The organism is Flavobacterium sp. T12S277, assembly GCF_048514875.1.
GTDB lineage: Bacteria > Bacteroidota > Bacteroidia > Flavobacteriales > Flavobacteriaceae > Flavobacterium.
The window spans coordinates 57,672-166,221 of sequence record NZ_JBLYEG010000014.1; the positions used below are offsets into that span (position 1 = coordinate 57,672).

Consider the following 108,550-nt stretch of genomic DNA (forward strand, 5'->3'; position numbering starts at 1 on the left):
TTTAAAATTGTTTTTAAAGACTAAAGATGCTGTTTTCAGCATGATAAAAAATATCAAATTATATAAATAATTAATTTAAGAATGGAAAAATTTGTAGTTAATAGAAAGGCTAATGGAGAATTTCAATTTGATTTTGTAAATAAAAATGGCGAAGTTATTTTGAGCAGTGGAGGGTATACCCGAAAATTTATGTGCATAAAAGGGATTGAATCAGTAAAAAACAATTCACAGGACAGCACAAAATTCTTCAAAAAAACAAATTCAAAAGAAGAGCGATATTTTAACCTTAAGGCTTTTAACGGTAAGATTATCGGAACAAGTAAAATGTTTAAAGACAGAGATTCCCGTGATGCGGAAATCCTGGAATTTAGAAAATACGCGCCGGAGGCTATAGTAGAAGATCAGTCTAATGCTATATTGGAAAGCGTTGCGTAGTAAAGAATGAAATCAAAACCGTATTGGCAGATCGGTTCTATTTTAATAAAACAATAAACTTTGCCGTTTCCGGATTGTAATAACGGAGCCGTTTTTTAGATAATTTAATTGGTATTTACACACTTAAGATCGCTTTTTGCGGTCTTTTTTGTTTGTAGTATAGGATGTAATCTGTTTTCGCCCTTTCAGCCTTTTTTAAATAGTTGTACCGAAGTGGACAAACGGAATAATTTATGTCAGTTCATAACTTTTATGGAGGCCATTATTTGTAAAAAATCAAACTAATATTTTACAAATAGTAAAAAAATGACTTTTCAAAAAATCAGAACTTAATCAGGACTTAACTTAAGTCCGATGAAGTATTTTTTATCATACTTCCTTTTAATTACTGCACTTAAAGACCTAAATGCAATAATAGTGTACCGATAATCAAAACATTATAGTACAGTTTTTTTACAAATACTTAACAAATCAGGCCGCTTAATTTTCTTTTCTTTAACAATTAGATAATTTTCAATTATTTACTATTTATAAAATTCATTGTTTATTTGCTTGTATAAATTTAATATTTGTAAACAAATTAACCATGAAAACAATTTACAAGGCAATTTTAATTTTTTCGGTTGCACTTTTTACTCAAAACATGACCGCCCAAAAGGCAAGCATTAGCGGAACAATAACGGATACGCAATCGCCACTTCCAGGGGCGACTATTGTTCTGTCTAATAATCAAAAAGCAACAACTGATTTCAGTGGTTATTTTACCATTCAGGATGTTGCAGCAGGTAGTTTCGAATTGGAGATTTCCTATATCGGATATGAAGTAAAAAATATAAAAATTGATATTAAAGACAATCAACAGCTTAAATTAGGAATCATTCAGCTGCAAACCAATTCTAAAGAACTGAATGAAGTTGTGGTGAGCGGAATGACACAAAGAAATAGTGAAGCCAGAGCGCTGAACATGCAGAAAAAAGCAATGAGCATCGTAAACGTAATTGCAGCCGACGGAATCGGAAAACTTCCGGATCGTAATGCTGCCGAAACTGTACAGCGTATGCCGGGAGTTTCAATTGAACGCGATCAGGGTGAAGGACGTTTTGTATCGGTGAGGGGATTACCGCCTTTTTGGTCATCAACTACAATCAACGGAAACCGAATTCCAACTGCCGAGGAAGAAACGACTTCGAGAGCGACGGCATTTGATTTTTTTCCTTCAGATCTTATTGCCTATGTAGAGGCTACCAAAGCCCTTACGCCGGATATGGATGGGGATGCAATTGGCGGAAGCGTAAATTTTACGACACAAACCGCTCCAACCAAAAGAACCATTAAAGCCACTGTTTTTAGCGGATACAATCAAAAATCTGATAAAGGAATTTATAGCGGATCGCTTACTATTGGCGACAAAAGTAAAAACGGAAAGTTCGGATACATCATCAATGGTACGTATTGGGACAGAAACTGGGCAACCGATAACTACGAGGCCAGAAGACAGGGAGATCAGGGAGTTTACCGATTAGAGCTGCGTGACTATACAGGAGTTAGAAAAACTACAGGTTTGAATGGAGCTATGGAATTCAATCCTTCATCAAGAGATAAAATTTTCCTGAAAGCTACTTATGGCGGACTTACGGATGAAGAAACGCATTACAAACACCGTATTAGATTTGACAAATTCAATGGAGCAACAAATGCGTTGACTGTTGAGCAACAGGATATTCACAACCAGTTAATGACTCAATTTATAGGTATTGATTTAGGAGGGAAACACCAATTAGCGAATGGAAATTTAGATTGGAGCGTCGCATCTTACCGAAACAGGTTCAAATACGGTAACATTCCAAATGCAGAAGACAACAGTTATTTTTTAATTCAGTTCAATCAAACCGGAGTAGGAGTTAAGCCGGAATATTTAAACACGGTGCCTCTTGTCAATGGTGGAGCGGGAGGTCCAAGAGCGTATTGGGCTGCAGATGGCGGAAAGCTGGACCCGAACAATCCGAAGTCAATATTTGACTTTTATTCAGATCCTAATTTTAAAACAGATCCGACAAAAATGAAGTTTTCTACTTTAGAACTTTACAAAATCAACATCGTTGAAAGAGACAATATAATTGCTGCCGTAAATTACGAGCACAACTTTAATGAAAATCTTAAAATGAAGTTCGGTGCAAAATTAACCGACAAAGACCGTATTGCTACTTTCAGAGACGAATACTACAACTGGACAGGTTCGCCAACGCCTTATTTGTCTAACTATGGTCCCGATTTAATCAATCAGCCTGGCGGTACAGATTATATGAGAAAAGAAACCGGTTCTTTGATCGGAAATAGTTTTGGCCCGGTTTTATCAGCAGACGGAATGTCGAAATTATTCAATACTTCAAAAGGAAATTTGGTTCTAAATCCTACGGATTCTCAGATTCCGGAATTAGGAAAAGGTTTGGGAAGAAACTTTAATGTAGGCGAAACGACCTCTTCTGTTTATGCCATGTCAACCTACAGTTTGTCTGACAAATGGACTATTTTAGGAGGTGTGCGCGTAACCAATACCATAACACAGGTAACTGGTAAAACAGTAGAGAATAATGTAGTAGTTGATGCCGAAAATACCAAAACCTATACATCGGTACTTCCAATGGTACATGTAAAATATACCCCGATTGACAATTTAAACCTTCGTTTTGCCACCACCAGAACATTTGCAAGACCCAACTTTGGTGACATTTCACCAGCTGGCTCACTAAACACGATTGATGGGGAATATGCAGGAGGAAACCCAAATTTAAATCCAACTTATTCGTGGAACTTTGATTTACTGGGAGAGTATTTCCTTGATGAAGTAGGAATCATTAATGCGGGAGTATTTTACAAATCGATTACCGATCCAATTTTTGACGATACGTATCAGGGTACGATCAACGGAATTCCAGACATCGAAATCAGTTCACCCGCCAATGGTGGAAATGCATGGATAGGCGGAGTTGAATTTGGAATCACCAAAAGATTCAGTTTCTTGCCGGGCTTCCTGAAATATTTCGGAACTCAGATCAATGCAACGCTTATGAATTCTGAAATGACATTGGGGCAAAATGCTAACAATCCAAACGGAAGGAAAGTATCCACTCCGTATCAGGCTAAAGAACTTTACAACCTTCAATTGTTTTATGAGAATGGTAAACTGAATGTGAGAGCTGCCTTTAACCACAAAGGAGCTTATGCTACAAGTTTTGATGCCAATGCCAAAAACACAGACATGAACGATATTTATTACGGTAAATACAACTCACTTGATTTTTCAGCTTCGTATAAAATAGGCGATCATTTTACCCTTTTCAGTGATGTAAATAATGTGTTGAATGAGCCTTTGATGTACCACTTTGGAGAAACACCAAATCGCCCTAAGCAGGTAGAATATTACGGAATGAAGTTTAATCTTGGTTTAAAATATAATTTATAGACAACTATAAGTTAACCCGTTGGATGCTGGTAGGTTTTATTTTTACAGTTTATTTTTTTTTCAATCTACTGCAGGCAACGGGTTTTTAAAAACAACAACAAACGATTCTTAGTTACAAGACAACTATCACGCTAAATTTCAGGAACTAATGTCTAAAAAAGCATCTAATTTCAGGTTCATACTCCAAACATCTATAGCGGCATTTGGCACCTATTTTTGTATGTATGCTTTCCGAAAACCCTTTACGGTAGCCACATTCGATCAGCTTTCTTTTTGGGGAATCGATTATAAAATTCTCCTGATTCTGGCACAGGTTTTAGGATATACCTTTTCAAAATTTTTAGGAATCAAGATCATATCTGAATTGAAATCAGCCAGGAGAATTCTATACCTAATCACTTTTATAGCCATTTCAGAACTGGCTTTACTGGGCTTTGCTTTGGTACCGGCACCCTACAACATTCTGTTTTTATTCATTAACGGATTACCTCTCGGAATGATTTGGGGAATTGTTTTTTCCTATATCGAGGGCCGGAAAACAACTGAGTTATTGGGAGTGATTTTATGTTCGAGTTTTATCGTTTCCTCGGGAGCTGCAAAATCGGTGGGAATATTTGTCTTGAAGGTTTTGGGATGCAATGAATTTTGGATGCCTTTTGTTTCGGGATCGCTCTTTATTGTTCCGCTAATCGTATTTTCATTGTTTTTGGAAAAAATCCCAAATCCGGATAGCGAGGATTTAGCCCTGCGATCTGAGCGTAAACCATTGAGCAAAAAAGAACGCGCTTCGTTATTCCGACAATTTGCTTTTCCGCTCACCATACTGATTATCTTTTATGCCATGCTAACGGCCATGCGTGAGTTCAGAGACAATTTTGCACGCGAACTATGGGATTCTTTAGGATACAAAGAAAGTATTTCGATTTATATGTACTCAGAAATTCCCATTGCGATATCCGTTTTGGTTATTTTAGGGTTTCTGGGAAGCATGAAAAACAATTACAAAGCGTTTCGAAATTATCACCTCGTATTGCTGGTAGGTTCGGTGCTCATTAGTACTACAACTTTCCTGTTTCAAAAACAGCTGATATCAGCATTTCCGTGGATGATGATTTCAGGATTTGGAATGTACGTTTGTTATATTCCGTTCAACGGTTTGTTTTTTGACCGAATGATCGCTACCTATAAAATAAAAGGAAATACAGGATTTTTAATCTACATCGCCGACGCCTTTGGATATTTAGGAAGTGTTTTGGTATTATTTTTCAAAAACTTCGGAGACCGAAAAATTTCTTTATTGAACTTTTTTACCACTTGTATTTACCTGCTTTCTTTTGTAGGCATCATCACCACTATAATGTCCTTTAATTATTTTAAAAGGAAGTTTAGAAAAACTGTCGAAATTCCCACGGCTATGAGTTATGAGATGTAAAATGTAAAATGTGAGACGCAGGTGAAACCTGAAACCTGAAACCTGAAACTTGAAACAACAAACCAAAAAACAACAAACCAAAAACAAATAAAATAATTAAGCAGTAAAACACATAAAAACACAAACACAAAAATGAAAGAGAAGTATGATTTAATAATTGTAGGATCCGGAGTTTTAGGAACATTTCACGCCTATCACGCCCTGCAAAAAGGATTATCCGTAGCCATTCTGGAAAAAAACAGCAAACCGGAAGGTGCAACTGTTAGAAATTTTGGACAGGTAGTACCGTCCGGAATGGACCAGAAATGGCAAAATTTTGGAAAAGAAAGTTTAAAGATTTATAAAGATATTCAGTCGCAGTTTGATATCAACCTGCGTCAAAACGGAACTGTTTATGTAGCGTCAAATGAAGAAGAAATGCAGCTGATTGAAGAGTTACATCAGATAAATGTTTCGAATGATTACGAATCTAATTTGCTGACAAAAGAACAATGTCTGGTTAAATATGATGGGTTACGTGCTGATTATTGCAAAGGAGGATTATTTTTCCCGCAGGAAGTAACTGTTGAACCTAATACGATGATTCATAAGTTGCATCAGTTTATGACAGCCAGTCTGGGACTTGATTTGTTTATGAATACTACAGTGGTGCAAACAGAAGAGCGAAATGATGAGGTTATAGCGACCACTGCCGCCGGATTAGAATACAAAGCTTCAAAAATCATTATTTGCAACGGAAGTGATTTCAAAATTTTATATCCTGAGATTTACAACAACAGCGATCTGATTGTTTCTAAACTACAGATGCTGCAAACCAAACCTCAGAAAAATTATAAATTGGACGGTTCTATCTTAACCGGATTGACGATTAGAAGATACGAATCTTTTGAAGAATGCAAATCGTATCAGGCCATTAAAGCAAAGGAAAATCCGGATAGTTTCGAGAAAAAATACGGCATTCACATCCTGTTCAAGCAGGCCCTTGACGGCTCAGTAATTCTTGGAGATTCTCATGAATATGCTCCCGCAAAAGAAATTGACTCTTTAGGTTTTGACCTGAATATGGATATCGACCATTTTATGATTGAAGAAGCCAAAAAGATAATCGATCTTCCAACGTATGAAATCCAAAACAGATGGTTTGGAATGTATTCGCAATGCAAAACAAAGGATATCTTTGAATATACCGTTGACCAAAACATTCACATCATAACCGGAATAGGAGGTAAAGGAATGACCGGCAGCGCAGGATTTGCCAAACATAATATTGATACTATCTTTAATACTTAGGGATTGTGAGGTTTTAAATGTGGATATGAGTTATGGAGGTAACCTGAAACCTGAAACCTGAAACCTGAAACTTGAAACCTGAAACAATTCTAATTCTAAATATACAGCCTGTAGGGCTATAAAAATAAATACACAAAATGAAAATTAATGAAATTGAAATGGTTGTTTTTGACATGGCCGGAACAACAATAAATGAGCAAAATATAGTTTACAAAACATTGCATAAATCGATCAATCACTTCGGTATTGATGTTTCTCTTGAACTGGTTTTGTCTTTAGGAGCAGGGAAAGAAAAGCATCAGGCGATAAAAGATATTTTAAAACACCTGAACATCACAGATCTGAACAAGTCGGCTTTAATATTTGACTACTTTAAAGAAACACTGGACAAAGAATATCTTTCGGCTCAGGTTTCACCCATAGAAGGTGTCGAAAAGGTTCTGAAAAACCTTAAAAATGACGGTATAAAAGTAGTCTTAAACACAGGATACAGCAGTCATGTTGCCAATACTTTATTAGAAAAGCTAAACTGGAAAGAAGGAAATCAATACGATGCCCTAATCACAGCCGATGATGTAGTGCTGGGACGTCCTTTTCCGGATATGATACACAAAGCCATGCAATTGTTTGCCATTGAAGACGCTTCTAAAGTACTAAAAGCAGGTGATTCTGCAATAGATATTGAAGAAGGAAAAAATGCCAAATGTGGTGTAACCATAGGAGTTTTGTCAGGCGCACAAACCAGACAGCAGCTCGAAGAAGCCCAACCCGATTACATATTAGATTCGCTGGCATCACTTTATGGAGTTATTGGGGTGAAGTGTTAGGTGTGAGATGTGAAATGTTAGTTGTGAAAAGTGAGCACATGGCTATGCCGTTTATTTTGAGCTATGTTTCTATGTTTTAAAAAGGAGTAAAGATTATAGAATAAAGAGTAAAAATCTGCCGAATCTGCTAACCCAAGCGATAGCGAACAGGCGAAGCAATCTGCGAGAGAGAGAAAACACATCGCTCTGCGGTTTATTTTGAGCAAAGCGTCTTTTACAAGCATTTCGAGCTATGTTTCTATGTGTTAAAAAGGACTAAAGATTTTAGAGGAAAGATTAAAAATCTGCTAACCCTAGCGATAGCGAACAGACGAAGCAATCTGCGAGAGAAAAAAAGCACATCATTTATTTAGAGTAAAAATATCTTTTGTGTGTATTTTGAGTAACTACGCTCTACCTTAAACAATACGCTAATTAGTTAAAACAATATCCCTGCAGGAAAAGTTTCAAACAAGTAAATAAATAGTAACCATAAAACAATTCAACCCAATGAAAAAGATTTTTAGATTAAGTTACATTACAATTCTTGCAAGTGTGCTTTTAGTCACATCCTGTACCAATGATTCCGCACTTAGGGATAATGAACAGGCCGTAAATGATAAAACAAATGCTAAAACAGGTAAATCTGCTTTAAGCAGCGGAACCAGAAAATTACTGATTATTGGAATTGACGGCTGTCGCGGAGATGCTTTAATGGGAGCCAATACGCCTAATGTTCATGCTTTATTACCCAATGCTGTTTATAGCTTGGATGCTTTGACCGAAGCACCTACGTGGAGTGGAAACGGCTGGTCGACGATGCTTACCGGAGTTACCCATTTGAAACATGGTGTAACGGATAACTCATTTTCGAGTCCGAATTTTACAGCTTATCCGAATTTTTTAAAACGATTGGAGACTTATAATGCGGCCTTAAAAACCATGTCAATCGTGCACTGGGCACCGATCAATACCAACATTGTGGAGGGAATTGATGTAGAGAAAACACTCACGACTGACGTGGCTGTTAAAAATGAGGTGGTTGCTGCACTTACAAACGATAATCCGGATGCTTTATTTCTACATTTTGATGATGTTGATCATGCCGGACACAGTTATGGATTTTCGCTCAATGTACCGCAATACAAAGCTTCAATTGAAACAACAGACGGTTATATTGGAGAAATTTTAGCAGCTTTAAAAAACAGACCCAACTATGCCAATGAAGACTGGCTGGTTGTAGTGGCACCGGATCATGGTGGTATTGTTACAGGTTCCAGCGGATCTCATGGCGGGACTTCCTACGAAGAGCGAAATATTTTTACCATTTTCAACAACAAAAACTTCACTTCAACTAAGATCGAAAAGCCTGTAGATCCAACCACCACGATTACCGGTAAATTTGTCAATTTTAATTCAAATAGTGTTTATGCTTCAACAGCCAATGCGCTTTACAATTTCGGAACTTCAAGTTTTACGGTGGAATGCCGAGTAAAAACATCAGGTTACAGCAGTGATCCGTCATTGGTTTCGAATAAAAACTGGGTGAGTGGTAAAAACCGCGGATTTGTAATTTGTGCGAATACCGGCGGGAAATGGAAAGTAAATATAGGTGATACGCAAAATCGCGTTGATATTTCAGGAGGTACCATCAATGATGGGAAATGGCATCATTTGACATTGGTAGTAGATCGTATCGAAAAATTGGTTAAAACCTATCAGGATGGTGCTTTTGTCGGACAAGCTGCGATTGGAGCTAGTTTTGGAAGTCTGACTTCGGGCTTGCCTTTCGCTATCGGACAAGACGGAACGCTGACGTATGGCGCAAATGTAAACGGAAATATTGCTGAGATTCGTGTTTGGAACAAAGCCTTATCCGTGGCTTCCATCTTGAGTTATACCTGTTCATCCGTTACCGCTTCTCATCCGGATTATTCAAATCTTATCGGATATTGGAAAGGAGATAACGGATCAGGAAACAGTTTCAACGATTCCAGCAGCCAGCAAGTGACGCTTACTTTTCCGAGCACACCAAGTTGGACAACCAGCACCGCTACTTTAAAATGTGGTACTGCGACGGGAGTTGTTCCTAAAATGGTGGATATCGCTTATTCTTCTCTGCAATGGTTTGGTGTACCCATTAATAGTGGATGGGCATTAGACGGCCGTTCATGGCTTCCGGCAGGGAATTAAAAAATTTGTGTTTTTTGTTTTTATAAGGCTATCTTCATTTATGGAGGTAGCTTTATTGTTTAAGTACAAAATAATTTACCTCCAGCTTTAGCTGGTGGGGGATTATAGAGTGCAGGAGTATTGGCTTTAGCCTAAATCAGTAGTATTTGGCTAAAGCCCAATCTGTATTAAATTAAGATCCTCCAGCTAAAGCTGGAGACAAATTAAAATATTTATTTGCGCCTTTGCGAGCCAAAAAAGCATAGCGAACTTTGCGTGAAACTTTGCGCTCCTTGCGGTTAAAAAAAAACTAACTATTACTCTCCGAATAAAAGTAAAGCACCAGCATCACACAGTTTTCGGTTGTTCTGTTTTGAGGAACATGCGGGTGTCTTCCATTGAAACATAAAGAATCACCTTCACTGACCACTACTTCTACATCATCGATAATATAAGTTACACTTCCTTTGATAATATACTTGAACTCCCAAGCATCTGTAATTACTTTTTCGCGTTTGCAATTTGGTTCCACGTCAAGGATTACAGCTTCAAAACCAATAGAATTAATACTTTTACTGAAAATATGATAGTAGTTAAAACCGGTCGTTTCGGCACGGTCTTCTTTTTCTATTTTTTGATAGTCTTCTTTTTTAATATGGAGGTATTTGGCATTTTTGGTATTCTCAACTCCTTCAAAAAAGTAACTCACATCGGTATTTAAGGATTGTATCAATTCAATTAAAACGGGTAGGGAAGGTATAGTTCTGCCATTTTCAATTCTGGATATCAAACCGTTACTAACTCCGGCTCTGTTGGCTACTTCGTGTATGGTTAATGCATTTTTCTTCCTGATCTCTTTTAATCTTTTTCCAATACCAATTAAAAAATCTTCCATAATAAAAACTTCGGTTTAAATGGTAAATATAACACAATTAGCGGGTCAGTTGCAAAAGCAGGGAAGCCTTTGCATAAACTTTGTGTTCTGTTGAAAGGATTGTACGCGGATAACACAGATTCGCTATGCGAAAACGCAGATTCGCACGGATTTTATTTTTCTTATGTGGAATAAGATAAAGTTTTTGAGGACAGTCAATTTACCTTCAGATTTCGTACCCTTGCTTTTTTAATGAGATTTAGAGAATCTCTGATCAGCGATTTTATTTCCAGGGATGGAGCTTTTAGTCCTTCGTATCTGCTTTGTACCGGGCCTTCTATGTCCATTTTAGCTGCCTGTAAATCGGTTTCAAAAGCTTTGAGCACCTGGTTTTCGATATTCGAATGTTTTTTGTAGTAATAAATTGCATTGTGCAGATCTTCGATATGCCCCGTAAAATCTAAAATCGCTCTTTTGGATACTGCGCGATTGTAATAAATAGAAAACTCCAAGGGATCGGTTTCAATGGCTTTGTCAAAATCTTCAATGGCATTATAATGGTAATCGAGTTTTTGAAGACAATTTCCTCTCAAAGCATAAACGCCCTGATCAAATCCTGAATTGATGGCGATGTTCAAATGTAATAAGGCATCCTGAAACTGGTTCGACAAATAGAATTGTCTCCCTCTTTCAAGATGAGCTGACCCTTCATTTGAATGGGATTTTGAAAGTCTTTCCGTAAACTTTTTTATTGTTAAAGTGTTGAACCATTTCATGCTTATTAGATTTTAGCCGACAGATTAAACAAATAATAAAAAGATTTATTAGAATGGGGGGACTAAAATTAATTAATTTTTTGAAATATAGCAACTTACGATAGTCCTTATTTTGCAAAATGCTTCAAAAGTATAGCAAAATCCTACAAAAAAGGGTGCTCTTTAAAGAAACACAATAGCAAACAAAACCTACTTTTTCTTTCGGCCCAGCCAAATCAGCAGACCTGTAATAGGTAATGTTGCAGCAAAAAGACACACCAGAAAAGCAATTATTTTGGTTGGTAAACCGTAGACACTTCCGGTATGAATAGGATACATCAAACGTCTCAGTTTATCTCCTTTGGAATAGGATGCAAAGTGTCTGTTCTCAATATTTTTCGCAGTATACTTATCAAAATAAGCGGAACTGGATTGGTGCGGAATGATTCTTTCCACATCTTCTTTAAGAACCGTAATACTGTTAATGGTATCCACAGGCATTCTGATTTGAATATTTCCATTATAAGGAAAAATACTGTCCGTAGCATTGTAAATACTTTGGTAAAAAGCAGTATTATTGAGTTTAGGATCTATTTTGGTTGGATTTTCTACTTTTAAAGAGGTTTTCTTCGTTGTTCCTTCGGTCACCAGATAAAGACCACTTTGAAACCAGTCAAAGGCAAATGTCAGACCGGTTAGCGAAATAAGAAGTAAAACTAAAAAACTGTAAAAACCAAAAGTCGAATGAAAATCCCAATTGATCCTTTTGAAAGAACCGCTCCATTTTACGGTCAGACGCTGCTTTAGATGTTTCATTTTTTTGGGCCACCACAAAACGATACCCGAGATCAGCATAAAGACAAAAATAAGACAAGAAGATCCCATAATAAGCTGCCCAGCATCTCCCAGTAGCAATTGCCTGTGCAGTGAAAGGACCACTACAAAAAACCTGCTTTCCTGAGGTGTTGTTGCTAGTACTTTTCCGGAATACGGATCAACAGAAAAAAATTGTGCTTTTTTATCTGAATCTTTTCCCAGAATTTGTATCGTACGCGAAGGATCATTAAAAGTAGAAATTCGGCTAATCTTTTTGATGCCATATTCTTTCTGAAGAACATCTGTGCAGTAATCGATTGTCTTTTTGGTTTTCCCTATAGAAGAAACGTGGTAATATTGTGGATTTACCAATTGGTCAATCTCTTTTTCAAAAACTAAAATACTCCCTGTTAATGCAGCAATAAAAACGATTAAACCTGAGCCAAGCCCCAGCCATAAATGTAATTGTCCGATGGTTTTCTTTATTCCTTTCTTCATTAATAGTTTTATTTTGGTTTATGGCATTGGAGTTCACACCCTAACAGTGTCAGTTTTTCGTTGGACGTAAATTCTTTCCAACCAAAAAACCGTCGCAAATTTATACTTATTTAGACTAAATCTTTTCAGTTTTAAGGAAAAAATAAAGGAGAATCTCTTAAAAATACTTAAGAATTACGCTTCGTAGACAAGAGGGCAATGCTTTTTACAGTGAAAACTTACAGCTTAGTTTTATGTGAGAATGTGAGATGTTAACTGTGAAATGTGAAACGTTTTATTTTCGGCAAGAAAATAAATGTTCTACGTGTTAAAATGATTACTACAGGTAGAAAGATTAAAAAATCTGCTTAATCTGCGAGAAACACACACACAAGATTTATAGGTAGGAAACGAATGCCTGAGAGAAAATCATTGTAGTGGTTTAAAGCTGTTGTGAAATGTGTTGTTTTTCCGGAACTTATCTTGGAGGCGTTTTATTTTCGACGGATTAAAATCCATTGCTATAAAATTTATTGTCCCATTAGAACCTAATTATTTGATGTTTTTTGCTGTCAATGGACCATATCCATCTATATAAACTAGATAGAGCAATAATTCAGGTTGGTAGGTTCAGCACAATCGATTTCCGTAAAATAAGCGTCAGCATTAGAAAAGAGCCATAGGTTCAAATGATATTGTAGCGACGGATTTTAATCCGTCGTAAAGAATGAACATCATAATAAAAAGAGCCATAGGCTCGGTCCATATTATTCCATGCATTAATCAAAGACGTTTGGTATGTGTTTATATAATTGATACAGATAGAGAGATTAAAAAATCTGCTTAATCTGCAAAATCTGCGAGAAAAGAAAAGAGATGGAGTTAAAAATATTTAGGACTAATGAATTGTCAGAAAATAGATTTATTTTCTGACAATAACAAGAAGATTAGTAAAAATTCTATAGAATAAATCGAAATAGTACTTGTTAAACAATTATTAATCTTTACTTTTGCGCTGTTTTTATTAATTCTAAATAAGAATAAAATCACTAACCAAAACTTAAAAATCAATGAAATATCTTAGTTTAAGAACATCAAAGTTTTTATTTATTATTAGCCTTTTATTTTCTGTCTTTTCTTCTTTTGCACAACAAAATAGTGGTAAAATTAAAGGAGAGATCACCACTTCTGACGGTAAATCAGCTTACGGAGCAACAATCATACTTAAAAATTCAAAATACAAAACCACTTCTAATAGCGATGGTAGTTTTAAATTCAATAAAATAGTTGAAAACATTTATACGCTGCAGGCTTCATTAGCCGGTTATGAAACGATCGAGCAGGAAGTTACCGTTGCAAACAATGAAACTGCCACCGTAACTTTGCAATTGAAGTTTACCGGCAAAGAAAGCGAGATTTCGAAAGAAAATGGCGATCAACTGGATGAAATTATCGTTTCGGCCAGCAGAAAGGTAGAAACCTTATCTAAAACACCTTCTTCTGTAACCGTAATCAACGCTAAGGATATTGACAATTTATCGATCGTGAGTTCAAATATTGCCAATGCTGTGGCATTTGCAGTTCCGGGTTTAGGATCGGCAACTAACAATACAGGGAATTACGGTCAGACTCTTAGAGGAAGAAATCCTTTGGTTCTAATTGACGGAATTCCGCAATCGACACCATTAAAATCGGCAGGACGTGAACTTCGTTCAATAGATCCTTCGGTAATTGAACGTATTGAAGTAATCAAAGGAGCTACAGCTATTTATGGGAATGGTGCCGATGGAGGTTTGATCAATTACATCACCAAATCGGGAAAAACACAAAAGAAATTTGCCGGATACAGCGAGGCCGGAACAACAGGTAATATTAAAGGAGACAGTACAGCAGGATACCGATTTAATCAGCAGTTTTACGGAAAAATCAATAAGTTCAACTATATGGTAGGCGGAACTTATGAAAAAACAGGTGTTTTTCGTGATGGAGCGGGTCAGGTTATTTCTCCTGAATACGGATTAGGGGAAACTAAAGCTTACAACGTTTTTACAAAAGTAGGTTACGATTTAACCGCCAAACAAAGAATTGATTTGATGTACAATTACTTCAGTTCCAATCAGGATTCTGATTTTGTTCTTAAAAATGGGGTGTACGGAGTAAGTCCGGCAATTGGAGTATTGGGCAACAGACCTGGGGTAGACGAAGGAAATCGTTACAATCACAACGCTAATTTGCAGTATGTAAACAAAGAAATTTTTGGAAATACTTCGCTTACGGCTAACCTTTACTTTCAGGATTTCTTAACGATATTTTCCAACTCTACTTTTTTCTATGGAAGCGGGCAGTCACAAACGGCATCTACCAAAAAAGGTCTTAGAGTATACTTAAATTCTCCGTTCAGATTCTCTTCTAATTTTACAGGTGATGTAACTTATGGTTTCGATTTACTAAATGACAAAACGAACCAAAAACTGGTTGACGGACGTGTTTGGGTTCCAAATATCAATATGGTCAATCTGGCTCCTTATGCACAAATATCGACACAATTGTTTAGCGACTGGAATGTAAAAGCCGGTTTACGTGCGGAAAACATTAAAATCAATATCGACGATTACAACACACTTGCTACAGGTGCAAACGGAGCAGGAAGCATTGCTGTAAAAGGCGGTGATCTTACTTACGATGCCTTTGTTTTTAACACGGGTATCCGATATTCAAGATTTAAATTCTTTAATCCTTTTGTGAGTTTTTCTCAGGCTTTCTCTGTATTTGATTTAGGACGAGTTTTAACAAACGCCAAACAGGATGCCATATCTAAATTAGAAACTGAACCTATTATCGTTAACAATTATGAAGGTGGTTTTAGCAGTCAGTTAGGGAAATTCAATTTGAGTGCTTCCTATTATTTGAGTACTTCAAAACTAGGAACCAATCTGATTCAGGTAGATGGATTCCTGGTAGCGGAACGTTTACCGGAAAGAGTTTGGGGATATGAAGTTCAGGCCGATTACCAAATTTTGAAACAATTGACAGTAGGAGGAAACTATGCGAATGTACAGGGAAGAGGGGATAAAGATTCTGACGGTCATTTTTACGGTCCGACAGATATTTACCTGAAATCAAACAGAATCCCTCCGGTTAAAATTACAGGTTATGCAAAATATGGCGGTGAAAGATTAAACGTTGAATTGTACTGGATGTATGTAGGCGATCGCGATGTTTTTAAACCAAATACCAAAGGAGCTTATGCTATTGGTGAAGGACCAATTCATTCGTTCAACTTATGGAATCTGGCTACAGCATACAAAGTAACCGACAGCATTAGAGTAAAACTTGGAATAGAAAACATCTTCAATACCGATTATTACCCAACAACTTCTCAGTTCTATGGTACAAATGCCAATTATACAAGAGGAAACGGTACAAGATTTAACTTAGCACTTGGATACAGTTTCTAAAGAATAGCTTTTCAGCAATAGTATTATTTTGTTTTTTTTATGAAAAGGCTTCTGACGTATTTTGTCAGGAGTCTTTTTTATTTTGAAGAATGAAAAAAAAGTCACAGTTTTCAGTCGCAGTGCACAGTTTTAATGTTTACTGATTACTGTGACCGCGACTGCGACTGAAAACCTACAAAGCTCCCTCTAGTTCTAATGTTTCCTTAAGTAAAGGATAGTGTCAAGAGTCTTTTTTGTTTTGAAGGATGAGAAAAAAAGTCACAGTATTCAGTCACAGTGCTCAGTTTAGTGTTTACTGATTACCGTGACTGCGACTGCGACTGAAAACTGCGACTGAGAACCTACAAAGCTCCCTCTAATTCTAGTGCTTCCTTAAGTAAAGAATAGTATCAGGAGTCTTTTTGTTTTGAAGAATAAAAAAAGTCACAGTATTCAGTCACAGTGCCCAGTTTTAGTGTTTACTGATTAGCGTGACTGAAAACTGAAAACTGAAAACTGAGACTGAAAACTGAGACTGAGACTGAAAACCTACAAAGCTCCCTCTAATTCGAGTGCTTCTTTAAGCAATGGATAGTTTACCTTTCCGTTTGGTGTAAGCGGAACATCTTCTATATGCATTACTTTTAAAGAATTGGCGTGAAGATTCAGTTTGGCTTTTAAGATTTTTAGAATCAATTCTTTGTTCATATTCTTGTCGGTGTACATAACGGCCAGGTGCTTATCGTTTATTCCCAAACAGATAAAAGTTTGTCCGCCCAGTGCATCTTTTAACAGTAATTCTGTTTCGTCAAGATTCAAACGTACGCCAAACAATTTCACAATTCGTTTGATTCGGCCCACAATGTAGTAGTAACCTTCGTCGTCTTTACGGGCTTTGTCTCCGGTGTGAAGTCTTTCCTGCTGTTCAAAAAACTGTAAATCGGCTCTGACATTGGCATAACCGCCATAAACGTTAGGACCAATATAAATCAGCTCATCCGTTTCGTTATCAATCTCAAAACGTCCATTTTTGACAGGTAAACCAATAGAGGTTCCTTTTCGCAACAGGTCTTTAGGAGGCAGATAAGCCATACGGCCCGAAGCTTCTGTCTGACCGTATTGTGCATAGAACTGCTTGCCAAATTTCTCGCTAAAGTCGGAAATCGCTTCGATCAGTTTGTGATTCAGCATTCCGCCCGTATGCGTTAGGTAACGCAGTGAAGGATGATCTTTTTTGAAAAATCCAATACTGTATAACATTTCATAAAAGTACGGAACGCCACCCAGGGTAGAGTATCCGTATTTTTTGAAATCGGCCCAAAATTCTTTTTGAAAAGCATCCTTATCCGTACATACAATTTGACTGGCTTTGATGCAATTGGTGGTAAAAATCGATAAGCCGTAAACAAAATTAATAGGCACATTTAAAGGCACTACATCGTCCGTTCGAATAGGCATATACTCCATAATCGACTTTGCATTGTGCACCAGATTTTCATCGGAAAGCCTCACGAATTTCGGCGATCCGGTAGTTCCGGAAGTGCTGAGCAAAAGTTTGATTTTGGCGTGTATCGGGTAAATTAAATTTACATTTCGTTTAAACAATACTATAGTGTCCGATGCATTTACCGTGGTATAGCCTTCTATCTCGGTACGCGTAGGGTCGAAGATATAATAAGGCGTATATTTTTGTTCTAAATTTTCTTTAAAATGCTCGTGTAAGCCCATTCCCAGCAAAGCGATAGTAAACCTGCTCTGATAAAAGTTGAGCAGGGTTTCAATAGCGGGTAACTGATTGTCATTGTAAATAAAAACAACCGAACGAATGTTTTCAATTTCCAGCGACTGATCCATTTCTGCAATAGATTTTGAAAGTCCTGTGCTGGAATCGGTAAAAGTCAGTTTTTCGTTTTTCCTGATTAAATCGTATAGTTCCATAAGTTTAGTGGTCTATTCTAATTAATTTCAAATCCGTATTTTTTAAGGATGTCTTTTATTTTTGCTACACTTCCCATTTCAAGGATATCTTCCATTTCGATAGAGATTTTATAGGTGCTTTCAAGTTCTTCTACCAATACCAGATGACTCATTGAATCCCATTCGGCGATAGCCTGATATTCCAGTCCGTCGTTAACTGCCTCAACAGGAATTTCAAAAGCTCTTGCAAATACTCCGTGTAATTGTTCTACTGTACTCATTTTTTTATGATTTAATATTAAATTGATATTTTTATTTTGTGTAATGTTCTAATGGGTAAAGAGATAGCGCTCCGCTGGAGCTTTGACAAAAATGGTATCATTAATTTTCTATAGATATGTCGCTCCTTCGGAGCTTTTAATAGCTATTATGTTCCATCGAGACATTAATATTTATAACATTTCTATAATCCGTTTTGTTGAACCCCAGCGGGGTGAAATCTCTTTAAATTGGTTTGTTTTTAAACTCTTGTGTGCTTCCATTTTCCCTTTCGAAAGACCACAATACAGGCTACAGCCAATATGATTTCCGAAATAAGAATGGCTGTAAATACACCATTTGATCCCAGATCAAAAGAAATTCCTAAGGCATAAGCAAGCGGAATCTGCACGACATAAAACATCAGGATGTAAAGCCAGGTCACTACTTTTACTTCGCCAGCCGCGTTAAGGGCTCTCGAAATAACCATTGTATAACCCAGCAGTATATAAGCCATCGAGATAAGATGAATGTACATCGTGCTAAAAGAGATTACCTCGGGATTATCGGTAAAGATTTTCACCACCGGAACGGCAAGGAAAATCCAGCAGACTCCAATTAGAACCAGAAATCCCATGTTCAGCATTCCCGCTCTCCAAACCGATTTTTCGGCTCTGTCGGGACGTTTGGCTCCCAGATTTTGTCCGGTTAAAATTCCCGCGGCATTTCCAAGACCCCAGGCCGGCATCGTAGCGATAGAGGTAACTCTTTGCGCCAGTATGTAACCTGCAAGGGCATTTTCGCCAAAATGTGACATAATTTTGATCATGAACACCCAGCTTGAAGCGGGAATGATAAATTGTACCGTACCGCCAAAAGCCAGTTTTAAGACTCTTTTGAAAATAGCGAGATTAAAAACCAACTGTGCCAGACCAATTTTCAACAGGGTTTTGCCGTTTATCAGATACCAGGCCTGATAAAGTACGCCGATCACTCTCGCAATCAAAGTCGCCAGACCAACTCCCAACAGACCATAAGCCGGAATTGGCCCCCACCCAAAAATAAATATCGGGCACAACACTATGTTTAGGGCATTCGAAAGCCAAAGTATTCTCATAGCGGTGGAGGCGTCTCCGGTACCTCTAAAGATCCCATTTACGACGATACGAAGAATTAAAAACCCGCTGGAAGCAAACATGACGATTCCGTAAGTAGTTCCTTCTTCAACCATCGCAGCAGAAAGTCCCATTGCACCCATAATATCGGTGGTCCAGATGGTACAGACAATACTAATCAGCGCCGCAATGGGTACTGTAGCATAAATAACCTGCATGGCTGTTTGACCTGCCGCCTTGAATTTTTTCTCTCCAATTCTTCTGGAAATCATGGCGGAGGCCGCAATTCCGAGACCAATAGAAACCGAATAACAAAAGGTGATAAAAGTAGTGGTCGCTCCCGCAATAGAAATAGCATTTGTTCCCAATCGGCTAACAAAGAACAGATTGGAGCATACAAATAAAGATTCCATCAGCAGCTCTGCTACCATGGGAACAGACAGCAAAATAATGGTTTTGTTGATACTTCCCGAAGTGAAATTGCTTTCGCTGCCGGCTAGTGAACGCCTTAACAAACCAAAGAAAGAGCGTGTTTTTAAAAGGGCTTCTTTCATTAGTTTTCTTTTGCCGTTAGTACTTCTTCATTGATTAACTGATGCAGTGGATTCGGAATAAAACCACTTTTTTTCATGTGTGGAAAACCAGCTGTTTCTTCATACCCGTTATACAAACGTCGGCTATTGAAAATAAGACGTTTGAATTCAGGAATAAACATATTGTATTTGTTAAAGATTTCCTGAAGTTCAGGATGTTCTGCCTGATATTCGGTAACAATGTCGTAAACACAATTCCAGAATTCTGTTTCGGTATAGTTTGCCGTTGTGATCATCACATCGCTCAGGTATCTAAAGAAGGCATCAAAAATGGCAATCAGTATCGTTAATGGTGCGTTTTCAGGATTTGGAGAGGCATTAAACAAGTTCTCAATAAATTCCTGCGGCAATTTTTTCTTCGCTTCTTCATTGATCAGAATATCGCCCACAAAGTCCTGCAAAGCAATACGTGTTGGTACATAATCTTTTAGAATTAGAATCACATTTTGTCCGTGTGGATCAATAGATAAAGAATGCTGGTAATAAATTTGAAGCACAGGTTTAAGATAGGCCGTCATATAAGCCTTGAGCCATTGCTCTGTAGAAAGACCTGATTTCTCTATCAGTTCCTCTACCAAACTTTTACCGGTTTGGTCTACATATAATAAGGCCGCCATCGTCATTAATTTTTCGCCTTTTCTAAGCGAATTTACCGGGCTTTCGCGCCACATGGCACCCAAATATTCATTGTACTGGTACGGAGGATTGGCAATTTTGCTGTAACTAGGATGGGTGTAGGTAACTGAGACCACTTCGCCCAAAAGCACAACGCCCATTTTTTGTAAATGCTCGTCTTTTTTAAGAACGTCTTTCAGATATTCTGTCAAACGTGGCGCAATTAATAATTGTTTAGGCGATAAACCCCTAACGTGGCTGGTATTTAAAATAGACATCGATGTTTTTACATAATGTTTATTGGGTGCACTTTCGTTAAAAAAAGTACGGATGCTTTGCTGAGGGCTGTAAATATCTTCGGTTAATTCTAAAGGAACAAGATGTTTGGAAGCAATATCATTAGCAAACTGCACGACCAATTTGTTTTGCCATTGCCATAAATGCACAGGGATAAAAACATAATCGTCTGCATTTACATTTAGTGCTGTTAACTTCTTTCTAAAAACATCCAGTTTTTCTTTTCCGATTTCACTTTCGTAGAAAGCCTGATGCTCCATATCGGTTTGTAAACGCAAAGCGGCTCTGTTTTTATGAGCAGCAATCCAAATCAAACGGGTTCTTTGGTCTGACTCCGGCGTGAAATTATTGTAATCTCCCGAGTTAAAACCAATTCGCCCTTTGTTGACAATTACCCATGGGTGGCCGTCCAGACTGTGTTCGATGGTCTGAAAATCAGCATCGACTAAGGTGGACACAGGCACACGACGGTTAGAATGGATGTAGGCATCGGCATATAAAGTGTGCAGTAACTCTTCGATATAATGGGCAAGAGTGAAATCGTTAATACCAAAAGTTTCCTTAAGTTCGATAAAGAAATTAGGTACGTCAATATGATCTAATTTTACTTCATGCTCGACTTTGCAGATACTGTCTCTGACGATGTGCCAGTAATTTAAAAATCTTGGATAGGCCGAAAAGATATAGTAAATATGCTCTGAATCGGTTTCTAGAATAAAATGGGTAAGACCGTCCTCGTCTTTACCCGTTATTTGGGGATTTGCGACATCTTCACGCATCAATTCCGAAATACTTTTGGCCAGTAAATTGCGATTTACCTGGTTCCAGATCTCGGCGTTGAGATGTTGAGCGTCTTTAAAGGTATTTTCTGGGGTTGTCATTTTAGTTGATTTTTAGTAAGATCTGCCGATTGGGTGTAATAGTTTTATCACTAAAAAACGATGTTTCTAAGTGTTCAATTTTTTTTTAATTACATCAATGGGCTAAAATCTAATTGTTTAATTGCTCGTCTATTAATTCCATAACATTCGTTGTCGAAAACTCCGGAGTTGCTTTTTGAACTCCAAATTGCTGAAATGCAATTCGTTTTTCAACCTTATACACTTCACGATTGGCAATTTGGTTGATGATGTACGAATTTCGGTAAGCACCCATTCCTAAATCAGGAGTCGAAAGACCGTGTGTATGCAATTCTGCATTCTGAACAAAAATATCTGTCCCGTCTTTATCTATGGTATAATTACGGTGCACCTTAAACAAGCCATTTTCTAAACGGCCAATTTTGTTTTCAATTCCCGAAAGAAAAGCTGGTTCTTTGTATCGATAACCTGTTGCCAGAATCACATAATCAGTTTGATCCTCGAACGGCTGCTCGAGTTCTGTTTGCACGAAATCAAGCGTATACGAACCATCAGCCGCTTCACTTACCGAAGTAAGACGCATGTTGGAGCGCAACTCCACATTCAACGGTTTGTCTTCTAAACTCATTTCATAGAGACTGTCGAAAATCTCATTAATCAATTCGGTGTCGATTCCTTTGTAAAGCCCATGTTGACTGTCTAAAAGCTGTTTGCGCTTTTGTGCCGAAAGACTGTGAAAATGATCTACATATTCCGGAGAAGTCAATTCCAAAGTCAGCTTTGATTTATTGTCGAGCGGGAAAAAGTGGGACGAACGGGTCAACCATTTCAGTTGCAATCCGTCTTCGGTATCCGGCAAAAGATCGCGGAAAACTTCAGCAGCACTTTGCCCTGAACCGATAATCGTTACAGCTGTATTTTTTTGAATGTGTGGCTTGAAATACAAATACTGAGAGGCGTGAATCACATTTGGCAATGCCTCAGCATCAATAAATTCAGGGATATAGGGTGAAGTTCCTGTACCCAGAACTATTTTATGTGCATAATAAACAGCCGTAACACAAGTCTGGGTATTAATCACCGTAACTTTATAAACATCGTCAACAGGATCGATCGAAAGAACCTTGTGCGAAAATTTACAATTGCTAAGCTGAGCAGCGGCCCATTTGCAATATTCATTGTACTCTCTTCTGTAGATAAAGAAGTTTTCACGGATGTAAAATTTATAAGCACGTCCGCTTTGTTTGATGTAATTTAAGAAGCTGTATTTGTTAGTCGGATCGGCCATGGTAACCAAATCGGCTAAAAACGGAACCTGTAAGGTAGCATTATTCAGCATTAAGCCCGGATGCCAGTCAAAGCTTTCGGACTGATCAAAAAACAGTGCTGATAAATCTTCTATGGGTTCGATAAGTGCGGCAAGTCCAAGATTGAAAGGACCAATCCCGATTCCGATTACCGAATATATTTTTTCTGTATTCATTGTGGTTGTATTACGAATTAAACTTGTGTGGCTGAAACGGTATTTTTTTGAAAGGCTTCGGCAGCAGGGAATTTAGCCCAATACCATTCTCTGTAACAGAAGTTCAGATTGGCTTTTTTGTGCGGCATTTCGATGACTTTCTGAATTTTAAATCCAACGTGAGCCTTGTTCATCATCGAAGCGATAGAGTCTACAGAACCTTCACCCACCATTTTGCCTACTTTGGCTTCACTCAAAACAAAATCCATCATAGACTGCGTTGCCGGAGAACCGTATTTTAATTTCGGATCGGTTGGGGCGATAAATTGGTGTGTTCCATAGTCGGAGGGAAGTACGTCATAGTATTCTCCAACAATGTCACGGCACGGCCAGTACACTTCAATATTAAAAGTCGGAACCCCGTTGGCCTCTCCGATATAACTGTGCGAATGACCTCCGGGAAGCATGGTGCGATAGAATACCTCCAACTCACGTAACGGCCAGTTCATTTGCCAGATTTTCAAAGCATGTTCGCGGTGAAACCACTCGTGAAGCATTTCCAGATCGTTGTCTACATCTACCGGACGCAGGCTGATCGTAACGTTGTCTTTCTCAAAAAAGCGGCTGAAAACCGTAGTGTTTGGTTTTGGCTGAATCAATTTTTTGGAGAAAAAGTGTTTGTTTAACGGATTAGGATACGTTTTGTACACCGCCGGATTGGTTCGTGGCGCACTGGCTTCGTCCATATTGTTTAAACTGGTTAGTAAATTTCCTTTTACGATTAGTTTGACACTGTTCGTAAAATGAGAAACCAAACCTGTTACATCTGAATCTTCTTCTTTTTTTAAGGCATCGTATATTAAGTCCAGTAATACCGTTTCGTCAGCAAGTTTGTTTTTGCCCAATGCGCTCACAATTCCTAACAAATGATTGATTAACAGGTAATACCCCCAGAAATCAATAATTCTTTTTTCGGCAATAAAAGAGCGGCTTTCTTTTCCAAAATCGGGAATTAAACGTTCCAGTTCCGGTACGATTCCTTCGCGGAAAAAGTACCCCTGATTGTCTCTGAAATAAAGTTTTGATGGGAACAGATTTTCATCAAATTCGACCATTACATTCTGTTGGTGAAATTCTGATCCAAATCCGTATTTATTAAAAACACCAATCAAAGGCGTAAGGCTGATGTTCAGGTATTGTTTGAACCAGGCAATAGCAGTGTCAGCTACTGTTGTATCTTGTCTTTTGGCCGATTCCTCAATCAGGGTTACGATTCTTGGCAGTTCATTCAAAATGTTATCCTGAGACAAAGCAGCTACCAGCGTTACATTTTTGTTGGCGTTGGCTCCATGAAAAGGATTTTGACGAATACTAGTACTAAAACCGTCGATAATTTTATCTTCAAAAACCACTGTGATGAACGCAGGATCAGTAACGAGCTGAATTTGTGGATAGTCTTTCTGAATGCCTTTTCCCCAATCTGTTTTCATCAACTGTGCTGCATCATAACCACGATTAAGCTCATGTGGATAATTGACACGGAACGAATTGGTAATTTTCACATGCAGTGAGAATTTATACATCCATTCGCTTTCGTCATTGTACACGGTACGAACCGATGAGGTTGCCGAATAGGAAGGACCAAATTGCCCGAGACTGAAAAGCAGTTGTCTGGACTGCATTTCTTTCACCTCTTTTTGCTCTAATAAATAGTTGGCTTCCCAAGGGTGTGCCGGTACTACTTTGTATTGCGAATAAAAATCCAGTAATTCTTGGGCGTTTTTATTGGCATATTTTGAAATTTCATTTCTCAGATAATCGGTGATCAGATAGTCTTCGGCACTTTTTTCGATAACATTTTCAGGGTGCACCAGGAAAAAGTGTAACGGAAACTGCCCCTCGGTTTCAGGAGAATATTTTAGCAATTCGTCTTTGGTAAACCCTTCTCTGCTTTTTGGCAGCGGATGTACCGTATGTCCTAAAATCAAAGATTGTTCGGCTGATATAAAAGTTTGTTCCGGGTTGCTGGCGTTGCGGCCGCTATTTTTATAATGCTCCAGATAAAGTGCGAGATTATCAATACTGTTTTCCATACGTTTTTGGGTAGGAAGCGGATCAATATCCGGATATTCTGCTTTGCAATAGCCCGCAACAATTTCTGTGAACGCGATAGGATTTATTTCTCTGAATTCATCGGTTGCAATAGTGCGGGACACTATCGGAAAGCCAAAAGCATGAACGCCACTTTCAGAAAAGTAAACCAAAGGAGCAAAAACTTCCTGGCCAACAGTGCTAAAGTCAAATCGAAGAAAAGAGCTGTGATCGATAGTCTGCATAAATTCAGCCAAAGCAGGGTCGTATTTCGGAACACCTTCGTATTGGCTCCAGTTGCTGAATTCTCTGCAATAACAGTTGAGGAGGGATTTGTAATTTACTTGTTCGGCAAGTTGTTTGAAATTAGTTAAGTCTGTGGTATTCATCTCCGTTTTGTTTTATGAGGTTAAGAATGTTTTTAATATCATTTAGGGTTGTAAGGGGATTTAAAATGGTGAATTTCAAATAGAATTCTCCATCTACTTTGGTGCTGGCTACCAGAACTTCGCCGCCAAAAAACAGTTTCTCTTTGATGTATTTGTTGACTTCACAAGAATTAGATTCAGCTGGTCCGTCGAGATAACGGAAGAGTAAAATACCAATATCAGAGTGGCATAACAGTTCAAAATTAGGATCGGCTTCGATATAGGCAGCGGTTTGTTGGGTCCTTTCGATTAAGGTCTCCGTAAATTGTCCGAGCTTTTTCTTGCCCATATAACGAAGGGTAAACCAAAGTTTTAAAGCATCAAAACGACGTGTAGTCTGAACAATTGATTTATTGACCTGGGCCGGAAGCGCATCGTAATTTTGCTCTTTAGGATTCAGATAATCAGCGTGATGCTTGATCAGGTTGAGGTGAAGTTTATTTTTAGCAATAAAGGCACTGCTGCTTACCGGTTGGAAGAATGATTTGTGGTAATCGACGGTTACCGAATCAGCCAGTTCTATGCCGTTTAATAAATACCTTTGTTTCTCTGTTAAAAGCAATCCGCATCCATAGGCAGCATCTACGTGAAGCCATAAATTGTACTGACTAGCAATAGCGGCGATTGTTTTTAACGGATCGATGTTACCAAAATCGGTTGTGCCGGCAGTAGCGGTAATGGCAATTGGAATGTTTCCTTTTTTAATTTCGTCAGCGATCGCCTTTTCGAGTTTTTCCGGATCCATACGGTATCTTTTGTCGACACCCACATTTACGATGGCTTGTTCTCCAAGACCTAAAACCCAGGTGGTTTTATGATTGCTGAAATGCGCTTTATCCGAAACAAAAATCCTGTACTTGTGCGCATCAGGTGGAAGTCCGTCCATTTTAATGTTCCATTTTTGATACTGCATGGCATAGTAATCTCTCGCCAAGAGCAGCCCCATTAAATTACTTTGAGATCCACCTGCTGTAAAAACGCCATCGCCTTGTGTATAGCCCACCTGCTCGCTGGTCCAGTCAATTAACTTTCTTTCGATAAAAGTTCCACCGGCGCTCTGGTCATAAGTATCTTGTGATGAATTGATGGCACTTATCAGAATTTCTGCTGCCAGTGCAGGTATCACCACAGGGCAATTTAGGTGTGCAATATATTCCGGAAGGTGAAAAGCAGTGGCGTGGTTCACATAAAGTTCGTCTACTTCGTTCAGCAGACTTTCGTAATCGGGTAGGGGTGTTTCAAAATCTATTTCTTCCACTTTAGCCCTTATTTCTTCCGGTCTGATGCCACTGAACGGTTTTTTATTGTTTTTTAAGAAATTCGAAACGCGTTCTTGTGCCAATTTCATTGCCTGTGCATATTCCGGGCCGGAATTCTGATGGAAAATGTCTTTGTAAAAATCCTGGTCCTGCTGGACCTCTCTGTCGAATGCTTCCTTACGGATCAATGTGGTATTCATAAAATAGTTGTTTTAAGGGGTTTAAGTTATTTTTCAGTCGAGGTAGACGACTTTTTTAGATAGTGGGGTTCTCTTTTTTTTGGAGGGTTTTTAAGGCTTCGGGATAATAACCGAGATAAAGAAGTCCTAGTGATTTTTCATTTTCAGCGAGGCCAAATTTGGCAACATAATCGATGGCTACTCCTTTGGTACTCCAGTAACTGCCAATTTTATGAGCACTGCAGCTAAGCGCTATATTTTGTACAGCAGAAGAGACAGCTGCAATTTCTTCCCATTCAGGCAAGGCAATTTTGGTGTTTCGAACCATAATTACCCCAATCATACAGGCTGCATTTAACGGGTAGTTTTCGAGATAAGAAAGTTTATCTCTTTGATCTTCGGGCGACAATTCACTATAGAAATCTTTGTAATAGTGAGCCATATATTCACCGTACTTCTTCAGGTATTTGCCGCGAAAAACGACAAACCTCCAGGGTTCTGTCATTTTGTGATTGGGTGCCCAGGTCGCATTAATCAAAATTTCTTCCAGCAGCGGTTCAGGCAATTCTCCCTTGACAAATTGATTGGCGTAGATGCTTCTTCGGTTGCGGATATTTTTTGAAATTTTATTGAGTTTATAAGAAGAGTCTGACGGCTTGGTTTTGCTGGGGTTGTTCTTGATTTTCATATATTTTTGAAATTTTTCTAAGAAATTTCTTTTTTATTTGGGGTTAAAAAAATATATTTGTAAGTAATTCTTATTTAGAATGAATAAGAATAGTACTTGACAAAAGTATAAATTAATCCCAACAAAAAAAATAAATTTTAAAAATTTATGAGAATGTCCGTACTTGTTTGTGGTTAAATCAGGTGTAATTTTTTACATTTTAATGCTTATAGGCCTTGTAAATGCTGGTTTTTCCTGCTTTTTAACAATACTACTGAATGAGGAAAAATGAAATAATAATCGATATATTTCTGGTGAAATGATTGTAAATAAAACTTTAAATTTTTGTTTTCTTACAAAATGAGTATTTACAGAAACAACCCGCTTTAAAGAACTGTTTTATCCAATTTGGAACTCTTTTGGCAAAAGTGTTTGCCGTTGTAAAAACCGGATTGTCTAGTGGCTTATCAATGTCCGAAAGACACAATTTTTAATAGCGAACCGCTTAATTTGCGTTTGCAGATAACAATTAAAATTGATTTTAAAATCATAAAAACGCAAAACATTTAAATTTTTAATAACATAAATCGATTTTTTGTTGGCTTATGGTTATAAAATGGTAAAAGTTCACTCCTTCTCGTACTTAGTGGGGAATTATTTTGCGACATCGTTTAAATTTGTGAAGTGCGAAAACTCATTATATACCTGTTCATCTTTTTAATTGTATCCAATATTGGGTTCTTTCAGCAGTTCTATAAACTGCCGATATTATTGGAACACTTTAGAGAGCACCAGGAAAGACATGAGATTAGCTTTTTTGATTTTTTAGAAATGCATTATTGGGGAGAAGATTTAAAAGACAATGATTCCGACCGAGACATGCAGCTTCCGTTTAAAAACATATCCGGCCCTTATGTGCAGCTGGTATTTGTTCCGCAGGATAAACCTCTATTTTATATTCCCTTTACGATCGGATTTTCGCAAGCTGTTGCAATTCCTTATACTTCAGATTTATATTCGAATCCCGCTTTGTTTTCGGTATTCCGCCCTCCTGTAGCTTAATTTAATTTTCCGGAATTTTTATTGTGGTGAAAACATTTTGATGTTTTGGCCATGGCATTAGTATTTCAAAAAAATTAAATCAAATTATGCTTAATAAGATCATACAATTCTCAGTTAAAAATAAACTGGTAATTGGGGTCTTCACCTTGCTATGGATTATCTATGGCGTGTTTGAAGTACCCCGTTTACCTATTGATGCCGTTCCTGACATCACCAACAATCAGGTACAAATTATTACAACAGCTCCGTCTTTGGGAGCAGAATATGTAGAGCGTTTAATTACATTTCCAATCGAACAGGCGATTAGCAACATCCCGCAGCTCAAAGAAAGTCGGAGCATTTCGCGTTTCGGACTTTCGCTGGTCACGATTGTTTTTGCAGATGATACCGACGTGTATTGGGCGCGTCAGCAGGTTGCGGAACGATTGCAAAAAGTAGAGATCGCGGAGAATGCCAACATTCCTGAAATGGCACCGGCAACAACAGGTTTGGGCGAAATTTACCAGTATGTCCTGAAACCGCAACCCGGTTACGAAACCAAATATTCTTTGGAAGATTTACGTACCCTACAAGACTGGACGGTTAGAAGACAGCTTTTGGGAACTCCCGGAATTGCTGATGTCGCTACTTTTGGAGGCAAGTTAAAACAATATGAAATTGCCGTTAATCCGTCTCGCCTAAAAGCACAGAACCTGACGATAAAAGAGGTTTTTACAGCACTGAACAGTAATAACGAAAACACTGGCGGCGCTTATATTGAAAAAGGCCCAACCGTACTTTACATCCGAAGTGTCGGACTGACTCGAAACATCAGGGACATTCAGAATATTATTGTCAAAAATACACAGGCTGGAACTCCTATTCTGATCAAAGATATTGCAGAGGTAAAAATGTCTTCGGCCATACGTTACGGGGCATTAACAACAGCTGATATTGGCGAATCGGTAGGTGGAATTGTGATGATGCTAAAAGGGGAGAACGCCAATAATGTGATCGTAAATGTCAAAAAACGTGTTGCCGAAATTGAGAAAATCTTACCGAAAGGGTTGAAAATTGAACCTTTTTTAGATCGTACCAAAATGGTCGATAATGCGATTGGTACGGTTCAGAAGAACCTTATCGAAGGAGCATTGATTGTGGTGTTAGTACTAGTGCTTTTCCTGGGTAATTTAAGAGCGGGTTTTATAGTGGCTTCGGTAATTCCTTTAGCGATGCTTTTTGCCATTATCATGATGAACACCTTTGGCGTGAGCGGTAATTTGATGAGTTTGGGGGCGCTTGATTTCGGTTTAATTGTGGATGGTGCGGTGATTATTGTAGAAGCCATTTTGCATCACATTCATTCGGCTAAAAAATACAAAGCAATCGATTCTATTTCGCAGGAGGAGATGGACAAAGAGGTGACAGGTTCGGCAGGGCGTATGATGAATGCCGCCGTATTCGGACAGATTATTATTCTGATTGTTTATCTGCCGATCTTGTCTTTGGAAGGGATCGAAGGAAAAATGTTCAAACCAATGGCACAAACCGTAGCCTTTGCTATTTTGGGTGCTTTTATATTGTCGCTTACTTATGTTCCGATGGTGAGTGCTTTGTTTATCAGCAAGAAAGTCAGCCACAAACCCAATTTGTCGGATCGGATCATGGCAAAACTGGAGTTTTACTATGAAATTGGATTGTCGAAAGCGTTGCAAGTCCGAAAAGGAATTGTGATTTCGGCATTTGTGCTGTTTGGGATTGCCTTAGTCATTTTTAGCCGAATGGGAGGAGAATTTATTCCGCAGCTTGAAGAAGGTGATTTTGCGGTAGAAACCCGTTTACTGCTGGGGACAAATCTGTCGACGACAACGGCCACTATTGAGAAAATTTCGACTGCATTGAAAAACAGGTATCCCGAGGTAGAAAAAGTAGTTTCGAGAATTGGAAGTGCCGAGATCCCAACAGATCCGATGCCTATAGAAGGAGGGGACATGATTATTGTATTGAAAGACAAATCAGAATGGACAAGTGCTTCTTCGTTTCCTGAATTGGCCGATAAAATGACGGAGACGGTTAAAGAGGTCGCACCCGGAGTTACGACCGGTTTTCAGTTTCCGGTACAGATGCGTTTTAACGAATTGATGACAGGAGCAAAGCAGGATCTGGTTTGTAAAATTTATGGTGAAGATCTCGATAAATTGGCAAAATATGCTGAACAGCTGGGCGCGATTAGTAGCACAGTAGAAGGAGCTACGGATCTTTATGTAGAGAAAGTTACCGGAATGCCACAGATCGTTATTGATTATGACTGGGCCGAAATGGCGAAGTACGGGATTTATGTTTCGGATATCAATCAAACCGTAAATGCTGCTTTTGCAGGTGCTGTAGCGGGAAGCATTTACGAAGGAGAGAAAAAGTTTGATATGGTGGTGCGCGTGGAGGCTAGTGGACGAAAAGACATAGCCGATGTTCGCAATTTATTGATTGCAACCCGTTCCGGAATGCAGATTCCGCTGTATCAGGTGGCTTCTGTAAAAGAAGTCGAAGGTCCGAATCAGATTCAGCGTGAGAACGCTAAAAGAAGGATTATTGTCGGTTTTAATGTGAGAGGGAGAGACGTCGAATCGATAGTCGAAGAATTGCAAAAGAAAGTAAACAGTCAGATCAAATTTGAGCCCGGTTATTATATTACCTATGGCGGTACTTTTGAAAACCTGCAACAGGCAAAATCCCGTCTGGGAGTTGCGGTTCCTGCAGCTTTGTTTATGATTTTGGCATTGCTGTATTTTGCGTTCAGATCGTTTAAAGAAGGAATTATCATTTTTACAGCCATCCCGTTATCGGCAATTGGCGGTGTATTTGGACTGGCTTTGCGCGATATGCCGTTTAGTATTTCGGCCGGAGTTGGTTTTATTGCACTGTTTGGTGTGGCTGTTTTGAATGGAATTGTTTTAATCTCCGAGTTCAACCGAATCCAAAAGCAGGGCGAAATTACCGATCCGCTTCAAATCATTATTAACGGAACCAAAAACAGATTACGTCCTGTATTGATGACCGCCGCGGTAGCCTCTTTAGGGTTTTTACCAATGGCTTTAAGCAATGGCGCAGGAGCAGAGGTACAACGCCCGCTTGCAACCGTTGTGATCGGCGGACTGATTACGGCTACTTTGCTGACACTTTTTGTGCTTCCGGCTATTTATTTAATGACGTATCATACCAAAGTTTTTTCGAAAAAAAATAAAAAACACAAGATGAATAAGCTGACTTTACTGGTGCTGGCTTTGTTCCTTACCGTTTCGGTACAGGCACAGGAAGCGCCAATATCTCTTGAAGAATCGCTGTCAATAGCGCTTCAGCACAACAGAAGAATTAAATCTTCGCAATTGAATGAAAGATCAAAAGAACAGTTGGAAAAAACGGCTTTTGATTTTCCCAAAACAGCTCTGAGTGCCGATTATGGTCAGTTTAACAGCGCTGTAAACGATACGCGTTTTGGCATTAGCCAGACTTTTGCATTTCCGACATTGTATACCCATCAGAAAAAAGCTTTGAGGGAAAATTACAATGCAGCCAAAGCGGAATCGCAGTTAACGGTACAGCAGATTAAGTCGAATGTGAGGAACTTGTTTTATTACTACATCTGGCTGAACAGCAAAAAGGATTTATTGGTTTATGCCGATTCGATTTACAGGTTAATGGAGCAGAAATCGGAGCTGCGTTATAAGACAGGGGAGACCAATGTACTGGAAAAAAGCGCTTCTCAATCGGCACGGCAATTTTACACCAATCAGCTTACAATGGTCAATAAGGATATTGCTATTACGCTTAAAATGTTCAATACCGTTCTTCAGGACAGTAAGATTCATGTACCTTTTTCTGAAACGATCAAGAATGATTTTGCTGTTTCCTTAAATCAGAATAAAAATACGGCAGCACTTCCTCAGGTGCAACTTTCGCTGTATGAAGCCGAAGCAGCAAAGTGGAAGTGGAAAACCGAACAGGCCAAAATACTACCTGATGTAACAATTGGGTACAATAATTTAAGCATAATAGGTACACAAACCAGTACTTCATGTCAGGATGTTTATTACAATAGCAGCCAGAGGTTTAATTATGTCAATTTGGGGCTGTCAGTTCCGTTGTTTTTCAGCAGTCAGTCGGCGCGTAACAAAGCTGCCAAAGCGGAGTACGAAACCTATAAGATGCGGGCAGAAACGACAAAGATTGAAATGCTGACGGAGATTAGTAATGCCGAAAGTGAGATCGAAAAGTACAAAGAAAGCCTTGCTTATTATGAAAACGAAGGACTAAAAAATGCAACGGTAATTATTGACGCTGCGAATAGTCAGTTGGAGAATGGTGATATTGATTACCTGCAATGGGTGTTGGTTGTCAATCAGGCGATAACCATAAAAAATGAATACTTCGACAGAATTAACGATTACAATAAGGCCGTGATTAATTGGCAAACCCTTAATAATTTATAAAAGAATGAAAACATATAGCAGCATCATTTTAGTTTTTTTAGGCTTAGTTTCCTGTCAGGGCGATAAAAAAGAACAACAGACTAAAAAAGAAATAACAGCCGAAAACAGTATTCAGTTCAGCGAAGCACAGGTTAAAAATGCAGGACTGGTGGTGGGGTCTCCGGAAGAACGAACTGTGAAAGGAATATTACAGCTTCAGGGAACGGTTACCGTACCGCCAAAAAGTGTGGTAACGGTAAGTATTCCTTTGGGAGGTTATATTAAAAAGACCGATTTAATGGCCGGAATGCACGTTCGAAAAGGGCAATTGCTGGCGGTAGTCGAGGACATGCAGTACATACAGTTGCAACAGGATTATCTTACGACAAAAGAAAAATTTCAGTTGGCTCAAAGTGAGTTTAACCGCCAGAAAGAGCTTAATGCAAAGAAAGCCAGCAGTGATAAGTTGTTTGAACAGACATCGACGGAGATGCAAACACAGCGCATTTACATGGCATCGCTGGCACAAAAACTGGGATTGCTGGGTATTAATGTTAAAACACTCACGGCTTCAACGATAAGCAAAACGGTTGCAATTCATTCCCCAATAAATGGTTTGGTGGCGAAGATTAATGTGAATGTCGGCAAATACATTTCGCCAACCGATATGCTTTTTGAGTTGATCGAAATGAGCGATATTGTTTTGGTAATGAATGCTTTTGAGAAAGACGTACACCTGCTTTCGGTTGGGCAGACGGTTACGGCTTATACCAATGCCAATCCGTCAAAAAAGTACAAAGCAAAAATTGCTTATATCAATCAAAGCCTGAACGACGATCGTGCAGCAGAGGTAATTTGCAAAGTGAATCACTATGAAAGTTCATTAATACCGGGACTTTTTATTAATGCCGAGGCTGAGTTTGATAACCAAAAAGCGCTTACAGTTCCCGAAGATGCTGTGGTAAGATGGCAGGGTAAGTTTTTTGTTTTTGTGAAGACTGGCGGGCATAATTTTAAAATGATCCCGATTGAATTGGGTACTGCCAGTGAAGGATACCGTCAGATCAAGTCTTCGATTATCGATGCTTCTTCGGCAATTGTAATCAAAAATGCCTATACGTTGCTGATGGCTTTCAGGAACGGAGGAGAGCAGTAGTTTTAAGTAAAAAAAAATCCCCCAGCTCCATAGGGATTGGAACTGGGGGATCATAAAAAAAATAAAACACAATCTTTAGAACGTATACCTCACTCCAAATTGTCCCTGGAATCTTGAGGCTAACTGATCTACAGTATAAGGTGATGTCGAAGGTTTTTGGAACGTATAGGTTGGATCGCCAGTAGCTACTCCGCCTAAATTTCCTGATTTTGTTAACCCAAGATTTGCTGTTGAATTGTAAGTGTTTGGAACGAAATAACTTCTTCCCCAATCTTTATTGATCAGGTTTCCAATATTTGCTACACTGAACGAAAGCTGTAAAGTACCCACTTTGGTAATTTTAATTTCATCCATTAATTTCAAATCGGCCTGGATATTCCAAGGTGTTGTAGCACCATTTCTTTCGGTGAAATTTCCTCTTCTGCTTTTCAAATAATCGTTTCCGTTAATGAAAGCTTCATAATCTGCTACCTGCTGTGCTGCTGTAGCCGATGGAACACCTGCTGCATTTACACCAATGTATTTCGCTGCTTCTGTGGCATCTTTAAAGATATAAGCCAATCCTGCTGCCTGACCTGTTCCTGCAATAGTAGAGTTTACAAATCCCCATGAAAACGGATTTCCGGACTGAGCATTGAAATATACATTTGCTGAGAAGATATTGTTATCGGCTACTTTTACTGCATATCCAACATTCGAAACAATTCGGTGTTTGATGTTAAAGTTGGACGTTGCCAATTGCGGATTGTTTGGTGTTAACGATTGGTTCATCTGAAAGTTACTCTCCATCGAGTTACGGATTCCGTTGGTAATGTCTTTAGAATTTCCGTAAGTATAAGCCACCATAAAGTTAAGACCGAAATCGTACGTTTTAGAGATCATCTCGGTAATGCTGTATCGGTATCCTTTGTTGGTATTCGACAATAGATACGCATTAGAGAAAGCCGGATTTATATTGGCTGCATAAATTGGCATCTGGTGATTGGTATCATACGAAAAGTAAGTAGGGTTATCGGTTTTATTTACCTGTTGAAATTCAAGATCACGAATTACTTTGGTATACATCCCTTCGGTTGTAAATTTGTACCCATCGATGATTTTATCGATCGCAAGTGAGTTTCTTAAAACTGCAGGCATTTTAAATTTATTGTCAACTAAATCGGCCTGTACTTTTGGCGTTGCATCGTGATAGCCGTTTAATCCATTGTTTGCCAAAGGATCTCCCGCTGCTGCAACCTGTGCCGGAGTAAGATTGTTTTTGTCATAACTTCCGTAACCTACACCATCATTGTAGTAAGCATATCCCAGCCATGCAAATGGAATTCTTCCGGTAAATACTCCCGATCCACCTCTAATAACCAGTGTTTTGTCTTCGTCTACATTATAGGTAAATCCAATTCTTGGTGACACCAATGCTGTGCTGAAGAAGTTGTTTTTAATCTGGCTCAATGGCGTGTACGAATAGGTGTTGCCATAATTAGGATCAGCCGGAGAGTTTTGTACTTGTGAACTCAATTTTGGCTTAGTAGGCAAGTCTGTATAGTCAATTCTTACGCCCGGAGTAAGTTTTAATTTATTTCCAATTCTAATTTCGTCCTGTACATAAACACTGTAAAGGTTTACTTTAAACTGTGCATATGGATTGTTGAAAATCTGATCTCTGGTTGAACCGTCAAAAGGGTAGGTACCACGAACACGGGTAGGAAGTTTGCCGTAGAAATCGGCCAAAGATTTGTATGATACTCTTCCGTTAAGGGCGTTTACAAATCCGTAATTGATGTCGTAAAACTCATTGTGTGTACCAAACAACAAAGTGTGGTTTCCGGTTTTATAGGTAAGATTGTCCGTGATTTCGGCCGTGTTTTGTTTCATATTGAATACTGTTGCCTCACGATCGTTTCCTAAAAAGATTGTTCCTCCGTTATAACCAATTTCAGTTTGGGGAAACATGATATTGCCTGATTTTGGATCGCGATAATCTTTGATAGCCGAATAACTGGCAATGAACGAGTTGGACCACTGGCTGTTAAAATGGCTTTTAAGTTCTAAAACGGTACTGATAGATTGGTTTTTCTGTGTAAAATCCATGCTCGAGAACCTGAAGTTAGCAGCGTCACGCTCTAAGTTGGAAGCCTGAGAGATAACCGTATTGTTTCTTAACGACAGCGCGTGTTTGTCATTAATTTTCCAATCTAATTTGTTGAAGAATTTTTGACTTTTTGCAAAGTTGTTGTACCCACCGAAAGTTCCTGCGTCAAATCCGTAATTTGTTTTTACGAAGTCCGAGATTTGTTGTGCGGTAGTGTTGTCTACCAATGAAGTCAATTTACCATTAGAATCGGTTTGTCCTGCATTGTAAAATAAAGGATCTGTTCTTTCGGCATACTCCATATTGGTAAAGAAGAACAATTTATCTTTAACGATTGGTAAACCTAGACGGAATCCAATTTGATAATCACCAAACGAATTTGGCATTTTTGAACCATCACCGGCATTGTTGCGTCCTGTAATGGCTGCATTTCTGCCATAACTGTAAATCGACCCGCTCACATTGTTGGTACCGCTGCGGGTAACGGCATTTACGCTTCCGCCTAAAAAATTTCCTAGTTTAATATCGTAAGGAGCAATATAAACCTGAATATCCTGTATCGCATCAAGGCTTATCGAATTGGAACGCGTACTGCTTCCCGGCATTCCTGAAGTCCCTGATTGTCCTCCTAATGACGGGCTAAAACCAATAGCATCATTGTTGATCGAACCGTCAATAGTAACGTTGTTGTATCTGAAATTGGTACCGGCAAAAGAGTTATTAGAACTCTGTGGTACTAGTTTGGTCACATCCTGAATTCCTCTGTTGATTAACGGAAGGCCATTCACTTGTTTTTCATTAATATTGGTTCCGTTATTTTTAGAAGAAGGTTTAGAGCTTGTAATGACAACTTCTTCTAATACATTATTGTCTCCTTTGCTAACCACTATCGTTGGCAGGTCGTTATCACCAAGGGCTAAGTGTATTTGTGCGTTAGAGTAATCTTTGGTGGAAGCACTTTTGATTTCTAATTCGTAAGGTCCTCCGGCATTTAAATTTTCGAAACTAAACCTACCTTGTTTGTCAGTTGTAGCTTTATACACTGCGTTAGTAGGTAAATGTGTTAAAGTAACCTCCGCGTCGGTAAGCGGGCTAGTGCCGTCATTTACCTTTGCAGATAATGAAGAGGTCGTAATTTGGGCAAAAATGTTTCCCATGGCAAGGAGCATTACAGCCGAAAAAAAGAGTTTTAGTTTTGTCATTGATTTTTAGTTTTTATTTGACAAAGAAACTCTGTTTGTTCGGATCGGATTTAACGCTTTTGTTAACTTAAAATGATAAAAAAATATAGTGTTACCTTAAAATTATCAGGTGGTTATCCTTTTAAAATTTTCTAAGCCTTTAAAATCAATGATTTGTGTAACTGGTTAAAAATAAAAAGATTAGAGTTGTATTTAAAGTAGATTAGAGAAAGATTAGAGTGTTAAGCCAAGGTTACCAAATGTAAAAACAGGCTTTGTTAAATCTGCGTACGGTCGCAAAAAAACGAAACAATTTATGGAAATTGCAAAGTGATAGAAGTGCCTTTTCCGACTTCAGAATCAACATTAACGGTAATGTGATGCAGTTTGAGTATTTGCATGGTAATAAAAAGACCTAATCCTTGTCCTTGTATGTGACGGGTATGATCGCTTCTGAAAAAAAGATCAAAAATAGCTTCTTTGTCCTGCTCTGTAATTCCGGGCCCCTGATCGGTAATTTGTATTAAAAGTTTGTTTTTTTCTGTGAGCGCAAAAACAGTTACCGGCTCAGGAAATGAGAATTTAATCGCATTGTCCAGAATATTGTACAGCGCTATAAAAAGCATGTGTTTATTGGCATAGACCGAAAGTAAATTTTCGTGTTCTGCCAGTGCACTCAAATCTACCGATACTTTTGATTCGGGATATTCGATTGCCTTCTTTTCCAAAACATTCCATAGTATTTCGTCGATCCTTACCGTTTCCATTTGCTGAGGCTCAGACAGTTCAAGACCCGATAATACCAGAAGCCCTTCTAAAGTTGATTTTAAGTGCAGGGTGTCTTTTCGAAGCGATTTTAAGATCTCTTCATACTGCTCGTTCGTTCTGGGCTGTTGCAGGGATACATCGATATCTCCAATGATAATGGTTAGGGGAGTTTTAAGTTCGTGTGACGCATTTTTGAGGAAATTTTTTTGCGTCATAATACCGGTTTCAAGTCTTTCTAAAAGATAATTGAAAGTGGTAACCAGTTCTTTAATTTCGTCTTTCCCTTGAGCCTGCTGAACTTCTAATCTCGAATGCAGGTTCTCGGTGGTGATGGTATTTACTTTTGCAATGACTTCCGAGAAAGGACGGAAGGTTTGTCGGGCTAAAAATGTTCCCATAAGATAGTTTAATGGAATGCCGGCCAGATAAAAAAGAATAAACATAAAGCCCAGAATTTCCAGCTGTCGGTTACCGGCGCGATCGATACCCGAGACTACAATTATAAAATCGCCCTGATTGTCTTTGTAAAATAACCCCACAAACTGCCTGTCGTTTATCGTAAACGATTCCATTTTATTTTTTACAATACTATTCAGATCGTGATCTGTTAGCGGAATGTCAACAGAATCCTTTAGGTATAATTTTTTTGTTTTGGCATCGTAAACCCGTATCGATTCGTTGTTGATTCGGTTGTATTGAACTTCAATTTGATGATAACGTTCGTTGGTGAATTCTTTTATTTCGTCTTTTTTGAAATAAAACAAGGCAGCTGTCATCGCATGATCCTCCAGATTGTCATAGTAAAGATCTTTCATGTGGCTTCTGAAAAGAAGAAAAGATCCGGCCATGAGCAATCCGACGATAAAAGCAAAAAGCAACGTAGAATTTACAGCTAACTTATTTTTAAGATTCATAACGTTTTAGATCTATTTATTTTCTCTCGCAGATTTGGCAGATTGCTTCGCCTGTTCGCTATCGCTCGGGTTAGCAGATTTTCAATCTATAGTCTTTCTTCTTTCTTCTTTACTCTTTCCACATCTCACATTCCACATTTCACATCTCACGTATAACATTTTCAACTCTTCTGCTTCAACATATACCCAGTTCCTTTTATCGTATGAATGAGTGGAGTGGGGAAGTTTTTGTCGACTTTATTGCGCAAATAGTTAATGTAAACGTCGACTGTGTTTGAGGTGCTGTCAAAATCAATATTCCAGACGGCTTGTGCAATTGCGACTCTTGATAATGCGGTTTCGCGGTTTTTCATAAAGAAAATTAAGAGTTTGAGTTCTCTTGACGAAAGGTTGAGTTCTTTTCCGTCTCTTGTGGCACTTTGTTCTTTCATATTGATTTCGATTCCGGCATAGGATTGAAAATCGAGAATTCCAGTGCTGAATTCGGCGCGACGCAGCTGGGCATTGATTCGGGCTAAGAGTTCTTCAAACATAAAAGGCTTTGCCAGATAATCATCGGCACCGGATTGGAGGCCTTTTACTTTTTCCTGCGGCGTATCGAGTGCGCTTAAAATTAGGATGGGCACTATTATTTTTCGGCTTCGTAAAACTTCACAAACTTCAAATCCGGTGATGTCCGGGAGCATGATATCGAGAATGATGATATTGTACTCATTTTCCATGACCTCCTTAATGGCTTCAAAACCTTTGGTGATGGTTTTTACTTCATACAAATGTTCTTCAAGTCCTCTTGTAATAAAAGAGGCAACTCTGGGATCGTCTTCGACTAATAATACTCTGTTCATATTCGAAATATAATTGGGGTATGGGCTTTTTTTAGGTAATAAAATAATTCTTTTGTTGACGTACCGGATTTATTTTTTTATTGTTTAATTCTAGTAAGGTATTTTCGATCATTTCTGACATTGCATCGAGTGCCAGATCGTTAGGCTGTAATCCGAAAGGGTTTTCGAGTTCGTCTGCAATTGCTTCGAGCGCTACAAAAGTATAGGCAATAAAAACAATGATGAAGGGCGTAATCCAGCCCATAGTTTCGACAAAGCCAAAGGACAATAAAAAGCAATAAATATAAACCGTTCTGTGTAACAATACACTATAGGTGTAGGGGATAGGAGTACCGGCAATTCGCTCGCATCCGCCAACAATGTCAGACAGTTTGTTTAGGTTTTCTTCAAAAGCCAGTTGTGTCACACTGTCGATTTTGTTTTCTGATTTGGCATTTTTAACCCAAAGTCCCAGTTCTCTTAAAAGAATGATTGGTTTGTATCGAACTTCCTGTAACTGTTTTTCGAGTTCTTGTGGAAGCAGTCGTTTCATATCGGCAGCAGCGTCAGTCTCTCTAAGCTGGTGTTTGAGACTGTATACAAAAGCAATAAGCAAATTAGTAAATTTTTCGCGTTTGGCTTCGTATTCCTGATCGGGGATAAGCGTGATGCTTTGGCGTGCGAGAGATCGGGTGTCGTTGAGCAAGGCACCCCAGAGTTTTCTGCCTTCCCAGAAACGATCGTAACTCACACTGTTTCTAAAACCGAGAAAGATTGCCAGAGCAATACCGAATAGTGTGAAAATAGCAGGATTGATGTGCAGATCGTATTGAATCAGCCAGGGTTTAAAATAAACAACTGCGAAGGAAAATAACAACAGCAGTAAAAGCCTCGGAAGCAGTTGTGGCAAAACGGAACCTCTCCACTCAAAGAGCATTTTGAACCAGGTATTCTTTTTCTTTATAATCATTAGCGGGCTTCAGATTTAATACTATAAAAGTAATTAAAACTACCAGCTCCAACAAAAAATGATAAAAATATATGATGCTTTAATTTTTGATACAAAAAGAGTAATATTTATTTTAAAACTTCTCGTAGTTAAAAAAAATCTCAATAAAATTAATAAGAAAGACAAAATTAGAGTGTTATACTAGGATTGTCATTGCCTAATTTACTTAATAAAGTAATTGTTTTTTAGATACTTTATAAAAGTGTATAATATAATTATTGAAAAACATAGTACACTTAAAATTAACAGGCAGTCAGTAAATTTGTTGTCTATCTCAAACATTTTTGAAATAAAAAAAATCACTATTGATAATGTTCCTATTATTCTCAGAAACAATCTTAATCGGTTTTGATTTTTATTCATAGTAAAGAATTATTGGTTTCTAGGTGTATTCTGATCGTCATTTCCACGAGGTCCCATATATGGTTCTTGCCAAATTTGCATTGTCGGACTTCCTCCAAATCTATTTGTTTTAACATATCCAGTATATGTTACAGAATTTGTACTATTTAGGGTAAATGAACCTATGCCCAGCGAATTTGAAAATTGACCAATCGCTTCAAAAACAATCATGTTGCCATAGGTAGTTATGTTTACTGTTATCTGGGAATAATCTCCTGCCATATCATAACCATATTTGTATGTTGTCACGGAAGATTCAGTAACATTGCCATTAATGTCTAGATTGTAATCGATTCTGACAGAGATATTTGCTGCCGGAAAAGTATTGTCAAAATACAGTGTAGAAGAATATTTGTATGGAGGATCATCATTAGTGGAAGTATTTTTACTGGTTTTGCTACTTTTTAAATTAGCATACAGTATTTCTTTCCATTTCTTAGATCCTAAATTGTCTTCCTTAGAAATATCATTTGAGCTTATCATTTTAGAACTCTCATAATTAGTTTTAAGTGATTTTAATATAGTTTCTAATTCTTCTGAACTTGATGCCTTATAGCTTGGTTTTTTTATATTAGAATTTTCTAAAGTGTAACCATAAGTTTCAGCCAAAATTTTAATTTGGTTTTCTGAATTTACTTGTTTATTTGTGTCTTCGATTTGGTTATCATTATCGCAACTTGCAAGGAGAGCAATTAAAGCCAGAGCGGGTAATAGCTTTTTTTTCGTAAGATTAATAATTTTCTTAGTGTTGAGCAACTGTGAATTCATCGGAAAAAGTATATAGTTAAGGCTAGTAAGGGGTTAAAAGTAAGAATTTTTTTAATTAAAAAATATAAAAGAAAGAAATAGTGATATATTTAACATACAATATTGCTTTTTTAATTGGAATATGATGATTGTTATTTATTTTGGATAATATAAAGTAATGAAGTTTCTCAGATGGGAATCATTTTATCAGCAATAGGTATTTAACTGTTTTGCTATATTTTAATCCATAAAAAAAAGCCGATTTCCCCCAAGAAACCGACTTTTTTAATTTTCCCCTTACGAGGAAAGTATTTGTTTAAAACTTTGTATTCAATTGATTAGCGCAAAGCGTATCTCAACTTAAGTCCGTAAGAGACCAATCTGACATTATTTGCCAGCGGAGAATCAAGTACGCTGTTGTGTTGTAGCTTTACAGGAAGTTCCGGATTGTACTGAACCAGATTTTTACCGCTAGTTCTGTCGTAGATATTATTCAAACCATAGTCTAAATAAAGTCCGATATAAATCGAGCTTCTTTTTCCAATGCTTTGTTTTAAACCTGTTTCAATCGTAGCCGAATAAGATACTTTGGTGTCTAAATCCTGTTCTTCGGTTTTTACATCATTGGTACTGGCAAAGCCTGCAAATGCCGGGTTAAACAATTCTACATTGTATTGCGGATAGTAACCGCTGGTAGTAAGGTTCTGGATGGTAGTTTGGTAACATCCTTTGACCGCAAATCCTACTTTGGCTCCGGCAGCAATATATAATTTGCTTGTTCCTGAAGTTTCATACTGAATTCCGATCGGAACATTTACATAACCTAAGTTTTGTTCTTCTCTCAAATTAGTAGCCTTATATCGGAATTGAAAGTTTTCCTGTTCAGCATCGGTTGTTGCGTATTGCCCGCTAACAAATGCAAATTTTGCATCAGAGCTGTACGTTTGATACTCAGCGCCGATTCCGATACTCAATCCTTCATTTAGATAATAAGAATATCGAATTCCTGCACTAATTCCGTTTCCGGGTACCAGCTCACCGGCAAAACCATATTTTAGAAAAGAACCCGGTCCTGCGACAGAGATCGATAGTTCCTGTTTTTTATCCTGACTATAACCCTGTAGACAAATCGCCAGAATTGCCGTCATTGTTGCTATAGATTTTATAGAGGTACTGATATATTTTTTCATCTTAAAGTTGTATTAGCCAGTACCATTTTGAAGTGGTACTGGCGTGATTTTGTTTATTTTACAAGTACTTTGAATGATTTCTTGATATTGCCTGACTCAACAACTACAAGAACCATGTTACTTTCGGTAGTTGAAGGTAATTGTATTTGTGTCTGAGCAGTAGACGATTTCACTGTTGTAATCAGTTGACCTGTCACAGAGTAAAGGCTTATTTGCATGTTTTCCAAATCACCTTCTGGTAAATCAGCGTCTACAGTAAGCATTTTTCCTGTCTCCACCGGATTTGGATACAATTTAACCTCAAGTGATTTCTGTGACTTAATTTTACTAGTACATGTTTGCAACACTTTACCATCTTTAGTCGTCATTTTTACACTATAGTCGGCAGTTAGATCTAATTTATTCGCCAGATCGTCTCCTGCTGAAAAGTATTGGCCTGTACCAATTAACTGTCCATTTTTAAACCATTGGTATGAAACAAATTCGTAACCTCCATTGGTTTGCGGATTGTTGTTTACGATAAGTACATTGTTGAATTTTTGGTGTACGATATCATAGAATCCAAATGGTTTTTCAACTGTTATAGCATAAGTAGCACTTGCACTTCCGTCTTCAGAAGTAATCGTTACATTTTGGTTATAAATTCCTGGTTTAGGAGTATTTATAGTAAAATTAGCCGAAGGAGTAAAGGTTGCATTGGTTGTATTAGTCAATGTCACATTTACGTTGTTCTCGCCACATGCCATCAGGTAGTTAAGCGTTTTAGCCGGATTAGGATATACTTTAGTTCCAATGGTAATTTGAGTAACCGTAATGTCGTTGTTTTTGATTACCAATAGTTGTGTAACATCCGGAGCAGCTAAATAATTGCTATCACCAGCCTGAGATGCTACAATTGTTACTTCTCCAGGTCTTAACATCGTTACTACACCAGTTAATGGAGCAACAGTAGCAGGAGGTAAGGCCGTTTTATAAGTAAAGGTATAGTTTACCGCTAAACCTGAATTGGCAGTAGCCCCCAGATTGAAAGTATTTGATCCTCCAAGCGTTTTGATTCCCAATATTGGGAAAGTAATTAGCTGTGGAGCTTTTTGAATTGTAAGCTGTGCAGTAAGCGTAATTGGTGAACAATTTGGTGCGCTTGCGGCAGGCGATACTACGGCAGTAACGGTATAAGTTCCCGCATTTGTTGCTGAGTTTCCTGTACCTGAAGGCGAGATAGAATAACTAACAGTCGCTCCTGCCGGTAAATTGGCAACTTGCAGTGCTTGGGGGTTTTTATTGTAAGTAACAGTTGCATTCGTAAAAGTTACTTGTTGAAGCGCTGAGTTTAATACTTGTACCGTTTGTGTTTGTGTACTTGTGTTTCCACTTACATCAGTATACTTCCATGTAATGGTATAAGTTCCCGGTGTATTGTAGTTTAACGGACTTGTTGTTGTTGCCGTGATCGTACCGCTGCAATTATCAGTTGCAGTTGGAACCGGAATTTGAGCTGATAAAACAGCGCAAGAGTTTGTAATTGCAGGAAGAGTTGCCACATTTGGTACTGGTGCTGTTACATCCGGAGTTGTAATTAAAGTCACAGATTTAGTAACAATACAACCTTTGGCATCAGTAACTGTTAACGTATAAGTTCCTGCTGTTAGTCCGCTTAGATCTTTAGTTGTACTAGCATTAGACCATAAGTAGGTGTAAGGAAGAGTACCACCGGTTACATTAATCGTAACGGCACCGTCGCTTAATCCGCTGCAAGAAATATTCGTTTGCGTTGCTATGCTTGCTGCTAATACGGCAGGTTCGCTTATAACAGTGTTTACTGTTGTAGTACAAGAATTTGCGTCGGTAATTGTAACAGTGTAATTACCAGGAGCTAATCCTGTAGCTGTTGCAGCAGTACCTCCGGTAGGAGACCATGAATACGTATAAGCGCCTGTTCCTCCTGTTGCAGTTACAGTAGCCGAACCATTGTTTGCTCCATTACAACTAACATTTGTTGCTGCTATAGTGCCAGTAATCGCAGTTGGTTGTATAATATTGAAACTTTGTGTTATGGTACAACCATTGTCATCTGTAATTGTTACAATATAAGTACCTGCACTTAATCCTGTAGCCGTAGCTGCAGTACCTCCTGATGGAGACCATGAGTAAGTATAAGGTGTAGTTCCGCCAGATACAGCTACAGTAGCCGTTCCGTTAGCACCTCCATTACAGGAAACATTGGTTTGTGATGGTACTACTACCAAAGCAGTAGGTTCACCAATAGTAATATTTTTAATAATTGAACAACCGTTAGCCGAAGTAATCGTTACAGCATAGTTACCTGCAGTAAGATTGCTGGCTGTAGCAGCAGAACCTCCTGTAGGTGCCCATACATAGGTAAACGGACCCGGAGCACCTGATGGTGTTACCGTTGCTGAACCTGTGTTACCGCCATTACATAAAACAGCTGTTTGGCTAACCGTGGCTACTAAAGTGTTGGTTGTATTAATGGTTACACTTTGAGTGTTGGTACATCCGTTTCCATCTGTAATGATACAAGTATAGCTTCCCGCTGATAATCCTGTAGCAGTGGCTGTTGTTGCCCCTGATGACCATTGGTAAGTGTATGAAAGTACTCCGCCAGTTGGATTTACGGTAGCCTGACCTGTAGTTGAACAAGTGGCATCTATTTTAGATGTTGTTGCCGCCAATACTGCCGGCTGATCGATAAAGAATGTTGCGGTAATAAAACAACCGTTACCATCTGTAATTAAACAGCTGTAGTTTCCGGTTGTCAATCCTGTTGCTGTTGCAGCAGTACCTCCTGTTGGAGACCATGCATAAGTATAAGGTGTAGTTCCACCTGTTACAGTTACAGTAGCGGTTCCCGTTGCTGAACCATTACATAAAACATCTGTTTGTGATTTTGTAACAGTTAATGCAGCTGGTGAACCTACAGCGATACTTTTAGTAGTCGAACAACCATTTGCATCTGTAATCGTTACTGTATAAGTTGCGGCTGCTAATCCTGATGCTGTTGCAGCAGTACCTCCTGTTGGAGACCATGAATAGGTATATCCAGCTGTACCTCCGGTTGCATTTACAGTAGCAGTACCATTAGTGCCTCCATTGCAGCTTACATCAGTTTTTGAAATTGTAGCTGTTAATGCTGTTGGCGAACCTATTACAGCTGTTCTGTTTAAAGTACAGCCTTTACTATCTGTAATGGTACAGATATAAGTTCCTGCTGATAATCCTGTTGCTGTTGCAGCAGTACCTCCTGATGGAGACCATGAATACGTATATCCAGGTGTTCCTCCGCTTGGCGTTACCGTTGCACTACCATTTGCACCTCCAAAACAACTAACATCTAAGACAGCGGTAGAAGCACTAAGAGATGCTGCCGGCTGATTGATGGTAAAACTTTGTGTAGTGGTACAGGCATTTGCATCTGTAACCGTTACTACATAGGTACCGGATGTTAATCCTGAAGCGGTTGCTGCAGTACCTCCTGATGGCGCCCATGAATAGGTATAAGCTCCTGTTCCTCCTGTTACATTTACAGTAGCAGCTCCGGTTGAATTTCCAAAGCAATTCACATGAGTAATTGCACCTTGTGTAGCTACCAATGGGTTTGTAGGTTGTATGATGGTGAATGTTCTGGTTGTAAAACAACCATTTGCATCTGTAATTGTTACGGTATAAGTACCGGCTATTAATCCTGTTGCTGTTGCAGCAGTACCTCCTGATGGAGACCATGAATAGGTATAACCTGGAGTTCCTCCGGTTACGACTACACCTGCGCTTCCGGTTGCACTTCCATTACATAAAACATCAGTTTGTGAAGTTGTTACGGCAAATGCAGCAGGGTTGCTAAGAGTGAAAGCCTGAGTAGTACTACAACCATTTGCATCTGTAACAGTAGCCGTATAAGTACCGGCTGCTAAACCTGTTGCTGTTGCTGCAGTACCTCCTGATGGAGACCATGAGTAGGTATATCCAGGTGTTCCGCCTGAAGCGACTACAGTTGCACTACCGTTAGTCCCGTTATTACAAGAAGGACTAGTGTATGCACCCTGAGAAGCTACCAGAACCGGAGGCTGGGTAATAGTAAAGTTTTGTGTAACGGTACAGTTGTTAGCGTCTTTTATAGCTACACTGTAAGTTCCTTGCGAAAGACCATTTATGGATGCTGTTGTAGCAGTATTAGACCAAAGATAAGTATAAGAACCAGCTCCTCCCGTAGGCGCAACTGTTGCTGAACCGTTACTGCCACCATTACAACTTACATTAATTTGTGTTGCATGTGGATTAATAGCGGTAGCCGTACTTATTACAATATTACTGATCGTACGCATACAAGAATTAGCGTCGGTAATGGTAACACTATAAGTCCCTGCTGTAAGTCCTGATGCAGTTGCTGCAGTGCCTCCCGATGGAGACCAAGAGTAAGTATAACCCGGAGTTCCTCCAAAAGCACTTACAGTTGCAGAACCAGTCGCAGCTCCAAAACAAGAAACAGAAGTTGTACTTATAGATCCGTTAAGTGATGCGGCCGGTTGCCCAACAGAAATACCACCTATCGTTTTAGTACAACCATTGGCATCTGTAATGGTTACACTGTAAGTTCCTGCCTGAAGCCCTGATGCTGTTGCTGCAGTACCTCCTGATGGAGACCAGGAATACGTATAACCTGGAGTTCCTCCAGATGCAACAACAGTAGCTGTACCGTTATTTCCTCCAAAGCAGGAAACTGCTGTGCTGGAAGTCGTTCCATCAAGAGCGGCTGCTGGTTGTCCTACAGAAATACCGGTTATGGTTTTAGTACAGCCGTTAGCATCTGTAATGGTAACGCTGTAAGTTCCTGCCTGTAGTCCTGTTGCTGTTGCAGCAGTACCTCCTGATGGAGACCAGGCATAAGTATAAGCTGGTATACCGCCCGTTGCAGTAACAGTAGCGGTACCATTAGCTCCTCCAAAACAAGAAGCTGAAGTAGTAGAAGTTGTCCCGTTTAAAACTGCAGGTGGTTGTCCTACTGAAATATTATTGATTGTTCTGGAACACGCATTAGCATCTGTAATGGTAACGCTATAGGTTCCTACACTAAGTCCGGTTGCAGTAGCAGTTGTAGCTCCGTTAGACCAGCTGTAGGTATAACCCGGAGTTCCTCCTGTTGGAGCAATAGTAGCTGTACCATTGGTACCTCCAAAACAGGATACATTGGTAACCGAAGGAGTTCCATTAAGTACAGGAGGCGCTATTAGTGTAAAAGGTCTTGTAATTTGTGTTAATTCGGCATCTGTAATAGTGGCCGTATAAGATCCGGCTGATAACCCGGTAGCTGATGCTCCGGTACCACCAGCTGGTGACCATGAATAGGTATAAGGAGGAACACCTCCTGTTGCAACCACTGTAGCCGTTCCATTTGTACCGGCATTACAGCTTATATTGGTAAATGAGGTCGAAGAAGTGCTTAAAGCTGCTGATGTAACGAATGTCGATTCGGCACCATAAGCTGTTCCGGCAGTATTCTTTGCATAAGCTCTGTAGTAAATAGTCGAACCAGCAGTAAGCCCTGTTACGGTATTACTAAAAATTCCAGTTCCGGTTCCTATTTGAAATTTATTGTTTGCGATAGTTGGGTTTGCTGTTACCGCCCAAACGATTCCTCTTTCTACGTTGACATCTCCGCCATTACCAGTTACATTACCTCCAATAATTGCTTTGGTTGAACCAACGTTTGTAGCGGTTGTTGTAGTTACGGTTGGTAAACTTACGCCATCAACCCAGACAAAATTATCAATTGCAAAATAATCGTAATTGGCGCTTAGCTGAATTTCAAGCTGGTCAATGTTGATGTTGGTAAAATTCGAAACTCCGTCTGTAGCGAAGTTAACAGGGATAAAACCATTTCCGGGTAAGGCAGTACCTATATTGGCACCCGTCGTAGTTTTTGTAATAGAGAATTGCGTTACACCGCCAAGTTTTCCGGTTAAGACAACAGAACCCGGAGCACCATTTGAGGTACTATTAGGAGTCTGACCAGAAGTACCTGTAAGGTAAATCCATAAACTGTTCATTTTAAAGCTTCCTGAGGCAGCGGTAATGAATCCGGTTTGCCCTAAACTTTGTGATGCGTTACCATCTGAAACCTGTATGTAGTTGTTAGAACCGTTATAGCCATAACCAGGTGAAGTAACCACCTGAAAAGCAACATAAGTATTAGTCAGGTTAAAAGTTTTACCATTGCTGGTAAAGTTAGGTTGGTTAAGTGTGGAAGCCTCAAAGGTCTCTACTGTTTGTGCAGTCAATTGCTGCAGCGTAAAAAACAGTAGAATGAGTAATAAGTAGAATTTTTTCATAATTAACTGATATTAGATTTATCATTTTGTATTCTTACATTTGTTTTTCCAGTTCAAACTATAAAGCTTTAACTAAAATTGAGTATCATGTATAAACAAGAGCTTACGATTATTGTTCAATCTATCATTGCGTCAAATACTATTGATGAACACACCACATGTGCGCGAAACCTTTCAGAATTTTATGAAAAAATCGCAACAGTTAACCATTTTGAGAACAATGAAGTTTTTGTTAAAGGTGGTGCTGCTTTGTCAAGCTCTGGTGCGGCAGACTGTGTTGACGATTATTTACGCACGGTTTATTTCATAAAAGGCGTTTATAAGGCTCTGACAAAATTGTGTATTGATTTTCCTGAAAGAAGTATTAATATTCTTTATGCGGGTTGTGGCCCTTATGCAACTTTAATTCTTCCTTTACTTCCTTTGTTTAATAAAGATAGAATTAAAGCCATTTTACTAGATATCAATACGGCTTCAATAGCATCTGTACATCATATTTTATCGGTTACCGGTTTAAACGATTATTCATTAGAATTAATCGAAACAGATGCCATTACCTATACAAAACCAGAGGAGTTTGCAATTGATCTGGCCATCTCCGAAACGATGCATTATGCTCTTACCCGAGAGCCGCAGGTGGCTATTACGCGAAACATTGTTTCGCAGTTGTCTTCGCATGGAATTTTAATTCCCGAAGAAATCAAGATCGATTTAACTTATACGTATTCCGATCATGAGCCATCCTTAAAAGATGCTAAAACAGAGGTTAAGGGCCGTAACGAAATACAGCCCTATCCTCATAGTGTATTTGTAGATAGATTATTTACAATAAGCAAAGAACTTTTTGGCAATGAAAGTCAGGATTTAGAATTTAAAAGTGACTTTTATAAGCTGCCCGATGATTTTAGTAACCATCCCGATGTGTGTATTTTTACTGAAATCAGGATATTTGAAGACATCGAATTAAAAACTGCGGAGTCTTATATTACAAACCCTTTTTGTCTTGTTTCAATGTACAATCTTACAGAGTATTCTGAAATTCAGTTTTTATACGACTTCAGCGATATACCCAAATGGTCTTATAATGTAAAAAATGCTCTTAAATAGTTTAATTTCTGGAAGGGAAAATTCCTTCTAAACAAATGATATAAGATAATGCTACATAAGGCTGCATTATTGAGATAGGTAGATTACTACCAGTGGCACCAGTTGTTACATTACTTAATAAATCGACACTTGGAGTTGCTGTTGCAAAGCCTAATGTTGGTGTAAATACTCTGGATACAAGAGCTCCCGGTATTGCTATCGATGCTCCGGCTACCGGTGTTGAATCTGATGCATTTGTTGCACTTACAGAAATTTTACCTGGTCCTGCGTGAACGTGAGCAGGAAGGTTGCTTGTTAAAATTGAAACGTTTGGTGTACCTGCAGCTTGTCCAAGAACGTAAGTTCCTCCAGGGGAAGTTCCTTGTCCAATAGCTGTTGCACCTTGTAGATTTGGTAAAGCGAAAGTAGTCTGACCATTTCCTCCATAGGTTGTACCAAGGATTGAGAATAATGCCGTATTTTGTGCAATTGACAATATTTGTCCGTTACAAAAGGCCCAGCCTCTTGGGGCAAAATTTCCCGCAAAAAGTTTTACAACTCCAATGAATTCTTCCATAGTGTTTAGTTTTAATAGGTTAGTGTTTATATTTGTTTTTGATATTACTTGTTTTTTTTACTAAGAAATAAAAGGGCAATTTTTATATTTCAACTAAGGTATAAAATATAAAACTCTCAAAAACAGGTGTTTCTACCTGATTTTATCTTCTAAAACAGGTTAAAACTAAACATCTTCTGCACCGATACTGAAAAATATGTCATGAGGCAGGTTTTTATTGTCATGAAATATCTTATTCGTGTTGGAAAAAGTATCCAGCAGAGCGAGAAAACCCATATGACACCTAAAAAACAGACTATATCTCTTGTATTTAGGGGTGTTTATAGCTTTCAATCAGTACAGGTGATAGCTGTAGGAAGTGTAATACAACTTTGTCGTTCTGTTACACCTTCAGCATTTTAGAAAATGGTACCCCGCAACAGATCCTCCCAATATCTTCATAACATAACACGTCAGATGTTAATACAATGTTTTATAAAGAAGGCATTTTATTAATGTAAACGTAACCTTGCAGACCTACCCTCAGCTTTAATTTTGGAGACATATTATAAAACAACACAATTGTAGTATATGTCATTTTTTAAAATAAGAATACATCGCAGCAGGATAATGGGAATGGAAGTTTTAGTAACAGCGATTTGTTCGCCGAATCATTCAAAAGTGGAGTATTATGTATAAAAAGTTCACGGATGAAGAACTTGTTGAATTGTTAAGACAAGGGAAAGATAAGGCGTTTGATGAGTTGTATTTTCGTTATCGCGATGTTTTGGTGCGGTTTGTTTACATCAGAATGAAATCGGTTCCGGTTTCTGAAGAAATTGTTCAGGAAGTTTTTACTGCAATTTGGGAAAGGAGAAAGGTGCTGGTTATTCAAAAGAAATTTTCGGCTTACATCTATACATCCGTTCGATATGTGACTTTAGACTACATCAAATCACACACCATTACAGACCAATATGTGAAAGAGGTGACCGATCGAAATACAAATGACTATAACAGCAGTAACACTACTGAAGATTCTATTTACTACGAAGAACTGCAGGACGCAGTGGACAAAGCTACTTTATTACTTCCCAAAAAATCCAAAGAAGTTTTTATTCTCAGCAGGATCAAGCATTATACCAACAAAGAGATAGCCGAAGAACTTAATGTTTCGCACGAAACCGTAAAGTATCACATTGCTTATGCTTTGAAATTTATGCGAAGCTATCTGGGCGAGTTTAACTAACAGCAGATTTCTAATGTTAGGCTGCGCTTTTTTTCTTAACAAAAGCGTAACCTTGGCCGCCTACCTGAAAATACTATTTCTAAGACATACTATTAAACAAATTATAATGCCTGAAAAATTACACCAAGATATAAAACATTTTTTAGAAGGTAAGCCTTCTCTAAATGGAGAAGAATTATGGAATAACTGGTACAATCATCCGGAAGAAATCTTTGATACCATTGCAACAATCACCTCCGATCGTTCAAAACTAAAAAAAGAGATTCAGCAGATCAAAAAATCCGATAAGGTTATTTCCATTGCTTACAGAAACTGGACAATGGCAGCTTCTCTATTTGTTTTACTGGGCCTTTCCTGTTTCTTTTATTTATCAACGGTAAAAACCATTAGCAGGCAATATGCTACCAAGGCAGGAGAACATGCCAAAATAGTTTTAAGCGATGGCACTCAAATATGGCTTAACGCGGGAAGCCGTGTAAAATATCCTCTTGCTTTTAAAGGAGATACAAGAGAAGTTTATTTAACCGGAGAAGCTTTTTTTGATGTAGCCAAAGACAAAAAACACCCTTTTATCATTCATACCGATAAAATGGATACAAAAGTATTGGGAACCAGCTTTAACGTGCAGGCCTATCCGGATCAGACCACGCAGGAAGTTTCGGTTTTGACCGGAAGAGTAAATGTAAAATCAACCGTCACCGAAGAGAACGTCTATGTCACCCCGGGTCAAAAAGTGATTTTTAAATCACGTGATAACAAATTGCAGGCTTTCAAGGATATTCCGGTCAATTCAATTTCGTTATGGCGAAAGAACATTATCGTTTTTGAAGACGCTCCCTTGCCCGAAGTCATTGCAACCATCAATCGGAATTATAATGTAACCGTCGAAATTGGGAATAAGAATTTAAACAATTTAAAAATCAGTGCCTATTTCAAAGAGCTTCCGGTAGGGCAGGTAGTTGCTTTGGTGTGCAACATCATCAATGCTGAGTACAAAGTAGAAGCAGGGACTTATGTGATACGATAAGCCGCAGAACGGGCAAAAGAAACATAACATACAGCAACACCATTCGTATAGCGCTATGCGATTTAGTGGGAGTAACTGTATCTATCCGCCATAAAACAATTCGTTACCAATCCAATTAAAAAGAAATCTACGTAGAAAACTGATCCATAATCAAAAACAATTAAAAAATCACAAACATGACTAGAAAGCAAATGCGGTATGTTCCAAACCGCGAGAGCATTAAAAAATCGGTACTAACGAGAGCGCTGCTTTTTACAGCTCTATTTTTTATCGGATTAACCGTGAAAGCGGGCAGTTTTGATATAAATAAAAGAGTAACCTTAAAAGTAGAAAACGAAAGCATCAAAAATGTTTTTCAGAAAATTGAAAAGCAAATTGACGTGCATTTTATGTATGAAACCAATCAGGTGAACACCAATCAAAAGATTAGCTTAAAACTCAACGATGTACCCTTAGAACAGGCGTTGGATAAAATATGCAGCAATTTATTGTTGAGATACGAAATTGTAAGCAACAATATCGTCATCAAGAAAAACCTGAAAATTTCAGATGCCGCTCAGGGCAAAATAAGCATTTCGGGAACTGTTTTTGGAGGGGATGACGGAATGCCGTTGCCGGGTGTCGGAATCAAAGACAAAGATTCGGACGCAGCTGCTACAACAGATTTTGACGGTACCTTTAAGATGGAAATCAATTCGTCTGTGGCCGTACTTGTTTTTTCTTATGTGGGATATGTGACACAAGAAGTTAAAGTAACCCAATCGGACAAAAATATAAAGATCAAATTAGCAGCCGATATGAAACAACTGCAGGAAGTGGTTGTAATGGGATATGGAAGTGTAAAAAAGAATGAAGTTTTGGGAGCTGTAGGTACCGTTTCGATGAAGGAAACCTCAAGCAGAACCTACAACAGTGCAGCAGAATTATTGCAGGGTACTGTGGCCGGTGTTACCGTAATTAACAATGGAGGAGACCCAACAGCCGAGCCAACAATCAACATTCGTGGTATTGGATCTTTGAATGCCGAAACTCCTTTGATTGTTTTGGACGGAATTATTTACAGCGGTTCCTTAAATACCTTAAACCCGAACGATATTGCTTCGATCAGTGTTTTAAAAGATGCGGCCTCTGCGGCAATCTACGGAGCGAGAGCTTCTGGTGGAGTAATTTTAATTACCTCTAAAAAAGGAGTTTCAGAGCGAATTAACATCAATGTAAATTACCAGGGAGGTTTTCAAAGCGTGGCTAAAAAGTTAGACGTTTTAAATGCTGCCGAATATGCTGATGCTATGAATACAGCCAGAGACAATGCAGGTATGCCAAGAATTCCGGCTTTTGATCCGGCATTTGAACCAACGGCCAGAACCACTAAAACCAACTGGATGGATGAAATTTTCCGTACAGGAGAAATTCAGGACCTTTCCATTTCTGTAAATGGTAAAACCGAAAAATCTAATTTCTTTATCTCAGGAAGTTATCGCAAAAACGAAGGGATACTACTTAATACTTTCGGAACGCGTTATACCGCAAGAGCCAATTCATCATTTAAACTCGCGCCCAATTTTACAATAGGTGAAAACTTGTCGTATTCCTTAACCGACGGTCAGGCAGCCAATACCTCTAGTGGGTATACAGGAGCTATTTTAGCAGCCATTTTTTATCCGCCCAATGCTACTATTTACAGAGAAGACGGTTCCGGAAGTTTTGGAGGAGTTCCTGAAAAATATATTGGTTCGTATGGAGACGTAATCAATCCGGTAGCCTATTTAAAAAGACTGGACAACCGCAATCCGATTTCTACCGTTTTAATTAATCCTTATGCCGAGTGGGAAATTGTATCGGGCTTAAAATTCAAATCCAACTGGGGTTATACCAGAATTCAGAACAATGCAACCGACTTTGCGGTTAAAATTACAGAACCGGGTAAAATATTTGATTTTAACCGATTGACACAAACGGCTTCTGCTACAACTGATTTGTTAAGTGAGCAGACCCTTTCTTACGAAAAATCATTAGGAAAACACAATTTTAAAGCATTGGCAGGATACACCTACCAACAAACCAAAAGAGATTTTTATACGGTACAGGGAACCGGTTTTGACAATGAAGATGCTTCACAGCGTTATTTATTGAATGCTAAATTAGTACAGCAATTGGATGCAGGAATGTCTGAAGAAATCATTTCTTCTTATGTGGGAAGGCTGAATTACGACTTTAATCAAAAATATTTAATTTCCGGAATTGTACGCCGCGACGGTACTTCAAAACTGATTTCTGATAATCGCTGGAAAGTATATCCTTCTGTTTCTGCCGGATGGTTGATCTCTGAAGAAGGATTTATGAAGAATATAAATCCAATTGTAAGCAACTTAAAACTACGTGCAAGCTGGGGACAAATTGGAAACTTAGGAAATCTTGGACCGTATCAGTTTAGTGTGCCTTTAAAACAAACACAAGCGTTAATTGGAAGCAGTCCGGTAATCAGCTACGGTTATTCGGAGGCCGAATTGTCTAATCCTGATTTGAGATGGGAAAGCTCCGAACAAACCAACGTTGGATTGGATTTCACCATGTTTAACAATGCTTTGACAGGTTCTGTGGATGCCTACATCAAAACCAATAAAGACATGTTGGTTCGCGATCAGTTACCGGGTGTTTCGGGAACTCCGTTAGGAAGAATCGTAAATTCAGGAAATGTTGAAAACAGAGGGTTAGAAGCGAGTTTAACCTATCAGAAAACACAGGGTGAGTTTAAATTTGATGTAACAGCAAATGCGGCTTTCCTTAGCAACAAAATTTCTTCGATCAAAGATGATTTAACCTCTCTTGAACCATTGAATTTAAGCAGAGTGCGTAGTTTGCCTTTGGCTAACATTTATCAGGTAGGAAGTCCTGTAGGTGCTTTTTACGGTTACTCGACTGACGGATTGTTTCAAAGTGCTGCCGAAGTAAAAGCGTATGTAAACGATAAAGGCGTCGTATATCAGCCAAATGCGGTTGCCGGAGATATTAAATTCAAAGACATAAACGGTGATGGAGTCATCAATAACAGCGATAGAGTAGTGCTTGGAAATCCATTTCCGAAAACCACTTTCAGTTTGAATACCAATTTCAGGTACAAAGGGTTTGATATGAACATCTTTTTTAGCGGAGCAGCCGGAAACAGCGTTTTTAATGCCGTAAAACATACCGGTCTGAATGCTTCTTTCCCGGGTTACAATTTATTGGCTGATTCTAAAAATGCCTGGTCACCAACAAACACCAATACCAATATTCCGGTTCTTTCATCGACAGACAACAATAATAATTTTGGACGAATCTCTGATTTTTATATCGAAGACGCTTCTTTCGTAAGACTAAGAAACCTGTCAATAGGCTATACCGCAAAAGAACAATGGTTGAATGGAAAAGCAAAACTTAGATTTTTTATCTCTGCGCAAAACTTGTTTACCATTACCAAGTATTCAGGAATGGATCCGGAAGTAGGGCTTAAGAATTTTGGTATGGACTTAGGGAAGTACCCACTTTCCCGTATTTATATGACGGGTGTAAACGCAACTTTTTAAAAAATATACAAATAAAATGAAAAAATTAAGTCTTTTAGTATTGAGTTTTATGCTTTTAATAGGCAGCTCGGCTTGTGAAAATGAACTTGATTTAGTGCCTCAGGGAGCACCTTCAAGTGGTAATTTCTGGAAAACACCTGCCGATGCAAAAGCAGGAGTAAATGCAATCTATGCCCTTTATTCGGATGACAATATGTACGGTCGTGGATTTTTCTGGCTCAACAATGCAAGTGATGACATTGGGACCAAGCCAAGACAAAATGCAGAACGAATCAAGAACTTTATTGTAGACGGAGCAGAGTCGGATACCAAAGACATCTGGAGACTGCATTATGAGGTAATGAAACGTTGCAACGATGTGATTCGCAACATTCCGAAGATCGCTTTAGACGATAAAACAAAAAACATGATGTTGGGAGAGGCTTATTTCAATCATGCTGTGATGCACCTGGAACTGGCCTATCACTACGGAGACGAGCGTGCCGGGATTCCGATTCAGGACAGAGAAAATCCAACCAATGTATATGTACCGCGTGCTAAAAACGTAGCCGAAAACTATGCTTACATTGCTGCCGATTTGGTGAAAGCCGCTGATTTATTGCCTTACTTTAATGAGCTAACGACTGACAATTACGGACGTGCTCACAAAACTGCTGCCTGGGCCTATTTGGTACGTACCTACTTGTATGCAAAAGACTGGGACAATGCCATTAAGTATGCTAATATGGTCGTGAACAGTGGAAAGCACAAATTACTGGATAATTTTGAAGATGTCTTTAAAATTAAAAACAACTGGTCATCAGAATACATTTGGTCGGTAACTTCCAGTGCCGAAAATACAAGTCTGGGGTCAATTTTTCCGGGAGTATGTCTGGAAGATAAAGGCTGGGGAGTTTACAATGGCTGGGGAAATTTTTATCCTACCAAAGAGCTGTTTGACACTTATGATCCGGCAGATAAAAGACGTAGCGCTACCATTTTACAAAAAGGAGATAAGTTTATGTATTTTGGCGAATTAGTGACTTTTAATGAAGGGAAATACATCGTAAGTTCAAGTAACAGAACCGGTTATCAGTTTAAAAAATACATGGAGCCGTTCGGTTACCCAAAAACAACTTCGGGTGGAATTGACATTCGTTATGTAAATGCAAACGGAGACAAACCTTCAACAGCCTTAAATGTGCCTCTTTTACGCTATGCCGATGTTATTTTAATGCTGGCTGAAGCAAAATTAATGAAAGGATTGAGCGCTGATACCGAGATAAACCTGATTAGAAATCGTGCAGGTTTACCAAGCATTGGAGGAGCAACCTTAACCGATCTGAAAAGAGAAAGACGTTGTGAGCTGGCCGGAGAATGGACAGACCGTCATTTCGATTTAGTACGCTGGGGCGACGCTCAGGCAACCTATGCAAAACCTTTACACCACTATAACGGGACAGTGATTTATCCTGCCCGTAATTTCAATCCTGCTATTCACCATGTATGGCCAATACCACCAGATGAAATTGCAGTGAGCAAAGGAGCCCTTTTTCAGAATAAAGGCTGGTAGTTTAGTAGTTTCATTTTGTTTGTTTTTTTTTTTACGCTGCAAGCTTAGTTGTGAAGCTTGCAGTAGTAAAAAAACAAATGATTTTTAAGCCGTTGGGTGTATTAAAACGAACTGAAACGTCTTTTTTAGGAATACAAAATTGATGTAACGAAGTGTTGAAATAGATTCAACCTAACGGGTTAATTTTTATATAAAGTATATTTCCATGAAAAAAACAATAATCCTTTTGTGTCTTCATTTTTTTATGTTGGCACAAGCTCAGGAATACAGCTCTGTCAATATTCATTCGCACAATGATTATGCAGGTAAATTACCATTTTATGAAGCCTACTCCAATGAAGCAGGTGTTATCGAAGCCGATGTTTTTCTGGTAAATAACGAACTGTTGGTTGCCCATACGTCAGAAGAAATTAAGACTTATAACACATTGCGAAGTCTTTATTTAGACCCTTTGTCCAAAAAGCTAAAAACCTTAGACGGCAAAGCATACCCTGACAACAAACCTTTGATTTTGATGATCGACGTCAAATCGGAAGCAGCGGCAACATTAAAAGCCATTGTTCAGCAGTTAAAAACCTATCCGGAGCTGATTTCGAATAAAAATCTAAAAGTAGTTGTTTCAGGAAGTAGACCTTCACCGGCAAGTTGGAAAGAGTATCCGGATTTTATTTCTTTTGACGGCAGACTGAGTGAAAATTATACCGCGGAGCAATTGGCGCGTGTCGAAATGATTAGCGATGATTTGAAAGAACACACAGTTTGGAACGGTAAAGGGGTGATGACACAGGTCGATTTAGAAAAAATACAAGCCATCATTAAAAAAGTGCACGATCAGAATAAAAAAATCCGATTTTGGTCGACGCAGGATAATGTGAACACCTGGATGACTTTAATGAATTTAAAAGTCGATTTTATTGGAACCGATAATGTGCCGGCATTGACCGAATTCATCCAGAAAATAAAAAGCACTTTTTATCAGAATACAGAATTCCATGAGGCTTATGTGCCAAAGAATGTAGCTTTGTTTGCTAAAAACAAACGTCCGAAAAATGTAATTCTGCTGATTGGTGACGGAATGGGACTTACACAGATTTATGCGGGTTATACGGCCAATAAAGGGCAGTTGAGTCTTTTTAATATACCCACTCAGGGGTTGTCGATCACTAAATCGTCGGACAGTTATATTACCGATTCGGCTGCGGGTGCTACGGCAATGGCAACCGGACATAAAACCAACAACCGTTTTATTAGCGTAGACGAAAACGGAAAAGCGCTGGAATTAATCACGCAGCAACTGGCGCAGAAAAAGTACAAAACAGCCATTATTTCTGCCGGAAATATTACAGATGCTACTCCGGCCGCTTTTTATGCACATCAGCCTGAAAGAAGTTTTAGCGAACCAATTGCTGCCGATTTTATCAGAAACCCTTCCGATATTCTGATTGGAGGAGGAGCAAAAGAATTTAAAAACAGAAAAGACGGCAAGGACCTGTCTAAAGTATTGAAGGAAAAAGGATATACTTTCTCGGATCAGTTTAAAACCCTGGACACCATCAAGAATAGCCGATTTGTGGTTTTAGAAGATGCTGCGGTCGTTTCGATGAAAGAGGGCAGAGGTGATTTTTTAACTAAATCCTTATCAAAGGCGACAACCGTTTTTTCAAAAACTAAGAATCCATTTTTTATAATGGCCGAAGGAGCACAGATTGATTATGGCGGACATAAAAATGACCTCGAATATGTCGTTCGCGAAATGCTCGATTTTGATAAACTGGTTGGACAGGCTATGGAATTTGTCGATCAGAATCAGGAAACACTTTTGATTGTAACAGCCGATCACGAAACCGGAGGACTTTCCTTAATTGATGGCAGTATTGCAAAAGGATATGTACAGGGAAGTTTCAGTACCAACGACCATACAGCAGTGCCAGTTCCGGTTTTTGCTTACGGACCCGGTGCTTCGAATTTCATGGGAGTGTACCAAAACACCCAGATTTATACCAAAATACTCGAAGCGCTTTTTGCAAAGCAGTAGAGATCATTTAATTTTCTTCTTTAAAAATGAGCAGTAACGATTTTTTTGTTACTGCTTTTGTTTTGTAATAAGTGTCTTAAATACTTTTAAATAAAGGAGCTGTTTTTAGAAAAAACTGCTTTTCAAAAAACTGCGAATGGCTTTGTTTTACTGGAGTTCTCAAATTTGAAAATAAATTAAATAAGAAAATTACGATTAAAACGACGATCGTAAAATTGTGTTTTTTTTAAGATTAATTTCTTTTTCTGTTAAAAACTTTTACAAGAAAATTTCTGTTCTTTGTACCTTAAGATTGCTTAAGAAAAAGATTAAGGAAGTCTTAGTGGATTTGCTTTCGGGCACAATATTATTTTAGACATTGAGTTTAGACTAATTATCATATTTGCGTTATGGACAACAGGAAGTTTATATTAAGTTTAAAAAAAGGTAATGAAGCCACTTTCAAAGAAGCTTATCTCAATTACTATGATAAACTAATAAACATAGCCAAACGCTTTAACTTTACAGTACTTACCCCACAGGACTTTGTTCAGGAGACTTTTTTAAGATTGTATAATAAAAGAGAATTGCTTCACGAAGATGTTCTATTAGACAAACAAATATTTGTCATCTGCAAAAACATCATCCTCAATCATCTCAACAGAGAAAATAAAATTGTACAGCTCGATCCGTTGCATGTGGTAATGGACGAGGAGGATATGGATACTGAAATTTTTGAGGAAAGACAGGAAAAGCTAAATACTTTCATAAATCTGCTTCCGGAACAGCAACAAAAAATTTACACCTTACATAAACTGGAAAACCTTAGCTATAAGGAGATTGCAGCTTTAACGGATCTTTCTGAGAAGACCATAGCCAATCATATTTATCTCGCCAGTAAATTTATTCGAAAAAAAGTCGAAAACCATTAGGAACTTTTTTGTTCTCATTTGTTATCTATAAAAATGAGAACATAAAATGAATATTGAAACTTATAAAACGGACGTTACAACTAAAGAAGATGCAAGATTTGTTGTAGCGCTTCTTCAATTTGTTATTTCTGATTGTATCATGAATTTTGATGTAGAAGATACAAATCATATTCTGAGAATCGAAACCAACAGGGAGATTAAGGAAATGGTTTACGGTGTTTTTAATAAGCAGGGATTTTATTGTCAGAAACTTTAACGCTCCAAAGATATGAATGATAAAAAAGTAGAAGAAGAATTAAATAAGATCTGGGATGATATTCCCATTTCACATTCCGACGAGGAGAAAGAAGCTTCGTGGGAAGCGTTTCAATCTAAAACCTTCCCTTCGAATAAATCGAAATTTAAAGCATGGCATTACGCCGCAGCGGCAGCTGTTTTGCTTTTCGGGTTTATTGGTTCGGGTTTGTTCTTTAATAAAAATCAGGAACAATCAGAAGTTAAATTGGCTTCGAACGTAATTGAAAACACCACTTCCATTGTAAAAACAGTTTTTTTGCCGGACAGTTCGAAGGTTGAATTAAGTCCTAATTCCAGAATTGAGTATGTCAATAATTTTGCAACCAATCGTAAAATTGAAATTAAAGGAGAGGCGTATTTTCATGTAAAGAAAGATAAAAAGCACCCTTTTCAGGTTTTTTGCAATGAAACCACAACCACGGTTTTAGGAACTTCTTTTTTAGTAAAAGGATATACACAGAAAGAGGTAACGGTGGAACTTTTTGAAGGAAGCGTTGAAATGAGCGTGAAAGATCAGGACAAAAAATGGATCCTAGTTCCGGGTGAGAAGTTTACTTATGCCAACAACACGGTTGAGGTAACGGAGTTTGAAAGATTTACCGATTTTGAAAATGAAAAGATAACGGTTTTAACCACCTACATTAAAACCAATTACGGCTACACGATGACCTTCCCAAAGGAGTATTATGAGCAGCGTATTACATTGAGAATCAATAAAAAAGAAGATTTAAAAATAATTATCCAACTTATATCCGAAATGTATAACCTAAATTTTGAAATAAATGAAAAATTGAAAGAAGTTACTTTTCAATAGAAAAGAAAAAGGATGCACTAGCCGCGAAACTAAACATCCTTCTCATGGTCAGGATAATAGGAAACTATCCTGTTTAATAATATTCAAAAATACAAAATTTTATGAAACATATAATTTCAGCCTGTTTTTGTTATACGTTAAAATTTCCGCAGGAGTACTATGACCATCGTATTACAATGCGAATTAATAAAAAAGAAGATTTTAAAAGACTTATCCAATTAATATCCGAAATGTATAACCTAAACTTTGAAATAAATGAAGAATTAAAAGTAATTACTTTTCAATAGAAAAAAAAAAGGATGCACTAGCCGCGAAACTAAACATCCTCCTCATGGTCAAGATAGTACGAAACTATCTCATTTAATAATTTTCAAAAATACAAAATTTCATGAAGCATATAATTTCAGCATGCTTTTTTTTATTCAGTTGGGCGGTGTTTTCTCAAAACGTAACCGTAACTGTTGATAAATCAGTAACCTTAAAAGAATTCTTTAAGCAAATTGAAAGCCAAACCGATTTCAAGTTTGCCCACACAGATCAGATTAATACAGGTCAAAAGTATTTTACTCAAACCAGGACTTACAAAAATATCAGCGTAAAAGAACTTGTCAATGAACTCAATAAGAGCGCATCGGTTCAGTTCTCCATCGTAGGGAATAATATTTTTGTAAAGCAAAAAGTAACCAAAGCACCTAAAAAAAAAAATAAGCTGACCGGTCAGGTCTTTGATGAAAACAAAGAACCGGTTATTGGTGCGAATATTTTTATTAAAGAACTTTCTACCGGTGCCACAACCGATGCAGATGGAAAATTTGCGATCGAAGTAGAGAAAGGAAATTATACCGTACTCATTACGTATCTCGGCCTAAAAAACAAAGAGAAACAAATTGAAGTTGCTGACGATTCGAGAATCAATTTTTACATGGATGCCGACAGTCACGAACTCGAGCAGGTAGTGATCACCTCCAATAAAGCCGTTGATGTTAAAAACACTCAGATGAGTGTGAACAAACTTTCGATGGCCGAGATTAAAAGAATTCCGGTTGCTATGGGGGAAGCCGATCCTTTAAAATCGATATTGACATTACCCGGGGTAACCAATGCCGGAGAACTTTCATCGGGTTTTAATGTTCGTGGAGGTGCCGCCGATCAGAATTTGATTTTGATAGATGGTGGTCCGGTTTATGCCGATTCACACATGTTTGGGTTTTTCTCTATTTTTAATGCCGATATTGTAAGCGGGTTAGACTTATACAAAGGAGGAATTCCTTCTAAATATGGAGGACGTGTTTCTTCTGTTTTAGATATCTCACAGCAAACCGGAGATTTCGAAAACTATAAAGTCAACGGAGGGATTGGTTTAATTTCCAGCCGTTTATTGGTGCAGGGACCTATTCAGAAAGAAAAAGGATCTTTTATTGTTGCAGGACGTGCTTCGTATGCACACTTATTTATGAAACTGGCCGATAACAAGAACTCCGCTATGTTTTATGATTTGAATGCAAAGTTCAATTATCGTTTTGGCGCCAATAACACCCTGTCTTTTTCGGGATACTTTGGAAACGACCTTTTTGATTTGAACAATCTTTTCGACAGTACCTATGGAAATACGATGGGGATTTTAAGCTGGAAACACAAGTTTTCGGAGAATTTAAATACCAATTTGTCTGTTTACTTCAGTGATTATAAATTTAATCTTGGCTTAGAAAGAGAAGGTTTTAAATGGAACAATAACATTCAGACGTATGGTCTTAAATACGGCTGGAGTCAGACTTTATCCGAAAAATTAAAACTGAACTATGGATTAGACGGCCAGTATTACGATTTTAATCCCGGAACCGTAAAGCCTACCAATTCAACTTCGCAGTTCAATTACAAACAGCTGGCTAAAAAGTATGCTTTTGAATCTTCCGTTTACCTGGACTTCGAACATCAGCTTACCGAGAAACTGAATCTTCGATACGGTCTTCGTTACAGCATGTTTTACCGTTTAGGAGGTGAGGAAATCAGTACGTATGAGGATGGAAAAGCAGTAGTGTATAATCCGTTGTACAAAATTTATGAAAAAGGTACGCCAACAGGAAGTAAAACCTATAAAAGCGGATCGACCATTAGTAAGTTTGATAATTTTGAACCACGCGCTGCATTATCCTATGCTTTTGATGAAAATACTTCGGTAAAAGCAAGTTACAACCGAATGGCGCAGTACATTCACATGTTATCCAATACCCAGTTTCCTTTGCCAACGACAATCTGGACACCAAGCGGACCTTTTACAAAACCACAGTTATTGGATCAGTATGCTGTAGGGTATTTTCAGAACTTTAAGGACAAGGAATATTCCTTTGAGGGAGAATTGTTCTATAAAAAAATCCAAAACCGTATCGATTATATTGACGGAGCAGACATATTGGCCAACGATAATATCGAACAGGTGATTTTGAATGGTAAAGCCAGATCCTACGGTTTGGAGTTAATGTTGAGAAAAAATACAGGAAGATTTTCCGGATGGGTTTCTTATACTTTATCACGAGCAGAACAAAAAACACCCGGCAGAACACCCGAAGAACCTGGAATTGCAAATGGCGGATGGTATTTATCAGGATACGACAAACTGCACAATTTGAGCGTTGTTGGGAATTACGAATACAATAAAAAATGGTCTTTTAATGCCAACTTTAGCTTACAGTCCGGGCAGCCGGTAACTTATGCGAATGGGTATTATGAATTTGGAGGAATTAATATTCCGAACTTCTCCTTAAGAAACGAAAACAGACTTCCACTTTTCCATCACCTGGATGTGGGTGCGACCTATACGCCAAAACCGGACAAAAAGAAAGGATGGCAGAGCTATTGGGTATTTAGTCTTTACAACATTTACAACCGACAAAATGCGGCTTCGATGACCTTTAACACAAATGAAGATACAGGACTAAATGAAACCAGAAGACTGTCTATTTTTGGAATAGTACCCGGAGTTTCTTATAATTTTAAATTTTAATGAATATGCAAAGGATTGATATAAAAATGATTAAAAAGAAAACACTAGCCGTTTTAAGTCTAGTTTTGGTACTGTTTTTCTCTTCTTGTGATGAAGCTGTAAAGCTTGATTTAGAAACCGGCGAAACGAGAATTGTAGTTGACGCTGAAATTCTCTGGAAAAAACGAACATCCGGTAATGAACAGCTGATCAAGATCAGCAAAACAGCGCCTTATTACGACAACAAAACCCCAAAAGTTTCGGGAGCAAAAGTAAAAGTGACGAACAGTAAAGGGGATATTTTTACTTTTAATGAAAAAGAACCGGGCTTATATGTATGTACTAATTTTGTGCCTGTGATCAACATGGATTATGTGCTTACGGTTGAGGCAGAAGGGCAGGTTTTTACTGCAGCAGAGAAATTAATGTCGGTAACGCCAATTGACAGAATAGAGCAAAAACTTGTTCCGGATGTAGGAGGAGAGGACCTGTATGAAATTGGGTTCTTCTTTAAAGATCCGATCGATCAGGTAAATTTTTATCTGACTGATTATAAAACTGATGTTCTTCTTTTCCCGACCTACACTTTATTGGACGATGAATTGTTTAATGGAAATGAAATAAATCCGCGATTTTCTGACACCAAATTGAAACCAGGAAAAAGTGTTGCGGTTATAAATCGTGGTGTTTCTAAGAATTTTTATAACTATATGAGTCTGCTTTTAGAGATTTATGGAGGGAACCCTTTTTCTGTTCCTCCTGGAAATATCAGAGGGAATATCGTGAACACTACGAATGCTAATAATTTTGCTTTTGGTTATTTCAGGCTTTGCGAAGCAGACACCTTTTCCTATGTAGTAAAAGAGAACGATAATATTGTCTATCCGGGCAAGTAAGATTTTAATTGAAGGTTGATTTGTAACGGCATCTGGCATATAAATATTTATGTCAGATGTTTTTTTTTGTTTAAGCGGATTAGAATCCGGATTTACAAAACGTGGCAAGCCGATGGTTCTTTTTTGGAATTCCTTAGAAATGTTCCTATCGTAGCAGCAGATTTTAATCCGTTGAGAATAGATTTGGTCCTATAGGAAGTTCCATAGGAACAATAGATATAGATTGTTTTTGATTGGCTCCAGCTTTAGCTGGAGGTAAAAATGGAATAAAGTAAGAGGCTTTAGCCAAATAAATTATTAGGTTTTTAAGCTATGAATATTTTGGCACTCCTTCGGCTAAAGCCGTACACAATTTAATTTATGAATTACATTGATTATAGAACACAAAAAATGGACTTGTAAGAAAGTCCATTTTTTGTATTATTTGGAATAGTAAAATTACTTCGCCACTTTTTTAAAGCGCATCATTGGAACATCGTTCAGTAACAAGTTTAGTTTACCCTCTTTATCAATAGAATAGGCATTGATTTTTCTAATCATTTCGGTAAAAGTTTGCTCTCCGCCGCCTTCGCAGAACATCATGGTTGTCGGACCTTGTTCGCCAAAGCTGATGGTTTGCCCTTTTAAAGTATAAGGAGCGCTATAGCCATTGCAGCCGGCATTTCCGGAAACCTGACCCGTACTTTGATCAAACTTTATAAAAGGTTTTTTAGTGGGAAATAAACCTTCAAAAGCAATACGAGGACCGGAAATGTATTCCAGTTCCCAGGTAGTGTCATAAAGAGCAGTACTTTGTGTGGTATTTTTCGTGCAGTTGCAAGAAGTGAAAACTAAGGCAACAGCTGCCAACATTAGGGTGAAGTATTTTTTCATAGGAAAAGTTTTAGGATATAAAATTAACAAGTTTTAGGTTATCATGATCGTTTTTCAAAGAGAACTTAAGGTAAATTTTTAAAATATTGAATCATTCTAAATTTGTAAATCTGTTGTCTAAGAATTTTAGCTTTGAGAGCTGAAATCATCCCTTTTTAAAGCTGTAACCAATAGTCACGAAAAAGTTCTCGTTATAAATTTTCCATTGCCGGATTGTATTTGCATTTTCTATCAGCGGAACAAAACCGCGAAGATATCTTGCGCCAATAGTAAAACCATTCGGAAATTCATACGTTAAACCTGTCACAAAACCTGCATCCATTTTCTGACTGTAGCCATGGGAAGCTTTGCCTGTTCCGTAGAATGCGGTATCGGTATATACATTTCCATCGGCATCTTTACGCTGCACGGAAGCGTTCAGTAAAAAACCGAGGTAAGGACCAGCATAGACTTGTAAGCCTTTGTAGTAAAAAGCAGGGCTAATGGGGAACAAATCAACATACTGGCGTTTTAGCCTGCTGGTGAATCCTCCGTTTATGCTATCTGCGATTTGAAGCGCTGTTTGTTTTCTGCTGTAAAACAATTCGTGTTTTAAACCGAAATATTGTGAAATTTTGTTGTCTAAAGTGATTCCGATAGTCAGGCCGTTCAAACCTTTTGAAGCTCCGTTAGTAGACAGACTGTCTAAATCTCTCCCTTTTAGCGATGACCAGTTTGTACCGGCACTGATTCCAAAAGTAATGCCTTCCTGCTGTGCGCTCATTCGCATCATAAAAAGCAATATCAGGCAAATTGTATATGTTTTTTTCATCATTTCTTCTTGTTTTAAAAATTAATATCCCAAATTCCGGCCGCTTTTTCAAGTTCGACTAATGAAGCAGCATAGCGATATACCGCTTCAAAGTAATTGAGTTGTGTTGCATTGTACGTTTGCTGTGCATTCAGGACATCCAGCAATAAGGTTTCTCCGCGTTTGTAACTGTATATTTTGCCGTTGAGCAGTTTCTCGGCATCGGTTAACAAACCTGTATTAAATTGCTGTACCTGTTTTTGTGCGGTGAGGTAATTAAACCATGCTTTTCGTACTTCGGTCTGAACCACTAACTCTGTCTGTTGGTACAACACATCGGCCTGAAACAATCCATATTCAGCGACTTTTAATTCGCCTTTATTTTGGTTGGAGAACTTTAACGGAATGCTTATACCCGCCGATACAGCAGTTGTTGATGGAGTAGGAGCAACAACATTACTGACCACCGATGCAGTTTCTACTCCAAAATGTACTCCCAAATCCAAAACTCTATTGGCTTTTGTCAGCTTTAAAATATCCTGCGATACATTTTTATTCTTTAAGGCGGCCAGCACATCCGCTCTGTTGTTTTGAGCAGTAGTGATCAGTTCATTTAAATCAAACGATCGGTCAAATTTTGTTAGATCCCCGGAAGGAGAATTCAAACTATCCTTTTTTTGCTCTCCAATAAAAGTTCCTAATTCCAGTAAAGCGGTTTTCCAATCGGCTTCACTTTGGTACACCTCATTTAACATCGAATTCGCTTCAAGTTTACTTTGACGGGCATCAATTTCGGCAATACTCCCAAGCTTAAATCGGATACTGTCGGTTGCAGCGATATTCTTTAAAATTTGGTAAGAGTTTAATTGTACTAAAAAAATCTCTTTCTGCTTTAAGCTCTCCAGAAAACTCAAAGTAGCGGCTGCACGCAGGTTTCGAAAATAATCTTCTAATAAAGCTTTGGTAAGTTCCGCTGTGCTTTTGGCCATATTGATTCGCGCTTTTCGTTTTCCGCCAAGTTCAAGCGTCCAGCTAAGTTCGGATGAAAAACCGTAGCCCATTTGCATTCGGCGCTGGCCATTATCACTCGCTCCTACAGCCAGTTCGGGATCAGGAAAAACTTTTGCGGCTGCGACATTGGCTTCAGCTATATTTACATTGAATTTTTGGGCGCTGTACTCGAGATTATTTTTACTGACTAAGGCCAAAAAATCAGTGTAATTCATTTTTATTTTTGTGAAAGTAGTATCGACCTGAGCATTGGATACTGTCGAAATAAGTTGCAGTAGCAGGAGGATTATCCAGTTTTGTATATTCTTTTTCATCATAAGGTTTCATTTTATGGATTGTCGATTTTGTGTTGTGTTTCCTCTTTGGGCAAATCAAACTTTTTCTCGATCAGATAATAAAGAGAAGGCAAAGCAAAAAGCGTTAGTATGGTGGAGAACAATAGTCCGTAAACGATAACCGTTGCTAAAGGTCTTTGCACATCGCTGCCTATTCCTGTGGCTAAAGAGGCGGGCAGCAAACCAAGTACCGCGACGGTCGCTGTCATTAAAACTGGACGAAAGCGTTGTTTGGCACCATTGCATACGGCTTCGAGCAGTGCCATTCCGTTTTTACGAAGCTGATTAATGTGTGAAATCATAATAACTCCATTTTGTATGGCCACGCCAAACAAAGCAATAAAACCTACCGCTGAGGATACATTCAGCGTCATCCCACGGACCGTAAGGGCTAACATGCCGCCAAATAAAGCCAATGGTACAATACTCATTAACAGTCCTGCCTGACGAAATTTTCCAAATGCACCGTAGAGCAGCACAAACATTAAGGCTAATGCGAGAGGGACAATAATGGCCAAATGACTATAAGCCCGCTCCTGGTTTTCAAATTGTCCTCCCCATTTTAATTTAAATTTTGCATGGTCGTATTTTACTTTTTCTTCAATTTTTGATTGTGCTTCCTTTAAGAAAGAACTTAAATCGGCGCCTCTTAAATTCAGACGAACCGTCAGATGGCGTTTGTTCATTTCCCGGGCAATGGTACTTTCACCGGTATTAAGTTTGACATCGCATACTTGTGACAACGGAATTTTGACACCTTCAGAATTGGTAAGCATCAGGTTGCTTATTTTTTCGGGATCATTTCGGCTTTCTTCATTGTAGCGAGCCGTAATGTCATATACCTTATTGCCGACAAAAATTTGCGAAATCGCTTTTCCACCCATAGCCACTTCGATTAATTCCGAAACAGCATCGACATTTAATCCGTATTGTGCAATTTTCTGGCGGTCTGCAATGATTTGTACCTGAGGCAATGGCGGTTCCTGATCGATGGCAAGATCGACAGCACCTTTTACCTTTTGAAGGGTTTTGATGACATCTTCGGCAATTCGTCGGGTTTCTTTATAATCCTCGCCATATATTTTCACCACCAGTTCGCTGTGAGCACCTGAGATTTTATCCATCACCCCGTCGATCATAGGTTGCGAAAACCCAATATTATAGCCTGGCATAGTAGCATATTCGGCAGCTAATTCTTTTATTAAATCTTCTTTTGTTTTTCCTGATTTCCATTGCTTATAGGGTTTTAAACCTACACTGCATTCGTAATGCGAGGGCGTCCAGGCATCGGTGCCGTCATCATTACGACCTGCCTGTACCATCATGTAGGTTACTTCTTCGTGTTTTAAAGTACGATGGCGCAGTGTATCGCTCATTTCCTTCGATTTTTCTAAAGTAATGCCCGGTGGTAAGGTCACCTGCAGCCAGATCGATCCTTCATCCAATGGCGGTAAAAAATCTTTTCCGACCACGGCAGTAAGTATAAAAGCGAGCACTAATACTGCAATCAGAGGGGCAAATACTTTTTTAGGGACCTGCATGATTTGCTGTATGCGATGATGGTAAGCATTGGTTAATTTTTCGAGCCATTTGTTGTGATGCATTTTCTGTGGCTTGCGATAAATGAAATAAGCCAATCCGGGTATCAGCAGTAAAGCAACCAATAAAGCACCAAAAAGGGCATATCCTACGGTAAAAGCCATTGGGGTGAATAGTTTTTTCTCTACACGCTCAAAAGCAAACAATGGCAGGTACGCGGTTATGATAATCAGGGTGGCAAAAATGATGGGACGTGCTACACTTTTTACACTGATGGCAACCGTATTTTCGGTGAGTTCTTCTCCTTCGTTGTCTTCCCGTTTTTTTAGAATGGTTTCCATCATCACGATGGCTCCGTCGACAATAATACCAAAATCAATTGCCCCAAGCGAAAGCAAATTGGCAGGAATGTGAGTGAATTTCATCAGGATAAAAGCAATCAAAAGCGAGATAGGAATGGTAATTGCCACCAATAAAGCACCTCTCCAACTGCCCAGAAAAACAATTAAAACAATAATTACAAGTGCCATTCCTTCCAATAATGTATGAGAGACCGTAGTAAGTGTGGTGTCTACGAGACTGGTGCGGTCCAGAAAAGCGTGAATTTTAACACCTTCAGGAAGATAATTTTTATTGAGGTCGTCCACGGCTTCATTGACTCCTTTTAAGACGACAGAGGGGTTTTGGTTTTTGAGCAATAATACAATCCCTTCGATATTGTCCGAATAATCAACCCCGCGTTTGTCGGTGTATCCTAAAGCTCCTTTGCGCTCCAGATTCCCATATTTTAACTTTCCGATATCACTCAGATAAATAGAAACTCCATTTACCGATTTTACAACAATGCGTCCAATATCCTCTAGATTCTTTACCAAACCGATTCCGCGTACCACATAAGACTGGTCTCCGCGATTGATAACGCTTCCCCCGGTATTTGCATTATTTTTTTCGATGGTTTCCGTTACTTCACTTAAGGATAAACCGTACTGCTCCAGTTTAGCGGGATCGAGCTCTACCTGGTATTGTGTTGTGATTCCTCCAAAATTAGTAACATCAGCCACTCCCGATACCTGTTTGATACGCGGAATAATCGTATACTCCTGTAATTCGCTCAGCTCTCTTAGTTCGTGGTTGCTGCTTTCAATAATATAACGATAAATTTCGCCTGTAGGAGAGGTCAGCGGATCTAAACCCGGTACAGCACCATAAGGCAATTCGACATCATTTAAGCGCTCCTGAATTCGGGTACGGGCAAAGTAATCTTCAATACCGTCATCAAAAACGATCGTTACCATTGATAAACCAAAAGTACTTTTGCTTCGCATTACATGTAAGCCCGGCAAACCGTTTATAGCGCGTTCTATCGGAATGGTGATCTGTTGCTCCACTTCTTCCGCTGCCAGACCCGGAACCTGTGTTACGACTTGCGAGGTGACATCGCCGATATCGGGATAAGCCTCAACAGAAAGTTGTGTCCAGGAATAATATCCGAACAAAGAAAGGAGTAAGAATAATGCCAGTATCAACCAGCGTTTTGCTATTGTTGTTTCAAATATATTTTGTTTCATAAAGTCATTTATTTCGCTTCAAGGAGATAAAAAGCTCCTTCACTGATAATTGTTTCATTTGTTTTTAATCCTGAGAGCACGGCTATTTTTCCATTTTGTGATATTCCGGTCTCGATGTAACGACGGACATATTTGCCCGGCTCTGACTGGATGAAGACAAAGCTTCTGTCATTGACTTGTAATACTGCTTTGGCGGGTATGAACAGGGTATTTATAGGTTTGTCTGTAAATTTTACAGAGACAAACATTCCCGGTTTAAGGATGTGATCGGTATTGTTACAGGCTATTAACACCTGTACGCTTCGGGTATCCTCATCTATTATTTCGTCGATATGATAGATTTTACCCGAAATTTTCGTGTTCGGATAAGCGCCGGAACTGATTTCGGCCCCTTGCAGTTCTTGCAAAAAATGAATGTCTTTTTCCTTAATCTGCCCGGCAACCCATACTTTTTTGAGATCGGCAACTTTTGCTTTTGGTCCGGCATCTTCTTTTAAATACTGCCCGAGTACCAGTTCATTGGTTATTACTTCTCCGGCTATGGGTGAGGTGATCACTAAGGGCTGACCGAAAACCAGCTTGTTGGTGTTTATTCCAAAAACTTTAAGGCTGGCCATCGCATTTTGGTATTCTTTTTCACTGATTTCGAAATTGGTTTCGGCTTCTTCGAGATCTTTCTGCGAACCAACACCATGAGTTTTTAAGTCTTTTTGACGTTTTAACGAAAGACCGGCAACCTGATAACCTGATTTAGCCTGAAAGAAGTTTTTCTGAGCCGCTGTGAAATCAGGAGAAACCATTTCAAATAAAGGAGTTCCGGGCAATGTTTTCATTCCGAGTCTTGCATGTACTTTGGTAACTCTTCCGGAGAAAGGACGAGCAATTTCGGCATAGGAATTCGGAATAGCTTTGACCGTTCCGGCAGTTTGTAATTCGAATTGATACGGCTCAGTTTTAACGGTTTCCAATTTTAGTTTGAAGACAATATTTGATTTTTGCGGAACGAGGATCGTATCTCCCTTTAGAGAAAAGCTTTCAACCTCTTTTTTTTCGGTTTTGTTCTGGCAGGCTAGCAACATTGAAGCTGTCATTATAACAAGTAGGAGGTTTTTACATTCGGGATTTTGAGGGCAGGTTTTTGATAGTTGAAGCCTGAAAAGTTTTGTAGTCTTTAATGTCATGTCATTTTGATTTTATACGCATTAATTCAATTTTGTGGTTCGCTATAGGTACAGCATGACCGCAGAAAATATAGGAACAGTAGTATTGGTAGGGTAACACATCGTGTGCTACAGCAACAAATCATGATCCTTAAATCTGGCGCAAAATTAGACTGGCATTCCCGAAAGAGCCATTAGAGACCTTTTAGAAAAAAATTAGAATTCTATTAGAAAATAGAGCAAAACTGCTTTTGGGTTTTAGAAAATAACCGGGTAAAATAAAGAGAATGTACCGCTGTTTGGAGCACGTATAGGAAGAAAATACAAGCTGACACTTCTTTAAGTTAAGAATGAATCATAGGTGTTTAAAATGTTGAAATAGAGCAATTTTACGTAATGGTATAACTTGGCTTGTCATGCTTTTTTATGACAGCTGTTTGACTCTGAATAGCAGAAGGTTTAGCATTGAAAGAATGCTATTGTAAGTTGAAGGTTACGGTAAAAGTTGTTCCCCGATTTTTTTGGGAAGTAACGGTGATAACACCTTTGTGGAGCAGAATGATTTTCTTTGTTAAGGAAAGACCAATACCATTTCCATCAGCGTGAGTTTTATTAGAACCTCTGTAAAATGGAGTAAAAATAGGCTCCAGTTCTTCGGGTAAAATACCAATCCCATTGTCCGAAAAACGAAGTTCTATTGTATTGCTGAGAAAGGAAATGGAGACTGTACTTTGCTGATCGGCTGAAAATTTACAGCCATTTTCAAATAAATTGGCAAAAGCAACTTTTAGGAGATACTCGTTTCCATGGATGGAAATCTGACTGTCATCTTCAAAATCGTTCTCGAAGTGGATGCTAATGTTATAGTCCGGATTTGATTTTTGAACTTGTTGGCGGGCATCTAACAGTACTTCATCAATACGAAGTTGTTTAAAAGCAATTTCCGAAGGATCATAATTGGCTTTCGCAAGATCGAGTAAACTGTTGGAAAGTTTGGCCAGTTTTTTGGCATCCTGTAAAGTGTTTTGAATGACTATTTTATATTCTTCCGTATTACGTTCTTTATGGCCTGAGAGCTCTAATTCGGCAATAATTGCAGCAAGCGGTGTTCGCAACTCGTGTGAGATGTTTGAAACAAATTGTTTCTGAGAATCGAAGGAACTTTCGAGACGGTTCAGCATTTTATTGAACGTGGTAGCCAGTTCGGTAATTTCATCTTTATTTTTGGAAGTGTCCAGACGCAGATCAAGATTTGTAGCCGAAATGGTTTTGGCTTTGTTCGTCATTTTAACAATAGGTTCAAATGCTTTTTTCGAAAAAAAACGACCGGCAACGTACAGCAGCAGAATCGATAAGATAAAAACAAGGATGCAGGTTTCAAGGAGGTTGTAGAATTTGATGTAGCCAAATCCGTCATATGCTGCGGCCGTGATAATGTATTCTTTTCCCTGAAATCGATAGGTCATGCCTATAACCTGCCATTCTTTTTGATAAAATTTTATTTCGCCTTTACGGGCAATTTCATTAATCATCGACTTGGTTTCTTTCACCACATCAATATCAACAGCATCGTGATAGAGTAGGTGAAAAGCAGGGGTATAGATGGCAACTTCAACCTCGTTTAAGGTGGCTCTGTTGTTTTTGTAAATGTCCTGTAGTGTTTTACTGTCGACTTCAGCATTCAAAAATAAATTGGCTTTGGTGATGGCCTCTTTCTTTAACAAAGCATAAAATTCTTTTTCTCTGTTTTCTTTTGCCGAAATCAGAATAATAGCAGCAAACACTAATAGAATAGTGGCCGTGACAAGGGTAAACAATAGGGTTAGCCGGGTTCTTGTTTTCATTCTGTTTTCAAAATAAATCCCATCCCCGATTTTGTATGAATGAGTTTTTTATCATAATCCCTGTCAATTTTTTTTCTCAGATAGTTGATATAGACATCAATAAAATTGGTACCGGTATCAAAATGAGTATCCCATACTTTTTCGGCTATTTCTACGCGCGAAAGCACCCGCTCGGGATTTTGGAGCATATACTCTAAAAGTTTAAATTCTTTTGGAGTAAGGCTAATTTCCGTTTCATTTCTTCGGATACTTTTGGTTTGCAGGTTCATTTCAAGTTCGTCATACTTCAAAATAAACCCGGTAGTATGGATTGAATTACTTCCGCTTCTTTTTAACAAAGCTCTGATACGAACCAATAATTCCCTCATTTCAAAAGGCTTTGTGAGGTAGTCATCGGCTCCCGCATCAAAACCTTCCACTTTATCATCTGTTGAGCCCAAAGCGGTTAACATTATGATAGGTAGATCGGGTTTGATCAAACGAATCTCTTTACACAAATCAAGCCCGTCCATTTTAGGCAGGATGATATCGGTAATAACCAGATCGAAAGGATTCTGTAACACCAGTTTTTTCGCAGAGAGACCGTCATAAGCCACTGTAGGGAAAAATCCATGTTCAGTAAGTCCACGCTGAATCAACTCAGCCACTCTTTGGTCGTCTTCTACTACTAAAATTTTCATCTCTACAAAGTTATACGATTGAATGTAGAATGGGAAAAAAATTAGGTATTAATTAAAGACGAAGCTTAAGTATTGGTACGGCAAACCCAAAGTTTGCCGTTTGCCTTGCTTGAGAGTGTGAGTATTTTACAGCCGATAACTGTAGGCATTAAACCCTTCTGGGATCACCTTTTAGATAGGTTTTACTATATTTAAAATACTCGGTCGAAGTTCTTTCTCCTGCTTTACCGTCAACTCTTAAGACACTTCCGGCGCTATTAAGAAGTTTTTGCAGTTCGGTAGCTTCGGCGGTAGGTGTTCCGGAGAAATAGCTTGTTTTGTTTCCCTGAAGCAGTATGCGTTCTACGATGTGGGGATTGGGCAGGGTAATCAAATGCTGCTCCATCATACGGCGCAACAAAACGGCAGCACCACATTGTTTAGAAACAGCGTTTGGATCATACTTGCCATCCTGAACGTATTTTCCTTTGGTATAATGGTTGGAATAACTCCACAAGTAAGGCGAATTAATTCCTTGTTTGTAATATCCCAATCCGTTAAACAATTCAAGTCTGTAGAGAATTCCGGAAATGCTCCAATCGGTCCATGTGTTTAGTTTGTCGTAAATCAAAGCATCGTTTGCACTTACTTCCCATGTAAAGGGTGGTTTTCCCACTTTCGGACGTCCTGCAGGAACCTGAACGGTACGATTGGTAAGTGGATCACCGTTGTGTAAGTGCCTGTCGAACCTCAAACTTCCTTCCATACAGTGTATAATTGCGATGATATACCAGGGAATATTCAGGGGATTGCCTACGGATTGATACCTGGTTTTATTCTCGACTATTTTTGCTACAAGTGCATCAATTTCAGGATACTTAGCTGCTTTTATGATACAGCTGGCAAATAGTTTCTCGTAATTGGTCTTTTTGTCTTCGGGTACTGTTGTTGCCATGATAGTTTGTTATAATTAGGAATTAATTTGGTGTACTTTTCAAAAATGGATAAGCTTCTATTCAACCCGTTGGATTCAATTCGTTGTAACAAATAGGGAGGTAGGTTTTTCGACTAAGGCATTTAAAACGGTAGGGTGAAGGTTAAATAAATGCGTTTTTTAATGAGGCGTAAAGTTTATTTTCCGTGTGTAAGGCTAGTATTGTTTTTAGTGACAATCAGGGGGTTAAATTTGGATAATGTAAAATTAGTTAAAAAAAGTGTTGCTGGTTTTAACGCATTAAAAAACAGGTATTTATACGGTTTTTTTGAGAGACCTATTTGGAGAAAAAATAGGAACCGCGGGATAGAATCTTTCAACACAAAAAGCGTGATTAGGTATTTAGCAGGCTTAGCAGATTGACCTGCATAGAAAACAATATAAACTCGCGTAAAATAATGTAAAGCAAAAAGGAATAAGTTGCTTGAATTTTTCAAAAGAGGGAAAGCTTTGGGCTAATAGAATCGTAACCCTTTCAAAAGGATTTAGTTAGTGTATTCGTAACATTTTTTGATAAAAAGTGAGAAGTAAAAAACAATTATGGGTTGATTTTTATAGATTTGTAGAATCAATTTATTCCCAAAAATGGATTGGGGAGCAATTATAAAACTTTAAGACAATGAAAGCTGTTACTTCACTATTTTTACTTTTAATATTTGCCAGTCCAAATTCTTATTCACAACTAAGTTCAGATAAAATATTCGAAAGTTTTAAGCAGGGAGAGCGCACCAATTGTTCGTCGATTGCCTTTATTAAAGCTTCTCTTAATGTTTACGGACTGGACAATTTGTTTGTAAATGAAAAGATGGCGGACAATTCACATAAAATTACCTTAAAAAATAATGCATCCTTTTATCTGAAAGAGGATGAGCTAACGAAAGCCACAGTATCTGCTGGTTTTATTTATATCAAAGACAATTGCGAGAGCGAACAAATTACAGATTACGCCGTACTGACTTATGCTGTAATGGCAAAATACAAGCAAATTATAGATAAGATCTCAACTTTTGATGAAGCATTGGAGGATTTAGAAGACGGTTCGGTACACACTCCTACAATTTATAAATATTTAGGATTTAAAGAAGGCAAACAAGTTCAAAAGTTAAAGCGACAGTCGGGAAGTGAATTTTGCGGAGTTGTTGCCTGGTCTACGGCTCATGCCGTTTTTGTTTGTGAAGATTTTATGGACTATTACGGCAATAAAAAAAGTATCTGGATCAAGTATCCGGGACGTTTTAGGGTAATTAAATCATAAAACGAGAGACAAATTGCTGTAAAATTTCAGCATTTTTCAAAATTACAACAGATCGTTACCCCAGTAAAACAGGGCTTACAGCACCTCAGAATTGTCTTATAGATTGATATAATGCAAATTGTTAAAATTTTTAAAAAAAAAGGAATCATTAAACTTGCGGCTTAAGTTAAATTGTATACTTTTGTTTTCCTCAACAACCAATTACATTAACAAAATGAAAAATAGTATTATTTTAGTAAGTTTCTTTTTCTTTCTTGCAACTGGCGCTATTTCAGCACAGGCGAAGAATGCTCCAAGAAGTATAATCAGTACAACAGCTATTATCCGCAAGTACCATGATCAAAAAGAATTGAGTGGTATGCAAAAAGGAGAACTTTTGGAATTATACATTGAGCGTATTAAAGTTTTAGTAAAAACACTTCCGTACATCGCTTTGGTTACAAAACCAGGTGTAACAATGGCTGACTTAGGTATTCCGGACGATAGTGAACACAAAAAAGTATTAGACGGTCAAGCCGAAGGAACAACAACATTTTTGGATACAACTGTAGATTTCCAAAGAAAAATGATGCCTTACTCAGATAAAGGAAATTTAATTGCTGCAATTTTATTTTACGAAAGCACATTAAAATCATTACACGAGTTTAACGACATTAACTAGTGTAAATAGGGATTCATTCCACAAAAAAATAGAAACCTCCAAAGTCATTTGATTTTGGAGGTTTTTTTATTTGAAATAACGGAGTCACAGGTCAGGTTTTACTTTGAAGAGATAAAGGTGCCAGGAAATTTTGTCTGACTGTAATACGAGTTCATTTTGTACTAATTCATATTGATTGGATAACAGACTTATAATATCATTACTAATTGAATTACTATAAAGAGAAATAATGAGATAGTAGCTATCCGTATTCGTAACAAATTTGGATACCAGATCTTTTGGGTTTTCTAAATAATAGAGCACTTCATTAAAGATAATGATGTCACAGGGTTCATTGGTATTGAATTGAGTAAGATCGGCAACTTGAAAAGAGGAGTTTATAAAATTTTGCGCTTTGGCTCTGTTAATAGCAGTGAACGATAAATCAACACCCAGTATTGTTGAATAATCGGACTCCTTGAGATAGGCGTTAAGTGCTCCGTACCCGCAACCGAGATCTAATATTTTGGGTTGTTTTATAGTAGAGGCTTTGATAAACTCAATAATTTTTTCGTATCGCTCTTTTTCATCCTTCATGTAGTCCCATTTGCCTATGGCATATTTATAATTCCAACTACATTTTTTCCTGAATTTTTCTAATCGTTTGCTAAAATTCAACTTGATTTTTATGTTTTTTCGATTTTTAAGGTGATTCTATTTTGATAAAAGTCCAATGTCAAATACTTTAAAAAGATGAACGATAAACGAACAAATTAATAAGAGCTAACTGAAATCGAATAAAGTTACTGTTCTTTTTATTTGCCTGTATGTTAGTGTAATAAAAGAATCTTTATTTGTAGTATCTGATTTATAGAGCTGCTACATTTGGAAGGATTGTGTAATTCCGTTGCCTTTACTAGAGTAATTTTTTTAGTACTACGATAAGATTGATATTCTATTATTTCTATGTTTTTTACCCACAAAACAGGTATTACTACTTGTCTTCAATCGCTACAAATTAGGTTACTTTACAATCTTGTAAGAAATTAACTGACAAAGATTTAAAGCCTTAGAAATCGCTCTGAACACCTTTTGAACAGGATGATTTGGTTTTAATCGAACAGTAAATTGCCCCGTATTTTACATTCAATAAAGATGGGCTTGAAAGGATTTTTACAGAGAAAAAAAGCTTTGAGCGGGTAGGAGAATGAGAGACGGATTTTTGAATAAACAACTTATTAACGCTAAAAAAAGAATATTATGTTAAAACGCAAAGACCTCGAAGAAGGAGGGAATTTAAATCAGCTCACGGCTGATTTTGCTCAAAAGGCAAATGAAGCGGTATTTGAAGCTCTTCAGGAAGAAGAAGGAATATTACACAAGCTGCTGTCCAAGTATCAAAAAGTTCTGATTGAAGATCCTATCCGACCTTTTTATGAAGAGAACCTGCAAACCATTGTAAAAAATGTAGATTACGGTATTTTAAGAGTATTAGAAGGCACTTGGGTAAGCTACAACAATAACAATGACAATCAGACTCAGAAAAAATTAATAGGCAGCGGAATCCACACCACCATCATGCCTTCGCCTGGTACAGGTGCAGGAACCATTCCGGGAAAATACAGCTTTGAATGTGAAGAATACATCGAAAAACTAACTTTTAACCTGGTACCCGGAGGCGTTCGCAACCGTGGAGGTGCAAATGAGCAGTTTTGTGGAGCAGTAAAATACGAGCAAAGTATTAAAAGCGTAAACAGCATACCTGGGCAGGATTCTTTATTATATACCCCAATTCACGAAGAGAACGGTATGTATTTATGGTTGAGTGATATCTTTAATTATGCGGCAACGGATAAAACGATTAAAGAAGATCGCGGTGTACATGCGGTATCACCAAATAACCCGCACAAAGATTTATACAAAAGCGGATATCAGGACGAAACTCTTTTTCTAATCAAGGACGATCAGGGCAATAAGGAATATGTAACACTGGAAAACTTAAACGGGCGTAAGTACTATGAGATTATCGCTTCTAAAGAACTAAAAGCAGGAGCGGGCCAAACCGGACCTTATTTTATACCCGATTACTCGATTTCCCGAAGCGGGGTAATTCCACATGGAAGTACAATTACATTGCTGGGAGATTTAAAGCCAAATAAATCAGGTTATTTGATTAATGGTGCTCCACAGTACGCGGAAGGGTTTGCGGCCTGGGACTATAAACATCTTGCTATTTCGCAAACAATGGGAGGAGCAGATACGAGCAATGAGCCTATAAATCTTGATGCACCGCCACCACCTTGGGTATTTGAGACATTGGATGATAAAAACGATGAAGGTGAAAATAAAATTTATACTCAACGAATATTAGCGCATCATTTATATCCTTATTCGGTACGGCCAGATTTACGCCTTCGTGATACGTTGAAAGGCGAAGACGTAAGAAACCATGTATTGATCGAATTGTCGTCCAAAAATAAAACGGGAGCACAAGGAGGTATATTAAATGTTCCGTTTGTAAATCGTTTTGTTCCTACGGTGGAAATGAACATGAGAATGTGGTTAGAAACAATTTTTGAAAATGATAAAGAAATTCTTCAGTTGCAATACGAGCAGGTTATATTTTTCGAGTTTGATTTCGGAGACGACGGAGGTACCACAAGCTGGCCGCACATTCAAGTGAATACACTTCGTAAAATGGAAGATGTTTCCCCTGAACAAAAACGTTTAATCGAGGAGCAATTCCCGGGTACTTATAAAGCAGGATCATCAGGATCATCAGGATCGTCGGAGCCTGCTTCGGAATGTCCGTATAAAAAAGAGTAATTTTTAAACTTTGAAACAGTAAGAAAACGAGTTAAATATTGACTGTAGATATTTTAACTCGTTTTTCTTGTATAAAATAGGAGGCTATTCCCGTAACGCAGCTTCCTAAATCTCTTATGACTATAAAAATCAAGTAGAAACACTTGATTTTTATGTTTTTGAGATTGGTATATTTGAGAAGCTTTTTTAGTTAGTAATTTCAGTCTTGATGGCAAGGCATTAACCAATTAACCGTTATATATCATGGCAACACCTTACACAGTTGACGAAGCAGATTATCAGGCTGACTTTATAATTTCTGAAAATTATATCAAATTTACCGCTGAGTTGCTTCGGCTATCTTTATTGGCCATTGCAGGGTTTGGGGCACTTTTCGTTGCGAAAATAAAAAATGAAGGATTAGCTGCTGAATTAGATTGTTCTGAATTTATTGTAGCCTTAGTATTTTTTGTTATTTGTTCAGGCGCTTGTCTGTGTCACAGGTATTTTGCTACAGACGTGATGAGTTGGTTTATTAGTTTATTGCGCGCTCAGAACAATGGAAATGCGGCTAAAGCAGCTAAAGAAAAAAAGGGTTTGCATCGAACATTACTGTTTTCGAGAATCTTCTTAATTCTCAGCGAAATTTCATTTGGATTGGGGGTAATTTTTTTCTTTATCGCAATTTATAATGGTATTAAAGCTGTATGATTGTGAGTTATCTTAAAACATAGAAACATAGCGTATTTTCAAAAAACATCCTATGTTCCTATGTGATAAAGATTATAGTAAAAGTTTCTTTGGCAGGTTTATGTAATTAATTTACTAAAAACATTAATTACAGGAGTTCCTTCGAGTTCTTTACTTTTTATTAAAGCGGCTAATGTACCTGATGTCGCCAGAATAGCACCTGTTATTGCTAATGGAGCAGAGACAACAACCATTGTTGCCCATAATGATATGGCGGCACCTCCAACTCCGGTAATTGTTCCCGCACGCTCTACTATTTTTTTGTAAACGTTGTCGTTTCGTTCTTCAATTAAATTTAATACCTCCTTTTTTAATTCTTCAATGTTATTTTCTGCATGTAGCGCTCCTCCAAATGTTATTTTTCTTAAGTATTCCGTATAAAAATTCTGTTGTAATGCTATAACTTCTGCATATTCGGTTAATGGTATATTTAGGAGGGTTTGGAATTCAGCTTCATTAATTAATTTCTCAGTTAATAAACCGCCTAAAATTCCTTGATAAGCATACTCTTCTGTTGTTCTGTCCATTGCATCAGTATGGCTTATCTGGTCTGATATAATCCTTTCATAATTTTCAGCTGACTCTGCTATGGTATACGGTTGAAGTTTACAAAGAGTAGTGATGGATAGCATATTTAATAAACTCATTAGTTCGACGGACATCGTTGTTTTTTCAACAATCTCGGCGATAATTTTTTTTGAATCTGCATTCCAGTTAAAAGGATTTGGGATGATAACAAATCGTCCTTTCTTAGCCAGTTCAAGAGCCAAAACCAGATTAGAACTTATGCTGCCCAGATACGGGATATCAATTTGATCTAAGGGTTTCTTATTGATAATTCTTTCAAAGATGTAGTCTATAACTACAACACGATCGCCTAGTAAATAACCGGTTTTTAGGGCTAAATCAAAATCAGTAACCAATCCAAAAAGGCCTAGTTGAATTTTTGCGTCTTCTTTGTTTTTTAAAAGGGTAATGGCAGATTCTGAGTGTTCCCAGATTTGCTGTAACTCGGTTTTTAAATTTTCTAAATCTTCAGGTTGAATGTAATCCGGAAAGAATAAAGCGTCTCCATCGACGATTTCAATTTTTAGATTTTTTTGTAGTGCCGTAATATAGCTTATGGTAAAATGGTTATAGTTCATTATAAAAATATGTAATTGACTTCTTTTTTAATTAATTCTTCGACCTGATGTATGATGTCGTTTTCGTCTTTTAGCTTTAGGCATTTAATGTAAGAGATTATTTCTTCTAATCGGTCAAACTTTTCCACCTGACCTTTTAAGATACAACCAATTGCTTCTGTATCCTGATAGATGCCTCTTTCATCATCAATCAAAAAAAGAACAACAGCCATCAATATATCTTCAGGAATTCTGGTCGTACACAATCTTTTTAAGTGTGCCATATTATCGCTCCACAGCAATCCTTCTTCAGTATCTAATGAGATACTGATATGTCTCCAGTAGGCATCTTCGCTGATGTCCCATAAATACTCTAAATAATCTGCTATATAATCTTGCTGGTGTGTTCTTAGATTGACTTTCATATATATATCATGATGATCCATTGAATCCACTATTCTTCGGGCTACATTGGGATGAAAATCTTGTAAAGAAAGGTGTAAATCTTCGGTCCAGCGTTCCGACATTAGTTCGTCTTTCTTTTTTATAATCTCGTCATTTGTCATTATGGAATGAAGTTTTTGTTTAGTAAAAATAATAACCAGGTTCGGTTTCTATTAATTGTTCAATTTGATTTAGGATTTGAGTTTCTTCTTGCAGGTTTAGAGAACGAACATAATTTTTTATTTCATCTGCCCGATTAAATCGCTTTGCCTGAGCTCTTAAAACACATCCTATAGCGTCAGTATCCTGCTTATATTTGTTTACATCATTGATCAGGAATAAAATAACAGCTTCCAGTACTTCTTCGGGGATGCGATTTCTGCAAATTTTTTCAAAGTGAGGCATGTAGCTCCCCCATAAAATACCAACTTCGGGGTCTAATGAAATGATGATATGTTTCCAGAAGGCTTCTTCGCTGATATCCCACAGATAATTTAAGTAATCGGCAATATAATCTTCCTGTGTTCTTCTGTGATTTACTTTTACATATATCTCAGAATCGTCCATAGTATCGACTATTCTTCGGGCTACATCGGGATGAAGATCTCGCAGGGAATGGTGTAAAGTTTCTGTCCAGTGCTCTGACATTAGTTCGTCTTTCTTTTTTATAATTTCGTCATCAGTCATTATGAATGTGGTTTTGGTTTATTAATTTGTTAGGTATAATTCGTTTTAACCCATAGAAACATAGGCTTTGCATTTGTAAAAACACACGATGTTTCTATGGGTTAATTAGTTTTTAGTTTATTACATCTAAAGTATTCTTTTTTTATATTATTTGAGATTCATTTTTTTGTAGATATCATCATATTTTTCATAGTTGCGAAGAACAGTTGTAGGAGGGAGATTGAGTTTATTGGAGATTTGCGATACGTTGCCTACACTCTTAATGGCTTCTATAAATTTGAGATCACTTTCCGGCGTGTCAAAGGGGTTATTTCCTAATAGCGTGTTGAGACGTTCCTCTTTTAGCAATTCGGGTGCGATCGAATTCGCAAGGATTTGTGTCGCTTTTCTTTTGAGATTTTTACTGAAAATTTTTGATTTATCTAACAGCTCATTGTACAGTTTTTCCATAATTAAGAGGTCTTCTACCGCTGAAAAATTGTTCCAGAAGATATCAAAACTCAGACTGTCCAGTACACGATCCATTATAGAGCCGGGTCTGAATTCCATTTTTTTTCCGGCAGTTACCATACATTTGGCCATTATCGCCGAGACGATTGGTAATTGATCTGAATTGATCTGCTGCTTGCTGTCTTTTAAGGCTGTGAGTAATGCAATGTCGGGAAGATATAACATTGGCACATTGGCAAATTCTAAACTGTCCTGTTCGTTTTCTGTAACCAGATGAAGAACATGCAACAGGGCAACCAGATAAGGATGGGCTTTTATAGCAGAGCGATCCGAAGGAGTCAGCAGTTTATAATTGCTGTAGTCTTTATAAACATATTGAATTTTGTCCAGTAAGAGGTATTGTTCGTCGGTTCTGTTAAATCCAAATTTATTGTCATAGTAGAAAAAACTGTTGGAAAAATCGGGAGTTTGTTTGTAACGCAGCAAAAACTGGGTTTGAAACCGGTCATAGATATAAAAGGGAAAAATTCTGCGTTTCTTTTCTTTTTCATATTGGAGGAAATACATCCCTTTTTTGAGTCGGGCAGAAAAAACCAGTACGGCAGCATCTGGATCGATAAACGAGTTTTTATCCCTGAAACGAATATATAGTTTACCGTTAGGATCAAATAGAGAAAAGCTTGTTAAAAGGTCTGTAACGGTTTGCTCTTTATTTGGAAAATCCCTGTCATAAGCTGCGGCAAAGAAAAAGAAATTAGGTATTTTATTTTTGCCGTCATAGGTACATTCTCTGCTCCACCTTTCAGCAGGGTTCGAAAAATACTCATGCGTTGTTGCAAATTCCATACTGGGAGAAGTCATCGGGTAATGGTAATCCAAAACGAAATGCTCATCCTGGCTCACAGTGAGAAAGTATTCTTCAAAGTAGTCTATAAAAGAAGCTTTTAATTGGTAGATTCCTTTTACCAGCGAAAGTTCAAGTTGTTGGGTCTCTTCCTCTACAATTTTGTTCAGTGTGCCATCAACAACTACAAGCTGCAGCCCTTCCAGAGGTTGTCTGAAAGAAATATGAATGGAATATTTAGGATCAGAATCGTTCATAACTGATTGTTTTTGGAGAGTAATTGATAAAAGTTTTGGGTGGTGCTGCAGTATCAGTATTGTCTTTTAACTGATGGAAGCCTTTGGCCAGCCTTTTTAGTTGCAAAACCTGCCCTATGGTAACATCACCGTGCCAGACTTCTTCGAGGTTCGGACCGTAGAGGGTCACATTGGAGTTTCGTTCGAAGGTAATTTCGCAATTGTATTTTGGCAGTCTCACAGGAACTTTGCAAATCAGAATTTGATCTCCGCCATTTAGGAAATCGGCTGAAGCATCCTGTATTTTTTTGAATTTTTCGGCATGACTTTTAAAATTGTTCCGAATATGATTCGTAAGATTCATTGCCGTAATTTGCCCGGTTGCCTCACTGTCGGCATCACCATTTAGACTGTCGATAAGGAAAGTGGTAAAAGCCCCTCGTTTTTTATCAGACTCTGATTCTTTAGGCAGTTCGTCGGTCGCTGCTCCACCGTCTGAAGGATTGTTTATTACCGGATCAATAGTCACCTCATAACTCAGTTTGCCGTAGGCGGTAGAATTACAAATGAGCACTTTTGGATTCCGGTTACCTACCGGAAGATTCCAGGGACCCATAGGGGAATTCCCTTTAATTAGCGTATCATGTTCACGGCAGCAATCAAAGAAAATTAGGATCTCATCAAACGCTCCCGCATTGGTAAACCAGGTACGGTAATCCATACCCGAGATGCAATGGTTGATTAGTGCCGGCCAGAGACGAAGGCACAGTGCCGTATTCTCAAAAGTGACGCCTATACCATGCCCGGAGAAATAAAAATACAATCTGTTTATTTCATTTTTCGGTCTGGCAACACGATTCATTTCGTTGATGGCAATGTCAATTTCGGGACCACTAACGAGCAGGTCTGCGCTGTTGGAGACAAAGAGTTTGAGGTTTTCTTTTTTAACACCTCCTTTTGTTTCCAGCCAATTGGCAAAAGCTTTCGCGTCAGCTACAGCACCCGACAATGGTTTTTTCTCGTAATGGTCGATTCCTATTACAATAGCATAATCCATAATTAAACGATATTGATAGTTGAAAGGATTGATTTCAGAGTGGCAGGGTTGTTGTCAAAATCACCATGGCGGAAAGAATCGGTCCACATGCTGTCATCCGTATTGGTGATATCATCTGACAGTGCCAGCTTATTGCTCATAATAAAGCTATTGATCGTTTTCAATTCGGCGAAATTTTCATAACGTTTTTTAGCCTTAAACTGCTCATGAAGCCCCATTATCTTTGCATCTGTTTCGTCTTCGAACAAGCCTGATACCAGGTAGAGCAGGGAGTAGGTGTACAGGTATTTAACGCAGTAATCTTTTTTCTCATTCTCTTCCTTCATGGTAAACATCTTGAATTTTTTGTAAACCCCTTTCTGTTTAGCAGGAATTCCTTTTGCGATAAAGAGGTCGGTTCTGCAGGCAGGCGCCAGAAAAACAACATTGTTGTATTTTAACTGTTTGAAATTTTCGGATGTTGCGGCCAGCATGTTACAAATGGCGATAGAACCCGCGCTATGTCCCACGAGTTCAATTGCGAACTTTTTGCCTGCATTTTGTCTTTTTTGATAATGTTTTTCTAATAAGGAAAGAAAATAGGTTCCGGCATGTAAATCATCACCCGTGCGTCCTTGATTATCATCAAACATTTTTTTGGCCTTTTCTTTCATTTCAGACCAGCCCCATTTGCCTACGCGGTCGATATAGATCTTTCTAAAAGTTTCTTCTACAATCGTTGGGTAAAAATCGTGATGGGTCTCTTGCGCGTAACGTTTTAAAACAGCAAACGCAATTTTGGCTACCAGTTTCCCTAGCGTCAGTAATAATCCTCTTGAATCTCCTGCATCGGGATCAGGTTCTGCCACTTCAATTTCTTCTGTCGCTATTTCATCTTCTGCGCGGATCATGGTATTACTTTCCTGTTCAAGTCTGGCCAAAAAGCCTTCTTCATCATCTTCATCAAACATGACGCTTCCGCTTCGGCTATTTCCGAGTTCATCACTTAATTCAGCAAAAGGATATTCTTTTCGCTTTTCTGCTTCAATAGTCAGATTGTCCATTGTTTCGCCACCACCACGTGAACCAACGCCCAGCTTTTTACCTACAATTTTAATGACATAATTGAGTACTTTCTGGAATTGATTGTCTGAGCTTTTGGCACTAAGATTTTCGACTATGATTTCCCAAAGACCTGTTTCCCATACAAAGGTAACCGCATGTGTTTTGGAAGGAGCATCAACGAAATTGGCACGCATAACTTCAGCCGCTTCCATTCCACTGGCTTCATTTACGAGTCCGCCATGGAAATAAACCAGTAATCTTTCGATGTCGTGATCTTCCAGATGTTTAAACAGGTTGTCAACATCGGCAGGTGTAGTATAATAGTCTCCGGATTTTTGAAATGTTCCGCCCGGTCCGGCGTTTACATAATAGATTTTTTCAAGATTTGTCATGGATTTTGGTTTATTTTTTGGTTTATTTTTTGGTTTGTTTTTTGGTTTGTTTTTTGGTTTGTTTTTGGTTGGTAGTATTCTCAGTGAGCCAGCCTTTTTGTAACAACAAAAGGCTTGTGCAGGTGATCCGGATTTGCAGAAAAAGAGAGCAAATTCTAAAGTTCTTTTCGGTTATCAATACTTATTTTGAAGTGTGATCTTTATCTTTAATTCAATTTCTTCAGCGTATAAAGGATACTTTGCTTTACCCATACTTAAAGTAAGGGCAACAGGCTTCAGCTGGTATTAAAAGATAGTTTTTATTGATAATGGTCAGGTCAATGGTTAACGCTACTGATTAAGTGAGCAATGATAAAATGATAACGTAAATTTAAAAATAAAAACACGAGTACTAACAGGTAAAAACACCTGTTTATTTTAGTAAAACAGAAAAAGAAACCCCTGTATTTCGGCTGTTTTTTCTTTACCAAAAAAAAGGAATTGATCACTTTTTATTGCCTCTGAATAATCTGCTGATGGAGGATTAATTGAATTTTAGTGCTAAGTTTGTAAAGGCATATTGAATCAAAAAATCTGATCAAATCAAGGATATGAGTACATTATTTGTTAAAAACATGGTTTGCAACCGTTGCATTATGGTCGTTCAAAACGAACTAGAAAAACTCGGGTTGGATTTTACCAATATTAAATTGGGAGAAGTTACACTGACAAGAGAACTCAACCCTGAAGAAAGAAACGTACTGGAAGAAGTACTGGTTCCGCTTGGATTTGAAGTGATAGATGATAAAAAGAGCAGAATTATCGAAAAGATAAAAAACATCATTATCGAACTGGTGCATCATCAGGATAATGATACCAAAAACAACCTGTCGGATATCCTGAGCAAGAAAATCAATCATGATTACAACTATCTTTCAAATTTGTTTTCTGAGGTAGAAGGTACTACCATAGAAAAATACTTCATAGCACAAAAAATTGAAAAAATTAAAGAACTTTTGGTTTATGATGAGTTATCACTTAGTGAGATCGCTTTGCGCTTAAACTATTCCAGCGTTGCCTATCTGAGCAATCAGTTTAAAAAAGTAACCGGATTAACACCAAGCCATTTCAAGCAAATCCGGGAAGAAAAAAGAAAACCTTTGGATGAGGTTTAAGTAAATTTTACAAATCAAATCCATAATTCCACAATAGAAAACAGCGGTATTGTTGCCAACTTTGCAAGTATAAAAGAACAAGCGAATTATGGCAACAAATTATAATACTAAGGAAACAATTTACATTCCGCTGGAAGATGTAGAGAGCGAGCACTGTGCATTAATTGTAGAGAAAGGATTAGCAGAAGTTAAAGGCGTTGAAACCCACAAAGTAGAAGTCAATAACCGCAGAGCTGCTATTACCGTTAAAAACAATGAAACGGTTGGTATTGCCGTAAAGGCGATAAAAGATCTGGGATATGGTGTGCCAACCGTCAAAAATACATTTCCTGTTTTAGGAATGACTTGTGTTTCTTGTGCCGGAAGTGCAGAAAGCATCGTATCTTATGAATTGGGAGTAGTGGACGCATCGGTAAACTTTGCAACAGGAAACCTTACCGTAGAATATCTTCCAAATCTCACCAACGCTTCTAAACTACAAAAAGCCGTTCAGGCCGTTGGTTACGACTTGCTAATTTTAGACGAATCGAAACAACAGGAGTCTTTAGAGGCTATTCATGCAGAGAAATTTAAAAAACTAGAAAACAAAACCATCTGGGCCGTTTTGCTGTCGCTACCTGTAGTAGTGATAGGGATGTTCTTTATGGATATGCCTTATGCCAATGAGATCATGTGGCTGTTTTCTACACCTGTAATTCTGTGGCTCGGTAAAGATTTCTTTATAAATGCATGGAAACAAACGAAGCATGGTTCGGCCAATATGGATACATTGGTGGCTCTGAGTACCGGAATTGCCTATTTGTTTAGTGTTTTTAATATGTTATTCATGGATTTCTGGCACCAACGCGGATTGCACGCCCACGTATATTTTGAAGCGGCAGCAGTCGTTATTGCCTTTATTCTGTTGGGTAAATTGTTGGAAGAAAAAGCTAAAGGAAATACTTCATCTGCCATTAAAAAGTTAATGGGTTTACAGCCCAAAACGGTGATCGTGATTCAACCCGACGGAACAGAAAAACAGGTAGCTATTGAGGAGGTAAATGCCGGAGCTATTATTCTGGTAAAACCAGGTGAAAAAATTGCTGTCGACGGTATGGTTCTTTCCGGTCAATCGTATGTAGATGAAAGTATGTTAAGCGGTGAGCCGGTTCCGGTATTGAAAAAAGAAAATGAAAAAGTATTTGCCGGAACGATCAATCAAAAAGGAAGCTTTCAGTTTCAGGCGGTTAAAGTAGGTAAAGAGACCATGCTTGCCCAAATTATCAGAATGGTGCAGGACGCTCAGGGAAGTAAAGCCCCTGTACAGAAATTAGTCGATAAAATTGCAGGTATATTTGTTCCGATCGTAATTGGTATAGCAATTCTAACTTTTATTGCCTGGATTGTTCTGGGGGGAGATAATGCTGTTGCACAAGCACTATTGGCTGCCGTTACCGTATTGGTTATTGCTTGTCCTTGTGCTTTGGGACTGGCTACCCCAACGGCGATCATGGTAGGAGTAGGTAAAGGTGCCGAAAAAGGAATATTAATCAAAGATGCTGAAAGTTTAGAGCTGGCAAGAAAAGTAACCGCTATCGTACTGGATAAAACCGGAACCATTACCGAAGGAAGACCGCAGGTAACAGGTATAAAATGGTTCAACAATGACGCTGCAACCAAAGAGGTTCTGTTAAGCATCGAAAAGCAATCCGAACATCCGTTGGCAGAAGCTGTAGTAAAAAACCTGGAAGGCGTACCGACTGTCGTTTTATCAGATTTTGACAGTATTACCGGTAAAGGTGCAAAAGCCACTTACCAAGAGGAAACCTATTATGTAGGGAACAAGAAATTGTTGGCAGAGAACACTATTGTGATTCCGGATTCACTGTTGAATCAGGCTGAGGAATGGGGCAAAGAATCGAAGACCGTGATTTGGTTTGCCAATAGTCAGCAGGCGCTTTCGGTTATTGCAATTTCAGATAAGATCAAAGAGACCTCAGTTCAGGCTATTAAAGAATTGCAGGACATGAATATTGAGCTGTATATGCTGACAGGAGATAACGAAGCTACTGCAAAAGCGATCGCTACCCAAACCGGTATTAAACATTATAAAGCAGAAGTACTGCCACAACACAAAGCCGACTTTGTAAAAGAATTGCAGCAACAAGGAAAAACAGTGGCAATGGTAGGTGATGGTATCAATGACAGTACAGCCCTGGCAACTGCCGATGTAAGTATCGCAATGGGTAAGGGGAGTGATATTGCAATGGATGTGGCCAAAATGACCATTATCTCTTCTGATCTGACGAAGATACCGCAAGCCATTCGTTTGTCTAAACAAACGGTAGCTACGATTAAACAAAACTTATTTTGGGCATTTATTTATAATCTTATCGGTATTCCGCTTGCTGCGGGGATACTGTATCCGATAAACGGGTTCTTGCTGAACCCAATGATAGCTGGTGCTGCAATGGCTTTAAGCAGCGTAAGTGTGGTGAGTAACAGCCTTCGCTTAAAATGGAAAAAGTAAACTCTTGATGCGTTTGCCTAACGGCGGTTTCCAAATTTAAAGGCCGCCGTTTTTATATTTTTTTTATAATTGATTTGTAGTAATGACCTCATTTTTCCCCTTCCTAAACATTTTGGAGCGGGTTAAAGTGAGGTCATTTTTAGTTAATGGTAACACCCGAAACATGGCTAATGTCGGTCAGTGGGTTGTGATTCTAGCTTTAGGACCCGTAAAATATAATTAAAGTAATACTTGAAAAGAATTGATTTGGTCTAATGGTTAACAGTAATATGGATAAATGTAAAATGTGAGATGAAAAATGCAGAGTTATAGTGACAGTTTTGAAAACCTGAAACTTGAAACTTGAAACCTGAAACTTGGAATTTGGAATTTGGAGTTTGAAATTTAGAGTTGGGAATCAGTAAATCTCATAAATCAAACCAGAAATAGTGTATAACAGTTGAGGTTTAATTAACCGAAATTTACAGTATTAAATAACGATTAAAATATCAATACAATGGAAAAGAAAGATTTTCAATTTAAAACAAACCTTAATTGCGGTGGATGTGTAGCGAAAGTGCAATCAGATCTGGATCATGCAGCAGGTATATGCGAATGGAATGTAGACACTACGACTAACGATAAAATACTTACTGTTCAATCGGAGGGTGCTACCGAAGAAGAAATAATTGCTATTATAAAATCAAAAGGTTTTAAAGCAGAACCTTTAACGATCTAATATCTAAAGCTTTTATTTAATTATAAAAAAGGGCAGTCCGAATCATTTTTGGACTGCCCTTTTTGCATGCTCATTGGAAAATAAAGCTGTTTTTCGGAGGCTACTTTTTCATTTCCTTACCGGCCTGGAGAAAACTCTGGTAGTTCTCTTCTGATTCAAAGTAAGCCACATTTCCCTGTTTGTTCAACGAAACAATATAAGCTGTTGCCTTATCGACTTCTGCTCCGGTATGCGGATCAACTGCTTTGCGGACACTTTCGTCACTCGGAATGCGTTCGACACACATATTGCAGCAACCGTAGTATATTTTGCCGTCAAATGGAACTTCCATTTGTTTTTTACCCATATGAATATCGTTGACCATACAGACTTCATCACTGGGCACGGGATTTCCTTTTGCAACAGCAGCTACGTCTTTTGCGATTACTTCCTGCTGGTCAGAAACCTCATTTTGTTTTTTGTTTTCCTGATCCTTACACGAAATCACTACGATTGCCATTGCAGCAATAAGGAAAAAGTTACGAATTGTTTTCATCGTTTTATTTTTTAATTTTTGTCCCTTCTGTTATTTCTTCAGTCGCTTTTATTAAAATAGCATCACCCTCGTTTAGTGCACCAAATACTTCAACCTGATCCGGTAAGACACGTCCTTTGGCTACAGGTATATTTTTAGTTTTTCCTTCTATAACCTGAATGACATACATGCCCATATTGCTCTCAACCAGGGCCATTTTAGGTACAAAAAATGTAGCTTCCTTAGCTTGTAACGAAAGCATCGCTTCTACCACCATTAAAGGTTTGAGTTCGGGCTGAGTTTTCAGAAGATCGGCTTCTATGCGTTCCGAACGTAGTTTGAAATCCAGTACTCCCGATTTGCGCGAAATTTTGGCCATGTACTTTTTCTGAGGAAGTGACGTTACTTTAAAATGTATTGAATCTCCTAAGTTTAAATAAGGGGTATTAGCCTCTGGAATGGAGAGCGAAACACGTAGTTTTTTATTGTCCTGAAGCACCAATAAAGGTTTGTCAGATCCTTTTCCCATTGGGCCCACATAAGAGCCCGGATCTACATTTCTTTCGGCAACGATTCCGTTAAAGGGTGCCCGAATGACCAAATAATCATTCATAACCTGTATTTCCTGATAGGCCGATTTTGCAGCCTCCAGTTGTGACTGATCGGATAGTTTTCTGGCGGTAATCTGGTCTAAAGCATCTTTGGCGATAGCTCCTTTAGTTTCATTGGCCTTAAACATTCGGTCGTAATTGGATTTGGTTGCAATGTATATGGCTTCCTGCGCTTTCCATTTGGATTTTGCAGCGGCCAGTTGCGCTTGTATTTCAGGGGCTTCCAAAACCATGATGATCTGTCCGGTAGTGACGGGAGAGCCAATATCGACATAGAGTTTTTTAACATAGCTGTTTACTTTTGCATAAATAGCAGTTTCCTTGTCGGAGACCAATTCTCCGGCAAGTTTTAAAGGAACTAACGGATTGCTTTTTTTCAGCGCTACCGTTTCAAAATTCTGCATCATCATGGGCATTGCTGCCGGTTTTTCTTCTTTTTTATTTTCTGAATTGCAGGATGCAAATACAATTCCGATAAGGATATAATAGACTAATTTCATGGTTTATTTTTCTAACGTTATATAATGAATACTGTTTTCGTCTTCAGGATCTAGTGAAGGTGATTTAGTTGAGGTTTTGTTTTGGATCCATACAAAAACCAGGGGTAAAAGGATTAAGACACTAAACGAAGAGGCGATTAATCCGCCAATTACAGCTCTTCCTAATGGTGCTACCTGATCACCGCCTTCTCCATGTCCGATGGCCATTGGAAGCATACCGGCGATCATGGCTAATGTGGTCATAATGATCGGACGTATACGCAAGGCTGCCGCCTGAACGGCCGAACTAAGTGCATCGCCATTTTGCAAACGCAGCGACTCGGCATTACTAATCAGTAAAACGGCATTGGCAATAGAAACTCCTACGGACATAATAATTCCCATATAAGATTGTAAATTCAGCGTAGAGCCCGTGAGTTTCATTAAAATCAAAGAACCCAGAATTACAAAAGGCACAGTCGTTAAGATGACTAAGGATACTTTAAAGGATTGGAAATTTGCCGTTAGCATTAAGAAAATAACAATCACTGCAATCAATAATCCTGTGGCCAGACTGTTCATGGTTTCTTCTAAGACAGGAACCATTCCCGACACCTGAACATTAACTCCTTTAGGCAATTCGCCAAGCGAATCTATAGCTGCCTGTACGTCTTTTTGTGCCCTTCCTAAATCGGTATTATGAATGTTTGCTGTAACGGGTGTGTAACCCATCGTGCCCAGATTGTAACTTTCGCCTACTACCTTTGTTGGTGTGATCGTTGCAACATCGCCCAAAACAGGTCGGTCTGAATTCTTTCCTAACGGAACATTCATTAACTCATCCTTACTGTTTAGAATGTTTTGAGGGGTTTGCACCTGAACATCGTAAGCAATTCCCATCATTCCGCCTACCCACATGTTTTTACTGGTGTAGCGGGAAGAAGCTGTTATCGGTATTAAAGAGCGAGCAATATCCTGAGCGTCGATTCCCAGTTGTGCGGCTCTTACCCGGTCAATATTGATTTCGAACGCCGGATAATTTAGAGATTGCGGAATTTGCTGATCTCTTAAATAATCAATTTCTTTTAGTTTAGCCAAAAGCTTGTTGGCATACATCACATTCATCTTTTTCATCATACCGGAGAAACGAACCTCAATAGGCGTATTGGTTCCCTGGCTCAGAATTTTTTCTGTAAGTTCGATAGGTTCGAAAGAAAAATGCAGTTCCGGCATTTTTTCTTTCATGTGTTTACGGATCGTTTCTTTCAGTTCATTGGTATTCCCGTCAAAATCTTTCAGTGCAATTTGCATTAATGCTTCATGCGGACCGGCATTGTACAAATAAATTGGACTTACCGCAAAAGAGGAGGGATGCTGACCAATAAACACCGATGATATCGCAATATGATCCTTGCCAATAATAGATTCCAACTCGCGTAAAACCTGTTTTATTTTTAGCTCTGTTTTCTCTATACGAGTTCCTTCGGGAGCTTTAATACGTACCTGAAACTGACTTGAATTTACGGTAGGCAATACATCTTTCCCGGTGCTGTTGTACATTAAAAAGGCACCTATTGCCACTACAATAAAACTTACGATTAAGATAGGCCCACGTTTGCCCATTATCGATTGTAAAAATTGCACAAAACGATTTTTGAATCGGTCGAATTTATCTTCTGTGTGTTCGTGGTTTTCCTTGTTTTTCATTAACCAGTTTGCCATTACGGGAACAAAGGTTTGCGATAGTATAAAGGAAAGTAACATCGAGAACCCGATGGCCAGTGCCAGAGGCATAAATAACGATCCCGGTATGCCTGTCATCATAAAAGCAGGTGCAAATACGGCAAGAATACACAACAGAATTAACAGCTTAGGAAATGCGATTTCCCTACAAGCATCTAAGATCGCTTTGGCCTTGGTTTTGCCCATGGCAAAATGCTGGTGGATATTTTCGATGGTAACGGTACTCTCATCAACCAAAATTCCAATAGCCAATGCCAGTCCTGACAACGACATGATATTGATGCTTTGTCCGAATAATTTAAGGAATAATACGCCCGAAATAATAGAGATCGGTATGGTAAGCACCACAATTAAAGCAGCTCTGCGGTCGCGTAAAAATAAAAGCACCATTAATCCGGTTAACATCGCTCCTAAAACACCTTCAACTATTAAGCTCTTTACAGCATTGATAACATATACAGACTGATCAAATTCATATGAAATGGTAACATCATCCGGTAAATTATTCTGAATGGCAGGAATCGCCTTTTTAAGGTTTTTTACCACATCCCAGGTCGAGGCATTACCCGATTTTGCAATGTTAATGTAAACCGATCGCGTACCGTTAATAAGGGCATAACCGGTAGTGATATCGGCTCCGTCTTTTATAGTTGCCACATCACGGATATAGATATTATCGACCCCGTTTTTAAAAATTGGAATATTTCCAAAATCGGCTACCTCCTTAATCGTATTGTTGGTAGGAGTCAGATAATTAATATCACCAACATATATATTACCTGAAGGCGACGTAATGTTGTTTCGGCTAATCGATTCAACAATCTGTTCAGGCGTTAGCTGATGCGTGCGTAGTTTATTCGGATCGATATTGATTTCGATCGTTCTTGGACTTCCCCCAAAAGGCGGAGCAGTTGTTAATCCCGGAATTTTAATCAAAAACGGACGCGCGGTAAAATTGGCGATATCCTGTAACTCATTGTTTGTTTTCGATTTACTTTTAAACACCAGCTGACCAACTGGCTGGGAGGAAGCATCAAAACGAATAATAAACGGAGGCGGGGCTCCCGGAGGTAAAAATACCTGCGAACGGTTAGAGAGTGCATTGATTTCGGCAATGGCCTGACCCATATCTGTACCTTCATAAAAGTTAATCTTCATTAAGGTAAGTCCTTGCGTATTTTTCGTTTCAATGCTTTCGATACCGCTGGTAAACAGCATCATGTTTACATACATTTTTGTAAAGTAACCTTCCATTTGCTGAGGTGTATATCCATTAAAAGAATGGGCTATATACACCACAGGAAGATTCATATCAGGTAAGATGTCGACCTTTATTTCTTTAGAAGCTTTAATCCCGAAGAACAAAAGCCCCAGCACCATCACCATAACAGAGATGGGCTTGCGCAAGGCAAAACGTATTAGATTCATAATTTCGGGTTTATTGTATCGCGTTTAGTAAAATGTTTAAATCGCCTGTAGCGGCAGCTTTAACCCATAAGGCCTGCCAAATGTTGTTCTGGGCAATTTCATACTCAATTTCAGCCCTGTTGAGGGTGTAAAAGGACTGGGTTAAATCGACAATTGTTGTAAGGCCATTATGGTACAAAGCGGTATGCTGACGGTAAGCATCTGTAGCAGCGATTACCTGTGTTTTTGTTTCTTCAAAATTTTCATAGGCATTTTTCAGTTTATCCCCGGCAAGTTTCCGCTGGGCGATAAGCTCCTGATTCATATATTCGTATTCGTTTCGAAGCGATTGGGTAACCAGCTTTTGTTCGCGCTTTTTAGAGGACTGACGATAGATATTGGTCAGGTTCCAGCTTAAATTGATTCCAACAATATAATTGCTGCGATCTATCCCGACACCATCAGCATAGGATTTTGAAAAAGCGGTATTGTCCTGTACATAATTCCAGTCAAACCCCGAACCACGACCCTGTAGGACGCCAAATGCCGAAATGTTTGGTAAAGCGAGTGTGCTTTGAAGTTTTTCCTGTTGTTCACTTTTCAGGATATCACTGCTTCGCCATTCCAGTATGGGATGTTTGCTTGTTTCTACAGAGGTTTCTGAAAGAAGGACAGGTGTTTTAGTAGTAAACACACTATCGAGTTTGTAGATCTGATATTCCTCACCCAGCATTACTGCCAGTGATTTTGAATGATCCAGCTCCATATCATGCGCCTTTATCACAGCCGATTTGGCATTAGCAACTTCGGCCTTTGCCAAAGAATAATCTACTTCCGGAATCAGACCGCTTTCTGCGCGGCTTTTTGTAGTGGTTTCTACCACTTGGGCACGCTCCAGGTTTTTGTCCTGTACAAATTTAATGCGCTGGGCAGCGAGCAGATTTAAATAAGTAGCACACACTTTTACCTGATGCTGAAATTTTAGCTGTTCCAGATCTTTTTGCGCCACATTTTCATCGGCTTTGGCAATGGCAACCTGCGTTTTAATTTTACCAAAAGTAAAAAGATTCCAATTGACGTTGGCAAGGTACAGCGATCCGAAAGCGGCATTCCAGTTTTGATCTTGTAAAGGCATCGAGGTTGCGGCACTGCCTAATCCACCATAACTGTACAAAGGACCGTTTTGTGCATTAATGGTACCATAACTTTGTTGTGCCATTACCGTAAAGTCGGGTAAATACTGGCTTTTTTGATAAATAGTATTTTCTTTTGAAGCCTTGACAATTGCTTCTTTGGCTTTTATTTTTTCAAAATTTTGAATAGAGCGTTCAAGAGCATTGGACAATGTTACCGTTTGTGCCCAGAGATTTCCGGAAACCATACAGAACATAACCAATGCAAAATATTGCATTTTCATAGTATGTATTTAAAAATTAAACAATAGAAATCGTATAACATTTGGGATAAATGCTACAGTTCGTTCAATTGTCTAAAATCAAATACGGTAAACGCAGTAAAAAATATACAGAGGGGTATTCCGTATCGGAATAAATGTGGAGAATGCATATTCAGCTTTGTTCACCTTAGGCGAATAAGAGCCAAATACTACTTCGTAAAAATGAAAAGGAAGTGCAATTCCAATAAACTTAGGAACCAGATCAGCGGGAGCTGTTTGGTGTACCTTTTCGGTAGCTTTATGAAATTGTGCTTTATGTTTGCAGCAATCTTTGCTTCTTTGCTGTTTTTTCGCAACGCATTTTGGACAAACTTTTCCAACCGGAATATCACCAAACAGATTGGTTTCCTGTTGTACCCCTTTACAAAAATGAGTTATCGTGGTAAAGCCTGACGACAATACCAGATAAAAAACCGAAAGAAGTAGTATGAGTGCTTTTTTCATAATCAGTTGCAAAGGTGGCGTGATTATGTCACAAAACTGTTGTAAAATTTTGGCTGAGTTTTGCAAAATTTATAAATCTTTCGGTCGTTGATTAGCAGCGTTCAGAGTTATAATTGTTTCCTAATTTCTGTACTCCAAAATATCCCCCGGTTGACATTCTAATACTTTGCAAATGGCCTCCAGCGTACTGAATCTTATTGCCTTTGCTTTTCCGGTTTTTAATATGGAAAGGTTCGATAAAGTTAAATCTACTTTTTCGGAAAGTTCGTTTAATGACATTTTTCGTTTTGCCATCATCACATCCAAGTTTACGATAATTGCCATAGCTTATATTGTTAGTTCGTTTTCTTCTTGTAATTCGATTCCTTTTTTGAAGATATAAGTTACAACAAGCAATATGACACCCATAAATAACCAAACATCTGCACCGGCAATTTGTAATTGTTGAATGTCTTGTAGTTTAAGACCGCTATTAGACAAATTGTTTACGAGTTCTATTCCCCATGAAGAAAATAAGCCAATGCCAAAGGATAGATAAGCCAGGGTCAATATGAAATCCTTGAATAGGCTGTTGAATGGTGCTGCAATATTCAGTTTTTTGTTCAGGAAAACTTTTATAATACAATAAAACAATATTGCTTTTAATGAAGCTACAATAATGATAACACTACTAAGAGTGATGTACTGACTCTGATTGTAGCGGTACAGTTCCGTTAAATCAACTGATTTCCAGAATTTAGCGGCATCATCAGGATTCAGGGTTAGCGTTGCGATTGTTTTTGTTAGTATTCCAACCGCTTCGATACACAATCCAACAAAAATAATCCATGAAAGCACGTGTAATACTTTAAGGATGGTTTGGGTACTAATTTTAATTTCCATAGTATTTGGTTTAAAAATTCCATGTAATATTAATAAATATTTATTGATAAACAATAAATTCATGTTGAAAAATAATTAATTTTAAGAAAAGCATTTCTAAAGTCCAGTAAAATCAATGCTTCTGAAATAAAAAAATCCCCAACTATTTTACAGTTGAGGATGCATTATTTATAAAAGGCTTCTTCTTAATAATATTTCCTATATTTCATCGATCAGATTGTTTCTCTTTTATACCAAAAGTCAATAACCACAAACAAATTCCAATTTCTCCAATTGTGGCCGGCATGCTGATGTATTTTGAAATTCCGATGCTTGAATAATCTGAAAGCAAAGTATTGCCTAAAAAGTTGATCAGATATCCAAAACATCCCATCATCAATAAAACACCGAAAAATTTAGGCAAAACACCAGATTTGTAGACCAAGTAGCCAAAAGGGAATAGCCAAAGTCCCGAGAAGATGTGTACCATTCGCATACCGTTATCGTATTGATTAAGATATTGCATAACCTGTAATTTGGTTTGCTCTAATGATAAACCAAGATTAGTATCTGTTATGAGAGAAAGCACATTGAATTGATTCTGAGCATTCAAAAAGTAAACGGGTACACTTAAAATTGCTAAGACCGCCATTGTTTTGGCATAATCTTTATCGACTGGTTCGAACAGTTTGTACAGTCGCAGCACTAAGAAAAAGAAGAAAAGATAACAGGATAATCCGGCTACAATTCCAAATCTAAAAAGCGATTCAGCTGCTTTGATATTGTTGTAAGTTGCGGTTAAATTATCCCATACAATAAGTTTGGAAGGGACATATGCCAAACTGAATATTCCTGTCAGGACTACTGCTAAGTATAGTAGACCTGCAATTCGGGCTGTTTTTTTTAGTGTCGTCATTTTGTTTTGGGTTTAAAATAAGACGCGAATAAATTGATTCTGTTACACTTTCTGACTTTGTACGATCAAATAACTCCTATAAAGTCTTTGTTTCCTCTCAATAAAATATTGATTTATCTGGGTACAGTTTGTATTTTTGCCCTTATGAATGATAATTTTACAAATGAATATTTTGGGATAGGGATCCAAAATGGTAAAACACCTGAGAATTTGGGTGTTTTGTGGCGATCCGCTCAAAATTTGGGTGCTACTTTTATATTTACTATCGGAAATCGATATGCCAAACAAGCCTGCGATACACATGATGCGGTCAAAGCAATTCCTTATTTCCATTACGATACCTTTGAAGCTTTTCTTGAAAATTTACCCAAAGGAGCACGATTGGTTGGTGTTGAGCTAAACGAAAATGCTTCTGATCTGGAAACCTATGAACATCCAAGACGTTGTGTTTATTTATTGGGTGCAGAAGATCATGGTCTGTCCAAAAAAGTAATGGAGAAGTGCCACCATTTAGTAAAGTTTAAATCGGTAAAGAGTTTAAATGTGGCTGTCGCCGGAACTATTATTATGTACGACAGAAACTTACCGAAACCACGCTCTTAACACAATTAGAAGTAGTCTGCTGCCTATAGCGGTTTTATTAAGGGGCTTTGCTAAGAGCCAAAAGTGATCAGTATCAGTTTAAAATTTTACCCTCTTTAAAATAATAAAGTATGAAAATACTAAAACCAATCTTTGTTGTACTTCTTCTGACGTTTTTAAGCAAGGCTTATAGCCAAAAAATATCTGTAGAAAAAGACATTCAAATCATTCCGAAACCAAAGCAATTGGTTCTTAAACAAGGAAATTTTCAGTTTTCCGCAGCGACTAAGTTTGTGGTAAGCGGCGACGCTCAAAAAGAAATCGCTACGGTTTTAATAAACAAATTTCAAACTGCAGCAGGATTTCGTCCTGAAATTTCAAGTACCCTTCCAAAAAGAAATTATGTTCAGTTTAAAGTCGATGCAACTTTAAAGAACGAAGCTTACGTATTGGAGGTAAATAAAGAAAACGTAACCATTACGGCGAAAGGAAATGCAGGTTTTATTTACGGCTTAGAAAGCATTCGACAATTACTTCCTGAAGGTATTGAAAGTAAAAACGTGATAACAGCTGCAAAATGGGAGATTCCGAATCTTACCATTACAGACGAACCTCGTTTTCAATGGCGCGGATTGATGTTGGATTTGTCACGTCATTTTTTTGATAAAAATTACATCATTGAGACTATCGATCGGTTGGCAATGCTTAAGATGAATGTTTTGCATTTGCATTTGGTTGACGATCAGGGTTGGAGAATTGAAATGAAAAAATATCCAAAACTTACCGAAGTTGGAGCCTGGAGAGTCGATCAGGAAAATGCAGCCTGGAATGCAAGATTGGTTACCAATCCGGATGAGAAAGGAACTTACGGAGGCTTTTTGACTCAGGAAGAATTAAAAGAAATTGTAAAATATGCAGCTGCAAAAAATATAGAAATTATTCCCGAAATCGAAATGCCGGCGCATGTGAGCTCGGCTATCGCGGCTTATCCTGAACTGGCTTGTTTTAATCAGAGAATTGGAGTTCCGTCAGGTGGATTATGGCCTATTACGGATATTTATTGTGCCGGAAAAGAGACTACTTTCGAATTTTTGCAGGATGTAATAGATGAAGTCATTGCCATTTTTCCTTCGAAATACATTCATATTGGCGGCGATGAAGCAACTAAAACCAATTGGGATAAATGCCCGAATTGTCAAAAAAGAATGACAGATAACGGATTGAAAGACGCTCACGAACTGCAAAGCTATTTTGTGAAAAGAATAGAGAAATACATTAATTCTAAAGGTAAAAAACTTATCGGCTGGGACGAAATACTCGAAGGCGGTTTGGCTCCAGAAGCTACCGTAATGAGTTGGAGAGGTACAAAAGGAGGTACCGAAGCAGCAAGGCAGGGTCATGACGTCATCATGTCGCCGGAATCTCCGTGTTATTTCAATTTTTATCAGGGACCTCAAAACGTAGAGCCATTGGCTTTTGATGCTTATAATCCACTGAATAAGGTTTATGAATTTGATCCCGTTGTGACGACTATGACCCCACAGGAAGCCAATCATGTTCTGGGCGGACAAGCAAATTTATGGGCTGAATTTATTACAAATCCAAAAGCTTCGGAATATATGATTTTTCCGAGACTGGCTGCTTTGTCTGAGGTTTTATGGAGTTCAAAAGAAAATCACAATTGGAATAATTTTACTTCCCGATTGCCTTCTTTATTGAAACGATACGATTATTTAGGGATCAATTATGCCAAAAGCGCTTATTTGGTTACGGCTTCGGCTGTGGCTGATTTGCGCCAAAAAGCAATTCAGGTTACTCTTAAAAATGAATTTCCAAATTCGGACATTCGTTATGTTCTGGGCGATAAAAACATAGAACATCAGGCCATACAATATACAAATCCGATTCCGTTTAATCAAACAACAGTGTTAAAAGCGGCTTTGTTTCAGGACAATAAACCGGTTGGAAGAATATTTACAGATACGATCGTATTTCACAAGGGGTTTGGTCATAAGGTGAGTTACTTAACGCCTTACAGTGAGAGTTATAAAGGAGATGGTCCTTTTGGAATGGTAAATTCCATTAGAGGATCTAAAAATTTTCATGATGGTCAATGGCAGGCATGGCTGGTTAATGATATGGAAATTGTAATCGACCTTGAAAAAGTACAAAGTATCGAAAAGGTAGCAATTGGAACTTTAGAAAGTCAGGGTGCCGGGATTTATTTTCCAACACAATTAAAAGTTTTAGTATCAAAGGACAGCATTAACTATAAAGAAGTTGGGAAAATCAAACGTCCCTTTGTGGTGAATGTCAATTCGGAGCTGAAAGACTTTAAAAGCAATTTTGTACAACAAGAAGCCAGATTTATAAAAGTAATTGTAAGCAACTTAAAAAAGGCTCCAACAGGAGGAAGCTCGTGGTTGTTTGTTGATGAGATTTTGGTGGATTAAGCCGTTTTTTTTGAATTACAGAAAAATGTCTGCTGATTTTTGATTTCAGTTGTTTCATAAACATGAAAGAAATTTACTATATTTATATTGTATGGTAAAAGATTAGAACGATAAAGAAACTACATTTCGAAAAACACGTAAAACTACGTGTACAACTTTTGTTTTAATCATTTTAATTTACTGTTATCTAGTATGATAAAACAGTTTTGTATGGAAAATGAAAAGCAATTTAACGGTCTGGATACTTTTGACCATATCGTGGTACTGATGCTCGAAAATCGTTCTTTCGATAATTTATTAGGCTATCTCTATGAGCAGAATGAAGTACCGGATGGCAAATCTTTTGAAGGACTTTACAATCCGGAGGTTGATTATGCGAATCCTATTCCCGGTAGGGCTATAAGTCCGCCAGGTGAAACGAGTATTTCTCCTTCACGTGCAGCCGATTATTGGACACCTTATCCGGATCCGGGTGAAGAATATCCGCATGTTAATACACAACTTTTTGATACTATTAATCCTGATTGCAATGTAGGTGTGCTCGATCATGATATGATAAAACCATACAACCTGCCTAATTCTGCACAGGAACCCACTATGAATGGCTTTGTTAACGATTATGAAAGTAATCTGATGTCGACCTACGGTATTGCAAAGCCCTCGTTCGACGATTATAAGGTAATTATGGAATGCTTTCAGCCGGATCAGATTCCTGCGATGGCTACTTTGGCAAAACAATTTGCCGTTTTTGATCATTGGTATTGTTCAGTGCCGAGTCAAACTTATTGTAATAGGGCGTTCTGGCATGCCGCCAGTTCGGGAGGTAAAGTGATTAATCCGATTGGAGAGGATGGGAGCGGTTTTCCGGGGCTTGATGGTGATCTTAAAGGAATGGATTCATGGGTCGAAGAAGTATGGTCGTTGCCTACTATTTTTGACCGCATGTATGATAGGGATGTTTCCTGGAAAATCTATTCGCCTATAGCACCTCTGAGCCTGACCTATGTTGTCAACGGGTATGAGAAAGGGCTGGACCATACACATGGATATGATGATTTTCTTGATGATCTTAGAAAGGGTGATTTACCACAATATTCATTTGTAGAACCTCAATTTCTTGATAAGCACAACGATCAGCATCCGTCGGCAGTAAAACACAATTTAGGAACCGGAACAGTAAAATTAGGAGATGAACTGATCCGCGAAGTATATAATGCTATCAAAGAGAGTCCGCTAAGAGACCAAATACTTTTTATCATTACTCACGATGAGCATGGCGGTTGTTTTGATCATGTGGTCCCGCCTGCTACAGTACCGCCTGTTGCCGATATGATAGGAGAGTGCGATTTTACTTTTGATCGTTTGGGTGTTCGTGTTCCGATGATAATGGTATCGTCTTATATTCAGCCGAATACCATAATCAACGGGCAGTTCGAGCATACTTCCTTTATCAAAACGGCCTGTCAGAAATGGGACCTGGATGCGTTGACCGAAAGGGATAGCGATCCTGAAGTTTTACCGTTTACAGAAGTCTTTTCCGATCAGAAAAGAACGGATTGGTCTGATATTCCTTTCCATATCGATTTAAAAGAGCTGCTTCCTGAGCCTGACACCAGCAAGGATCCATTAAACGGCTTACAAAAGACGATGTTAACCAGTTTGCTGCATATTGAAAAGATGAAAGGGCTTGGTAATACTCAAAAAGAAGAGATACAAACCATAGGTGATATGATGGAATTTATCAAAAGATTTCAGTGATATTAGCTGGGATAAGAATACTGAATTTTTTGAGAAGACTCCCTAAGAAGTTTTAATTTTTTTTATTAATAGATTAAGCCTGTCTCTTCCAGTTCGGGGGGCTTTGCAGTGCTTTTTTTGGATGATTAAGAAGATAAAAACAAGCCAAATTAAGTCATACAAGTGTAAACAAACTTAAATGAGCATCATTATCAAGATAAGATAGCTAAAGGGAGTTGTTTTTACAGAATTGTTAACACTGTAAATTCTTTATATCTTAAAAACTATCTTTCTGATAGTTCTATGACGTAACACAGTAAATATAAAATTTTATATTTATACACCAATCTTCTTTTACTAGTAGAATTTTAATATTTATACTTAATCAACTCGTTATTTTAAAAGCAGTACATTTATGTAGATGTTTTTTTAATTAGCAATATCTCAGTTAATTAGCGTTTTTGATTGTTTTTATATTTAAAATAGACTTTGTTTTTTATTTTTTTGCTTTTTTAGCAAAAATGAAAGCAATGAGGAAAGCCGTAATTTTTTGATTATAAGATGGTTTATATTTGATTTTTAAGTCTTTAGAATATTTAATTGAATGATATGCTTGTAAGTAAATAATTAGTGTGTTTACCTATAAAAAATGTTTGTTTTTGTCTTGAAATATCTCGTAATCGGTTTCGCAACGATAGTTTTTTTAAACCAATCTTGTGAAGTACGAAAACAAAACAATGCCCTAAGAATAAACCTCAAAAGAATAATAAACCAAAAAATAATGAAAAGAATACTATTGCCTTTTATACTGATTTTTAATTTTTTAGGTATACTATACGGACAACAACCCTTCGATCCGATGAAAGTTATTCCTCCATCACCCACAGCAGCATCTCTTGGTGTTTATGGCAATAATCCCGTTAATTATTATAATGGAACTGTAGGAATAACGGTTCCGTTGTATGAAATAAAGTTAGCCAATCTAACTTTACCAATCAAACTAGATTATTTTTCTTCTGGTGTTAAAGTTGCTGATAATGCAGGATGGGTTGGTTTAGGCTGGTCCATGTCTGCAGGAGGAGTAATAACAAAGATGGTTAAAGGCGGCGATGATTTATTTGGTACGGGTTCTACCAAGCAAGGATATTATGAGGCAGATCCATTGCCAAATAAAATGGAAGTTTTATCAGGTAATTGGACAAATCTGAGTTTCCATGATCAGGAGTATTTGTATAATTTTGATCAGGGATGGATAGATACTGAACCGGATACATTTAGCTACAACTTTGGCGGATACTCAGGAAAATTTGTATTGGGGAAACTAGCCAATGGTTCTCTAGTTTATGCAGATCAAAAGAATAATTTAAAAATGCAGTATCTCCAATTAACAGATAATTGGGTTATTACGGATGCCCTAGGGACTAAATATTATTTTAATACCAGAGAGAGAGTTATAGATTATTACAGAAGTGTTACCAATGGAGATATTCCTAATGATTCACAAATTGGAACTTTTGATAATTACACAATTAGTGATAATCTGGAAAAACCGGTCAATTTGACCACCTAATTCCGGAGTAAATTGACCACCCGTTCCGGAGCAAACTGACCACCTGATTCCGGAGCAAATTGACCACCAGGTTTTGTGGTTAATTAACGATTAAAAA

Annotated in this window: 75 protein-coding genes (1 of these 75 running past the window's edge); 33 read left to right on the forward strand and 42 right to left on the reverse strand. The window is 38.2% G+C overall.

Annotated elements, in window-relative coordinates:
* The 7 genes from ACN1CN_RS18330 to ACN1CN_RS18360 form a co-directional block, all read left to right on the forward strand.
* Positions 1-24: the 3' end of a PAS domain-containing protein gene (locus ACN1CN_RS18330; protein WP_419136655.1), read on the forward strand. 1,491 nt of this gene lie to the left of the window's left edge; the window shows 24 of its 1,515 coding nt (coding positions 1,492-1,515); the start codon falls outside the window, past its left edge; its stop codon occupies positions 22-24.
* Positions 25-81: 57 nt separating this feature from the next.
* Positions 82-435: a YegP family protein gene (locus tag ACN1CN_RS18335; RefSeq protein WP_264524242.1), complete on the forward strand. Its 354-nt coding sequence runs from the start codon at positions 82-84 to the stop codon at positions 433-435.
* Between the two features lie 586 nt (positions 436-1,021).
* Positions 1,022-3,898, forward strand: a complete 2,877-nt coding sequence (locus ACN1CN_RS18340; protein ID WP_419136656.1) for a TonB-dependent receptor — start codon at positions 1,022-1,024, stop codon at positions 3,896-3,898.
* Between the two features lie 148 nt (positions 3,899-4,046).
* Positions 4,047-5,330, forward strand: coding sequence for a DUF5690 family protein (locus tag ACN1CN_RS18345; protein WP_419136657.1), 1,284 nt, complete (start codon positions 4,047-4,049; stop codon positions 5,328-5,330).
* A gap of 132 nt (positions 5,331-5,462) precedes the next feature.
* Positions 5,463-6,620 (forward strand): TIGR03364 family FAD-dependent oxidoreductase, encoded by a 1,158-nt coding sequence (locus ACN1CN_RS18350; protein WP_419136658.1) that lies wholly within the window; start codon positions 5,463-5,465, stop codon positions 6,618-6,620.
* A 137-nt stretch (positions 6,621-6,757) separates the two neighbouring features.
* Entirely contained in the window at positions 6,758-7,447 is a 690-nt protein-coding gene (locus tag ACN1CN_RS18355) for a phosphonatase-like hydrolase (protein WP_264524239.1), read from the forward strand.
* Between the two features lie 489 nt (positions 7,448-7,936).
* The gene (locus tag ACN1CN_RS18360) at positions 7,937-9,619 is read left to right on the forward strand and encodes a DUF4983 domain-containing protein (protein WP_419136659.1); all 1,683 of its coding nucleotides are present in this window, start codon (positions 7,937-7,939) and stop codon (positions 9,617-9,619) included.
* A gap of 289 nt (positions 9,620-9,908) precedes the next feature.
* On the opposite strand, the gene ACN1CN_RS18365 is transcribed toward ACN1CN_RS18360, so the two are convergent.
* The 3 genes from ACN1CN_RS18365 to ACN1CN_RS18375 form a co-directional block, all read right to left on the reverse strand.
* Positions 9,909-10,493, reverse strand: a complete 585-nt coding sequence (locus tag ACN1CN_RS18365; protein ID WP_291285734.1) for a helix-turn-helix domain-containing protein — start codon at positions 10,491-10,493, stop codon at positions 9,909-9,911.
* A 194-nt stretch (positions 10,494-10,687) separates the two neighbouring features.
* The gene (locus ACN1CN_RS18370) at positions 10,688-11,248 is read right to left on the reverse strand and encodes a tetratricopeptide repeat protein (protein WP_419136660.1); all 561 of its coding nucleotides are present in this window, start codon (positions 11,246-11,248) and stop codon (positions 10,688-10,690) included.
* Positions 11,249-11,437: 189 nt separating this feature from the next.
* Positions 11,438-12,541, reverse strand: a complete 1,104-nt coding sequence (locus ACN1CN_RS18375) for a PepSY-associated TM helix domain-containing protein (protein WP_419136661.1) — start codon at positions 12,539-12,541, stop codon at positions 11,438-11,440.
* A 1,049-nt stretch (positions 12,542-13,590) separates the two neighbouring features.
* On the opposite strand from ACN1CN_RS18375, the gene ACN1CN_RS18380 reads away from it, so the two are divergent.
* On the forward strand, positions 13,591-15,978 hold the full coding sequence (locus tag ACN1CN_RS18380; protein WP_419136662.1) for a TonB-dependent receptor: 2,388 nt from the start codon (positions 13,591-13,593) through the stop codon (positions 15,976-15,978).
* Positions 15,979-16,506: 528 nt separating this feature from the next.
* Here ACN1CN_RS18380 and ACN1CN_RS18385 read toward each other — a convergent pair.
* From ACN1CN_RS18385 to ACN1CN_RS18420, 8 genes are all read right to left on the reverse strand, one after another.
* Entirely contained in the window at positions 16,507-17,895 is a 1,389-nt protein-coding gene (locus ACN1CN_RS18385) for an AMP-binding protein (protein ID WP_419136663.1), read from the reverse strand.
* Between the two features lie 17 nt (positions 17,896-17,912).
* Positions 17,913-18,155 (reverse strand): acyl carrier protein, encoded by a 243-nt coding sequence (locus tag ACN1CN_RS18390; RefSeq protein WP_264524232.1) that lies wholly within the window; start codon positions 18,153-18,155, stop codon positions 17,913-17,915.
* A gap of 239 nt (positions 18,156-18,394) precedes the next feature.
* Positions 18,395-19,801 (reverse strand): MATE family efflux transporter, encoded by a 1,407-nt coding sequence (locus ACN1CN_RS18395; RefSeq protein ID WP_419136664.1) that lies wholly within the window; start codon positions 19,799-19,801, stop codon positions 18,395-18,397.
* Complete coding sequence (locus tag ACN1CN_RS18400) at positions 19,801-21,633, reverse strand: IucA/IucC family protein (RefSeq protein WP_419136665.1); 1,833 nt, start codon at positions 21,631-21,633, stop codon at positions 19,801-19,803. Before ACN1CN_RS18400 ends, ACN1CN_RS18395 begins: the two co-directional genes overlap by 1 nt.
* Positions 21,634-21,742: 109 nt before the next feature.
* Positions 21,743-23,095: a lysine N(6)-hydroxylase/L-ornithine N(5)-oxygenase family protein gene (locus tag ACN1CN_RS18405; RefSeq protein ID WP_419136666.1), complete on the reverse strand. Its 1,353-nt coding sequence runs from the start codon at positions 23,093-23,095 to the stop codon at positions 21,743-21,745.
* Between the two features lie 17 nt (positions 23,096-23,112).
* Positions 23,113-25,554 (reverse strand): GNAT family N-acetyltransferase, encoded by a 2,442-nt coding sequence (locus tag ACN1CN_RS18410; RefSeq protein WP_419136667.1) that lies wholly within the window; start codon positions 25,552-25,554, stop codon positions 23,113-23,115.
* A complete protein-coding gene (locus tag ACN1CN_RS18415; RefSeq protein WP_419136668.1) occupies positions 25,532-27,052 on the reverse strand; it encodes a pyridoxal phosphate-dependent decarboxylase family protein in 1,521 nt (506 codons plus the stop codon). Before ACN1CN_RS18415 ends, ACN1CN_RS18410 begins: the two co-directional genes overlap by 23 nt.
* A gap of 55 nt (positions 27,053-27,107) precedes the next feature.
* Complete coding sequence (locus ACN1CN_RS18420; RefSeq protein ID WP_419136669.1) at positions 27,108-27,719, reverse strand: nitroreductase; 612 nt, start codon at positions 27,717-27,719, stop codon at positions 27,108-27,110.
* Positions 27,720-28,382: 663 nt separating this feature from the next.
* Between ACN1CN_RS18420 and ACN1CN_RS18425 the strand changes: the two genes are divergently transcribed.
* From ACN1CN_RS18425 to ACN1CN_RS18435, 3 genes are all read left to right on the forward strand, one after another.
* Positions 28,383-28,760, forward strand: a complete 378-nt coding sequence (locus ACN1CN_RS18425; RefSeq protein ID WP_264524225.1) for a hypothetical protein — start codon at positions 28,383-28,385, stop codon at positions 28,758-28,760.
* A gap of 86 nt (positions 28,761-28,846) precedes the next feature.
* The gene (locus ACN1CN_RS18430) at positions 28,847-33,226 is read left to right on the forward strand and encodes a CusA/CzcA family heavy metal efflux RND transporter (RefSeq protein ID WP_419136670.1); all 4,380 of its coding nucleotides are present in this window, start codon (positions 28,847-28,849) and stop codon (positions 33,224-33,226) included.
* Positions 33,227-33,230: 4 nt separating this feature from the next.
* Entirely contained in the window at positions 33,231-34,361 is a 1,131-nt protein-coding gene (locus tag ACN1CN_RS18435; protein ID WP_419136671.1) for an efflux RND transporter periplasmic adaptor subunit, read from the forward strand.
* A gap of 75 nt (positions 34,362-34,436) precedes the next feature.
* On the opposite strand, the gene ACN1CN_RS18440 is transcribed toward ACN1CN_RS18435, so the two are convergent.
* The 7 genes from ACN1CN_RS18440 to ACN1CN_RS18470 form a co-directional block, all read right to left on the reverse strand.
* The gene (locus ACN1CN_RS18440) at positions 34,437-37,652 is read right to left on the reverse strand and encodes a TonB-dependent receptor domain-containing protein (protein ID WP_419136672.1); all 3,216 of its coding nucleotides are present in this window, start codon (positions 37,650-37,652) and stop codon (positions 34,437-34,439) included.
* Between the two features lie 293 nt (positions 37,653-37,945).
* Positions 37,946-39,313 (reverse strand): HAMP domain-containing sensor histidine kinase, encoded by a 1,368-nt coding sequence (locus ACN1CN_RS18445; protein ID WP_419136673.1) that lies wholly within the window; start codon positions 39,311-39,313, stop codon positions 37,946-37,948.
* Between the two features lie 161 nt (positions 39,314-39,474).
* Positions 39,475-40,158: a response regulator transcription factor gene (locus ACN1CN_RS18450; RefSeq protein ID WP_264524220.1), complete on the reverse strand. Its 684-nt coding sequence runs from the start codon at positions 40,156-40,158 to the stop codon at positions 39,475-39,477.
* Positions 40,159-40,189: 31 nt separating this feature from the next.
* Complete coding sequence (locus tag ACN1CN_RS18455; protein WP_419136674.1) at positions 40,190-41,107, reverse strand: bestrophin family protein; 918 nt, start codon at positions 41,105-41,107, stop codon at positions 40,190-40,192.
* A 411-nt stretch (positions 41,108-41,518) separates the two neighbouring features.
* The gene (locus ACN1CN_RS18460; protein WP_419136675.1) at positions 41,519-42,316 is read right to left on the reverse strand and encodes a hypothetical protein; all 798 of its coding nucleotides are present in this window, start codon (positions 42,314-42,316) and stop codon (positions 41,519-41,521) included.
* A gap of 317 nt (positions 42,317-42,633) precedes the next feature.
* Positions 42,634-43,485 carry a PorT family protein gene (locus ACN1CN_RS18465; RefSeq protein WP_264524217.1) on the reverse strand — a complete coding sequence of 284 codons (852 nt, stop codon included), beginning with the start codon at positions 43,483-43,485 and terminating at the stop codon, positions 42,634-42,636.
* 53 nt (positions 43,486-43,538) lie between these two features.
* A complete protein-coding gene (locus ACN1CN_RS18470) occupies positions 43,539-49,829 on the reverse strand; it encodes a T9SS type A sorting domain-containing protein (RefSeq protein WP_419136676.1) in 6,291 nt (2,096 codons plus the stop codon).
* An 87-nt stretch (positions 49,830-49,916) separates the two neighbouring features.
* Between ACN1CN_RS18470 and ACN1CN_RS18475 the strand changes: the two genes are divergently transcribed.
* A complete protein-coding gene (locus ACN1CN_RS18475) occupies positions 49,917-50,936 on the forward strand; it encodes a hypothetical protein (RefSeq protein ID WP_419136677.1) in 1,020 nt (339 codons plus the stop codon).
* Between the two features lies 1 nt (position 50,937).
* Here the strand turns inward: ACN1CN_RS18475 and ACN1CN_RS18480 are convergent, their stop codons facing one another.
* Positions 50,938-51,492: a phage tail protein gene (locus ACN1CN_RS18480; protein WP_419136678.1), complete on the reverse strand. Its 555-nt coding sequence runs from the start codon at positions 51,490-51,492 to the stop codon at positions 50,938-50,940.
* 670 nt (positions 51,493-52,162) lie between these two features.
* Between ACN1CN_RS18480 and ACN1CN_RS18485 the strand changes: the two genes are divergently transcribed.
* From ACN1CN_RS18485 to ACN1CN_RS18530, 10 genes are all read left to right on the forward strand, one after another.
* Entirely contained in the window at positions 52,163-52,720 is a 558-nt protein-coding gene (locus ACN1CN_RS18485; protein WP_264524213.1) for an RNA polymerase sigma-70 factor, read from the forward strand.
* A gap of 106 nt (positions 52,721-52,826) precedes the next feature.
* Entirely contained in the window at positions 52,827-53,747 is a 921-nt protein-coding gene (locus tag ACN1CN_RS18490) for a FecR family protein (RefSeq protein WP_419136679.1), read from the forward strand.
* A gap of 176 nt (positions 53,748-53,923) precedes the next feature.
* Complete coding sequence (locus ACN1CN_RS18495) at positions 53,924-57,313, forward strand: SusC/RagA family TonB-linked outer membrane protein (protein WP_419136680.1); 3,390 nt, start codon at positions 53,924-53,926, stop codon at positions 57,311-57,313.
* 16 nt (positions 57,314-57,329) lie between these two features.
* The gene (locus ACN1CN_RS18500; RefSeq protein WP_419136681.1) at positions 57,330-58,865 is read left to right on the forward strand and encodes a RagB/SusD family nutrient uptake outer membrane protein; all 1,536 of its coding nucleotides are present in this window, start codon (positions 57,330-57,332) and stop codon (positions 58,863-58,865) included.
* A 205-nt stretch (positions 58,866-59,070) separates the two neighbouring features.
* A complete protein-coding gene (locus ACN1CN_RS18505) occupies positions 59,071-60,900 on the forward strand; it encodes an alkaline phosphatase (RefSeq protein WP_419136682.1) in 1,830 nt (609 codons plus the stop codon).
* 389 nt (positions 60,901-61,289) lie between these two features.
* Positions 61,290-61,811 carry an RNA polymerase sigma factor gene (locus tag ACN1CN_RS18510; RefSeq protein WP_419136683.1) on the forward strand — a complete coding sequence of 174 codons (522 nt, stop codon included), beginning with the start codon at positions 61,290-61,292 and terminating at the stop codon, positions 61,809-61,811.
* A gap of 46 nt (positions 61,812-61,857) precedes the next feature.
* Positions 61,858-62,067, forward strand: a complete 210-nt coding sequence (locus ACN1CN_RS18515; RefSeq protein WP_264524207.1) for a hypothetical protein — start codon at positions 61,858-61,860, stop codon at positions 62,065-62,067.
* A gap of 12 nt (positions 62,068-62,079) precedes the next feature.
* Positions 62,080-62,922, forward strand: coding sequence for a FecR family protein (locus ACN1CN_RS18520; protein WP_419136684.1), 843 nt, complete (start codon positions 62,080-62,082; stop codon positions 62,920-62,922).
* Positions 62,923-63,310: 388 nt separating this feature from the next.
* The gene (locus ACN1CN_RS18525; RefSeq protein ID WP_419136685.1) at positions 63,311-65,923 is read left to right on the forward strand and encodes a TonB-dependent receptor; all 2,613 of its coding nucleotides are present in this window, start codon (positions 63,311-63,313) and stop codon (positions 65,921-65,923) included.
* Positions 65,924-65,928: 5 nt separating this feature from the next.
* Positions 65,929-66,798, forward strand: coding sequence for a DUF4249 domain-containing protein (locus ACN1CN_RS18530; RefSeq protein ID WP_419136686.1), 870 nt, complete (start codon positions 65,929-65,931; stop codon positions 66,796-66,798).
* 438 nt (positions 66,799-67,236) lie between these two features.
* Here ACN1CN_RS18530 and ACN1CN_RS18535 read toward each other — a convergent pair whose 3' ends face one another.
* From ACN1CN_RS18535 to ACN1CN_RS18570, 8 genes are all read right to left on the reverse strand, one after another.
* Positions 67,237-67,671 carry an META domain-containing protein gene (locus tag ACN1CN_RS18535; protein WP_419136687.1) on the reverse strand — a complete coding sequence of 145 codons (435 nt, stop codon included), beginning with the start codon at positions 67,669-67,671 and terminating at the stop codon, positions 67,237-67,239.
* A gap of 145 nt (positions 67,672-67,816) precedes the next feature.
* A complete protein-coding gene (locus ACN1CN_RS18540; RefSeq protein ID WP_419136688.1) occupies positions 67,817-68,485 on the reverse strand; it encodes an outer membrane beta-barrel protein in 669 nt (222 codons plus the stop codon).
* An 11-nt stretch (positions 68,486-68,496) separates the two neighbouring features.
* Entirely contained in the window at positions 68,497-69,789 is a 1,293-nt protein-coding gene (locus ACN1CN_RS18545) for a TolC family protein (protein WP_419136689.1), read from the reverse strand.
* 11 nt (positions 69,790-69,800) lie between these two features.
* Entirely contained in the window at positions 69,801-72,914 is a 3,114-nt protein-coding gene (locus ACN1CN_RS18550; protein ID WP_419136690.1) for an efflux RND transporter permease subunit, read from the reverse strand.
* 8 nt (positions 72,915-72,922) lie between these two features.
* Complete coding sequence (locus tag ACN1CN_RS18555) at positions 72,923-73,993, reverse strand: efflux RND transporter periplasmic adaptor subunit (protein WP_419136691.1); 1,071 nt, start codon at positions 73,991-73,993, stop codon at positions 72,923-72,925.
* A gap of 557 nt (positions 73,994-74,550) precedes the next feature.
* Entirely contained in the window at positions 74,551-75,918 is a 1,368-nt protein-coding gene (locus tag ACN1CN_RS18560; RefSeq protein WP_419136692.1) for an ATP-binding protein, read from the reverse strand.
* Positions 75,915-76,598: a response regulator transcription factor gene (locus tag ACN1CN_RS18565; RefSeq protein WP_291286930.1), complete on the reverse strand. Its 684-nt coding sequence runs from the start codon at positions 76,596-76,598 to the stop codon at positions 75,915-75,917. Before ACN1CN_RS18565 ends, ACN1CN_RS18560 begins: the two co-directional genes overlap by 4 nt.
* A gap of 148 nt (positions 76,599-76,746) precedes the next feature.
* Positions 76,747-77,532 (reverse strand): hypothetical protein, encoded by a 786-nt coding sequence (locus ACN1CN_RS18570; protein WP_419136693.1) that lies wholly within the window; start codon positions 77,530-77,532, stop codon positions 76,747-76,749.
* 658 nt (positions 77,533-78,190) lie between these two features.
* Between ACN1CN_RS18570 and ACN1CN_RS18575 the strand changes: the two genes are divergently transcribed.
* Together ACN1CN_RS18575 and ACN1CN_RS18580 are read left to right on the forward strand one after the other, a co-directional pair.
* Positions 78,191-78,826: a hypothetical protein gene (locus ACN1CN_RS18575; RefSeq protein WP_264524194.1), complete on the forward strand. Its 636-nt coding sequence runs from the start codon at positions 78,191-78,193 to the stop codon at positions 78,824-78,826.
* 214 nt (positions 78,827-79,040) lie between these two features.
* Positions 79,041-79,487, forward strand: coding sequence for a hypothetical protein (locus ACN1CN_RS18580; RefSeq protein WP_264524193.1), 447 nt, complete (start codon positions 79,041-79,043; stop codon positions 79,485-79,487).
* Between the two features lie 84 nt (positions 79,488-79,571).
* On the opposite strand, the gene ACN1CN_RS18585 is transcribed toward ACN1CN_RS18580, so the two are convergent.
* Positions 79,572-80,144 carry a class I SAM-dependent methyltransferase gene (locus tag ACN1CN_RS18585; protein ID WP_419136694.1) on the reverse strand — a complete coding sequence of 191 codons (573 nt, stop codon included), beginning with the start codon at positions 80,142-80,144 and terminating at the stop codon, positions 79,572-79,574.
* A 582-nt stretch (positions 80,145-80,726) separates the two neighbouring features.
* Between ACN1CN_RS18585 and ACN1CN_RS18590 the strand changes: the two genes are divergently transcribed.
* Both ACN1CN_RS18590 and ACN1CN_RS18595 read left to right on the forward strand, forming a co-directional pair.
* Positions 80,727-82,292, forward strand: a complete 1,566-nt coding sequence (locus ACN1CN_RS18590) for a peroxidase, FMP-type (protein WP_419136695.1) — start codon at positions 80,727-80,729, stop codon at positions 82,290-82,292.
* Positions 82,293-82,535: 243 nt separating this feature from the next.
* Complete coding sequence (locus ACN1CN_RS18595; protein WP_419136696.1) at positions 82,536-82,982, forward strand: hypothetical protein; 447 nt, start codon at positions 82,536-82,538, stop codon at positions 82,980-82,982.
* Positions 82,983-83,080: 98 nt separating this feature from the next.
* Here the strand turns inward: ACN1CN_RS18595 and ACN1CN_RS18600 are convergent, their stop codons facing one another.
* The 6 genes from ACN1CN_RS18600 to ACN1CN_RS18625 all read right to left on the reverse strand — a co-directional run bounded on the left by ACN1CN_RS18600 (position 83,081) and on the right by ACN1CN_RS18625 (position 89,299).
* Positions 83,081-84,166: a hypothetical protein gene (locus ACN1CN_RS18600; protein ID WP_419136697.1), complete on the reverse strand. Its 1,086-nt coding sequence runs from the start codon at positions 84,164-84,166 to the stop codon at positions 83,081-83,083.
* Positions 84,166-84,711, reverse strand: a complete 546-nt coding sequence (locus ACN1CN_RS18605; RefSeq protein WP_419136698.1) for a hypothetical protein — start codon at positions 84,709-84,711, stop codon at positions 84,166-84,168. Before ACN1CN_RS18605 ends, ACN1CN_RS18600 begins: the two co-directional genes overlap by 1 nt.
* A gap of 19 nt (positions 84,712-84,730) precedes the next feature.
* The gene (locus ACN1CN_RS18610; RefSeq protein WP_419136699.1) at positions 84,731-85,276 is read right to left on the reverse strand and encodes a hypothetical protein; all 546 of its coding nucleotides are present in this window, start codon (positions 85,274-85,276) and stop codon (positions 84,731-84,733) included.
* A 147-nt stretch (positions 85,277-85,423) separates the two neighbouring features.
* On the reverse strand, positions 85,424-86,827 hold the full coding sequence (locus ACN1CN_RS18615; protein WP_419136700.1) for a hypothetical protein: 1,404 nt from the start codon (positions 86,825-86,827) through the stop codon (positions 85,424-85,426).
* Positions 86,814-87,863 (reverse strand): caspase family protein, encoded by a 1,050-nt coding sequence (locus ACN1CN_RS18620; RefSeq protein ID WP_419136701.1) that lies wholly within the window; start codon positions 87,861-87,863, stop codon positions 86,814-86,816. The genes ACN1CN_RS18615 and ACN1CN_RS18620 overlap by 14 nt, the downstream gene beginning before the upstream one ends.
* Positions 87,864-87,865: 2 nt before the next feature.
* The gene (locus ACN1CN_RS18625) at positions 87,866-89,299 is read right to left on the reverse strand and encodes a hypothetical protein (RefSeq protein ID WP_419136702.1); all 1,434 of its coding nucleotides are present in this window, start codon (positions 89,297-89,299) and stop codon (positions 87,866-87,868) included.
* Positions 89,300-89,889: 590 nt separating this feature from the next.
* Between ACN1CN_RS18625 and ACN1CN_RS18630 the strand changes: the two genes are divergently transcribed.
* From ACN1CN_RS18630 to ACN1CN_RS18640, 3 genes are all read left to right on the forward strand, one after another.
* Positions 89,890-90,453, forward strand: coding sequence for a helix-turn-helix domain-containing protein (locus ACN1CN_RS18630; protein ID WP_419136703.1), 564 nt, complete (start codon positions 89,890-89,892; stop codon positions 90,451-90,453).
* Between the two features lie 88 nt (positions 90,454-90,541).
* Positions 90,542-92,962 carry a heavy metal translocating P-type ATPase gene (locus ACN1CN_RS18635; RefSeq protein ID WP_419136704.1) on the forward strand — a complete coding sequence of 807 codons (2,421 nt, stop codon included), beginning with the start codon at positions 90,542-90,544 and terminating at the stop codon, positions 92,960-92,962.
* Between the two features lie 496 nt (positions 92,963-93,458).
* A complete protein-coding gene (locus ACN1CN_RS18640) occupies positions 93,459-93,680 on the forward strand; it encodes a heavy-metal-associated domain-containing protein (protein ID WP_291286945.1) in 222 nt (73 codons plus the stop codon).
* 100 nt (positions 93,681-93,780) lie between these two features.
* On the opposite strand, the gene ACN1CN_RS18645 is transcribed toward ACN1CN_RS18640, so the two are convergent.
* The 8 genes from ACN1CN_RS18645 to ACN1CN_RS18680 form a co-directional block, all read right to left on the reverse strand.
* Positions 93,781-94,215, reverse strand: coding sequence for a hypothetical protein (locus ACN1CN_RS18645; protein WP_419136705.1), 435 nt, complete (start codon positions 94,213-94,215; stop codon positions 93,781-93,783).
* Positions 94,216-94,219: 4 nt separating this feature from the next.
* A complete protein-coding gene (locus ACN1CN_RS18650; protein ID WP_419136706.1) occupies positions 94,220-95,305 on the reverse strand; it encodes an efflux RND transporter periplasmic adaptor subunit in 1,086 nt (361 codons plus the stop codon).
* Between the two features lie 3 nt (positions 95,306-95,308).
* Positions 95,309-98,455 carry an efflux RND transporter permease subunit gene (locus ACN1CN_RS18655; protein ID WP_419136707.1) on the reverse strand — a complete coding sequence of 1,049 codons (3,147 nt, stop codon included), beginning with the start codon at positions 98,453-98,455 and terminating at the stop codon, positions 95,309-95,311.
* A gap of 10 nt (positions 98,456-98,465) precedes the next feature.
* A complete protein-coding gene (locus ACN1CN_RS18660) occupies positions 98,466-99,851 on the reverse strand; it encodes a TolC family protein (RefSeq protein WP_419136708.1) in 1,386 nt (461 codons plus the stop codon).
* Positions 99,852-99,929: 78 nt separating this feature from the next.
* Entirely contained in the window at positions 99,930-100,334 is a 405-nt protein-coding gene (locus tag ACN1CN_RS18665; RefSeq protein ID WP_419136709.1) for an HYC_CC_PP family protein, read from the reverse strand.
* 120 nt (positions 100,335-100,454) lie between these two features.
* The gene (locus tag ACN1CN_RS18670; protein WP_264524174.1) at positions 100,455-100,658 is read right to left on the reverse strand and encodes a helix-turn-helix domain-containing protein; all 204 of its coding nucleotides are present in this window, start codon (positions 100,656-100,658) and stop codon (positions 100,455-100,457) included.
* A 3-nt stretch (positions 100,659-100,661) separates the two neighbouring features.
* The gene (locus ACN1CN_RS18675; protein WP_419136710.1) at positions 100,662-101,216 is read right to left on the reverse strand and encodes a hypothetical protein; all 555 of its coding nucleotides are present in this window, start codon (positions 101,214-101,216) and stop codon (positions 100,662-100,664) included.
* Between the two features lie 205 nt (positions 101,217-101,421).
* Positions 101,422-102,111, reverse strand: a complete 690-nt coding sequence (locus ACN1CN_RS18680) for a DUF4386 domain-containing protein (protein ID WP_419136711.1) — start codon at positions 102,109-102,111, stop codon at positions 101,422-101,424.
* 144 nt (positions 102,112-102,255) lie between these two features.
* Between ACN1CN_RS18680 and ACN1CN_RS18685 the strand changes: the two genes are divergently transcribed.
* The 4 genes from ACN1CN_RS18685 (at position 102,256) to ACN1CN_RS18700 (ending at position 108,453) form a co-directional block, all read left to right on the forward strand.
* Positions 102,256-102,714, forward strand: a complete 459-nt coding sequence (locus ACN1CN_RS18685; protein WP_017496800.1) for an RNA methyltransferase — start codon at positions 102,256-102,258, stop codon at positions 102,712-102,714.
* A gap of 110 nt (positions 102,715-102,824) precedes the next feature.
* Complete coding sequence (locus tag ACN1CN_RS18690) at positions 102,825-105,146, forward strand: beta-N-acetylhexosaminidase (protein WP_419136712.1); 2,322 nt, start codon at positions 102,825-102,827, stop codon at positions 105,144-105,146.
* A gap of 210 nt (positions 105,147-105,356) precedes the next feature.
* A complete protein-coding gene (locus ACN1CN_RS18695; protein ID WP_419136713.1) occupies positions 105,357-106,904 on the forward strand; it encodes an alkaline phosphatase family protein in 1,548 nt (515 codons plus the stop codon).
* 760 nt (positions 106,905-107,664) lie between these two features.
* Positions 107,665-108,453 carry a hypothetical protein gene (locus ACN1CN_RS18700; RefSeq protein ID WP_419136714.1) on the forward strand — a complete coding sequence of 263 codons (789 nt, stop codon included), beginning with the start codon at positions 107,665-107,667 and terminating at the stop codon, positions 108,451-108,453.
* Positions 108,454-108,550 lie beyond the last annotated feature (97 nt).

Coding starts and splice junctions, on each gene's coding strand:
- ACN1CN_RS18375 (WP_419136661.1), bottom strand. CDS start 12,541: ATGAAGAAAGGAATAAAGAAAACCATCGGACAATTACATTTATGGCTG.
- ACN1CN_RS18685 (WP_017496800.1), top strand. CDS start 102,256: ATGAATGATAATTTTACAAATGAATATTTTGGGATAGGGATCCAAAAT.
- ACN1CN_RS18560 (WP_419136692.1), bottom strand. CDS start 75,918: ATGAAAACAAGAACCCGGCTAACCCTATTGTTTACCCTTGTCACGGCC.
- ACN1CN_RS18400 (WP_419136665.1), bottom strand. CDS start 21,633: ATGACAACCCCAGAAAATACCTTTAAAGACGCTCAACATCTCAACGCC.
- ACN1CN_RS18660 (WP_419136708.1), bottom strand. CDS start 99,851: ATGAAAATGCAATATTTTGCATTGGTTATGTTCTGTATGGTTTCCGGA.
- ACN1CN_RS18350 (WP_419136658.1), top strand. CDS start 5,463: ATGAAAGAGAAGTATGATTTAATAATTGTAGGATCCGGAGTTTTAGGA.
- ACN1CN_RS18370 (WP_419136660.1), bottom strand. CDS start 11,248: ATGAAATGGTTCAACACTTTAACAATAAAAAAGTTTACGGAAAGACTT.
- ACN1CN_RS18625 (WP_419136702.1), bottom strand. CDS start 89,299: ATGACAAATCTTGAAAAAATCTATTATGTAAACGCCGGACCGGGCGGA.
- ACN1CN_RS18680 (WP_419136711.1), bottom strand. CDS start 102,111: ATGACGACACTAAAAAAAACAGCCCGAATTGCAGGTCTACTATACTTA.
- ACN1CN_RS18620 (WP_419136701.1), bottom strand. CDS start 87,863: ATGGATTATGCTATTGTAATAGGAATCGACCATTACGAGAAAAAACCA.
- ACN1CN_RS18565 (WP_291286930.1), bottom strand. CDS start 76,598: ATGAAAATTTTAGTAGTAGAAGACGACCAAAGAGTGGCTGAGTTGATT.
- ACN1CN_RS18645 (WP_419136705.1), bottom strand. CDS start 94,215: ATGAAAACAATTCGTAACTTTTTCCTTATTGCTGCAATGGCAATCGTA.
- ACN1CN_RS18385 (WP_419136663.1), bottom strand. CDS start 17,895: ATGGAACTATACGATTTAATCAGGAAAAACGAAAAACTGACTTTTACC.
- ACN1CN_RS18470 (WP_419136676.1), bottom strand. CDS start 49,829: ATGAAAAAATTCTACTTATTACTCATTCTACTGTTTTTTACGCTGCAG.
- ACN1CN_RS18535 (WP_419136687.1), bottom strand. CDS start 67,671: ATGAAAAAATACTTCACCCTAATGTTGGCAGCTGTTGCCTTAGTTTTC.
- ACN1CN_RS18435 (WP_419136671.1), top strand. CDS start 33,231: ATGAAAACATATAGCAGCATCATTTTAGTTTTTTTAGGCTTAGTTTCC.
- ACN1CN_RS18615 (WP_419136700.1), bottom strand. CDS start 86,827: ATGAACGATTCTGATCCTAAATATTCCATTCATATTTCTTTCAGACAA.
- ACN1CN_RS18340 (WP_419136656.1), top strand. CDS start 1,022: ATGAAAACAATTTACAAGGCAATTTTAATTTTTTCGGTTGCACTTTTT.
- ACN1CN_RS18465 (WP_264524217.1), bottom strand. CDS start 43,485: ATGAAAAAATATATCAGTACCTCTATAAAATCTATAGCAACAATGACG.
- ACN1CN_RS18630 (WP_419136703.1), top strand. CDS start 89,890: ATGAGTACATTATTTGTTAAAAACATGGTTTGCAACCGTTGCATTATG.
- ACN1CN_RS18485 (WP_264524213.1), top strand. CDS start 52,163: ATGTATAAAAAGTTCACGGATGAAGAACTTGTTGAATTGTTAAGACAA.
- ACN1CN_RS18450 (WP_264524220.1), bottom strand. CDS start 40,158: ATGAACAGAGTATTATTAGTCGAAGACGATCCCAGAGTTGCCTCTTTT.
- ACN1CN_RS18520 (WP_419136684.1), top strand. CDS start 62,080: ATGAATGATAAAAAAGTAGAAGAAGAATTAAATAAGATCTGGGATGAT.
- ACN1CN_RS18600 (WP_419136697.1), bottom strand. CDS start 84,166: ATGAACTATAACCATTTTACCATAAGCTATATTACGGCACTACAAAAA.
- ACN1CN_RS18605 (WP_419136698.1), bottom strand. CDS start 84,711: ATGACAAATGACGAGATTATAAAAAAGAAAGACGAACTAATGTCGGAA.
- ACN1CN_RS18550 (WP_419136690.1), bottom strand. CDS start 72,914: ATGAAACAAAATATATTTGAAACAACAATAGCAAAACGCTGGTTGATA.
- ACN1CN_RS18440 (WP_419136672.1), bottom strand. CDS start 37,652: ATGACAAAACTAAAACTCTTTTTTTCGGCTGTAATGCTCCTTGCCATG.
- ACN1CN_RS18345 (WP_419136657.1), top strand. CDS start 4,047: ATGTCTAAAAAAGCATCTAATTTCAGGTTCATACTCCAAACATCTATA.
- ACN1CN_RS18640 (WP_291286945.1), top strand. CDS start 93,459: ATGGAAAAGAAAGATTTTCAATTTAAAACAAACCTTAATTGCGGTGGA.
- ACN1CN_RS18570 (WP_419136693.1), bottom strand. CDS start 77,532: ATGGCAACAACAGTACCCGAAGACAAAAAGACCAATTACGAGAAACTA.
- ACN1CN_RS18460 (WP_419136675.1), bottom strand. CDS start 42,316: ATGAATTCACAGTTGCTCAACACTAAGAAAATTATTAATCTTACGAAA.
- ACN1CN_RS18700 (WP_419136714.1), top strand. CDS start 107,665: ATGAAAAGAATACTATTGCCTTTTATACTGATTTTTAATTTTTTAGGT.
- ACN1CN_RS18355 (WP_264524239.1), top strand. CDS start 6,758: ATGAAAATTAATGAAATTGAAATGGTTGTTTTTGACATGGCCGGAACA.
- ACN1CN_RS18695 (WP_419136713.1), top strand. CDS start 105,357: ATGGAAAATGAAAAGCAATTTAACGGTCTGGATACTTTTGACCATATC.
- ACN1CN_RS18540 (WP_419136688.1), bottom strand. CDS start 68,485: ATGATGAAAAAAACATATACAATTTGCCTGATATTGCTTTTTATGATG.
- ACN1CN_RS18335 (WP_264524242.1), top strand. CDS start 82: ATGGAAAAATTTGTAGTTAATAGAAAGGCTAATGGAGAATTTCAATTT.
- ACN1CN_RS18490 (WP_419136679.1), top strand. CDS start 52,827: ATGCCTGAAAAATTACACCAAGATATAAAACATTTTTTAGAAGGTAAG.
- ACN1CN_RS18510 (WP_419136683.1), top strand. CDS start 61,290: ATGGACAACAGGAAGTTTATATTAAGTTTAAAAAAAGGTAATGAAGCC.
- ACN1CN_RS18575 (WP_264524194.1), top strand. CDS start 78,191: ATGAAAGCTGTTACTTCACTATTTTTACTTTTAATATTTGCCAGTCCA.
- ACN1CN_RS18670 (WP_264524174.1), bottom strand. CDS start 100,658: ATGGCAATTATCGTAAACTTGGATGTGATGATGGCAAAACGAAAAATG.
- ACN1CN_RS18360 (WP_419136659.1), top strand. CDS start 7,937: ATGAAAAAGATTTTTAGATTAAGTTACATTACAATTCTTGCAAGTGTG.
- ACN1CN_RS18555 (WP_419136691.1), bottom strand. CDS start 73,993: ATGTTGCTAGCCTGCCAGAACAAAACCGAAAAAAAAGAGGTTGAAAGC.
- ACN1CN_RS18675 (WP_419136710.1), bottom strand. CDS start 101,216: ATGGAAATTAAAATTAGTACCCAAACCATCCTTAAAGTATTACACGTG.
- ACN1CN_RS18690 (WP_419136712.1), top strand. CDS start 102,825: ATGAAAATACTAAAACCAATCTTTGTTGTACTTCTTCTGACGTTTTTA.
- ACN1CN_RS18480 (WP_419136678.1), bottom strand. CDS start 51,492: ATGGAAGAATTCATTGGAGTTGTAAAACTTTTTGCGGGAAATTTTGCC.
- ACN1CN_RS18420 (WP_419136669.1), bottom strand. CDS start 27,719: ATGAAAATCAAGAACAACCCCAGCAAAACCAAGCCGTCAGACTCTTCT.
- ACN1CN_RS18380 (WP_419136662.1), top strand. CDS start 13,591: ATGAAATATCTTAGTTTAAGAACATCAAAGTTTTTATTTATTATTAGC.
- ACN1CN_RS18610 (WP_419136699.1), bottom strand. CDS start 85,276: ATGACTGATGACGAAATTATAAAAAAGAAAGACGAACTAATGTCAGAG.
- ACN1CN_RS18665 (WP_419136709.1), bottom strand. CDS start 100,334: ATGAAAAAAGCACTCATACTACTTCTTTCGGTTTTTTATCTGGTATTG.
- ACN1CN_RS18445 (WP_419136673.1), bottom strand. CDS start 39,313: ATGAATCTTAAAAATAAGTTAGCTGTAAATTCTACGTTGCTTTTTGCT.
- ACN1CN_RS18525 (WP_419136685.1), top strand. CDS start 63,311: ATGAAGCATATAATTTCAGCATGCTTTTTTTTATTCAGTTGGGCGGTG.
- ACN1CN_RS18530 (WP_419136686.1), top strand. CDS start 65,929: ATGCAAAGGATTGATATAAAAATGATTAAAAAGAAAACACTAGCCGTT.
- ACN1CN_RS18475 (WP_419136677.1), top strand. CDS start 49,917: ATGTATAAACAAGAGCTTACGATTATTGTTCAATCTATCATTGCGTCA.
- ACN1CN_RS18590 (WP_419136695.1), top strand. CDS start 80,727: ATGTTAAAACGCAAAGACCTCGAAGAAGGAGGGAATTTAAATCAGCTC.
- ACN1CN_RS18415 (WP_419136668.1), bottom strand. CDS start 27,052: ATGAATACCACATTGATCCGTAAGGAAGCATTCGACAGAGAGGTCCAG.
- ACN1CN_RS18405 (WP_419136666.1), bottom strand. CDS start 23,095: ATGAATACAGAAAAAATATATTCGGTAATCGGAATCGGGATTGGTCCT.
- ACN1CN_RS18455 (WP_419136674.1), bottom strand. CDS start 41,107: ATGATTATAAAGAAAAAGAATACCTGGTTCAAAATGCTCTTTGAGTGG.
- ACN1CN_RS18545 (WP_419136689.1), bottom strand. CDS start 69,789: ATGATGAAAAAGAATATACAAAACTGGATAATCCTCCTGCTACTGCAA.
- ACN1CN_RS18500 (WP_419136681.1), top strand. CDS start 57,330: ATGAAAAAATTAAGTCTTTTAGTATTGAGTTTTATGCTTTTAATAGGC.
- ACN1CN_RS18430 (WP_419136670.1), top strand. CDS start 28,847: ATGCTTAATAAGATCATACAATTCTCAGTTAAAAATAAACTGGTAATT.
- ACN1CN_RS18635 (WP_419136704.1), top strand. CDS start 90,542: ATGGCAACAAATTATAATACTAAGGAAACAATTTACATTCCGCTGGAA.
- ACN1CN_RS18650 (WP_419136706.1), bottom strand. CDS start 95,305: ATGAAATTAGTCTATTATATCCTTATCGGAATTGTATTTGCATCCTGC.
- ACN1CN_RS18495 (WP_419136680.1), top strand. CDS start 53,924: ATGACTAGAAAGCAAATGCGGTATGTTCCAAACCGCGAGAGCATTAAA.
- ACN1CN_RS18580 (WP_264524193.1), top strand. CDS start 79,041: ATGAAAAATAGTATTATTTTAGTAAGTTTCTTTTTCTTTCTTGCAACT.
- ACN1CN_RS18410 (WP_419136667.1), bottom strand. CDS start 25,554: ATGAATACCACAGACTTAACTAATTTCAAACAACTTGCCGAACAAGTA.
- ACN1CN_RS18390 (WP_264524232.1), bottom strand. CDS start 18,155: ATGAGTACAGTAGAACAATTACACGGAGTATTTGCAAGAGCTTTTGAA.
- ACN1CN_RS18515 (WP_264524207.1), top strand. CDS start 61,858: ATGAATATTGAAACTTATAAAACGGACGTTACAACTAAAGAAGATGCA.
- ACN1CN_RS18655 (WP_419136707.1), bottom strand. CDS start 98,455: ATGAATCTAATACGTTTTGCCTTGCGCAAGCCCATCTCTGTTATGGTG.
- ACN1CN_RS18505 (WP_419136682.1), top strand. CDS start 59,071: ATGAAAAAAACAATAATCCTTTTGTGTCTTCATTTTTTTATGTTGGCA.
- ACN1CN_RS18595 (WP_419136696.1), top strand. CDS start 82,536: ATGGCAACACCTTACACAGTTGACGAAGCAGATTATCAGGCTGACTTT.
- ACN1CN_RS18395 (WP_419136664.1), bottom strand. CDS start 19,801: ATGAAAGAAGCCCTTTTAAAAACACGCTCTTTCTTTGGTTTGTTAAGG.
- ACN1CN_RS18365 (WP_291285734.1), bottom strand. CDS start 10,493: ATGGAAGATTTTTTAATTGGTATTGGAAAAAGATTAAAAGAGATCAGG.